Source organism: Streptomyces sp. NPDC048057 (assembly GCF_040653095.1).
Lineage (GTDB): Bacteria > Actinomycetota > Actinomycetes > Streptomycetales > Streptomycetaceae > Streptomyces.
Window position 1 is genome coordinate 57,672 of record NZ_JBEZNF010000011.1, and the last position, 113,910, is coordinate 171,581.

The 113,910-nt window shown below is 72.5% G+C and carries 103 protein-coding genes and 1 riboswitch (2 of these 104 running past the window's edge); of the genes, 55 read left to right on the plus strand and 48 right to left on the minus strand.

Translation table 11 applies throughout. The features are described 5' to 3' along the window. The 4 genes from AB0E05_RS14830 to AB0E05_RS14845 all read right to left on the minus strand — a co-directional run. Positions 1-244 carry the start of a nucleotide sugar dehydrogenase gene (locus AB0E05_RS14830; protein WP_361963147.1) on the minus strand. The gene continues 1,073 nt to the left of window position 1, outside the view, so 244 of the gene's 1,317 nt are visible here — the first part of the coding sequence; the start codon lies at positions 242-244; its stop codon lies off the left edge, out of view. A gap of 73 nt (positions 245-317) precedes the next feature. Further along, positions 318-1,796 carry a sugar transferase gene (locus AB0E05_RS14835; protein ID WP_361963149.1) on the minus strand — a complete coding sequence of 493 codons (1,479 nt, stop codon included), beginning with the start codon at positions 1,794-1,796 and terminating at the stop codon, positions 318-320. Between the two features lie 574 nt (positions 1,797-2,370). After that, the gene (locus tag AB0E05_RS14840) at positions 2,371-3,471 is read right to left on the minus strand and encodes a winged helix DNA-binding domain-containing protein (protein WP_361963151.1); all 1,101 of its coding nucleotides are present in this window, start codon (positions 3,469-3,471) and stop codon (positions 2,371-2,373) included. A 113-nt stretch (positions 3,472-3,584) separates the two neighbouring features. Further along, a complete protein-coding gene (locus AB0E05_RS14845; protein ID WP_361963153.1) occupies positions 3,585-4,007 on the minus strand; it encodes a VOC family protein in 423 nt (140 codons plus the stop codon). A 157-nt stretch (positions 4,008-4,164) separates the two neighbouring features. On the opposite strand from AB0E05_RS14845, the gene AB0E05_RS14850 reads away from it, so the two are divergent. Next, on the plus strand, positions 4,165-5,205 hold the full coding sequence (locus AB0E05_RS14850; protein WP_361963155.1) for a WYL domain-containing protein: 1,041 nt from the start codon (positions 4,165-4,167) through the stop codon (positions 5,203-5,205). 1 nt (position 5,206) lies between these two features. Here the strand turns inward: AB0E05_RS14850 and AB0E05_RS14855 are convergent, their stop codons facing one another. Then, the gene (locus tag AB0E05_RS14855) at positions 5,207-5,896 is read right to left on the minus strand and encodes an FCD domain-containing protein (protein ID WP_361963158.1); all 690 of its coding nucleotides are present in this window, start codon (positions 5,894-5,896) and stop codon (positions 5,207-5,209) included. Between the two features lie 65 nt (positions 5,897-5,961). Between AB0E05_RS14855 and leuA the strand changes: the two genes are divergently transcribed. From leuA to AB0E05_RS14875, 4 genes are all read left to right on the plus strand, one after another. Then, positions 5,962-7,755 (plus strand): 2-isopropylmalate synthase, encoded by a 1,794-nt coding sequence (gene leuA, locus AB0E05_RS14860; RefSeq protein WP_361963160.1) that lies wholly within the window; start codon positions 5,962-5,964, stop codon positions 7,753-7,755. Further along, positions 7,752-8,549 carry an ATP-binding cassette domain-containing protein gene (locus AB0E05_RS14865; protein ID WP_361963162.1) on the plus strand — a complete coding sequence of 266 codons (798 nt, stop codon included), beginning with the start codon at positions 7,752-7,754 and terminating at the stop codon, positions 8,547-8,549. Before leuA ends, AB0E05_RS14865 begins: the two co-directional genes overlap by 4 nt. A gap of 189 nt (positions 8,550-8,738) precedes the next feature. Beyond that, complete coding sequence (locus tag AB0E05_RS14870; protein WP_361963164.1) at positions 8,739-9,953, plus strand: hypothetical protein; 1,215 nt, start codon at positions 8,739-8,741, stop codon at positions 9,951-9,953. A gap of 290 nt (positions 9,954-10,243) precedes the next feature. After that, on the plus strand, positions 10,244-11,038 hold the full coding sequence (locus AB0E05_RS14875; RefSeq protein WP_361963166.1) for an AfsR/SARP family transcriptional regulator: 795 nt from the start codon (positions 10,244-10,246) through the stop codon (positions 11,036-11,038). 268 nt (positions 11,039-11,306) lie between these two features. Here AB0E05_RS14875 and AB0E05_RS14880 read toward each other — a convergent pair whose 3' ends face one another. The 3 genes from AB0E05_RS14880 to AB0E05_RS14890 all read right to left on the minus strand — a co-directional run bounded on the left by AB0E05_RS14880 (position 11,307) and on the right by AB0E05_RS14890 (position 12,932). Continuing rightward, positions 11,307-11,927, minus strand: coding sequence for a response regulator transcription factor (locus AB0E05_RS14880; protein ID WP_361963168.1), 621 nt, complete (start codon positions 11,925-11,927; stop codon positions 11,307-11,309). Positions 11,928-11,952: 25 nt separating this feature from the next. Further along, positions 11,953-12,180, minus strand: coding sequence for a hypothetical protein (locus AB0E05_RS14885; RefSeq protein ID WP_361963171.1), 228 nt, complete (start codon positions 12,178-12,180; stop codon positions 11,953-11,955). 296 nt (positions 12,181-12,476) lie between these two features. Next, complete coding sequence (locus tag AB0E05_RS14890) at positions 12,477-12,932, minus strand: hypothetical protein (protein WP_361963173.1); 456 nt, start codon at positions 12,930-12,932, stop codon at positions 12,477-12,479. Between the two features lie 198 nt (positions 12,933-13,130). Here AB0E05_RS14890 and AB0E05_RS14895 point away from each other — a divergent pair, with 198 nt between their 5' ends. Genes AB0E05_RS14895 through phzG form a run of 4 tightly spaced genes read left to right on the plus strand, consistent with a single transcriptional unit; the run spans position 13,131 to position 17,294 of the window. Then, the gene (locus AB0E05_RS14895; RefSeq protein WP_361963175.1) at positions 13,131-13,754 is read left to right on the plus strand and encodes an isochorismatase family protein; all 624 of its coding nucleotides are present in this window, start codon (positions 13,131-13,133) and stop codon (positions 13,752-13,754) included. Between the two features lie 53 nt (positions 13,755-13,807). Continuing rightward, positions 13,808-15,691, plus strand: a complete 1,884-nt coding sequence (locus AB0E05_RS14900) for an anthranilate synthase family protein (protein ID WP_361963468.1) — start codon at positions 13,808-13,810, stop codon at positions 15,689-15,691. A 54-nt stretch (positions 15,692-15,745) separates the two neighbouring features. Beyond that, a complete protein-coding gene (locus AB0E05_RS14905) occupies positions 15,746-16,585 on the plus strand; it encodes a PhzF family phenazine biosynthesis isomerase (protein ID WP_361963177.1) in 840 nt (279 codons plus the stop codon). Continuing rightward, positions 16,578-17,294 (plus strand): phenazine biosynthesis FMN-dependent oxidase PhzG, encoded by a 717-nt coding sequence (gene phzG / locus AB0E05_RS14910; RefSeq protein WP_361963179.1) that lies wholly within the window; start codon positions 16,578-16,580, stop codon positions 17,292-17,294. The genes AB0E05_RS14905 and phzG overlap by 8 nt, the downstream gene beginning before the upstream one ends. A 53-nt stretch (positions 17,295-17,347) precedes the next feature. On the opposite strand, the gene AB0E05_RS14915 is transcribed toward phzG, so the two are convergent. After that, positions 17,348-18,445, minus strand: coding sequence for a methyltransferase (locus tag AB0E05_RS14915; RefSeq protein WP_361963181.1), 1,098 nt, complete (start codon positions 18,443-18,445; stop codon positions 17,348-17,350). Between the two features lie 282 nt (positions 18,446-18,727). Here AB0E05_RS14915 and AB0E05_RS14920 point away from each other — a divergent pair, with 282 nt between their 5' ends. Both AB0E05_RS14920 and AB0E05_RS14925 read left to right on the plus strand, forming a co-directional pair. Then, complete coding sequence (locus AB0E05_RS14920) at positions 18,728-19,216, plus strand: PhzA/PhzB family protein (protein WP_361963183.1); 489 nt, start codon at positions 18,728-18,730, stop codon at positions 19,214-19,216. 83 nt (positions 19,217-19,299) lie between these two features. After that, on the plus strand, positions 19,300-20,745 hold the full coding sequence (locus tag AB0E05_RS14925) for a multicopper oxidase family protein (protein WP_361963185.1): 1,446 nt from the start codon (positions 19,300-19,302) through the stop codon (positions 20,743-20,745). A gap of 142 nt (positions 20,746-20,887) precedes the next feature. Here the strand turns inward: AB0E05_RS14925 and AB0E05_RS14930 are convergent, their stop codons facing one another. Next, entirely contained in the window at positions 20,888-21,235 is a 348-nt protein-coding gene (locus AB0E05_RS14930) for a PRC-barrel domain-containing protein (RefSeq protein ID WP_361963187.1), read from the minus strand. A gap of 345 nt (positions 21,236-21,580) precedes the next feature. Between AB0E05_RS14930 and AB0E05_RS14935 the strand changes: the two genes are divergently transcribed. Further along, positions 21,581-21,736, plus strand: a complete 156-nt coding sequence (locus AB0E05_RS14935; protein ID WP_361963189.1) for a hypothetical protein — start codon at positions 21,581-21,583, stop codon at positions 21,734-21,736. 214 nt (positions 21,737-21,950) lie between these two features. Here the strand turns inward: AB0E05_RS14935 and AB0E05_RS14940 are convergent, their stop codons facing one another. Beyond that, on the minus strand, positions 21,951-22,901 hold the full coding sequence (locus AB0E05_RS14940) for an AraC family transcriptional regulator (protein WP_361963191.1): 951 nt from the start codon (positions 22,899-22,901) through the stop codon (positions 21,951-21,953). Between the two features lie 315 nt (positions 22,902-23,216). Between AB0E05_RS14940 and AB0E05_RS14945 the strand changes: the two genes are divergently transcribed. After that, positions 23,217-24,404, plus strand: a complete 1,188-nt coding sequence (locus AB0E05_RS14945) for an ANTAR domain-containing protein (RefSeq protein WP_361963193.1) — start codon at positions 23,217-23,219, stop codon at positions 24,402-24,404. Here the strand turns inward: AB0E05_RS14945 and AB0E05_RS14950 are convergent. Together AB0E05_RS14950 and AB0E05_RS14955 are read right to left on the minus strand one after the other, a co-directional pair. Beyond that, on the minus strand, positions 24,388-24,897 hold the full coding sequence (locus AB0E05_RS14950; protein ID WP_361963195.1) for an STAS domain-containing protein: 510 nt from the start codon (positions 24,895-24,897) through the stop codon (positions 24,388-24,390). The two genes, AB0E05_RS14945 and AB0E05_RS14950, sit on opposite strands and share 17 nt — an antisense overlap. Continuing rightward, positions 24,894-25,043, minus strand: a complete 150-nt coding sequence (locus AB0E05_RS14955; protein WP_361963197.1) for a hypothetical protein — start codon at positions 25,041-25,043, stop codon at positions 24,894-24,896. The genes AB0E05_RS14950 and AB0E05_RS14955 overlap by 4 nt, the downstream gene beginning before the upstream one ends. Positions 25,044-25,436: 393 nt before the next feature. On the opposite strand from AB0E05_RS14955, the gene AB0E05_RS14960 reads away from it, so the two are divergent. The 4 genes from AB0E05_RS14960 to AB0E05_RS14975 are packed head-to-tail and all read left to right on the plus strand — an operon-like array spanning position 25,437 to position 30,136. Beyond that, on the plus strand, positions 25,437-26,579 hold the full coding sequence (locus AB0E05_RS14960; RefSeq protein ID WP_361963200.1) for a polyprenyl synthetase family protein: 1,143 nt from the start codon (positions 25,437-25,439) through the stop codon (positions 26,577-26,579). Continuing rightward, positions 26,576-28,147, plus strand: coding sequence for a phytoene desaturase family protein (gene crtI, locus AB0E05_RS14965; protein WP_361963202.1), 1,572 nt, complete (start codon positions 26,576-26,578; stop codon positions 28,145-28,147). Before AB0E05_RS14960 ends, crtI begins: the two co-directional genes overlap by 4 nt. Beyond that, positions 28,134-29,129 (plus strand): phytoene/squalene synthase family protein, encoded by a 996-nt coding sequence (locus AB0E05_RS14970; RefSeq protein ID WP_361963204.1) that lies wholly within the window; start codon positions 28,134-28,136, stop codon positions 29,127-29,129. Before crtI ends, AB0E05_RS14970 begins: the two co-directional genes overlap by 14 nt. Continuing rightward, the gene (locus AB0E05_RS14975) at positions 29,126-30,136 is read left to right on the plus strand and encodes a DUF5914 domain-containing protein (protein ID WP_361963206.1); all 1,011 of its coding nucleotides are present in this window, start codon (positions 29,126-29,128) and stop codon (positions 30,134-30,136) included. The genes AB0E05_RS14970 and AB0E05_RS14975 overlap by 4 nt, the downstream gene beginning before the upstream one ends. A gap of 46 nt (positions 30,137-30,182) precedes the next feature. On the opposite strand, the gene AB0E05_RS14980 is transcribed toward AB0E05_RS14975, so the two are convergent. From AB0E05_RS14980 to AB0E05_RS14995, 4 genes are all read right to left on the minus strand, one after another. Further along, positions 30,183-31,751, minus strand: coding sequence for an FAD-dependent oxidoreductase (locus AB0E05_RS14980; RefSeq protein WP_361963208.1), 1,569 nt, complete (start codon positions 31,749-31,751; stop codon positions 30,183-30,185). Then, positions 31,748-32,482 carry a methyltransferase domain-containing protein gene (locus tag AB0E05_RS14985; RefSeq protein ID WP_361963210.1) on the minus strand — a complete coding sequence of 245 codons (735 nt, stop codon included), beginning with the start codon at positions 32,480-32,482 and terminating at the stop codon, positions 31,748-31,750. Before AB0E05_RS14985 ends, AB0E05_RS14980 begins: the two co-directional genes overlap by 4 nt. Next, positions 32,479-33,690, minus strand: a complete 1,212-nt coding sequence (locus AB0E05_RS14990; RefSeq protein WP_361963212.1) for a lycopene cyclase family protein — start codon at positions 33,688-33,690, stop codon at positions 32,479-32,481. Before AB0E05_RS14990 ends, AB0E05_RS14985 begins: the two co-directional genes overlap by 4 nt. 303 nt (positions 33,691-33,993) lie before the next feature. Next, entirely contained in the window at positions 33,994-35,001 is a 1,008-nt protein-coding gene (locus AB0E05_RS14995; RefSeq protein WP_361963214.1) for a MerR family transcriptional regulator, read from the minus strand. A 163-nt stretch (positions 35,002-35,164) separates the two neighbouring features. Here AB0E05_RS14995 and AB0E05_RS15000 point away from each other — a divergent pair, with 163 nt between their 5' ends. After that, positions 35,165-35,773 carry a sigma-70 family RNA polymerase sigma factor gene (locus AB0E05_RS15000; RefSeq protein ID WP_361963216.1) on the plus strand — a complete coding sequence of 203 codons (609 nt, stop codon included), beginning with the start codon at positions 35,165-35,167 and terminating at the stop codon, positions 35,771-35,773. A 78-nt stretch (positions 35,774-35,851) separates the two neighbouring features. On the opposite strand, the gene AB0E05_RS15005 is transcribed toward AB0E05_RS15000, so the two are convergent. The 3 genes from AB0E05_RS15005 to AB0E05_RS15015 all read right to left on the minus strand — a co-directional run bounded on the left by AB0E05_RS15005 (position 35,852) and on the right by AB0E05_RS15015 (position 38,930). Further along, positions 35,852-37,069, minus strand: coding sequence for an MFS transporter (locus tag AB0E05_RS15005; protein ID WP_361963218.1), 1,218 nt, complete (start codon positions 37,067-37,069; stop codon positions 35,852-35,854). Further along, on the minus strand, positions 37,066-37,812 hold the full coding sequence (locus AB0E05_RS15010) for a class I SAM-dependent methyltransferase (protein ID WP_361963470.1): 747 nt from the start codon (positions 37,810-37,812) through the stop codon (positions 37,066-37,068). The genes AB0E05_RS15005 and AB0E05_RS15010 overlap by 4 nt, the downstream gene beginning before the upstream one ends. A gap of 83 nt (positions 37,813-37,895) precedes the next feature. Then, the gene (locus AB0E05_RS15015; RefSeq protein ID WP_361963220.1) at positions 37,896-38,930 is read right to left on the minus strand and encodes a dipeptide epimerase; all 1,035 of its coding nucleotides are present in this window, start codon (positions 38,928-38,930) and stop codon (positions 37,896-37,898) included. Positions 38,931-39,030: 100 nt separating this feature from the next. Between AB0E05_RS15015 and AB0E05_RS15020 the strand changes: the two genes are divergently transcribed. Continuing rightward, a complete protein-coding gene (locus tag AB0E05_RS15020; RefSeq protein WP_361963222.1) occupies positions 39,031-39,780 on the plus strand; it encodes a methyltransferase domain-containing protein in 750 nt (249 codons plus the stop codon). On the opposite strand, the gene AB0E05_RS15025 is transcribed toward AB0E05_RS15020, so the two are convergent. The 5 genes from AB0E05_RS15025 to AB0E05_RS15045 form a co-directional block, all read right to left on the minus strand. Next, a complete protein-coding gene (locus AB0E05_RS15025) occupies positions 39,777-41,000 on the minus strand; it encodes an ATP-grasp domain-containing protein (protein WP_361963472.1) in 1,224 nt (407 codons plus the stop codon). The two genes, AB0E05_RS15020 and AB0E05_RS15025, sit on opposite strands and share 4 nt — an antisense overlap. Positions 41,001-41,099: 99 nt before the next feature. Then, positions 41,100-41,867 carry an ATP-binding cassette domain-containing protein gene (locus AB0E05_RS15030; RefSeq protein ID WP_361963225.1) on the minus strand — a complete coding sequence of 256 codons (768 nt, stop codon included), beginning with the start codon at positions 41,865-41,867 and terminating at the stop codon, positions 41,100-41,102. Positions 41,868-41,878: 11 nt separating this feature from the next. Next, the gene (locus AB0E05_RS15035) at positions 41,879-43,870 is read right to left on the minus strand and encodes a dipeptide/oligopeptide/nickel ABC transporter permease/ATP-binding protein (RefSeq protein WP_361963227.1); all 1,992 of its coding nucleotides are present in this window, start codon (positions 43,868-43,870) and stop codon (positions 41,879-41,881) included. Then, entirely contained in the window at positions 43,867-44,931 is a 1,065-nt protein-coding gene (locus AB0E05_RS15040) for an ABC transporter permease (protein WP_361963229.1), read from the minus strand. Before AB0E05_RS15040 ends, AB0E05_RS15035 begins: the two co-directional genes overlap by 4 nt. After that, the gene (locus AB0E05_RS15045; protein ID WP_361963231.1) at positions 44,928-46,487 is read right to left on the minus strand and encodes an ABC transporter substrate-binding protein; all 1,560 of its coding nucleotides are present in this window, start codon (positions 46,485-46,487) and stop codon (positions 44,928-44,930) included. The genes AB0E05_RS15040 and AB0E05_RS15045 overlap by 4 nt, the downstream gene beginning before the upstream one ends. A 203-nt stretch (positions 46,488-46,690) precedes the next feature. On the opposite strand from AB0E05_RS15045, the gene AB0E05_RS15050 reads away from it, so the two are divergent. Next, a complete protein-coding gene (locus AB0E05_RS15050; RefSeq protein ID WP_361963233.1) occupies positions 46,691-47,773 on the plus strand; it encodes an NAD(P)-binding domain-containing protein in 1,083 nt (360 codons plus the stop codon). A gap of 13 nt (positions 47,774-47,786) precedes the next feature. On the opposite strand, the gene AB0E05_RS15055 is transcribed toward AB0E05_RS15050, so the two are convergent. Beyond that, positions 47,787-49,595, minus strand: coding sequence for an ABC transporter ATP-binding protein (locus AB0E05_RS15055; RefSeq protein ID WP_361963235.1), 1,809 nt, complete (start codon positions 49,593-49,595; stop codon positions 47,787-47,789). Positions 49,596-49,802: 207 nt separating this feature from the next. On the opposite strand from AB0E05_RS15055, the gene AB0E05_RS15060 reads away from it, so the two are divergent. From AB0E05_RS15060 to AB0E05_RS15085, 6 genes are all read left to right on the plus strand, one after another. After that, positions 49,803-50,252, plus strand: coding sequence for a MarR family transcriptional regulator (locus AB0E05_RS15060; protein WP_361963237.1), 450 nt, complete (start codon positions 49,803-49,805; stop codon positions 50,250-50,252). A 171-nt stretch (positions 50,253-50,423) separates the two neighbouring features. Continuing rightward, positions 50,424-53,408: an FAD-binding and (Fe-S)-binding domain-containing protein gene (locus AB0E05_RS15065; protein WP_361963474.1), complete on the plus strand. Its 2,985-nt coding sequence runs from the start codon at positions 50,424-50,426 to the stop codon at positions 53,406-53,408. Positions 53,409-53,500: 92 nt separating this feature from the next. After that, positions 53,501-53,905 (plus strand): hypothetical protein, encoded by a 405-nt coding sequence (locus tag AB0E05_RS15070; protein ID WP_361963239.1) that lies wholly within the window; start codon positions 53,501-53,503, stop codon positions 53,903-53,905. Between the two features lie 189 nt (positions 53,906-54,094). Beyond that, entirely contained in the window at positions 54,095-55,558 is a 1,464-nt protein-coding gene (locus AB0E05_RS15075; RefSeq protein ID WP_361963241.1) for a Gfo/Idh/MocA family oxidoreductase, read from the plus strand. Positions 55,559-55,787: 229 nt separating this feature from the next. Further along, positions 55,788-57,650: an ABC transporter ATP-binding protein gene (locus tag AB0E05_RS15080; RefSeq protein ID WP_361963243.1), complete on the plus strand. Its 1,863-nt coding sequence runs from the start codon at positions 55,788-55,790 to the stop codon at positions 57,648-57,650. 82 nt (positions 57,651-57,732) lie between these two features. After that, positions 57,733-59,514: an ABC transporter ATP-binding protein gene (locus AB0E05_RS15085; protein ID WP_361963245.1), complete on the plus strand. Its 1,782-nt coding sequence runs from the start codon at positions 57,733-57,735 to the stop codon at positions 59,512-59,514. A 136-nt stretch (positions 59,515-59,650) separates the two neighbouring features. Here the strand turns inward: AB0E05_RS15085 and AB0E05_RS15090 are convergent, their stop codons facing one another. Continuing rightward, positions 59,651-59,908, minus strand: coding sequence for a hypothetical protein (locus tag AB0E05_RS15090; protein ID WP_361963247.1), 258 nt, complete (start codon positions 59,906-59,908; stop codon positions 59,651-59,653). A 191-nt stretch (positions 59,909-60,099) separates the two neighbouring features. Further along, the gene (locus tag AB0E05_RS15095) at positions 60,100-60,891 is read right to left on the minus strand and encodes a metal-dependent hydrolase (RefSeq protein WP_361963249.1); all 792 of its coding nucleotides are present in this window, start codon (positions 60,889-60,891) and stop codon (positions 60,100-60,102) included. 169 nt (positions 60,892-61,060) lie between these two features. On the opposite strand from AB0E05_RS15095, the gene AB0E05_RS15100 reads away from it, so the two are divergent. Genes AB0E05_RS15100 through AB0E05_RS15110 form a run of 3 tightly spaced genes read left to right on the plus strand, consistent with a single transcriptional unit; the run spans position 61,061 to position 65,040 of the window. Next, the gene (locus AB0E05_RS15100) at positions 61,061-63,574 is read left to right on the plus strand and encodes a DUF3516 domain-containing protein (protein WP_361963251.1); all 2,514 of its coding nucleotides are present in this window, start codon (positions 61,061-61,063) and stop codon (positions 63,572-63,574) included. A 42-nt stretch (positions 63,575-63,616) separates the two neighbouring features. After that, positions 63,617-64,495 carry an acyl-CoA thioesterase II gene (locus tag AB0E05_RS15105; protein ID WP_361963253.1) on the plus strand — a complete coding sequence of 293 codons (879 nt, stop codon included), beginning with the start codon at positions 63,617-63,619 and terminating at the stop codon, positions 64,493-64,495. Between the two features lie 53 nt (positions 64,496-64,548). Beyond that, positions 64,549-65,040, plus strand: coding sequence for a glutathione peroxidase (locus AB0E05_RS15110; protein ID WP_361963255.1), 492 nt, complete (start codon positions 64,549-64,551; stop codon positions 65,038-65,040). Between the two features lie 453 nt (positions 65,041-65,493). Here the strand turns inward: AB0E05_RS15110 and AB0E05_RS15115 are convergent, their stop codons facing one another. After that, the gene (locus tag AB0E05_RS15115; RefSeq protein WP_361963257.1) at positions 65,494-66,735 is read right to left on the minus strand and encodes an acyl-CoA dehydrogenase family protein; all 1,242 of its coding nucleotides are present in this window, start codon (positions 66,733-66,735) and stop codon (positions 65,494-65,496) included. A gap of 166 nt (positions 66,736-66,901) precedes the next feature. Between AB0E05_RS15115 and AB0E05_RS15120 the strand changes: the two genes are divergently transcribed. Beyond that, complete coding sequence (locus AB0E05_RS15120; RefSeq protein WP_361963258.1) at positions 66,902-67,594, plus strand: TetR family transcriptional regulator; 693 nt, start codon at positions 66,902-66,904, stop codon at positions 67,592-67,594. 54 nt (positions 67,595-67,648) lie between these two features. Here the strand turns inward: AB0E05_RS15120 and def are convergent, their stop codons facing one another. Continuing rightward, positions 67,649-68,185 carry a peptide deformylase gene (gene def / locus AB0E05_RS15125; RefSeq protein WP_361963260.1) on the minus strand — a complete coding sequence of 179 codons (537 nt, stop codon included), beginning with the start codon at positions 68,183-68,185 and terminating at the stop codon, positions 67,649-67,651. A 113-nt stretch (positions 68,186-68,298) separates the two neighbouring features. On the opposite strand from def, the gene AB0E05_RS15130 reads away from it, so the two are divergent. From AB0E05_RS15130 to AB0E05_RS15145, 4 genes are all read left to right on the plus strand, one after another. Continuing rightward, positions 68,299-69,537 carry a MurT ligase domain-containing protein gene (locus tag AB0E05_RS15130; RefSeq protein ID WP_361963262.1) on the plus strand — a complete coding sequence of 413 codons (1,239 nt, stop codon included), beginning with the start codon at positions 68,299-68,301 and terminating at the stop codon, positions 69,535-69,537. A 51-nt stretch (positions 69,538-69,588) separates the two neighbouring features. After that, positions 69,589-70,317 carry a glutamine amidotransferase gene (locus AB0E05_RS15135; protein WP_361963264.1) on the plus strand — a complete coding sequence of 243 codons (729 nt, stop codon included), beginning with the start codon at positions 69,589-69,591 and terminating at the stop codon, positions 70,315-70,317. Between the two features lie 137 nt (positions 70,318-70,454). Continuing rightward, positions 70,455-71,480: a 6-phosphofructokinase gene (locus AB0E05_RS15140; RefSeq protein ID WP_361963266.1), complete on the plus strand. Its 1,026-nt coding sequence runs from the start codon at positions 70,455-70,457 to the stop codon at positions 71,478-71,480. 132 nt (positions 71,481-71,612) lie between these two features. Then, positions 71,613-72,581 (plus strand): cytochrome c oxidase assembly protein, encoded by a 969-nt coding sequence (locus tag AB0E05_RS15145; protein WP_361963268.1) that lies wholly within the window; start codon positions 71,613-71,615, stop codon positions 72,579-72,581. A gap of 125 nt (positions 72,582-72,706) precedes the next feature. Here the strand turns inward: AB0E05_RS15145 and AB0E05_RS15150 are convergent, their stop codons facing one another. Then, on the minus strand, positions 72,707-73,336 hold the full coding sequence (locus tag AB0E05_RS15150) for an ATP-binding protein (protein WP_361963270.1): 630 nt from the start codon (positions 73,334-73,336) through the stop codon (positions 72,707-72,709). Positions 73,337-73,630: 294 nt separating this feature from the next. Here AB0E05_RS15150 and AB0E05_RS15155 point away from each other — a divergent pair, with 294 nt between their 5' ends. Beyond that, the gene (locus AB0E05_RS15155; RefSeq protein ID WP_361963272.1) at positions 73,631-74,338 is read left to right on the plus strand and encodes a lysophospholipid acyltransferase family protein; all 708 of its coding nucleotides are present in this window, start codon (positions 73,631-73,633) and stop codon (positions 74,336-74,338) included. 79 nt (positions 74,339-74,417) lie between these two features. Here the strand turns inward: AB0E05_RS15155 and AB0E05_RS15160 are convergent, their stop codons facing one another. The 8 genes from AB0E05_RS15160 to AB0E05_RS15195 all read right to left on the minus strand — a co-directional run bounded on the left by AB0E05_RS15160 (position 74,418) and on the right by AB0E05_RS15195 (position 81,430). Then, positions 74,418-75,995: an alpha/beta hydrolase gene (locus AB0E05_RS15160; protein WP_361963274.1), complete on the minus strand. Its 1,578-nt coding sequence runs from the start codon at positions 75,993-75,995 to the stop codon at positions 74,418-74,420. 160 nt (positions 75,996-76,155) lie between these two features. Continuing rightward, positions 76,156-76,899 carry an urease accessory protein UreD gene (locus AB0E05_RS15165; protein WP_361963276.1) on the minus strand — a complete coding sequence of 248 codons (744 nt, stop codon included), beginning with the start codon at positions 76,897-76,899 and terminating at the stop codon, positions 76,156-76,158. Then, a complete protein-coding gene (ureG, locus tag AB0E05_RS15170) occupies positions 76,896-77,576 on the minus strand; it encodes an urease accessory protein UreG (protein ID WP_361963278.1) in 681 nt (226 codons plus the stop codon). Before ureG ends, AB0E05_RS15165 begins: the two co-directional genes overlap by 4 nt. A gap of 44 nt (positions 77,577-77,620) precedes the next feature. Beyond that, positions 77,621-78,322, minus strand: a complete 702-nt coding sequence (locus AB0E05_RS15175) for an urease accessory UreF family protein (protein ID WP_361963280.1) — start codon at positions 78,320-78,322, stop codon at positions 77,621-77,623. A gap of 29 nt (positions 78,323-78,351) precedes the next feature. After that, on the minus strand, positions 78,352-80,073 hold the full coding sequence (locus AB0E05_RS15180; protein WP_361963282.1) for an urease subunit alpha: 1,722 nt from the start codon (positions 80,071-80,073) through the stop codon (positions 78,352-78,354). After that, a complete protein-coding gene (locus AB0E05_RS15185; RefSeq protein WP_361963284.1) occupies positions 80,066-80,398 on the minus strand; it encodes an urease subunit beta in 333 nt (110 codons plus the stop codon). The genes AB0E05_RS15180 and AB0E05_RS15185 overlap by 8 nt, the downstream gene beginning before the upstream one ends. 9 nt (positions 80,399-80,407) lie before the next feature. Further along, positions 80,408-80,710: an urease subunit gamma gene (locus AB0E05_RS15190; RefSeq protein WP_361963286.1), complete on the minus strand. Its 303-nt coding sequence runs from the start codon at positions 80,708-80,710 to the stop codon at positions 80,408-80,410. Positions 80,711-80,800: 90 nt separating this feature from the next. Further along, positions 80,801-81,430, minus strand: coding sequence for a helix-turn-helix domain-containing protein (locus AB0E05_RS15195; RefSeq protein WP_361963288.1), 630 nt, complete (start codon positions 81,428-81,430; stop codon positions 80,801-80,803). A gap of 256 nt (positions 81,431-81,686) precedes the next feature. Between AB0E05_RS15195 and AB0E05_RS15200 the strand changes: the two genes are divergently transcribed. Next, positions 81,687-82,607, plus strand: coding sequence for an ABC transporter permease (locus AB0E05_RS15200; RefSeq protein ID WP_361963476.1), 921 nt, complete (start codon positions 81,687-81,689; stop codon positions 82,605-82,607). 144 nt (positions 82,608-82,751) lie between these two features. Here the strand turns inward: AB0E05_RS15200 and AB0E05_RS15205 are convergent, their stop codons facing one another. After that, a complete protein-coding gene (locus AB0E05_RS15205) occupies positions 82,752-83,036 on the minus strand; it encodes a type II toxin-antitoxin system Phd/YefM family antitoxin (RefSeq protein WP_361963290.1) in 285 nt (94 codons plus the stop codon). Positions 83,037-83,127: 91 nt separating this feature from the next. Beyond that, positions 83,128-83,673, minus strand: coding sequence for a PASTA domain-containing protein (locus AB0E05_RS15210; protein WP_361963292.1), 546 nt, complete (start codon positions 83,671-83,673; stop codon positions 83,128-83,130). 291 nt (positions 83,674-83,964) lie between these two features. On the opposite strand from AB0E05_RS15210, the gene AB0E05_RS15215 reads away from it, so the two are divergent. The 3 genes from AB0E05_RS15215 (at position 83,965) to AB0E05_RS15225 (ending at position 85,900) form a co-directional block, all read left to right on the plus strand. Further along, positions 83,965-84,594 (plus strand): ATP-dependent Clp protease proteolytic subunit, encoded by a 630-nt coding sequence (locus AB0E05_RS15215; protein WP_361963294.1) that lies wholly within the window; start codon positions 83,965-83,967, stop codon positions 84,592-84,594. A gap of 14 nt (positions 84,595-84,608) precedes the next feature. Next, positions 84,609-84,917: a hypothetical protein gene (locus tag AB0E05_RS15220; RefSeq protein ID WP_361963296.1), complete on the plus strand. Its 309-nt coding sequence runs from the start codon at positions 84,609-84,611 to the stop codon at positions 84,915-84,917. Between the two features lie 306 nt (positions 84,918-85,223). Continuing rightward, positions 85,224-85,420: riboswitch (cyclic di-AMP (ydaO/yuaA leader) on the plus strand. Between the two features lie 3 nt (positions 85,421-85,423). Next, on the plus strand, positions 85,424-85,900 hold the full coding sequence (locus tag AB0E05_RS15225; protein WP_361963298.1) for a C40 family peptidase: 477 nt from the start codon (positions 85,424-85,426) through the stop codon (positions 85,898-85,900). A gap of 39 nt (positions 85,901-85,939) precedes the next feature. On the opposite strand, the gene AB0E05_RS15230 is transcribed toward AB0E05_RS15225, so the two are convergent. Continuing rightward, the gene (locus AB0E05_RS15230; RefSeq protein WP_361963300.1) at positions 85,940-86,371 is read right to left on the minus strand and encodes an ATP-binding protein; all 432 of its coding nucleotides are present in this window, start codon (positions 86,369-86,371) and stop codon (positions 85,940-85,942) included. Positions 86,372-86,536: 165 nt separating this feature from the next. Then, on the minus strand, positions 86,537-87,715 hold the full coding sequence (locus AB0E05_RS15235) for an 8-amino-7-oxononanoate synthase (RefSeq protein WP_361963302.1): 1,179 nt from the start codon (positions 87,713-87,715) through the stop codon (positions 86,537-86,539). Between the two features lie 172 nt (positions 87,716-87,887). Between AB0E05_RS15235 and bioB the strand changes: the two genes are divergently transcribed. The 11 genes from bioB (at position 87,888) to AB0E05_RS15290 (ending at position 99,956) form a co-directional block, all read left to right on the plus strand. Further along, the gene (gene bioB, locus AB0E05_RS15240) at positions 87,888-89,060 is read left to right on the plus strand and encodes a biotin synthase BioB (protein WP_361963304.1); all 1,173 of its coding nucleotides are present in this window, start codon (positions 87,888-87,890) and stop codon (positions 89,058-89,060) included. Beyond that, entirely contained in the window at positions 89,053-90,429 is a 1,377-nt protein-coding gene (locus AB0E05_RS15245; protein ID WP_361963306.1) for an adenosylmethionine--8-amino-7-oxononanoate transaminase, read from the plus strand. The genes bioB and AB0E05_RS15245 overlap by 8 nt, the downstream gene beginning before the upstream one ends. Beyond that, on the plus strand, positions 90,426-91,169 hold the full coding sequence (bioD, locus tag AB0E05_RS15250) for a dethiobiotin synthase (RefSeq protein WP_361963308.1): 744 nt from the start codon (positions 90,426-90,428) through the stop codon (positions 91,167-91,169). The genes AB0E05_RS15245 and bioD overlap by 4 nt, the downstream gene beginning before the upstream one ends. 68 nt (positions 91,170-91,237) lie before the next feature. Continuing rightward, positions 91,238-91,918 (plus strand): class I SAM-dependent methyltransferase, encoded by a 681-nt coding sequence (locus AB0E05_RS15255; protein ID WP_361963310.1) that lies wholly within the window; start codon positions 91,238-91,240, stop codon positions 91,916-91,918. A 566-nt stretch (positions 91,919-92,484) separates the two neighbouring features. Beyond that, a complete protein-coding gene (locus tag AB0E05_RS15260) occupies positions 92,485-92,949 on the plus strand; it encodes a GNAT family N-acetyltransferase (protein ID WP_361963312.1) in 465 nt (154 codons plus the stop codon). Between the two features lie 276 nt (positions 92,950-93,225). Then, the gene (locus tag AB0E05_RS15265) at positions 93,226-94,587 is read left to right on the plus strand and encodes a hemolysin family protein (RefSeq protein WP_361963314.1); all 1,362 of its coding nucleotides are present in this window, start codon (positions 93,226-93,228) and stop codon (positions 94,585-94,587) included. Then, the gene (locus tag AB0E05_RS15270; RefSeq protein WP_361963316.1) at positions 94,584-95,597 is read left to right on the plus strand and encodes a hemolysin family protein; all 1,014 of its coding nucleotides are present in this window, start codon (positions 94,584-94,586) and stop codon (positions 95,595-95,597) included. The genes AB0E05_RS15265 and AB0E05_RS15270 overlap by 4 nt, the downstream gene beginning before the upstream one ends. A 136-nt stretch (positions 95,598-95,733) precedes the next feature. Next, positions 95,734-96,516: an SGNH/GDSL hydrolase family protein gene (locus AB0E05_RS15275; RefSeq protein WP_361963318.1), complete on the plus strand. Its 783-nt coding sequence runs from the start codon at positions 95,734-95,736 to the stop codon at positions 96,514-96,516. A 90-nt stretch (positions 96,517-96,606) separates the two neighbouring features. After that, positions 96,607-98,040: an adenylosuccinate lyase gene (purB, locus tag AB0E05_RS15280; RefSeq protein ID WP_361963478.1), complete on the plus strand. Its 1,434-nt coding sequence runs from the start codon at positions 96,607-96,609 to the stop codon at positions 98,038-98,040. 13 nt (positions 98,041-98,053) lie between these two features. Beyond that, complete coding sequence (gene mug / locus AB0E05_RS15285) at positions 98,054-98,596, plus strand: G/U mismatch-specific DNA glycosylase (RefSeq protein WP_361963320.1); 543 nt, start codon at positions 98,054-98,056, stop codon at positions 98,594-98,596. Positions 98,597-98,798: 202 nt separating this feature from the next. Beyond that, entirely contained in the window at positions 98,799-99,956 is a 1,158-nt protein-coding gene (locus AB0E05_RS15290) for an ROK family transcriptional regulator (protein ID WP_361963480.1), read from the plus strand. 148 nt (positions 99,957-100,104) lie between these two features. Here AB0E05_RS15290 and AB0E05_RS15295 read toward each other — a convergent pair whose 3' ends face one another. From AB0E05_RS15295 to AB0E05_RS15305, 3 genes are all read right to left on the minus strand, one after another. Beyond that, a complete protein-coding gene (locus AB0E05_RS15295; protein WP_361963322.1) occupies positions 100,105-100,893 on the minus strand; it encodes a GntR family transcriptional regulator in 789 nt (262 codons plus the stop codon). Positions 100,894-101,172: 279 nt separating this feature from the next. Then, on the minus strand, positions 101,173-102,099 hold the full coding sequence (sigJ, locus tag AB0E05_RS15300) for an RNA polymerase sigma factor SigJ (protein ID WP_361963324.1): 927 nt from the start codon (positions 102,097-102,099) through the stop codon (positions 101,173-101,175). Positions 102,100-102,188: 89 nt separating this feature from the next. Beyond that, positions 102,189-103,232 carry a DMT family transporter gene (locus tag AB0E05_RS15305; RefSeq protein ID WP_361963326.1) on the minus strand — a complete coding sequence of 348 codons (1,044 nt, stop codon included), beginning with the start codon at positions 103,230-103,232 and terminating at the stop codon, positions 102,189-102,191. A gap of 47 nt (positions 103,233-103,279) precedes the next feature. Here AB0E05_RS15305 and AB0E05_RS15310 point away from each other — a divergent pair, with 47 nt between their 5' ends. From AB0E05_RS15310 to AB0E05_RS15330, 5 genes are all read left to right on the plus strand, one after another. After that, a complete protein-coding gene (locus AB0E05_RS15310; RefSeq protein WP_361963328.1) occupies positions 103,280-104,707 on the plus strand; it encodes a PLP-dependent aminotransferase family protein in 1,428 nt (475 codons plus the stop codon). Between the two features lie 183 nt (positions 104,708-104,890). Continuing rightward, positions 104,891-106,504 (plus strand): alkaline phosphatase D family protein, encoded by a 1,614-nt coding sequence (locus AB0E05_RS15315; protein WP_361963330.1) that lies wholly within the window; start codon positions 104,891-104,893, stop codon positions 106,502-106,504. A gap of 114 nt (positions 106,505-106,618) precedes the next feature. Next, positions 106,619-107,107 (plus strand): hypothetical protein, encoded by a 489-nt coding sequence (locus AB0E05_RS15320; protein WP_361963332.1) that lies wholly within the window; start codon positions 106,619-106,621, stop codon positions 107,105-107,107. 195 nt (positions 107,108-107,302) lie between these two features. Next, the gene (locus tag AB0E05_RS15325; RefSeq protein WP_361963334.1) at positions 107,303-108,784 is read left to right on the plus strand and encodes a GNAT family N-acetyltransferase; all 1,482 of its coding nucleotides are present in this window, start codon (positions 107,303-107,305) and stop codon (positions 108,782-108,784) included. Between the two features lie 488 nt (positions 108,785-109,272). Further along, positions 109,273-110,955, plus strand: coding sequence for a DUF885 domain-containing protein (locus tag AB0E05_RS15330; RefSeq protein ID WP_361963336.1), 1,683 nt, complete (start codon positions 109,273-109,275; stop codon positions 110,953-110,955). Positions 110,956-111,114: 159 nt separating this feature from the next. Here AB0E05_RS15330 and AB0E05_RS15335 read toward each other — a convergent pair whose 3' ends face one another. After that, positions 111,115-111,966, minus strand: a complete 852-nt coding sequence (locus AB0E05_RS15335) for an SDR family oxidoreductase (RefSeq protein WP_361963338.1) — start codon at positions 111,964-111,966, stop codon at positions 111,115-111,117. A gap of 76 nt (positions 111,967-112,042) precedes the next feature. Continuing rightward, a protein-coding gene (locus AB0E05_RS15340; protein ID WP_361963340.1) for an SMC family ATPase crosses the window boundary here: on the minus strand, positions 112,043-113,910 show its 3' portion. Its footprint extends 1,186 nt past the window's final position; 1,868 of the gene's 3,054 nt are visible here — the last part of the coding sequence; its start codon lies off the right edge, out of view; its stop codon occupies positions 112,043-112,045.

The following is a 113,910-nucleotide window of genomic DNA, read 5'->3' on the forward strand; positions in this document are numbered from 1 at the left end:
TCAGCGACACCTCGCTGTCCATGATCGCCTCGCGGACGTCACGGGTGGCCCGTAACGCTCCGGTCCGTACGACATCGGCGACGAGTTCGCCGATCCGCTCCTCGACCACCGGGGCCTTGCCGTCGTTGACCAGGTCGACCTTCACCTGGTTCACGTCCACCCCGATGACCTCGTGCCCCGTGCTGGCCAGACACGCGGCCGACACGCAGCCCACGTAGCCGAGCCCGAAAACGCTGACCTTCATGCCCCGTCCCTCCGACCGGGCAGACCCTTGCGGCCTGCCGTCCGCGCCCCGGCCCGCCGATGCTCCCCGCGCATCAGTAGGCCCCCTGCCCGTAGACCACCGCACGCAGCGTCTTCCACAAGATCACCGTGTCCAGCGCGAGCGACCAGTCCTCCACGTACCGCAGGTCCAACCGGACCGCTTCGTCCCACGGCAGGTCGCTGCGTCCGCTGATCTGCCACAAGCCGGTGAGCCCGGGTTTGACCAGCAGCCGCCGCCGGATGTCCGGGCCGTACGCAGCCGACTCCTCGGGCAGCGGGGGCCGCGGCCCCACGAGCGACATCGACCCGGTGAGCACATTGAAGAGTTGTGGGAGTTCATCGATCGAGTACCGCCGCAGCACCGCGCCCACCCGGGTCACCCGCGGGTCCCGGCGGAGCTTGAACAGCAGGCCGGCGCCCTCGTTGCGGTCCGCGAGCGCCGCCCGCGCCCGGTCGGCCCCGGAGACCATGGTGCGGAACTTGAGGATGGTGAACTCGCGGCCGTCCTTGCCGACCCGGCGCTGGCGGTAGAACGCGCCGCCCCGGCTGTCCAGCGACACGAGCAGGCACACCAGCACCATCAGCGGCGCGAAGACCATCAGCAGGACCGCCGCGCCCATCCGGTCGACGACCTCCTTGACCGCCCGGCGGCCCCCGGTGAAGGTCGGCATGCTGACCCTCAGCAGCGGGATCCCGAGCACCGCGTCGACGTGCAGCCGCGGGCCGGCCACCTCCATCAGCACCGGGGCGACCACCATCTCGGCGTCGCTGCCTTCGAGGTTCCAGGCCAGCCGTTGCAGCCGGTCCGGCGTCCAGTGCGGGTCGGGGGTGACCGCGACGACGCGGTAGCCGTCGCGGCGCACGTGGTCGGCGACGTCCAGCAGTCGACCGACGACCGGCACTCCGTCCAGTCGGTCGCCGTCGGGGCCGAGGCCGTCCGTCGTGCAGACCGCGTCCACCCGCCAGCCCAGGTGCGGGAACTTGCGGGCCCGGGTGATCAGGTCGCGTACGGTGGCCGGGCTGCCGGCCGCGAGCACCGGTCTCAGGCACCGCCCTTCCTTCCGCTGCTTGTGCAGCCACAGGCGGAGCAGATACCGCCCCGTCATGGTGACGAGCGCGAGCGCGGGGATCGCGACGAAGATCCAGAGCTTGATGTTGCGCGAGGTGAGGGCGATGCCGCCGAGCGCCAGCACGACGGCCGCCGTGAACAGTGCACGGCCGAGCCGACGGAACTCCTCGGCGCCCTGGCCGAGCACCGCCGGGGCCCAGGACCGGCTCACCGCGAGCGCTCCCAGCACCAGCAGTTCGGTGCCGAAGGCGAGGATTCCCCATTTCTCGTGCCAGTTGGCCGCGTCGCGGGCCCCGAAGAAGTTGCCGATGGTCGCCACCACGAAGGCGGTGGCCACGGTATCGCTGGCGATCACGGTACGGCGGTACCGCTCCTCCCAGTCGATCGCTCCCTGACTGATCGTCCCGTTCGCCAGCCTCCCGTGCGCCGACGTGAACGGGTTGGCTAAGCCCCCCTGCTCCACAGACCCCCCCAGGCCATCCGCGGTTCGACGTGTTCGCCCGACACTGTTCCTCCCCCCCGGGAGGCCCCCGCCCCCCGCACCGCGCTGTTGCTCCCCTCGGAAGGCCCCCGCCTCCCGCGCATGACATCCCGGCTGTTCGGTGCTGCTTCACAACTCACCCTGGCGGCAGCGGAAAGTCCGTCCTGCCAGGCTCTCAAGGTGCACGGGAACCCGTCGGCACCCCGGGCGCTCCCCGCACCCGGCGCCCCCGCTCGGGCCCCAAGAATTGATCACCCCCACGGCGTGCGCGGGGTACGCGATTGCTGGTCGTCCGGCACGAGGGACCAATAGATCAGCATGGTTCGCCTCGTGTCCGAACATCTGAAGCACGGTCAATCTAGACCATCGGGGCCGACATGGAGAGGGGATGTGTGGAATTCGTGTTCAAGCTTTGAAACTGGCTTCACCAATCCATGGTCATCCACAGATGTCCGACGGCGAGTGCACACCCGATGACCTGCCGAGGGACCCTTCCGACCCGGCTCGTCGCCGGCGGGCGTCCGAGTGCTTCACACCGCCCTTCTGCGGGTGATCGTCAGCTCGCCGAGTCGAGTTGGACGTGTTCGACGACCCCGCCCAGGAAGTCGGCGAGGTCCTGCGCTTCGGCGCGGACGGCTTCCTGCTCCAGGGCGGTGAAGGGGCGCAGGGGGCCGATGCGCAGTCGCCGGTCGCGTACGTCCCAGGTGGCCGAGACGCGACCGTCGACGAGGACCACGCGGTGGCCCGCGACGGACAGGCCGAGGTGCGGGGCGTCGATGATGCGACTGCGGTCGTGGTAGCCGAGGACGGCGTTGTCGAAGGCCGGGAGGAAGCGGACCGGGGCCGGGGTGTCGGGGTGCGGGCGCGGCGCGTCGGGGAGATCGAGCAGCTCACGACCGCGTTCGTCGCGGAAGACGACGAGTTCGTCACGAACGGCCTTCACAGCGGCGGGCAGACCGGCGAGGCCGCACCAGGCGCGCAGGTCCGCGCTGGCGGCGGGCCCGTAGGCGGCGAGGTAACGGCGCAGCAGTTGCTGTCCCACGGGGTCCCCGTCCCCGGTGGGCAGCGGGTCGACCTCCCGTTCCAGCCAGGTCGCGAGCGGCAGGTTGCGGACGCCGCCCTTCTGCCGCCAGAGGCCACGGGGCGGGAGTTGGGCCATGGGGACGAGGGCGGCGACGAGGAGTTCGCCCAGGGCCCGGCGCGGTGGACCGGGCCAGCGGTCTTCGAGGACCCGGACGATTTCGCTCATGGTCCGGGGCTGCCCGTCGGCCAGGATCGCGCGGCCTGCGGCGGCGACCTCCTCCAGGTCGACGTCGGCCAGTTCGCTTCGGTAGGTGCCGAGCACCCGCTGGCGCAGCATGGCGTCGTGGCGGGCGCGCCACGCGAGGGCGTCGTCGGCGGTGACGAGGTGGACGGTGCGGCGCATGAGGTGGGTGCGCACCACCGTTCGACCGGTCAGTGCACCGTCGAGGTGCCCGGGCTCGAAGCCGGCAAGGCGGGACCAGAGTCCGACGAACGGTTCCTGCGGCTCCTGCGCCTGGAGGCCGCACAGATGGGCCACCGCCTCGGGCACGGACGCGTCGTCGCGCCGGAGCAGGTGCTGACGGGCGAGGGTGGCCCGGTTGAGGGCACGGCTGTCGAGAACGGTCGTCGGCATGGCGGCCCCTCTCCTTCCTTTGCTGTACGGGTACAGGTACGGGGCCGTCCGGGCCGTCCGCAGTGACTGCGGACGGCCCGGACGGTTGCGGGCGCATCGAGCCCGTCGACTGGTCAGCCGTGGTAGGGGGCGGTGACGTCCAGGACCCAGGTGACGCCGAAGCGGTCGGTCAGCATGCCGTACAGCGGCGCCCACGGCGCGGGCTCCAGCGGACGCACGACGGTCGACCCTTCGACGAGCCTGCCCCACAGGGCGCCGATCTCCTCGGCATCGCCGCCGCGCACGGAGACGAAGAACGGGTTCTCACCCCGGCTCCACGGCAGCTGCGCGGGCACGTCGTAGGCCATGACGTGGAAGCCGTTGTCGCCGACCACCTCGCCCCACATCACCCAGTCCGCCTCGCTCTCGTTCTGCACGGCGCCGGCGTCCCGGTAGCTGACCGCGACGGTGCGTCCGCCGAAGACGGACCGGTAGTGGTCGAGCGCCGCTCGGGCTTCGCCCCGGAAGTTCAGATGGGTGGTGGTCGTGACGGACATGTTCCGCTCCTTGCGTCGATGGCCAGAACGCGCCGCTGACCGTCATGGCCTGGCGGCGCCGGCCGGTCCCGGGTCAGTGGAGTCCCGGGCGGCTCGTTCGCCACCGTCGCACGGGTAGAGGACAGGGTGTGTCCTGTACTACGGGGAGACTGGGCACATGCAGAAGACGTCCGCACGGCTGCTCACGCTCCTGTCCCTGCTCCAGGCGGGCCGCGGCTGGTCCGGCGGGGAGCTGGCCGAGCGCCTCGACGTCACCGTGCGCACCGTGCGCCGTGACGTGGACCGCCTGCGTGAGCTCGGCTATCTGATCACCACCGTCAAGGGGCCGGCCGGCGGCTACCGCTTGCAGGCCGGCCACCGCATGCCGCCCCTGCTGTTCGACGACGGCCAGGCCGTGGCCCTCCAGACCGCGGCCTCCGGCACCGCCGTCGCCGACGACGCCGTCCGCGCCCTGGCCACCCTGCGCCAGGTCATGCCGGCCCGGCTGCGCCAGCGCATGGACCTGCTGCACGTCACCCCGGTCGGGCCGCCCGCACATCAAGGCGCCCCGCGGGCCGCGGCCGAGATCGATCCAGCGGTCCTGCTGGACCTCAGCCGCGCCGTCCACTCCCATGAGGAACTGCGTTTCGACTACGCCAAGGCCCCCGGCGCCCCGGCCACCAGGGCGACGGCCCCTGGCTCCACGACCTCCAGGCCCGCGGCCGAAACCCGTCGGGTCGAGCCCCACCACCTGGTCACCTGGCGTCACCACTGGTACCTCGTCGCCTGGGACCTCGACCGCCGGGACTGGCGCACCTTCCGCGTCGACCGCATCCGTCCCCGTACCCCCACGGGCCCCCGCTTCACCGCACGCGCGCTCCCGGGCGGCAGCGTCTCCGCCTTCGTCACCAGCAGGTTCCGCGGCCACGACGGCAGCGACGGCCGGGGCGGCGCCGCCACCGACTGGCCCTGCCGCGGCGAGGTCGTCCTCCACCTCCCGGCCGCCTCGGTCGCGCCCTTCGCCCAGGACGGAGTCGTCGAGGAACTCGGCCCGGACCGCTGCCGGCTCGCCCTCGGCTCCTGGTCGTGGACCGGGCTCGCCGCGGCCTTCGGCCGCTTCGACGCCGACCTCGACGTCATCGGCCCGCCGGAACTGGCCACCGCCTTCGCCGGCCTCGCCGCGCGCTACGCCCGCGCGACAACGCCACGACGGCCCTGACTCAGAGGGTGTGCAGCAGGGCGAGGGTCCCCCGGAGCTCGTCCCCGAGCGCTCGCCCGGCCGCCCCGGCGTCCCCCCGCACCACGGCGTCCACCAGGTCGGCATGGCCGGCGTCACCGTGGTTGGCGTCGTCGGATCGCAGGCCGAGCAGCTCGACCAGATCGAGCAGCCGTCGCTCCAGCACGGGGACGAACTCGGCGAACAGGCCGGTGAGCACCGGGTTGTGGGCCGCGTCGACCACGGTCCGGTGCAGCGCGATGTCGGCCGCGACGAACTCGGCGTCGCCGGCGTCCGCGGCGGCCCGGCGCCGGGCGAGGGCCTCGTTCAGCGCCGTGACGTCCTCCTCGGTCCGGCGTTGCGCGGCCAGTTGCGCCGCCTCCACTTCGACGAGCAGCCGTACCTCGTACACGTCCGTGATGGCGGCCCGGCGCAGTTGGGCTGACCAGTCCTCCTTGGGCTTGGTCGCGATGACGAAGACGCCGGACCCCTGACGCGCCTGCACCAGCCCCGCGCCGGCCAGTGCGCGCAGCGCCTCCCGGACGGTGGAGCGCCCCACGCCGAGGGACTTGGCGAGGGAGGTCTCGCCGGGGAGCTTCGTCCCCACGGGCCACTCGCCGCCGGTGATCTGGTCGCGCAGGTGTTCCGTGGCCTGCTCGACCAAGGGGGACGGCCGCAAGGCACCCAGTGACATAGGAGGCCCACCTTCCTGAGTCCTCAGCTTGTCTGAGGACCTGAGTAGTCGTTACCGTACCCCGCATGCTGTCACAGAGCACGGCGTTCCCCACCCTGTCCCCTCCCACCGCTGACGTACCGGCGGACGCACCGCGCTGGAACCCCCAGCGTCCGAGCGCGATGCCGCACCACCGCTACCGGCCCGCGCACCAGCGGATCGAGCTGCCCCTGACGGACCGCACCTGGCCCTCCCGCCGGATCGAGCGGGCCCCGCTGTGGGTGCCGGTCGACCTGCGCGACGGCAACCAGGCGCTGGCCGAGCCGATGGACACCGCGCGCAAGCGCCGGATGTTCGACCTCCTGGTCACCATGGGCTTCAAGGAGATCGAGGTCGGCTATCCGTCCGCCAGCCAGACCGACTTCGACTTCGTCAGGCACCTGGCCGCCGACGGTGCCGTCCCCGACGACGTGACCGTCTCCGTGTTCACCGCGGCCCGCCGGGACCTGATCGACCGGACCATGGCCGCGGTCGAAGGGCTTCCCCTCGTCCTCGTACACCTCTACACCGCGACCGCTCCCACCTGGCGGAACGTCGTCCTGACCCGCTCACGCACCGAGGTCCACCGACTGGTGCTCGACGCCGCCGCCCATCTGCTGCGCAGGACGGAGGAGCGGCCGGGCGCGGACATCCGGTTCGAGTTCTCCCCGGAGGTCTTCAACCTCACGGAGCCGGACTTCGTCCTGGAGGTGTGCGACAGCCTGACCGAGTTGTGGGAGGCGAGCCCCGATCGCCCGGTGGTCCACAACCTGCCCGCGACCGTGGAGATCGCCACCCCCAACGTCTACGCGGACCAGATCGAGTACATGGACCGCCATCTGGCGCGCCGTGACTCGGTGATCCTCTCGATCCACCCGCACAACGACCGCGGCACCGGCGTCGCCTGCGCCGAACTCGCCCTGCTGGCGGGCGCGCAGCGGGTGGAGGGCTGCCTGTTCGGCAACGGCGAGCGCACCGGGAACGCCGACCTGGTGGCGCTGGCCCTCAACCTGTACGCGCAGGGCGTGAACCCGATGGTCGACTTCTCCGACATCGACGCGGTGCGCGAGGTGGTGGAGCACTGCAACCGGCTGCCGGTCCACCCCCGCCACCCCTACGGCGGCGAGTTGGTGCACACCGCGTTCTCCGGTACGCACCAGGACGCCATCGCCAAGGGCCTGGCGCACCACGCCCGGCAGGCCGCCGAGCAGGGCGTCGCAGCGGACGAGGCGCCCTGGGCGGTGCCGTACCTGCCCATCGACCCGGGTGACGTCGGCCGTACGTACGAGGAGGTCATCCGGATCAACTCGCAGTCCGGCAAGGGCGGCATCGCGCACCTCCTGCACGCCCACCACGGCCTGGACCTGCCCCCGTCGATGCGCCCGGACTTCTCCCGCGCGGTGCAGCGCGTCACCGACTCCACCGGCCGGGAACTGGGCCACAAGGAGCTGTTCGAGCTCTTCCACGCCACCTACATCGCCCCGGCCCTGGACGGCCCCCTCCCCCTGGCGTCCTGGCGCGCCACGGAACCCGCCCCCGGCGAACACCGCTTCGTCGGCACCCTGTGCACCGACGGCCTGGAGCGCTCCTGCCACGGCACCGGCAACGGCCCCCTGTCCGCCCTCGCCGACGCCCTCGGCACCCTGGGCACGACCGTCGACATCCTCGGCTACACCGAACACTCCACCGGCACCGGACCGGACAGCCCTGCCGTCGCCTACGTCGAGTGCCGGGTGAACGGCGTGACGCTCTGGGGCGCCGGCTGGCACACCTCGGTCCTGACGGCGTCGGTCCACGCGGTCATGGCCGCCGTCAACCGCCGCGAGCAGGTCTCCCCGTGACCGCCACACCCGTGCTCCACGTGCAGGACGTGGAGGTGGTCCGCGACGGCGCCGCGATCCTCAGCGAGGTGTCCCTGACCGTACGGGCCGGTGAGCACTGGGCGCTGCTCGGCCCCAACGGCGCGGGCAAGACCACCCTCCTCGCCCTGCTCGGGGCGCTCGCCCACCCCACCCGCGGCACCGTCGAGGTGCTGGGCCACCGGCTGGGCCGGGTCGACCTGCGCCAGCTGCGGTCCTCCGTGGGGCACGTCAACCCGCGGCATGACCTGCGCTCGGCCCTCACGGTCCACGACGTGGTACTGACCGGCGTCACCAACACCCTGGAACGCGTCCCCCGTTGGGCCCCGACCCCCGAGCAGGGCGCCCTGGCCGACCGCCTGGTCGACCTGCTCGGGCTCGGCGACCGCCGCGAGGCCCGGTGGCCGACCCTGTCCCAGGGCGAGCGGGGCCGCGCGCTGATCGCCCGGGCCCTGATGCCCCGTCCACGGCTGCTGCTGCTCGACGAGCCCGCGACCGGCCTGGACGTGGCCGGCCGCGAGCAGTTCATCGAACGGCTCGGCGCCTTGCAGCACACCCATCGGGACCTGGCGTCGGTCCTGGTCACCCACCATCTGGAGGAACTCCCTCCGGGCACGACCCATGTGCTGCTGCTGCGCGAGGGCCGCCGTCTGGCCTCCGGGCCCGTCGACGAGGTGCTCACCAGCGACCGGCTCAGCAAGTGCTTCGACCATCCCGTCCGACTCATCCGCACCGACGGCCGCTGGAGCGTGACCACCCGCCGCGCACCCCGCTGACCCCCCGATGCCCCCTCGGCCGAAACGATCAGGGCGAACGGGCGTACGAATCAAGCCGTTTCGGAGATCGGGCTGCCAACGGCTGACCGGAAGCGGAAACTTGTGCCGCAGCACGGCCGTCGGCCGGGAACAGACGCACTGCCCATGCACTGATACGTCCATGTCGTTGAAGAGACCGGGAGTGTCCGGATGGCCCGCTTGCGCGTTCCGCGCCCCGTACCCCTTGCCGCCGCGGCGGCAACCGCCCTGCTCCTCCTGGGTTCGGCGCCCGTGGCGGTGGCCGAACACTCCGAGCGGGCCCTGACCTCACGGCTGCTCCCGATCCCGCCGGGAGGGCTCCACAGTTTCGTCAGGGGGCTGAACAGCAGCGGCACGGTCGTCGGCGACTACTACGTGGAGGGCTCCGACGGGCCGCTCGCGATCCGGTGGAACGCCGGCCGTCCCGGCTACACCCGGCTGGCGCCGCTGCCCGGTGAGCGGTTCAGCCGCACGACCGCGCTCAGCGACCGCGGATGGGTGGTCGGCCTGTCGTACGACAGCGCACCCGAGTCCCACCCCGTCCGCTGGACACCGGGCGCCGCTCCGACGCGGTTGGCGCTTCCCGACGGGGCTCGCAGCGGGAACGCGTCCGCCGTCAACAACTCCGGGACCGCGGTCGGCGACGCGTCCGGGGAGGGCAACCGCTCCCACCCCCTGCGCTGGCAGCCGGACGGCAGCAGGACCGACCTGCCCGTGCTACCCGGCGACGACAGCGGCACCGCGACGTCGATCAACAACGCGGGCACGGCGGTCGGGTGGACCGAGCAGCGCGCCGGCACCGGAGGCCCCGCGCGCCCCGTGCGCTGGAACGCGGCGGGCGCCGTGAGCGCGCTGCCCCTCCCGGCGGGGTTCGTCGGGGCCCGGACGAGCCGGATCACCGACAACGGCGTGGTCCTCGGTCACGGGCGGCTCGCCGGGAGCACCGCGTACGACCGGGTCCTGGTGTGGGCGGCCGACGGCACCGTCCGCGACGCCGGGCGCGGGCGGGGGTACGACGTCAACCGGGCGGGCACCGCCGTGGGGGCTTCGCTGGAGGACGACCCGAACGGCGACACGGCCCGCTGGAACGCGAACGGCACCCGCACCGTGCTCGCCAATCCGGCGGAAGCGGCCGGGGAGGTGCTGGCGATCAACAACCGGGGCACGGCCGTCGGGTACGCCTGGCCGCCGAACGGCAATCCCGCGTTGGACAAGGCCCTGTTGTGGAAGCCCGACGGTACGGTCGTCCCCCTGCCGCCGTCGTCCCTCGGCCCGTACGCCGCGGCGTTCGCGGTCAACGACGCGGGGGTGGTCGCCGGATTCGCCGTCGGCACCGACGGCGCCGGCACCGCGACGACCTGGCGTGCGACCGTGTGGAAGCGCTGACGCCCACCGCCTCCTCGACGCTCCGCACACACGCCTCGGGGGGAAGCTCGCTCCCGAAAGCGGCACGACGACCGCCGCTCCGCGCACTGTGCCCTCAGGGTGCGGAGTGGGCCGGTGCCAGCGCAGGCAAACCTCCGCGGCACGGCAATGCGACGAAGGTTGTAGTCCACGCGACCTGACACGGTCACCGGTATGGGACCTTCGCCCCGAAGCATTGCTCGGCGAGCGAAGTGATCGGCAGAGTCTGGTTCGGGCCCGTTCCGACGATCAGCGTGTGGAGGCATTCGCCCGTGCTGCACTTCCAGGTACTCGGCCGTCTATCCGTCACCAACGAGGTGAGCGACTGCACACCGACCGCGCCCATGGCACGGCGCGTGCTGGCGCAACTGCTCCTGTGCGCGAACAACATCGTCATGCTCGACGCGATCATCGACGAACTGTGGGGTGACAAGCCGCCGAAGAGCGCCGTCCCCACCGCGCAGACGTACATCTACCAGCTCAGACGTCAGTTCGAACCGTGGGTGGCGAAGAACAAGGTCGAAGATGTCCTCGCCACCTGCGGCGCCGGCTACATGCTCCGGGTGGCCCCGGACCGGCTCGACCTGACGTCGTTCCTCCGGCTGACCAAGCAGGGACGCGCCGCGCTCGACGCCGGTGACGCGGCCACGGCGGGCCGGCTGCTGCGGCAGGCGCTCGACCTCTGGTCGGGACCGCCGCTCGCCGACGTGACGGCCGGCCCGTCGATCCGAGCGCACGTCGTGCATCTCACGGAGCAGCGGGCGCACGCCGTCGAACTGCGCATCCAGGCCGACGCGATGCTGGGTCGGCACCGGGAACTCGTCGGCGAGCTGAAGGCCATTCTGTTGGCCGATCCGCTCAACGAGTGGTATCACGCACAGCTGATCAAGGCGCTGGCCTCCACCGGCCGACGGAACGAATCGCTGATCGCGTACCAGCACCTCCGCAGAACGCTGTCGACCGAACTCGGCCTCGAACCGTCGGACGTGCTGCGGGAGTTGCACCAGGAGGTCCTGGCGGGACGCGACTCCTGGTCGTACGGGGCGGTGCCGGAGAAGTCCTGCTGAGAAGTCCCGCTCCGCCGGCGACACGGTGACGGATCGGGGATCGCCAAGGGACGATCCCCGATCGCGCGGATGCCGTACGACCTGGTCAGCAGGCTCACCGGGCCTGATCCAAACGAAAGACCCCAGGGTCCTTCTTCCTGCCCTCGCCGTTCACCCTGGTGAAGTCGGCGGGTACGGCACGTACCTGCCGTAACGGCGTGCCCCCACACCTCGGGTGCGAGCCGCGAATGCGCCACGAGCACGCCTCGAAGCCCTTCGCGCAACATTCCTATCCAGCACGGGAGATGAGCCCTATGGAAATTGCCTTGTTGACGGCATCGAGCCGGGAACGGGCACCCAGCTTGGTGAAAATGGCCCCCAGATGACGCTTCACCGTACTCTCGGCGATGGTCAGTCGCCGCGAGATTTGACGATTGCTCATGGCCTCGCTCACCAGGGTCAGAATCTCCAGCTCTCTTTTGGTGAGCACCTCCAGGTAGTTCGACGCCGAGGCAATGGAGGTCAGCACCTCGGCAGATACGTGTAGCACGATGCGGATGTCGTCCGCGCAGACCGCGCGGATACTGGCCACCAGATCGGCCCGACTTACCCACTTGTTCAGATAGCCACGCACACCGCAATCAAGCAGTTGACGCACCAGTACCGGAACTTCGTCCATACTGACGACCAACACTCTGGCATTCGGGGATATCGAGTGGATCGCATTGACGATGTCAGCGATCGGCCCGCCGGGAACGTTGACGTCCAGCAACACGACGTCGGGTTGCTCCATTTTGCAAGCCAAGATGCCGGATCCACCGTTGTCAGCTTCGCCGACAACGGCCATGTCCGGTTCCATTTCGAGCGCTTCGCGCATCACTTCACGCAGCAGCGTATGGCCGTCGATCAAGACTATCCGTAGCGGACCTCTATGGTCAGGCCGCATGGCCAGCCCCCGCCTGTAAGTACGCTTTCTTCGGCAATGGCGAAATTCCTGTGACGCTGCGCACCAGTGAAAACTGGGCGAGCAGCTGGTCATGCTGCTCTACGGAGCGTGCGATTGAATTGACACCAGTAACCAGAAATGTTCCCGGATCCACCCGTCCTTCGCCGCGACAGCTCGGGATAAAGGTAGTTGCCAGCACTTGGATGTCATTGCGCACCGCGCAACGCGCGTTTGCCGCTGACACCCGTGCCGCAGAATCTGCCATTGATCCCCCATATCACATGTTGGCTGGCATGTGACATACGGTAGTCCGCGGTCCAGCCTCCTGACAAGATCGATGTGGAGTGATCACGTCGTAACCCTGCCCCTGTTCGTACCACCTAAACGGGGAGGTACCGCAGCGCAACGTCCGCGGAGAGCGCTGAAGTTCAGCCACGGAGTGCACGGCAACCATTCTCAACCTGCCCTGCTGCGAGGCTGGAATAGTGCGTTCCGCAGCAGAATTCAAGACACTCAAGGCTGGGGCCGCGTCGATGCCGTCGCCCTGACCTCACCAGCCTCATCGGGGCCTGCGCAGCCACCTTCCAGCCATAGCTTGTTTGAGATTGCGCACCCTCCCTTCGGCACCCGAACGACAGCCGTGTACGCACGGTTGGCAGCCATCTCAAAATCTGGACAGAGAAGCACCTCTTGGATGACGGGAAGGTCGGCGTCGGGTCGATTGGTTCGGCACGACAGGAAGTGCTTCAGCGGGCTGCCGTGCAGCAGGGCAGGCACGCGGTCGGTGTTCCGCTCCGGTCCGATTCCTGGCAATCCCGCATTGCGGGGCGCCGAAATCTGACGGTGGACAATCAAGTCCGGTGTGCGCGACGCCCCGTCGAAATCCACACCGGCCCGCCGGTCGAGCGGGTGCACACCGCCATGGCGTCGTTTCACCGTCGATTCGGCATCGAAGACGGAGGTGCACATTGGGCGAGATCTCAAAACGAGCCCTGGGGGGTCCGTGACACGGCAACTGATCCCCGATGCACACGGCTGAACAAGGACCCGTCGGTCCGCCGCCGCGACCGGGCGGCGACGGAAGCCGGGCCGGCCCGGTCAGCCAGCCGACGGTCGAGCGGTTCCACGTGAGGACGAGGACCTGCCTGAAGCAAGGAAATTGGAGCGATGACCGGCATACCCCCTGTGACCGCATACCCGCTGCCCACCGAAGGCGATCTCCCTGCACGCGCAGTGGCCTGGAGCCTCGACCCCGAGCGATCAGTCCTGCTGGTCCACGACATGCAGCGGTACTTCCTCAGGCCGCTGCCCGACAGTCTGAGCGATCCGCTCGTCTCCCACACGGTGCACCTGCGCGAGCGTTCGACCGCACTCGGCGTCCCCGTCGCCTACACCGCCCAGCCTGGCGGAATGGACAGGGCCGAACGCGGTCTGCTCCAGGACTTCTGGGGCCCGGGGATGCGCACGGCTCCCGAAGACCGCCAAGTCGTCGACGCCCTGGCGCCGACCGACACCGACTGGATGTTCACCAAGCGGCGCTACAGCGCGTTCTTCAGGACCGATCTCCTGGAGCGGATGCGCGCCGCGGGCCGCGATCAGCTGATCCTGTGCGGCGTCTACGCCCACGTCGGCATCCTCGCCACCGCGCTCGACGCCTTCGCCCACGACGTACAGCCCTTCCTCGTCGCGGACGCCACCGCGGACTTCTCGCAGGAGTACCACCGACTGGCCCTCACCTACGCCGCCGAGCGCTGTGCCCTGGTCACCACGGTCAAGCAGGTCCTGACGTGACGGGCGGCGAGCCGAACGGCCGCCCGGGGCACGGCGGCCACGGGGACCCGGACGTGCTCCAGCGGGTGCTGGGCGGACAGGCGGACGCCTTCGCACTGCTGCACCGCCCCGGCGTCACCGGCCCGGACGTCGTGGAGGTCGTCGAGGGCACGGTGACCTTCCCCGTGACGCTCGCGGACATCCCCCTGCCCCCGGCCCCCGGCTCCGACACAGCCGTGGAGCCACGGCACGACGTGCTGGTGCTCCTCCCCTACCGACAGCTCGTCGAGCGCGGTTTCGCCTGTGTCGACGACGGAACACCCCTGGTGGCCATGGACATCGCCCACCAGCAGCAGCTGCCGCTGACCGAAGCGCTGACCCGCATCCCCCAGGTGCCGACCCGGCTGTCGGACGGCGACTTCGACGTGGACGACCAGGCGTACGAGGACGTGGTGCGCAGCGTCATCAGGGAGATGATCGGCACGGGGCAGGGGGCGAACTTCGTCATCAAGCGCACGTACGTCGCGGACATCACGGACCACGGCCCGCACGTCGCCCCCGCGCTCTTCCGCCGTCTCGTCGAACGGGAGTCCGGTGCCCACTGGACCTTCCTGATCCACACGGGCACCCGGACCCTCGTCGGCGCTTCGCCCGAACGGCACGTGAGCCTCGATCTCGGCACCGCCGTCATGAACCCCATCAGCGGTACCTACCGCTATCCCCCGACGGGTCCCACGCTGGAAGGCGTGTTGGAGTTCCTGCGCGACGGCAAGGAGACCGACGAGCTGTACATGGTCCTGGACGAGGAACTCAAGATGATGGGCCGCATCTGCGACGGGGGCGGTCGGGTCGTCGGCCCGCGGCTGAGGGAAATGGCCCGGGTGGCGCACACCGAGTACCTGATCGAAGGCGCGACCGACCACGACGTCCGGGACATCCTGCGCGAGACGATGTTCTCGCCCGCAGTGACCGGAAGCCCCCTGGAGAGCGCCTGCCGGACCATCCGCCGCTACGAACCGGAGGGCCGCGGCTACTACAGCGGAGCCGCGGCGCTCATCGGACGGGACGCGCACGGCACCCGGGTGATGGACTCCACGATCCTGATCCGTACGGCGGACATCTCCGCCACGGGCCGCGTCGGCATCTCCGTGGGCGCCACGATCGTGCGGCACTCCGATCCCGGATCCGAAGCCGCCGAGACGCGGGCCAAGGCCGCCGGGCTCCTGGCCGCGCTCAACGAGGAACCGCGGCGCTTCGCGGGCCACCCGAGCGTCCGCGAAGCCCTGGAGCAGCGCAACGAGGCCATCGGTGCCTTCTGGCTCGCCGGCGGCGCCGGGCACGCCGGTCCGCACCCGCGGTTGGCCGGCCGCCGTGTCCTCCTGGTGGACGCGGAGGACTCCTTCACCTCGATGCTCCGCCAGCAGCTCGACTCCCTGGGGCTGGAGGTGACGGTCCGCCGCTTCGACGAGGACGCTTCCCCGGCGGACCACGACCTCGTCGTGATGGGCCCCGGGCCCGGCGACCCCCAGGACAGGACGCACCCGAGGATGCGGCACCTGCACGCGGCGGTGGACACGTTGCTGCACCGCCGTCAGCCGTTCCTCGCGGTCTGCCTCAGCCACCAGGTCCTCGGTCTGCGGCTCGGACTGCCCGCGCGCCGGAAGGCGACACCCAGCCAAGGGGTGCACCAGGAGATCGACCTGTTCGGGGCCCAGGAGCACGTCGGCTTCTACAACACCTTCGCGCTCACCAGCGAGCACGACGTGTTCACCGTGACCGACGTGGGCGCCGTCCAGGTGAGCAGGGACGCCGTCAGCGGCGAGGTCCACGCGCTGCGCGGCCCCGGCTTCACCTCCCTGCAGTTCCACCCGGAGTCCGTGCTCACTCAGGACGGTCCACGCATCGTGGGCACGGCCCTGGCCGACGTGCTGGATCGAGCATCCGTCATGGCGGGCTGATCGGACGTCCCGCCCCCGCCGACCGTGGCGCACCCCGTGACGAGTGAGGAGCCCATGCACCAGTACGTTGTCGTCGACGCCTTCTCCGCCCGCCCCCTGAGCGGCAACCCGGTGGCCGTCGTCCTGGAGGGCGACGACCTGACCGCCGAGCAGATGCAACGCATCGCCCGGGAGATGAACCTCTCGGAGACCACGTTCGTGCTGCGCCCCCGTGACCTCGACGGTGACGCCCACGTCCGGATCTTCACCCCCGTCAACGAACTCCCCTTCGCCGGACACCCGCTCCTGGGCACCGCCGTGGCCCTGGGCAACCGCGCCGGGACGGACCGGCTGCGGCTGGAGACCGCCGCGGGAGTCATCCCCTTCACCCTGGAGCACGTCGGCGAACGGGTGGCCCGGGCGAGCATGCGGCAACCGGTGCCCTGGTGGAAACCGTTCGACCGCACCGACGAGCTGCTGGACGCGCTGCACGTCGGCGCGTCGGCCCTTCCCGTCGAGATCTATGTGAACGGCCCACGGCACGTCCTCGTCGGGCTCGACAGCGTGGAAGCCCTGTCGCAGGTCAGCCCCGATCACCGCGCCCTGTCGTCCTTCTCCGACCTGGCGGTCAACTGCTACGCCGGAAGCGGCACCGCCTGGCGCAACCGCATGTTCTCGCCCTCCTACGGGGTGGTGGAGGACGCGGCCACCGGGTCCGCGGCCGGCCCCATCGCCATCCATCTCGCGCGGCACGGCCTGAGCTCGTACGGGCAGGACACCCACATCACCCAGGGCGTCGAGATCGGCCGTCCCTCGCTCATGGAGGCGCTGGTCCAGGGGCAGGGCGACCAGGTCGACTCCGTGGAGGTCAGCGGTCACGGCGTCATCACCGCCGAGGGGGTGCTCCATGTCTGACCGTCCCCTGCCGCCCACAGCCCCGGTCGGCCCGGACGACGCGGACGGTACGGGCGGCCGTCGGCACGCGACGCGGTCGGAGTCGCTCACCGGCACCCAGGAGGTGCCCTTCCCCGAGTACGGCGTACCGCCGGTCGAACCGATGGGTCTGCTGGCCGCCTGGCTCGAACGCAGTGCGTCCCTCGGCGTTCGCGAGCCGCGCGCGCTGGCGCTGGCCACCGCCGACGCCCGGGGCCGCACCTCGTCCCGCGTCGTCGTCCTCGGCTCGGTGACCGGGGACGGCATCGGCTTCGTCAGTCACGCCGACAGCCGGAAGGGACGGGAACTGGCCGAGAACCCGTGGGCGTCGGGCGTCCTGTACTGGCGGGAGACCAGCCAGCAGATCACCCTGGCCGGCCCGGTGCACCGGCTGCCCCACGCCGAGGCCCGGGCCCTGTGGGAGGCCCGGCCGGTCTTCACCCACGCGATGAGCACGGCCTCCCGGCAGAGCCGGCCGCTGAAGAGCCCCGCCGACGTGGCCGACCTGCGCGCCAGGGCACGGGCGTTGAGCGAACCGCAGCGGGCGCTGCCGTGCCCCGGGACGTTCGCCGCCTACCGGCTCGCCCCCGCCGTCGTGGAGTTCTGGGCCAACGGCACTGATCGGCTGCACGAGCGGCTGTGTTACGAACGCACGGCCGACGGCTGGAGGGTCGACCGGCTCCAGCCGTGAACCACCACTCTGAGGCGGACGGACCCCCCGGGCCTCCCCGGGGGGGCTCGCCCTCAGCCGGCGGGCACCGCCTCGATGACCGAGGCGTGCGAGGAGGTGTCCGACACCTGGACGACCGTGAACCCCGATGCCGCCAGCAGCGCCTCGTACTCCGCACGGGTGCGGCCTCGCCCGTTGAGGACCGTCATCATCAGCACGTCCCCGGTCTTGCCCGCGTGGGGCTCGTTGCCCGGCGGGATCAGCGCGTTGACGACGAGCAGGCGGCCGTGTGCGGGCATGGCCGCGCGGCACGTCTCCAGGATGCGCACGCACTCGTCGTCCTGCCAACTGGCCAGGACGTGCTTGAGGAGATAGACGTCGGCGCCCGACGGCACCGAGGCGAAGAAGTCCCCGGCCACGGCGGTCCAGCGGCCGGCGAGCTCGGGAAGGTCGAGTTCGTGTCCCGCCACCACGGGTTCCAGGTCCAGAAGGGTCCCCGTCATATGGGGGTTGCGGAGCAGCACCGTGCGCAGGAGGCCGCCGCGCCCGCCGCCGACGTCCACGGCGCTCCTGCACCCGGAGAAGTCGAAGGCATCGACCACCTTGTTGCTGAGCACCTGCGAGAAGGCCGCCATGCTGGAGTTGAACGCCCTGCCGAGTTCCGGGTCGGCGGCGATGTGGTCGTAGAAGGGCACGCCGCGGACGGACTCGAACGCGTTGGTGCCGGTGCGCACCGCCTCGTGCAGCTGAGCCGCTGACTGCCAGAAGACCGGCTCGCCGCGGACCAGGACGTAGTCGCGCAGGGACTGTTCCGCGTCCGTGCGCAGCAGTCGCGCGGACGGCGTGAGGTGGAACCCGCCCTCCTCGTCCTCCCGGAACACCCCCTTGGTCGCGAGCAGCCGAAGGACCCGGTAGAGGTACGCGTCGTCCACGCCCGCTGCCGCGGCGAGTTCCCCGGCCGTGCGCGGACCGCCCGTCAGGTGGTCGGCGATGCGGAAGCGGGCGGCGGTGTTCAGGGCGGCCGAGTAGAGATAGCCCAGCGAGAGTTCGAGCAGTTCGTCCGTGGCCTGTGCCGCTGCGGCGGCGGGGCCTGCGTCCTGCCCGGCGTCCGCGCCGTGCACGGTGTCGTCCGCGAGCCCCGGGACCGCCGTTTCACGGAGGGTGCCTGCCATCGGTGATCTCCCCTTTCGCCGATTCCTCTGACCTGTGCCGGTCACGGGCCCACGGGTGACCCGGGCCGGCGCTCGGAGTCTGCCGGGGGCCCTTCGGGGGCCGTTCGAGAGTCAGGCCAGTGCCGCGGTGGCCCCGTCGAGCGCGCCGTCAGGAGTGGCGTGCTCGATCGATCCTCAATTCGGCGTCAAACGGGGGCGGCCATGATCCCCGTGCCCATGTCCGTGCCACCGGGGCCACGGCCGCATCCCACGCTTCCACGCGAACCCTGCCGGGGGGATTTCATGTCAGAGGCAACACCGCAGGTCTTCAGCGCTGACGTCGCACTGCGCCGAAAGAACCGAGCCACCGTTGAGAAGTATCTGGCGGACACCAAGGGAGAGGCCCGGCTCCGCCGCCACGAACTCTTCGTCGAGCACGGCAGCGGCGGCCTGTGGACCAACGACACCGGCGCGCCCATCGTCATCCAGGGCCGGGACCGCCTGGGCGAGCACGGCGTGTGGTCGCTCGCCTGCTTCCCGGACTGGGAGTGGTACAACATCCAGATCTTCGAGACGCAGGACCCGAACTTCTTCTGGGTGGAGTGCGACGGCCACGGAAAGATCAAGTTCCCGGGCTATGCGGACGGCCATTACGAGAACCACTTCCTGCACTCGTTCGAACTCGACGACGGACTGATCGTGCGCAACCGCGAGTTCATGAATCCGCTGGAGCAGATGCGGGCGCTCGGCATTCCCGTCCCCGAGGTGAAGCGCGCGGGGATCCCCACCTGAAAGAGGGCGGGCCGCGATGCGCCGATTCCCGGCCCGCTTCCCAGCCGTTCCTTCCGGACCAACAGCCTCCTTAAGGACACATCATGGTCACCAGAAGAAGTCTGCTCGGAGCAGGGCTCGCCACCGCTGCCGTGGGCTCGACGGGGGCCGCGCTACTCCCCGCGCTCACGCACAAGGGCGCGGCGGACACCGCGGCCAAGGCCGCCACGCCCCCGCCCGTCGTGCCGTTCCAGACGGCCATGCCGCTGATCCCCGTGGCGCAGCCCACGTCCACCACCGGCGGGGTGGACCGGTACGACATCAGCGTGATCACCGCCACCAAGCAGATCCTCCCGGGCTTCAACACCCAACTGCTGACCTACGCGGGGCAGTTCCCCGGTGCCACGATCAAGGCACGGAAGAACCGCCCCGTCGTCATCCACCAGCACAACGGCCTCACCGTACCCATCGCACGCCATCTGCACGGCGCCTCGGTGGAGCCCTACAGCGACGGCGGCCCCATGGACCTCATCGCGCCCAACACCACCCGGGTGTACACCTATCCCAACCAGCAGCCGCACGCCTCGCTCTGGTACCACGACCACGCCCACCACCTGGAGTCGGAGAACGTCTATCGCGGACTGCAGGGCAGCTACCTCATCGGCGACGACGTCGAGGACGCCCTGCCGCTGCCCAAGGGCGCGTACGACGTGGTGGTCCAACTGCGGGACGCACGCTTCGACTCCGCGGGCCAGCTCGTCTACACCATGGGAGACCGCACCAGGACCACCGTGCTGACCAACGGGGTGCCCTACCCGTACTTCCAGGTCGCCGCCCGCAAGTACCGCTTCCGCCTCGCCAACACGTCCAACCAGCGCTTCTTCACGCTCCGCCTGTCGGGCAACGCCAGCATGATCCAGGTCGGTTCGGACGGCGGGCTCCTGCCCGCGCCGCACACCACCCAGTCCCTCTTCATCACCTCCGGCGAGCGGGCCGACGTCGTCATCGACTTCTCGGCCTACCCGATCGGCTCCCAGGTCTTCCTTGAGAGCGTCGCGAGCAACGGCACGGCCGAGCAGGTCCTGCGCTTCGACGTGACGCACACCGCCAGCGACCCCAGCTCCGTCCCCGCCGTGCTGCGCACCCTGCCGCCCCTGCCCACGCCCACCGCCCACCGCACCATCGTGATGCGGATGGACGAGGACGGCCGGCCCAACCCGCAGGCGTACTTGAACGACAAGGTCTACGACCACAATCGCATCGACGAGCACGTCCGCTTCGGCGCCAGCGAGATCTGGACGGTCACCAACGCCAACACGAGGGCTCCGCACAACTTCCACATGCACCTGGTCCAGTTCCGGGTGATCGAACGGAACGGGGTGGCCCCGGGTCCGGCCGAGTCGGGGCTGAAGGACACCGTGGCCGTGATGCCGGGTGAGACCGTGAAGCTCCAGGCGACCTTCGACACCTATGCGGGCGAGTTCGTGTACCACTGCCACATGCTCGACCACTCCGCGATGGGCATGATGGCCACGATGAAGATCGCCTGAGCGGCGGCGCGTCCGCTCGCCCGGCGCGCGGCAGGAACGATCTCGACGTGAGGACTCACCCAACGACAGGGTGAGTCCTCACACTGCTGCCCCGCCGTACGCCCGCCGCGTCGAGCGTCAACGGCGGGCGGAGGGAGGGCTGTCAGAGGCGGGGCCAGTAGTAGGCGCCCAGCATCGCCTGGTAGCCCGGGTCGGGAAGACGCCCCTCCTGATGGAACTCGGGCGCTCCCTTGACCTGGTCCTTCGTCAACCCGACGTGCACCTTCTCCTCGGCCAGGTCGACCTGGGTGACCGCGCCGGCGGGAATGAGGACCTCCTTGCCGAAGATCCACGGTCCGGTGTCGACGACCAGACAGGCCGCGTCCACCTCCTCGCTGTGCTCGTCGACCTTCCCGATGCTGCCGTCCACTGCCTCGACCTTGAATCCCTTGAGGTCGGCCCCCGTGGGGTAGCCGGCGGCGGGCGTGTAGTTCCACGCGTTCTCGGTCATGGCGGACTCCTCTCTCCGTGCTGTCGATGGAACGGACGGGGCGACGATGCGCGACCGGAGCGGTCCGATCGCGGACCTGCTCACCGTCTCGGCCTGGCGCCTGCCCAGGCGTCGCCCGTACATGCACGTCGATCGCCGCGGTACGCCCGTCGGCACCCGTTGCACGGTCGGTGGCACCTGCCGGGCCGTGCGTTGGGGCCCTCGACAGCTCCGCCGCCCGATCCCTTCCCGGACGCCGACCGCGTCGCGCCTCAGAGGCGCACCGGGCACGTTCCAGGTTTCAGCGCGGCGGGCCGTGGCAGTCGCGTCTTGAGGAAAGTCTCGCAACGAATGGGAGGAACAACCGTGATACTCCTGGGGCTTGTTCTGCTGATCGTCGGCATGGTGACCGGCATCGGATTCCTGTGGACCGTCGGGGCCGTTCTCGTCGGCGTGGGCGCGGTGCTGTGGGTTCTGGGGGCCGTGGGACGCACGGTCGGTGGCCGGCGACATTATTGGTGAGGAGCCCGACTCCGCGCATCGGGACCCGGGCGAGCGCACCTCCGGTGGCACCGGGTGAGAAGGTGGGCCCCACGAGCCCGGCCAGCCTCGGGCGGCATCCCGCCCGACGGCAGTGACGACGGCGCCCCGTTGGCCGTACGCCTGCGCTCCAGCCGGGCGGTCCAGCAGGTCGTCGCCGAGTGACGACGTGGACGTCAGCGCTCGGGTGACGGACTCAGGCGCGCAGGGTCTCGACCGGGGTGCGGCCGTAGACCGCCCGGTACTCGCGGGCGAGACGCCCTGCGTGGGCGAAGCCCCAACGGGCCGCGAGCGTCGTCACGCTCGCCCCTGACTCGGGGTCAGCCGTGAGCAGGTCGGCGTGGAAGGCCGCCAGTCGCACTTGGCGAAGGTACCGCATGGGTGTGGTTCCCAGGTGGCGGCGGAAGGCGTACTGGAGCGCGCGGACCGTGACGTGCGCGGCCTCCGCGACGTCCGCGACGGTGATCGCGCGGTCGGCGTGCGACTCCATGTAGGCGACGGCGCGACGCAGGGTGACGGGCCGCGCGTCGCCACGGTCCTGGGCGGTGGGTTCCGTCACGGCGTTGTGGGGGAAGGTGTGGAGCACGCTCGCCGCCAGGTACTGCGCGGCCGTGGAGACGACGAGCGGCTCCTGCGCGACGGGTGCGCCCAGGACCTGGGTCTGCAGGTGGTGGATGACGCTGTGCAGCCTGAGGGCCGCCTCGGTCGAACGGGGGCGGTGTCCGGTCAGCCGGACGGGGCCGCGTTCGCGCTGCGCCGTCGCCGCCACCTGGGTGAGCAGGAGCGGATCGAACATGGTGATGCGGTAGCGGGCCCGCTCGACCCGGCCGGCGTACGGGCGGTCCGGGGGCGCGAGTTGTACCAGGTCGCCCGGCCCGAAGACGTCCTCCTGCGCACCGGCGACCCGGTTGCGGATGGTGCCGGAGTGCACGCTGCACAGACAGACGCGGCCCAGCGCTTCGGCGTCGTACCTCATCTCGAAGCCCAGGCGCAGCACATCCACGCTCACCGTGTGCGCCGCGTGCCGCGAGACCCGGACGCGGCTGTCTGCGGGCGTGCTGCTGGCGATGCGCATCCGGGTGTACGCCTCGCTCAGGAACTCCTCCGTGCGCCCCAGGTCGGCGCTGTCGAAGACGAGGGTGCTCACCGACGCCCACCCACGCGCGCCCGTCTCCTGCCACGACGTCGGGACGGGGCGTCCGTTCCCGCTGATGCGTACCTCATGTCCGTCCTTCCGGAGCGAAGCCCTCGCTCTGCCGCTCTGTCCACGACCGAGCGTACGACGTCGCGCGCCGTCACCGATCGTCCAGGTTTCGCTTTCCGGCTGCCGGGGCCGGAACCCTTCGCCGTCCGTCCTCGTGCTGGGCGCCGTCCCCGGGCAGGGTGGAAGGTCGCGCAGCAACGGGCCCGCGGGGCCGTACGACGAGGGGGGACCACCGTGGCGCTCAGGAGTGCGGCGTCCGTGCGGAGACACCTGGTGTGGCCGTTCCGCGGCACCGGCTGGCTGGTGGTGCTCGACGTCGTCGGACGCGTCGAGGCCGAGGAGTGGGCGATGTGGTTGCGTGAGGTTCCCACAGGGTGTTCGGGCGTCGTCCTGGAGCTGTCCCGTGCGCAACTACCGCCGACGTGGGCGGTTCACGCCCTTCCGAGCCGGGGCGAACCGGGCATTCCCGTCTTTGTGACGGGACTCGCGCCCGGTGTCTCCGCGCCCCGCGGCACGATCGCGGCGGCCTCCCCCGCCGCATTGCTCAGCGAGATGGCGTCCGTGCCGAACGCTCCGGTCACGATGCACTCGCCGCCGGTCGCCGTGACGTCGACGTCGACGTCGGCGTCGGCGTCGGCGTCGGGGGAAGTGCGTCACCTGCGTCGACAGTTGGCGTCCCGCACGGTGATCGCCCAGGCCCAGGGCGTCGTACAGGGCCGCTACGGCATCTTTGACGCTCACGCCGCACTCGCGTTGCTGAAGTCGGTCGCCCAACGCCACAACCTCAGGCTCCGCCACCTGGCCTCGGCGCTCCTCGCCGCCCGTCCGCCGAGGGCGTCAGCGGGTCCGTGGTTCCCGGGGCGGGCGCGCACCGTGCCCCCTTCCATCGCGCTCGCAGGCGACTGGGGCGCGTCGGCGGCCAATCGCGCCGAGGCCCTCGCGTCGGTGTTGGCCGGCGTCCTCAACGTCACGGGGACCGCGATGGGCGTGGTGCGACTGATCGACCCGCACGACGCGACGCTACGGACCGAGGCACACCGCTTTCCCGACGACCGTCTCCTTTCGGCGTGGGAGCTCGCCGACGGTACGGAGCCCTCCGGGCGTCGGCCCCCCGGTGCGGCAGCGGTCACGGTGCTGGACACCGCGGTGGACCCACAGTACGGCGAGGCGTGGCGCTCCGCGCTGCTGGCGTGCGGAGCCCGTACGCGCCACACCGTCCCGCTGCTGGCGCCGGACGGCCGGTTCGTGGGCGAGGTCTGCGTGCACCACGCCGAACCCGGCGTCCTTCCTGACGCGCCGTCGGTACGAGCCGTCACCTCGCTCGGACGTGCGGCGGGAGCGTGGTTTCAGTGGCACCACCGCACCGTCGTACTGGACGCGTTGGAGGACGTGCACGCAGGGGGGCGGGCGGCCACATCCGCCGGCTCCGTCAGGCCGCTTCCATGAAGGCCGAGAGGAACAGCGACGTGGCGACCGTACCGCTGGCAGCGGTGAGCATCGACAGCCGCACCACGCGTTCCCAGCAGCGAACCGCTCGACGTCCCGGTGCCCGTGCGGGTTCGCGTCCGGCTGTCGAAGGGGCCGCGACGTCCGGCGTTGGTGCGGACGCGAACAGCACGGCCGTGCCCGTGTAGGTCAAGAGTCGGATCACGAGCGGACGCGGAGTGCCGCAGAGCGTGTAGGCGATACCCGCTTCGGCAGCTCGGGCTGCGGCGTCCTCCAGGTGCCGCAGCCCGGCGCAGTCCATGAAACGAAGGCCGGTGAGGTCGACGCGGATGCCCTCGGGCCGCAGCGCGAGGCACATCTCCGTGACGGCATCCAGCTCTCCACCGGTCGAGAGGTCCAGCTCTCCCCACAGGCGCACGGCGGCCACTTCGGCGCCCGGCGTCGACCCCGGGGTGAAACGGGTGCGGTGGGCGAAGGCTCCGGATCGGTTCACGGGCCCGCCAAGGCGCGGTCGCGCAAGTCGGCGCAGGTGGCGGCGAGCAAGAGCGTGCTGCGGTACCGCGACGCGATCCGGGAGGTGTCCGGTGCGTCGTCGTACGAGCGCGCACGGCGAACGGTGTGACAGACGGGCATGCTCATGTGACCGCTCCGCATGATCGGGTTCACAGTTCGGCACGGGGCGTCACACGGGCCGCAGACAGACGAACACACGCGCCACGACACCCCGGCAGGTGCGTCCTCGCGGGACGCCGACCTGCGGTGTGCCTGCATTCCGAAGCACGTGAGTCACTTGTACCTCCGCTCCACCCCGGCAAACCTCACGTCTGAACAGGCAGGCCCTGATGCCGCCGGCTACCGGGCCTGCCGGGAACGTGCGCGCGGTGACGGACCGCCGTGATCCTGCCGGCGGTCGGCCAGCGGGGTGAGTCTGCTCGGCGCGCGGCCGTTCCGGGAAGGAATCAGCGCATCCGTGTCGGGGCACTCGGCGGAAGCACTGGTGTGCAGACGTCCGAGAGTGAGAGAGGGTTGCGCATGCCTGGAACGCCGTCGATGGTGGTCGCACCGGCCGACCGTGTCCACACCCCTCTCACCGCGTGTGACATCGCGCAGGCCGTCGGCACCGTCCTGGAACAGGTCCTCGACGCACGCCTGCGTCAATCCCGTGCTGTCGATCCCCTCTTCGCCCGGGAGCTGGCCGACCGGCTGGCCACGCTGGTCGAGCGGGGCGGCAAACGGTTGCGCACGGCGTTCACGCACTGCGGCTGGCGGGCCGCGGGCGGGTCCGGTGACACCACCGAGGTCCTGCGGATCGGGGCCGCCCTCGAACTGTTGCAAGCGTGCGCCCTCGTGCACGACGACGTGATGGACGGATCCGTGCAGCGCAGAGGCGCACCGGCCGTACAGGTCCAGCTCGCCCGCAGTCACTGGGCCGCGGGCATGCACGGTTCGGCGGAGTCGTTCGGCGCGTCGGCCGCCGTGCTCGCCGGCGATCTGGCGCTGGCTTGGGCGGACGACCTGCTGACGGAGACGGCACTCGGTACGCCGCACGGCCCGCACCTGCATCAGGAGTGGAAGGCGATGCGCACCGAGATGGTCGCCGGGCAGTACCGCGACCTGCACGCCCAGGCGGCTCGTTCGTCCGGTGTCGACGAGGCGCTGGTCATCGCCACTCTGAAGAGTGCTCAGTACACCGTCGCGCGGCCCCTCGCGCTGGGTGCCGCGCTGGCCGGAGCCGACGAGGACGTGCTGGCCGCCCTGCGGGCGGCGGGCCGGTGCGCCGGGCTGGCATTCCAGCTCCGTGACGACCTCCTGGGCGCCTTCGGCGACCCGGCACTGACCGGCAAGCCCGCCGACGACGACCTGCGCTCCCGCAAACTCACCTACCTTCTCGCCGTCGCCCTGCAACTCGCCGACGCCGCCGGTGACCACCAGGCCACCGCACGACTGGCTCCGGACGCGGCCCCGAAGTCCGCGCACGCCGTGGACCAGGTGCGAACGGCACTCAGACGCACCGGCGCCCACGACCTGGTGGAGGCGAAGATCGAGGAGCTCACCTACATGAGCCTCAGCCACTTCGAACGCACGGGCGCGCCCCCCGCCGTACACCGCGGGTTCGCCGCGTTGGTCCACCGCGCGACGGGCGTGGCCCCGTGCCGTGCGGAGGAGGTCGCGTGAAGAGGGTGCCGGGGCCGACCGACCACGTCGTCGTGGTGGGTGCCGGGCTGTCCGGACTGGCCTGCGCCCTGCATTTGCTGGGTGCGGGCCGTCAGGTCACGCTCGTCGAGCGGGACGCCGGTCCCGGTGGCCGGGCCGGACGGGTGCGCCTGGGCGGATACGAGATCGACACCGGCCCCACGGTGTTCACCATGCCGCATCTGGCCGACGAGGCGTTCGCCGCCGTCGGCGACAGCCTGTACCGCCGCGTCGAGCTGACGGCCCTGCATCCGGCCTACCGGGCGTGCTTCGCGGACGGCTCATCGCTCGACGTACACACCGACGGTGAGGCGATGGAGGCGGCGGTCCGGCGCTTCGCCGGACCGGGTGAGGCGGCCGGCTACCGCGACCTGCGTCGATGGCTGGAGCGCCTGTACCGGACGCAGATGCGCCGCTTCATCGACACCAACTTCGACTCGCCCTTCCACCTGCTGCACCCGGACCTGGCCCGGCTGGCAGCGCTGGGCGGCTTCGGACGGCTGGACAACCGCATCGGCCGCTTCATCGCCGACGACCGTCTGCGCCGCGTCTTCTCCTTCCAGGCGCTGTACGCCGGCGTGGCCCCGGCCCGGGCGCTCGCGGCCTACGCGGTGATCGCGTACATGGACACCGTGGCCGGCGTCTGGTTCCCGAAGGGCGGCCTGCACGCGATCCCCCGCGCCATGGCGGACGCGGCGGCGGAAGCCGGTGCCGATCTGCGCTGGTCGGCCGAAGTGAGCACGTTGGAGCGCTCGACAGGTCGCGTGCGCGCCGTCCGTCTGACCTCCGGCGAACGGATCCCCTGCGACGCGGTGGTGCTGACGTGCGAGCTGCCCGCCGCCTACGAGCTGCTGGGACGTCGGCCTCGCCGTCCGGCCCGGCTGCGTCATTCACCGTCCGCCGTCGTCCTGCACGCGGGCACCGACCGCACCTGGCCCCACCTGGCCCACCACACGATCTCCTTCGGCACCGCGTGGGAACGCACCTTCGAGCAACTGACCCGTAGGGGCGAACTGATGAGCGACCCCTCGCTGCTGATCACCCGGCCCACCACCCACGACTCCGCCCTGGCACCGCCGGGACGGCACCTGCACTACGTTCTCGCCCCCTGCCCCAACACCGCGGTCGGCCCCTCGGCCGCCACCTGGCGGGACCTCGGTCCCCGCTACCGCGACCGCCTGGTCGCCGACCTGGAGCGGCGGGGCCTGGACGGGTTCGCCGACAGCGTCCAGGAGGAGCTCCTGGTGACCCCGCTCGACTGGGCGGGACAGGGGCATGCGGCCGGCAGTCCCTTCTCGGTCTCCCACACGTTCGCCCAGACCGGACCGTTCCGCCCGCGCAACCTCGTACGGGGGGTGGAGAACGTGGTGCTCGCAGGATGCGGGACGACGCCGGGCGTCGGCGTACCGACCGTACTCATCAGTGGCAGACTCGCCGCCGCGCGCGTGACCGGAGGCATCGGTCCCCGGCCCGCACGGGCGCGCCCGCCCCTGTCCCCGGCCGACGAGTCCCTCGTGCCGGCTCCGGTGGGTGCTGATGACCCGTCGTGAACTCGACGCGGCAGGGATCGTCGATCCCGTGCTGCGCGCCGCCTACACCCGCTGCCGACTGCTCAACGCCCGTCACGGCAAGACCTACTTCCTGGCCGCCCGTCTCCTGCCGCTCGAACGCCGCCCGGCCGTGCACGCCCTGTACGGCTTCGCCCGATGGGCCGACGACATCGTGGACGACCTCAACACCCACCAGACGGCCGAGGAGCGCGACCGGCTGCTGCGCCGGCTGGAAGGCGACCTCGCGGACGGGCTGCGCACCGGCGCCGGCGACGAACCGGTGGTCCGAGCCGTCGCCGACACCGCTGGCCGGTACGACATCGACCACGCGCTCTTCGCCGACTTCCTGTCCTCGATGCGTGCCGACCTGACCGTCACGGACTACCCCACCTACGCCGACCTGCACGGATACGTACACGGTTCAGCGGCGGTGATCGGCCTGCAGATGCTGCCGGTCCTCGGTACGGTCACGCCCCGCCAGGAGGCGGCACCGCACGCGGCAGCGCTCGGTGTGGCGTTCCAGCTCACCAACTTCCTGCGGGACGTGGGCGAAGATCTCGACCGGGGCCGCATCTACCTGCCCGGGGACCTGCTTGCCGCCCACGGTGTGGATCGGCCGCTCCTGGAGTGGAGCCGGCGCACCGGACGCCGCGACGCGCGCGTCCGGGCCGCTCTCGTCGCGGCGGAGGCCCTGACGCGGGACGTGTACCGGACGGCGGAGCCGGGCATCGCCATGCTCGATCCGCGGGTGCGTCCGTGCATGCGCGCCGCGTTCACCCTCTACCGCGGGATCCTCGACGCGATCGCCGAGCAGGACTACACCGTGCTGCATCGTCGTGCGGTGGTGTCGCGCCGGCGTCGTGCGGCCACCGCGGCTGCCGGCGTGCTGCGCGTGGCCGGTGCCCGGTGGCACGCCCGTGCCCCGGGCCGGGCGGTTGCCGCAGACGGTCCGGCCGTCGCGTGGAAGGGACCGGTGCGGTGAGTGCGGGCACGGGCGGCAGGCGTTGGGTGCCACCGTTGCGGCGTCGACGTTGCCGCCCGGACTGGGCGGCACAGACACCGACCTGGCGTCAGGCGCGGCCATCGCTCATCGCCGACGCGCTCAAGCGGGCGTCGGCCCGACCGTCGGGCAACTGGTTCGTCATCGGCCCTTCCCGGAACATGCGCGCGGGCGATCGCCCGTACGGCCGGACGGTCGGTGGTGTGGAGGTCGTGCTGTGGCGCGCGGGCGACGGAGGACTGCACGCGGGTCCGGGCGCCTGCCCGCATCTGGGCGCTCCCCTGCGTGACAGCCGGGTGGTGTGCGGCACGCTCCGGTGCCACTGGCACGGGCTCGCCCTGGACGGTTCTCCGTTCGCCCGCTGGCAGCCGTTTCCCGTGCACGACGACGGCGTACTCGTCTGGGTACGGCTGGACGAGCTGGGCGGAGAGGAACCAACTGGGCTTCCCGTGGTGCCCGAACGGCCCGCGACGGGCAGCGGGGTGGACGCGGTGTTCACGGCGGTGGGGCGGTGCGAACCGCAGGACGTGGTGGCCAACCGGCTCGATCCGTGGCACGGCTCGTGGTTCCACCCGTACTCGTTCGTCGACCTGTCGGTGGTCAGGGAGCCGGAGGGTGAGGAGGACGACGCCTTCGTCGTCGACGTCTCCTTCCGGGTGGCCGGGCGGCTGGTGGTACCGGTGCGGGCCGAGTTCACGGCGCCGGAGCCGCGTACGGTCGTCATGCGCATCACGGACGGTGAGGGGGTCACCTCCGTGGTGGAGACGCACGCGACGCCGCTCACCCGGCTGGACCACGAACGTCCGCGCACTGCCGTGATCGAGGCGACCATCGCCACCTCGGACCGGCCCGGCTTCGCCCTGGCCCGCGCCGCAGCCCCGGCGCTGCGCCCGCTGATACGCCGTACGGCCGGGCGACTGTGGCGCGACGACCTGGCCTACGCCGAACGGCGCTGGACACTGCGCAGCACCGGACGGTTCCCCGGGTGAGCCAACGGGTGGCTCTCCGCACCCGGTGCGCGCGGAGAGCCACCTGTCAGGGGGACGGGCGATCGCCCGCGAGTCCCCCGAGTGTCCGGAGCAAGGGGGAACGGCCCGACCGCGGGACCGTCCACAGGACTTGTCCCCGCACCCCCCGGTCGGCGAGCAGGGCGTTGGCAGCCAGGTAGCCGGTGGTGGCGGCTCGTTCCATGAGCGCGACGGGCAGGTCGCAGCGGATCGCGTCGCCGGCCAGGGTCAGCCACGCGTGGGGCGTGCGCACGGTCGGCCGCCGGTGGTGGGAACCGACTTCGAAGAAGGGGCAGTCCGAGCGCCACTCGTGTCGAGCGTCGACGACGCGTGCCTCGCGGGTCTCCGGATACACCTGGTGCAGTCGGTCGACGAGGGTGTTCTGCACGTCCTTCCGTTCGGCCGCGGGATCGACGGCGTAGGCGTGCAGTTCCACGACCGAGCCCCCGGTCCGCGCGGCCCAGCGGGCCGCCTCCCCCTCGTACCGCTCCAGGACGCTGATGTTGTCGAGCCCGCCGTAGCCGCTGGTTCCGAGGAATCCGGGCCGGTCGGCACGGACCGGCCGGTCGAGCCAGAGCCGGGACACGAGGAACGGCGGCGCAGTGCGCAGAGCGGCGATGCCGTCACGCCAGCCGGTGGTGCCCAGGCCGGGTGACGCGGCGACGGTCTGCCGCAGTCCTCCGGTGTCGAGGGCGAGAACCACGGCTTGGTGGCCGTCTGTACCGGCGTCGGTGCGCACGTCCGCCCCTGTGCCGTCGCGGGGAACGACCTCGTGCACGGAGGTGCTGGTGCGCACACGCACTCCAAGACGCTGGAGGTAGTTGCCGAGCGGATCCCAAAGTGCCTGGGGGAAGGGCTCGCTCGGCACGTCGAAGAGCAGGCCCTCGGCGGATCCGAGGAAGTAGATGTGGAACATCAGCTGCAGTTCTGCGGCGGACAGTTCGCGCGGGTCGGCGAAGAAGCTGCGGGAGAACACCTCGAAGGCCAGGTGGTGCGCGGCTTCGGGGAAGCGCACACTCTCCAGGTACGCGGTGGCGGAGACGTCGTCGAAGCGTTCGTACACGTCGGGCACGCGGACGTCGAGGAGCGGCAGCGCGGCCCGGGCATCCATGGCGGCCAGGTCCCGCCAGCCGAAGGTGGGGCTGAGGGCGACGAATCCGAGCGCGCTGAGGGGCGGGGTCCGCGGGACGCGGGCGAAGCTGTCGGTCAGGCCGCCGCTGTGCCGCAGGGGGTAGTCGGGCAGGGGCGTGAGGCGGGACAGGGCGGGGTCGGTGCGGCGGAGCAGGCCGCGCAGGTTGTAGTACTGGCGGAAGAAGGCGTGGAACCCGCGGGTCATGGTGGCGGCGGAGCCGTCCGCCAGCGTGGTGCGCCGACCGGCGAGCCGGCCGCCGAGCGAGTCCTCCTTCTCGTACAGGGTGACGCGGGCGCCGCGTTCGGCCAGCAGGGTGGCCGCGGCCAGACCGGCGATTCCCCCACCGATCACCGCGACGGACGGCTCGTCCCCCTGCCGGAAGCGCTCCGCCCCCGGTGCGGGGAGCAGGGTCTCGGCCTTGCGGTCGCGGCCTCGTCGGGCTGCGGGAGGGCGGCGGGAGCTCACCGTGCGCTCTCCCCCGCCGTGGTCGAACCGCCGTTTCGGGCGAGGAAGGTGTGCACGATGCCCGTCTGCCAACCGGCGACGGGGGCGACGTGCACCGAGGTCAGGCCGACGCGGTCCAGCCGGGCGGCGAAGGCGGGTGCGGTGTCGAAGTCGATGACGCTCTGCCAGAGGTGACGGTAGAGGGCACGGTCGCCGGTGAGCGTGCCCGCGGGGATGACGAGCCCGTGGCACACCGCCGTCCACAGCGCCCGGTGCACCCGTGAGCCGCTGAGGCTGTACTCGTGGGCGGCGAAACGCCCGCCCGGCCGCAGCGCGGTCCGAACGGTCTCCAGCACCGTGTCCGGGTCGGTGACGTTGCGGAACAGGTAGGCGGCGAAGACCGCGTCGAAGGGGCCTTCGCCGGCCGTCGCGAGTTCCTCGGCAGTCAGGTGGAGGAAGCGCACGCGCGCGGGCCACGGTTTGGACAGTGCGCGGCGCAGCATGCCCGCGGAGGCGTCCACGGCCGTGACCCGTGCCCGTGGCGCGGCCCTGAGCAGGGCCCGGGTGGAGGTGCCCGTGCCGCAGCCGAGGTCGAGCAGGTGGAGTCCCGCTCCGCCGTCGGGGAGCCCGAGACGGCGGGCGGAGCGCAGCAGATCGGTGCGGTAGCCGGGGTTGAGGGAGGTGAGCTTGTCGTAGGTGTGGGCGGCGTGGTCGAAGGCGCGGGCCAGGTCGTGGTCGCGCAGGAGGCTCATCGGTGACTTTCTCCGATTCGTGCGACGGGCTGGGGGCGGCGGGGCAGGAAGGGCAGTTCGGCCGCGGTGGACAGCATGGGCCGGGTCGGGGTGCACAGCCCGATGCCCCACTCCTCCCGCAGTGAGGTGCTGCCGTCGAGGAAGCGCAGGAGGCACTCGGCCGGGACCCGGCGGAAGAGGTTGGTGAAGAAGTCCGGGCCGTTGACGCGCCCGGTGTCCAGAGCGCGCAGGAGGATCGCGTCCATGGCCAGCGCCCGCCGTCCGTGGGGTGCGGGGACGGTGCCGCGCCCGTGGCGCAGGGCGGAGGCGATGGCCCTGCTCTGTCGTTGTACCGCGGCGAAGGTGTAGCCGGTGGCCGGACGGGTGGCGCCGCCCGCGGTGCCGATGCGGATCACGGCCCCGTCCCGTCGTGGGAAGCGGGCGTCGGTCATGGGGATGGCCCCTTGCTCCGTCTGCTCCACCGTGAGCGCACCGAGCCCGAGGACGTGACGGCAGTAGTGACCGAGTGCCGACTCGTACGCCTCGGTTGTCAGCAGGCTGCGTGAGAACTCCGTGTACTCCACGAGCGCCCGGTCCGGCGCCAGCGGCAGGACATAGCCGAAGGCGAGCCCGTGGGCCGGCTGGGGGACCCGGAAGTCCATCAGATCCGCGACCGCCGGATCGAACCGGTCGGCTTCGGTGCGCACGAACCAGCCTCGGAAGTGCTGGAGCAGACGCGTGCGCGCCGGCGGTGGGGCGGGCAGCGGCCTTGAGTCGAACACGCGGCGGGCGTGCAGCGTCACGCACCGGCCTCCCGGCAGCGTGCAGTGGACCTCCGCCCCGCCGGGCACGGCGTGCACCGTTTGCGCCGTGGCGCGCAGGACACGCCCGCCGTCCGAGCCCGCCAGACGGCCGTGGACCATGCGTTCCAAGTCGGTGGAGCGCACCATGCGGTAGGTGAGCGGGGCCGGTTCGACGGTGATGGGGCTGCCGTCGGCTCCGTGCACGCGCAGTGCGGACCAGGAGGCGCTGACGGCCTCTTCGAGGCCGTCGACGCCCGCGTGCCAGTAGCACCAGGTCCGCTCCGCCGGGCGCAGCGGTCCGTCCGGCGGCTCGATCACGGTCACGGAGGCGGCGCCGGTCTCCACCAACCGGTGCGCGAGGCTGAGTCCGGCCGCGCCACCCCCGACGACGACGGCGTCGGACGCTTCGGCGTCGCGGGAAGTCACCGTGCTAGGGCCTTGCGTCCGGGTGCGTACGCAGCAGCTCGGCGTTGAGCTCCACACTGCCCTCCTGGAACAGAGCCGACGACGTCATTCCCATCGGTGTGTACTTCGGGCCCCGGGCCCGCCTTGGATGCGGTCGATCACGAACGGCCCTCCGCCGTCATCGCTCCCGTTCCACGTCGGCGGACAGCTCCAGCGGAGTCACCCGCGATCGACGACGAGTGGCGCAGCCGAGACCTCAGGGACCAGCGGACCACGTTCGGTCGGGCAAGGCCAGGCGCCACGGCCGACGTGGACGGCGACTCGTCACGGAGCGACCACCGACTCCAGGGTGGCGACGGCCTCGGCGAGTCCCGCCGGACGCGCCAGGCCGGCCACCGCCTGCCCCGTCCAGCCCGGTCCAAGGGTCAGGACGACCGGTCCGCGACGGGCGCCCCGCACGCCCCACTCCATGCCGGCCACGTGCTGAGCCAGCGGCCTGCTGGCGGTGGTACGGGACTGCGCCCACAGCCCCACTGCGGCGGGACCCGTCCTGCGCACCGCGGCGACGAGCGACTCGACGGGCAGGGCGCCGCCGAACATCCGCACGGGAACGCCCCTCTCCGCCAGCGCCGCTGACAGCACCTCCAGCGGCAGCGTGTGGTGCTCCCCCGGGAGGCAGGCGAGCAGCGTGGTGGCTCCGGGACGGTCGGCGACCGTGGTGGGCGCGGTGCGCCGCAGCGCGCTGGAGACGTGCCAGGAAAGGAAGTGCTCGACCTCGACGTACCGCTCCCCCGACGTCTCCCACTTGCGACCGACGGCCTGGAGCGTCGGCACCATCACCTCGGTCCAGGCGGCGACCAGTCCGTGCCGGGCGATCGCGGTGCACAGCAGTTCGTCCAGTGCGACGGCGTCGAGGCGCAGGGCGGCCCGGGCGATGCCCCTGCACTCCTGCCGCACGTCGCCGAGCCGCAGTCCGCTCCCCGCACGGCTGCGGCCGGAGGTCGGGGACTGCGGTGTCCTGCCGGCCGTACGCCCGGCCAGGACCGTCGTCGGTTGCTCCCCGCGACGTGCCAGGCGTGCGGCCTCGGCCGGTGGCACTCCGGTCGCCGTCCATGTGCACATCAGCTCCAGCCGCGCCACGTCCCTCGCGGTCCAGCGCCGGTGTCGGCCGTCTGCGCGGGCTTCGGGGCCGAGCCCGTAGCGACGGTCCCACGTACGGATCGTGGTGGGGGCCACTCCCAGCCGCCGCGCCACCTCTCCGGTGGTCAACCCGCCGGCCTGGGAACCGCCTTCGCCGTCCCGGTTCTCGCTGTCACCCGTCGCCGCGCTCACGTTCCGCACTGTACGACGCACAAACGATGCATGTTGCCTGCGTCGTTTGTGCGTCCAAGACTGGCCGGTACGCGCACGGCGGCTCCAGGGCGGCCCGGCGAACGTGCCGTCCGGCGTACGGCCGTTCGCCCCCGGCACGACACACGGCAGGAGGAATCAGGTCATGAGCACGCACACGCGACCGACGGCCCCCCTCATCCCGCCCGTGGAGGAGTCCCGGCACGAGGAGGATCTGGCCCGTGGCCTCCTCGCCGCCGACGAGGAAGCGTTCGCGGCCATCTACCAGCGCTGGGGCTCGCTCGTCCACACCATGGCCGCCCGCTCCCTCGGCGACGCCCACGAGGCCGAGGACGTGACCCAGCAGGTCTTCGTCGGTGCCTGGCGCGGTCGGCACGGCTTCCGGCCAGAGCGGGGCGCGCTCGGCGCCTGGCTGGTCGGCATCGCCCGCCGCAAGATCGTCGATGCTCTGGCGGCCAGGACGAGGCGTCTGGCCGTCGCCGATTCGGCCGCGCACGACGCCACGCCCACCCGGCTGGTCCAGGCCTCACCCGACGACGTGCTGGACCGCGTGCTGCTCCTCCAGGCCCTGTCCCGGCTGCCGCGCGCCCAGCGGCAAGTGCTGGGCATGGCCTTCTACGAGGACCTGACCCAGGTGCAGATCGCCGAACGCACCGGTGTCCCCCTGGGGACGGTCAAGAGCCACGCCCGTCGGGGTCTGCACCAGCTGCGCCGAGCGATCGGCCAGGACGGCAAGCACGGCACGGGCGCCTGAGCCGACCGACGGGGCGACCCGGCGAACGCGTATCCGTGGCGTCCCGCACCCGCGGCAGCCGCAGCCGTCCCGGATTCATCATGAGCCTGCCCTTTCACGCTGAGGGCGCCGGAAGCGGCGGTGGACGAGGAGCAGGACCGGGGGTATCAGCACGCACTGGGCGGCGACGGCCCACCAGAATCCGGGCAGTTGTCCCGCAGTCTCGAACTGGTAGTAGAGCCCTCCGCCGACCAGCCCGCTGAGGCAGGCGCCGACGCCTTCGGCCAGCCGCTGGTGGCTGAAGACCACGGCCGGAGACCGTTTCGTTCGGGCGAGCGCTTCGAGGACGTTCTTGAGCAGGAGCACGGAGTTCCCCGCGCCTATCGCGAGGATGCCGACGACGAACGTCACCTCGTGCCCCCCGGTGAACGCGATCATGCCGATTCCCAGGCCGCCGAAGCCGAGCGTCATCGCGTTCGGGTAGGGCATCTGCTCGACGCGGTCGGCGATCAGGGGCTGTAGCACCACCAGTACCAGCGAATAGCCCATCATGGCCGCGCCGTAGAACACGGTGGAAACCCTGCCCTCGGCATAGGACGACAGATACTGGTAGAAGTGCATGTGCAGGTAGAGCGTCAGAGCCGTTACGGCGAAGGGCAGGACGGCAAGGCCCCGAAGGGCTCGGCGCACCGGCTCGATCACCTCGCGGTCGTCCCGGCGCTCCCGGGGCAGGAACACGTGAGCGATCACCATGGCCGCGTGCAGCACGGTGGCGGCGACGAACATCGCACCGGGTTCGTGAATGAACAGCGAACCCACCATCGGGCCGAGCGCGATGCCGACGTTGCCCGTGGCGTAGCTCGCGGCCACCAGGCGTGGCCGTTCGTCCTGGCTCGCGCCGTGGACGGTGTAGCCCCTGACACTCGGTGAGTAGAGAGCCGTGGCCCCCGATCGCAGGAACAGGGCGGCGATCGTCACGGCTGGCCACGCCCCGCCGACGACGAAGCCCAGCGACCCGAGCGTCTGCAGGACCATCGAGATCAACAGGCATCGCTGGAACCCGATGCGCTCGGCGAGGGCAGCGCCCGGCACGCCTCCGGCGAACTGCACGAAGGTCGCCAGCCCGAGGACGACTCCCACCTGGCCCATACCGAACGACATGCGGTCACGAAGCAGGACCGCCAGGTAGGGGTAGACGGAGAAGCTGACGAGATTGACGAGGAAGCCGCTTCCGAGCAGCGCCCGCTGGGTGCCGGTGAACGAGCGGACGCCGGACGGGACGGACCCGCCCGGCGCCTTCCGGCGCGTGGACGTCACGCCGATCGCGCCTTGCTTCCCCGCACTATCAGGCGAGTGGCTCCGCCGTCGTACGGGCGGCCGTCCCAGTCTCCGAAGCACTCGACGCTCTGGAAGCCGGCCTGCTCGAACATGGCCCGCAACTCCGTGGCGCTGTAGACGTAGCAGGTGAGCGAGGAGTGCTCGGCCGTGTTGCCCCGCACCAACGTCCAGTCGGTTCGGTACCGGGACCAGTCGTCCAGGATGCGGTCGCGCATCACGACCATGCCCCCGGGCACGTCGACGACCTTCGGTGGGCCGACCCAGGAGGCGTAGGTCTCCTTGCTCAGCAGGTCCACGATCAGCCGTCCGCCTGGAGCCAGCGAATCGTGGGCGTTGCGCAGGACTTGGAGGTTCTCCTCGGGGTCGTCGAAGTAGCCGAACGAGGTGTACATGTTCAGCACGACGTCGAACGCGCCCGGCGCCACGTACTCGCGCACGTCCGCCTGGATCAACGACGCCTCGACCTTGGCCTCCGTGCACACGTCGGCGGCCCGTTCGAGCAGTTCGGCATGGAGGTCCACACCGGTCATCCGGTAGCCCTGGTGGGCCAGGGGCACCGTGAACACACCGACACCGCAGCACTGGTCAAGCACGCGGCTGCCCGCGGGGAACGCGAGCAGCGGCGACGTGGCCACCACCTCGGCGGCCTGCCGCTCCCTCTCGGGGGAGAAGAGCACCGCGGAGAAGCCGGACCACAGGCTCAGGTCCTCGTACCAGTCCATCGTTCCTCCCGTCGTGCGACGCACACGCGTCCTTCCTACATGTCGTGTTCCGGCGGGAGAAGTTCCCGCGGCCCGTACGGCGATCAACGTGAAGGCAGCACGCCCAGGCCGGGTGCATCGCCCAGGACGATCCCGCGGTCTTCGAGGCGGAGTCCCCGAAACGGCGGGTCCTTGAGGTAGAGGTGACCGTCCATGTCGATGTGGTCGGCCAGCGGTGCGAGTTGTGCGGCCTGGCTGATGGCGAGCTCGGACTCGCACATGCAGCTGAGCATGACCTGGAGCCCGGCCTCCCGCCCCGCCTCCATCACCCGCCGCGCGCCCCGGATTCCACCGGCCTTGCACAGCTTGACGACGATGCCGTCGGCGTACGTCCGCGCTGCGAGGACGCTCGCCGCGTCGGTGCATCCCTCGTCGAGGAAGACCGGTAACCGGTCCGCCAACTCGCGGTAACGGTGGTAGTCGTCGACGGCCGTGGTGGGAAACGGCTGCTCGATGAGTTGGATGCCGAGTTCGCGCAGCCGGGGCGTGAGGGCACGAGCGGTGTCGAGGTCCCACGCCTCGTTGGCATCGATGCGGACCGGCAGCGTCGTGACCTTCCGTATCGCCTCCAGAGCCTCCAGGTCGTCCGGCCCGCCGACCTTCACCTTGAGCGCGCCCACGTCCGGAGCCTTGCGGACCGCGCTCACGGCTTCGTCCGGGCTCGCCATGCTGATGGTGTAGACCGTGGGCCCAAGGCTTCTGGGCATGCCCAGCAGCTTCCAGGTCGGCTGGCCGGCGGCCTTGCCGATCCAGTCGTGGACCGCGCCGTCCAGCGCCATCCGCGCGCCCGCAGGCGCGTCCCACTCCTCGATGCGGTCGAGGACGTCCTGTGGATCCTTCAGGTTCGGGCCGAGGACGTGGGCGCCCTGGGCTTCGACGGCGTCCACGACGTCGTCCGCCGTCACTCCGTTGTACTCGGTCGGTGTGCCCTCGCCGTAGGCGGACAGCCCGCCGTACGTGAGGGTGACCATGCAGGTGTCGACGGAGTCGATCTCGCCGCGGGAGCTCTTCACGGTCTCGATGAGCCGCAGGGACTCGCGGCGCACGGCGAGTTCGGGCTTGCCGGAATCATGATCCATGGGTGAGCCCCTCTTGATCGTTGAGGTCTGCTGGAACTTGCCGGGTCCCCGTGCCGACTTGTTGCACAGTGGACACGCATGACAAGTGAAGGGGACAGCGATGGAATGGTTCGAGGACGAGGCGTTGTGGGTCGATTTCTCGGATGTGTTGTTCTCCGCCGGACGTGCCGAGGAGGCCCGGGCCCGAGTCGCCTCGTCCCCGCTGCTGCGGGTACCGGCCGACGCCGCGGTGCTCGACCTCGGTTGCGGACCGGGGACGTACGCGATTCCGCTGGCCGGTCGCGGGGCCGCGGTCACCGGTGTCGATCTGAGTGCCGCCCTGCTCGAACGCGCTGAGGCAGCGGCGTCCGGAGCCGGTGTGGAACTGCGCTGCGTCCGGGCGGACATGCGCGAGTTCATCGAGCCGGACCGGTTCGACCTGGCCATCAGCATGCACACCTCCTTCGGTCTCTTCGCCGATCACCACGAGAACATGCGGGTTCTGCGCAACGTGCGGGCGAGCCTCAAGCCGGGGGGCCGCTTTCTGATCGACCTGTACGGGAAGGAGATCCTGGCCCGTGACGGCGGGCTGCCGCAGATCCTGGATGTCGAGGGGGGCACCCTGATCGTCCGTGGCACGGTCCTCGGTGACTGGGAGCGATTCCGGGACGACTTCATCCTGGTCCGGGGAGACCGGGCGCGAACGGCGTTCGTCGAGCACACCCTGTACAGCGCTTTCGAGCTGAAGGCGATGCTCGTCGAGGCGGGATTCACCGACGTCGAGTGTTTCGGCGGCTTCGATGCCGAACCCTTCGACAACCATGCTCGACGACTGATCGTGCGAGGCAGCCGCGGGTCGGACGGCCTCTAGCACGGGGGGCGCGTCTCGGCGTGCACGGCTCCCGCCGCGGTGACCGCACGGTGCGTGGCGATCTCCGCGGTGGGGCCCTCGGCGAGCACGATCCCCACATGGCCTCGCCCGTCGGTCAGGTGGTCGACGTGCGCTCCGACCGCCTTGGTCGGATACCACGTGGGCAGTCCCGGGTAGCGGGAGATCTCCTCCAGGCCGTGCACGGCGACGAGTTCGCCCGCCTGAGTCGGGTACACGAGGACGAACGCGACGGCGGGGCCACCGGACAGGGGCGCGTCGAGCAGTCGTGGTCGGACGCCGAGTGCGAGGTCGACGAGGCCGCCGTACACGTTCACGTCCAGGGCGCGGCACATGGACTCACCGACCAGCGCCCCACCGATGCGGGGATTCACTTCGATCAGCCGTGGCCCGTCGGCGGTCATGCACAGTTCGACGTGGGCGAAACGGTCGGTGTATCCGAGGGCTTCCAGGACCTCTCCCAGCCACGCTTCGATCTCGCTCAGCTCGGCGGGCGGCAGCGCCACGGGAAACGCCGTCACGTCCTCTCTGAACCAGGGCTGCGCGGACATGAGACGACTTGAGAGGCCCAGCAGCCTGGTCTCCCCCGCCCAGGTCACCGTCTCCGCGCTGTACACCGGTCCGGCGAGGAACGGTTCCGCGAACAGCCTCCCGAACAGAGCGGCGCCCTGGGCCTCTTGGTGGAAGCGCGAGAGGTCCCGGGCGTCACGGACGAGCCACACGTTCTGGCTGCTGGTGCCCGCCGTGTCCTTGATGACGGCGGGCAGTCCGACGGTCCCGGCGAGCCACTGCAGGTCCACCGCGGCAGCCTCCTCCACCGGCGCGGCCCCGAACGGGCTGAGTTCCTTGCCGTGGAGGAGGTCGCGTACGCGGGCCTTGTCGCGTACCAGCCGGATGACCGCCGGGTCGATGCCGGGTAAGCCGAACTCAGCGGCGTGTTCAGCGCCGGTCACGCCCCAGGTGTCCGTCGAGCTGATGAGACCACGGAGGTCCTCGATCGATGCGAGGGCCTTGGTGACCGCCTTTCGATCACCGGTGTCGACCGGGACGACGTCGACGGAACCGGCCGGCAGGGTGGCGAGTTCGTGCAGATACAGCGGCTCCACACCGGTCAACAGCACCAGCCGCTCGCCCGACTCACGTGCGGCGCGGGCGAGGTGGGCGAGGCCGAAGGAGAGCATCTCAAGGCAGGCGATGGTCATACCTGACATGTCGGCCCGGCGCCGTGGAAAGTTCCCGTGGGACTCGGACCAGAGGGCTGCTGCCACCCGCGCGAACCGGCACCCCGGGGTCGTCGGCGATCAGGTCTGGACGGCATCGCCCACGGCTCGGACGTTCATGGTGGGGACGGCCGCGAGCAGACTGCGGGTGTACGCGTGGCGGGGATGCGTGGTGACGTCCTCGGTCGGGCCCTGCTCGACGATGCGGCCGTGTCGCATGACGGCGATCCGGTCCGCCAACTGCGAGACGACGGCGAGGTCATGAGTGATGAACAAGCAGCCGAAGTCGAGCCGGTCGCGCAGATCGCACAGCAGATTGAGCACCTTGGCCTGAACCGACACGTCGAGTGCCGTGACCGGCTCGTCGCAGATGAGCAGCCGTGGCTCCAGAGCCAGTGCCCTAGCGATCGCCACACGCTGCTGCTGTCCTCCGGACAACTCCCGGGGGCGGCGATCACCCACCTCCGGGCCAAGCCCGACGAGGTCGAGCAGTTCACGGACGCGCGCCGACCGGAACCGCGCGTCGCCCAGCCGGTGGATGCGCAGCGGTTCTTCGAGTGCCTGACGTACCGTCTGACGTGGGCTGAGCGTGAGAGAAGGGTCCTGGAACACCATCTGGACCCGCCGCCGGTGCGCTCGAAGTGCCCGCCCCCGGATCTCGTGCACGTCCACCCCTCCGACGCGCACCACTCCCGCCCCCGGCCGATGCAGCCCGGTCACCACACGCGCCAGCGTCGTCTTGCCGCAGCCCGACTCGCCGACCAACCCCACGATCTCGCCCGCCGCCACGCCCATCGTGACGTCCTGGACCACCGTTGCGGCATTCGGGCCGCCGTAGCCCGCGCTCATCCCCACGACCTCTAGCACGAAGTGTCTCCCTTCCCGACGGTGCCCGCCGGCCCACCGGGGTGACGCAGGCAGGCCGACCGGTGCGCAGCGGTGCCCGCCAACGTCTCCAAAGGGGGTGCCTCTTCCCAGCAGGCTGCCACGGCGAGCGGGCACCGGGGCGCGAACCCGCAACCGCCGGTGTCGTCCGGGCCGTTGCCCCCTTGGCCCGGCATGGTGCGGAACCGGGTGCCCGGTGGCGTCCCCGGACGCGGCACCGCGTCCAGCAGACCCCGCGTGTAGGGGTGGTCGGGTGCGGTGAGCACCTGGGCGAGGGGGCCCGTCTCCACGATCCGGCCGGAGTACACGACGGCGACTCGGTCGGCCAGGCGCGTCACCACCCCGAGGTCGTGGCTGACGACGACCATGGACATCGCCAACTCCTCACGCAGGCGTGCCAGCAGGTCGAGCAGTCGGGCCTGCACCGTGGCGTCGAGGGCGGATGTGGGTTCGTCGGCGATCAGCAGCTCCGGCTCGCAGGCCAGGGCCATGGCGAGCTGTGCCCGCTGACGCATTCCGCCGGACAGCTGGTGGGGGAACTCCCGGGCGACCGCGGTGGGATCGGGCAGACCGGCCAGGCGCAGCAGTTCCTCGGTGACCCGGCGGGTCGCGGGGCGCCGTCCCCCACGGCCCGCGTTGCGGACGGCCTCGTCGACGTGCGCGCCGATCGTACGAAGCGGATTGAGGACGGCGCCGCTGTCCTGGAAGACCACCCCCACCCGGTGGCCGTTGATCCGGCGACGCTCCCCCGGGGAGAGCCCGACCATCTCGCGCTTCCCGGCTCCGCTCCCCAGCACGGCGGAGCCGGTGACCACCGCGTACGGGTCCAGCAGGCCGAACGGGGCCAACGCGGCCGTGGTCTTGCCGCTGCCGGTCTCGCCGACGAGGGCGAGGACTTCACCACGACGGACCTCGTACGACATGCCCGCGACGACGCGACGGCGCTCGCCGTCCTGCGGGTAGGTGACGGTGAGGTCGCGCACGTGGAGGACCGGAGCGTCCCCGGGACGACGTCCCCGCGTGGCCTCCGGCCCGCGGGGCGCCGTCAGTCCGGCGACGCTGGAACGCGCGGACGGTTCGGTCTTCCGACGGGTCGGCCGCACCGAGCCGGTTCGGGTCGGACGGACCAGACGGAGGACCGAGGGGCGCTCCTCGCCGGCCGCCAGCCGCTCGCCGAGCAGGTTGCTGGCGAACACCACCGCCGTGACGGCGACGCCGGGCGGATAGGCGAGCCACCATGCGGAGTCCAGGAACGCACGTCCCTCGACGAGCATCTGGCCCCACTCCGCGCTCGGTGGTGCGACCCCGAGGCCGAGGAAGCTCAACGTGGCGACGCCGAGGACGACGGTGCCGACATCGGTGCTGGCGTAGACGAGGCAGGGCGCCAGTGCCGGCGGGAGCAGATGTCTCCCGAGGATGCGTGCGCGGCCCGCGCCGAGGAGGCGCAGCGCGTCCAGATGCGGGCTCTTGCGCAGGTCGGCGACGCGGGCGCGCGCGATCCTGGCGTACGGCGCCCACGACCAGAGCGACAGCGCGAGGATGAGGTTCTCCACGCCGGGACCCCGTACCCCGATGACCGCGAGGGTGACCAGCATGCCGGGCAGCGAGACCACCACGTCGATCACCCGGGAGACGACCCGGTCGACCCGGCCGCCGAGGTAGCCGGCGATCGCCCCGATCACGGTGCCGGCCGTCAGGGCGACCGCGAGCACGGCAGCGGTGACCGAGAGCGTGATCCGTGCGCCGTGGAGGATCCGGCTGAGCTGGTCCCGGCCGAGCTGATCCGTGCCGAGGGGGTGTTCCGAAGACGGCGGCAGCAGCCCGGCCGCGAGATCGTTGGCCGTTGGATCGGCCGGAGCGAGGACCGGGGCGAGCGCCCCGACGACCACGAAGAGGATCAGGGGCAAGGCCAGCAGAACCGTGCCGATCCGCGCCCGGCCCGCCGGGCGTCCCTGCGTGCCGGTCACGGCTCCTCCCGTCGGTTGCGGGCGTCGGGAACGCCGACCGACGCGTCCCCGCCCGGGGGTTTCCTCCCGGGGAGCGTGGGCCGACGGCGGGGACGAGCGTCCCTCCCCCGCCGGGAGCGGGGATCCATGAGTCCCTGCAGCAGGTCGGCGCAGCGGTTGACCAGGATGAAGCCGCCGCCCATGACGAGTGTGGCCGCCTGTAGCGCCGGGACGTCCCGGGCGCCGGCGGCATGGACGAAGTAGGCACCCAGGCCGGGCCAGCCGAAGATCTGCTCCACCACGACGGTGGCCACGAGGAGGCCGCCGATGCCGAACCCGGCGACGGAGAGGATCGGTCCGGCGGCGTTGGGCAGGCCGTCCCGCAGCACGATGGACAGCGTTCCACTGCCCCGCGCCTGCGCCGCGCGTACGTAAGGCTGGTCCAGGGCCTCGCGCAGCGTGACGGCGACCACCCGACTGAGCACGCCGGCCACCGGCAGCCCCAGTACGGCCATGGGCATCAGCCACGTCGAGGGGCCCGCCATCCCTGACGTCGGCAACAGCCCGAGGCGGATCGCCAGATACAGGACCAGGAGGTAGCTGAGCCAGAACGACGGTATCGAGCTGACCAGGAGTGCCCCGATGCGGAGCGAGCCACGCAGCACACCGCGGCGGAGCAGCGCACCGGCGACGCCGACGCCCACCCCGACCACGACGGCGACCACCGCGGATCCGCCCACCAGTCCCAGCGTGACACCCAGCCGGTCCGCGACTTCGGGCCCGATGGGGGCGTTCGAGCGCAACGAGCGCCCGAAATCGCCGGTGCAGGCGTGGGCGAGCCACCGCAGGTACCGCACGGGTGCCGGGTCGTCGAGCCCCAGTTCCACGCGGACGGCCTCGATCTGCTCCGGCACGGCAGGGCGACCGGCCCGGGTCGCCGCCAGTACCGCCGCGGGGTCTCCCCGTGCGAGCAGGACGAGGGCGAAGGTGCCCACCGACATCGCCAGCAGCACGCCGACGGTGTCGACGGTCCACCGCGCGACGTGCCCGCCGGCAGTCGCCGGCCGACCCGGTGACCTCATTCGACCGTCACTCCGGTGAGCTCCAGGTCGACGTCCGTGGGCGGGACGGCGAAGCCCTTCACCCTGTCCCGGGCTGCATAGACCCGCGGTCGGTAGACCAGTGGGACGAAGCCGGCGTCGGCAGCGACCTCGTCGTAGAGCTTCTGGTAGGCGGCGGCGCGGGCGGTGGGATCGTCCGCGAACAGTGCCTTGTCGACCAGGTTCTCGGTGGCCTTCGTCACCCAGAGCGGGCCGCGGGCGCCGGAGGTGAACATGGAGACGATCGAACCCGAGGGGTCGTACGGCGCGCCGAGTCCCTCGAAGAAGGTGATGTCGTACGTGCCCTCCGCCCGCTCGTCGTAGTAGGCGGCGGCGTCGACCGGGGAGATGTCGACGGCGATGCCGACCTCCTTGAGGAATCCGGCGATGGCCTCGGCCGTCGAGCGGGGGTCCAGCTGCCCCTGGGCCGGAGTGGCGGGGATGAGCAGTTTGAGGGAGAGCCGCTTTCCGTCCTTGACCCGGCTGCCGCCTTCGAGGGCGTATCCGGCGGCGTCCAGTGTTCTGCGGGCCGCTGCCCGGTCGAAGTGTTCCGGCAGGTCGGTCCCCGACTCGGGGACGTTCGGGGGGAACACCCGCCGTGCGGGCCTGCCGTAGCCCTGGAACAGCGCCTTGGTCAAGGCGGTGGTGTCGATGGCCTGGCGCACCGCCTCGCGCACCGCTCGGTCTCCGGCCGGGCCGTCGGCGTTGAATCCGAGCATGATCGAGACGTCCGGCTCGCCGACGAAGGACGTGATGTCTCCACGTCGGCTCAGCGTCTTCGCCTCGACCGGTGTGATGGGGGCCATGTACGCGCCGCCGATGAGGTCGATCTCACGGTTGCCGAGTGCGTCGAGGCGCGCCTGGGAGTCCGGTAGGACTTTGAACTCGACCCGCTCCAGCTTCGGTCGGGTCCCCCAGTAGGCGTCGTTGCGTGCGAGCTTGGCTCCTGTCGCGGAGTTGGATTCCAGCTTCCACGCCCCGGTTCCGACGGCTTTGTGGAACGTGCCGTCGGCTGTCGTGGCCTTCGGACTGAGCAGTCGCACCGGACGGACGATCGACAGTTCTTGCAGGAGCGGCTCGTACGGCTCCGAGAGGGTCAGCCGGACCGTGTCCTCGTCCGGGGTCTCCACGGCCGAGATGACTTGGGAGGCCCGGAAGAAGGTGAACTCCTTCTTGCCCACCCACCGGTCGAAGTTCCACTTCACGGCGGCGGAGTCGAGCGGACTCCCGTCAGTGAAGGTGACACCGTCCCGCAGGTCGAAGCTGACGCTCCTGCCGTCCTTGGCGACGGCCCACGACTCCGCGAGTCCCGGCTTCAGCCGCCCGCCCTCCGCGTAGGTGACGAGCGGCTCGTAAACCGCGTCGAGCAGGAGGAAGTTACCGGTGAAGGCATGAGGGTCCAGGGGTCCGGACTCCTCGCTCAGACCGATGCGCAGCACTGTGGTGGTGGAGCCCGATTCATCGGGGCCGGCGACGCACCCGCCGATCAGCACGATCGAGGCGGCGAGGACGGCGAGAGAAGCGCGGGGTCGTAACACGGACACTCCTGGCAGACGGTAACCGTGGCAGGGGGGCATCTCCCACCGCGGGAGTAGTCGACGGCCCCGTGCGGATGGTTCCCGCCGTCGACCGATTCCCCGATCGCCGGCAACACCGCATGCGGGCACGGGGACGGTGTCCCGGCCGGTGGACGGGACGGGACGGCGGGAAGAATCCCGCCGGGCGGCCAGTTGGTAGAAGCATGAACAACTTCGGGGCGCGGGACGTGGACGTGGTCGTCGTCGGCGCCGGGCAGGCAGGGCTGTCCGGCGCCTATCATCTGCGGCGCGTCGGGTTGGTGCCCGGGCGGGACTTCGTGGTGTTCGACCACTCCCCCGAGCCCGGTGGCGCCTGGCAGTTCCGCTGGCCGTCCCTGACGTACGGCAGGGTGCACGGCATGCACGCGCTGCCCGGGATGGAGCTGACGGGCGCGGACGACGCGCGTCCCTCGTCCGAGGTGATCGGCGAGTACTTCGCGACGTACGAGGAGCGGTTCGACCTGCGGGTGCAGCGGCCCGTGGACGTGGCGGCCGTACGGGAGGGCGAGGGGGGCCGGCTGCTGGTGGAGACCTCGGCCGGGGACTGGTCGGCGCGGGCGTTGATCAATGCGACGGGCACGTGGGACCGGCCGTTCTGGCCGCGCTACCGGGGGCAGGAGACCTTCCGCGGGCGGCAGTTGCACACGGCCGACTATCCGGGGCCCGAGGAGTTCGCCGGGCTGCGGGTGGTCGTGGTCGGCGGCGGGGCTTCGGGGACGCAGCACCTGTTGGAGATCGCCGAGCACGCGGCGGAGACGACCTGGGTGACCCGCCGGCCGCCGGTCTTCCGCGAGGGGCCGTTCGACGAGAACGTAGGGCGGGCCGTGGTGGCGAAGGTGGACGAACGGGTGCGGCTCGGGCTGCCGCCGCAGAGCGTGGTGTCGGTGACGGGGCTGCCGCTCAACGACGCGCTGCGGGCCGCGCGCGAGCGCGGGATCCTGGACCGGCTGCCGATGTTCGACCGGATCACGCCGACCGGGGTGGCCTGGGACGACGGGCGTGCGGTGGAGGCCGATGTGATCCTGTGGGCCACCGGCTTCCGCGCGGTCCTCGACCACCTGGCGCCGCTGCGGCTGCGCGAGAGCGGCGGCGGGATCCTGATGGACGGCACCCGCGCCGTACGGGACGAACGCGTCCATCTCGTCGGGTACGGGCCGTCGGCATCGACGATCGGTGCCAATCGGGCCGGGCGCGCCGCGGTGCGGGAGGTCGAGGAGCTGCTGGAGCGGGCGCCGGCGCTGGTGTGAGGCGGTGCGTCCGTCACGGGATGACGGGCGCCGCCGTACGGGCGTCCCGGCGGACCAGCTCCGCGTAGCGCCCGTCGAGCGCGAGCAGCGCCTCGTGGTCGCCGCGCTCCGCGATCCGGCCGGCGTCCAGGACCACGATCTCGTCCGCGTCCCGGACGGTGGACAGCCGGTGCGCGATGGTGATCGTGGTGCGGCCGGCCGAGAGCGCGTCGATGGCTTCCTGGACGGCGAGTTCGGTACGGGTGTCGAGCGCGCTGGTCGCCTCGTCGAGGATCAGCACCGGCGGGTCGCGCAGGATCGTGCGGGCGATGGCGAGGCGCTGCTTCTCGCCGCCGGAGAAGCGGTAGCCGCGCTCGCCGACCACCGTGTCGTAGCCCTCGGGGAGCGAGGCGATGTGGTCGTGGATCTGGGCCGCCCGCGCGGCCTCCTCGATCTCCGCGTCCGTGGCGTCCGGCTTGGCGAACCGCAGGTTGTCGGCGACGGAGGCGTGGAAGAGGTACGTCTCCTGGGAGACCACGCCCACCGTGCGGGCCAGGGTGTCGAAGTCCAGGTCGCGCACGTCGGCCCCGTCGAGGGTGACGCGACCGCCGGTGACGTCGTACAGCCGGGGCACCAGATAGCTGAGCGTGGACTTGCCGGAGCCGGTGGGGCCGACGACGGCCAGGCTGCCGCCCGCCGGGACGGTGACGTCGACCCCGTCGAGCGTGAGCGCCGGCTGCTGGGGGTCGTAAGCGAAGTCCACGCCCTCGAAGCGCACCTCGCCGCGGACCTCCGCCAGCCGCACGGGCTCGTCGGGCTCGGTGATGTCGACGGGCAGGTCGAGGTACTCGAAGATGCGCTGGAACAGGGCGAGCGAGGTCTGGATGTCGACGCCGGTGGACAGCAGGCTGACCGCGGGCCGGAACAGGCCCTGCTGGAGGGTGACGAAGGCGACCAGGGTGCCCAGGGAGATCGTCGCGCCGCCTTGCAGGGCGAAGCCCGCGGCCCAGTAGATCAGGGCGGGCATCGCGGCCATCACGATGCCGATGGTGGACATCCGCCACCGGCCGGCGAGGCTGGCGCGCACTTCGAGGTCGACCAGTCGCTCGGACTCCGCGGCGAAGGAGCGGGTGAGCGAGTCGGAGCGGCCCATGGTGCGGCCCAGCAGGATGCCGCTCACGGAGAGGGACTCGGTGACCGTGGCGGCCATGGCCGCCATCTGCTTCTGCCGCTGGGTGGTGATCTTCTTGCGCTCGCGGCCGACCCGGCGGCTGATCCAGACGAAGACCGGCAGCATCAGCAGCGAGACGAGCGTGAGCCGCCAGTCCAGGGCGAGCATGGCGACGACGGTGGCGACGACGGCCGTGAGGTTGGAGACCAGGGAGGTGGCGGTGGAGGTGACCGTCGCCTGCATCCCGCCGATGTCGTTGGCGATCCGGGACTGGACCTCACCCGTGCGCGTGCGGGTGAAGAACGCCAGCGGCATGCGCTGGAGCTGTGCGTAGACCGCGGTGCGCAGGTCGTGCATGACGCGCTGGCCGACGGTGGTGGATATCAGGGTCTGCAGGACGCCGAAGACGCTGGTCAGCACGGCGATGAGGATCATGCCGAGGGCGAGCAGGGTGAGCAGGCCGGTACGGCCCTGGGGGATCGCGGTGTCCAGGATCGCCTTGAGCAGGAACGGGGAGGCGACGGAGACGAGGGACGCCGCGCCGACGAGCAGCCCGACGAGGGCGAGCCGGCCGCGGTAGGGACGGAAGAGCCGGAGGATCCGCCGCACCTGCGCGGGCGGCTGCTCCGGCTGCTTGGCCGGTGGTGTCCAACTGATCGGTTCGGGGCGCATGGTCTCCTTCACGGGTCGTGGGCTCCGGGACCTTCCTCTCCTCAGCCCTGCGATGTCCGTCAGTCCTGCGATGTTCCTCAGTCCTGCACGGTGCCGACCGCCTCGCGGCCCGGCTCTTCCTCGGGCGCGCGAGCGCGACCGAGCTTTGCGAGCGTAGCTCACTGTTACCTATGTACACAATGAACGAGGTCCTGTTATTGTTCCCGCATGACCACACCCGATCCCGACGGCCTGCTCGCCGAGCAGTTGCTCCGGCTCAGCAGACGGCTCCACCGCAGCCAACAGCGGCAGCTGGAGTCAGCCGGGATCGCCATCACACCCGCGCAGTCCCGACTGCTGCGGGTGCTCGCGCACTATGACGAGCCGCCGCGGATGGCCGATCTCGCCGCCCGTCTGGAGGTGGTGCCGCGCGCCGTCACCAGCCTGGTGGACGGGCTGGAGGCGAGCGGCCGGGTCCGTCGCGCCCCCGACCCGAACAACCGCCGGGTGATCCGCATCGAACTCACGGACACCGGCCGGGCCACGCTCCGGGCGCTGCGCGCGGCCCGGCGCGCCGCCGCTGAGGACATCCTCGCCCCCCTGAGCGCCGAGCAGCGCACGGCGTTCGGCGCACTGCTGTCGACGCTGGTCGACGGCGCGGGGCCGCAGGACTGCTGACGCCCGGCCGCGCCGGTCTCCCAGCGCGGTCGATGGCCACGGCGCCGGGAGATCCACCGATCAGCTCCAGCCCAGAGGGGACCGTCGACCATGCCGGACCTGCCGCACCGCCCGCGCGCAGCGCACCCGCCGCACCGCGCACCGCACCTGCCCCGTCTGCCGCAGCTGCGCCTGCCGCTGCTGGAGCCCGACCCCGCCGCGCTCAGGCCGCACGAGTCCCGTACTCCCGCGGCCGACCGGGTCCCCGACGAGCTCTCCCACGGCGCCGACGAACGGCTGCGCGACGACCTGACCCGGCTGCTCGGCGCGGACAAGGCCCACAACGTGCTGGGGAAGGTCTCCGACCTGGTGAAGTACGCGTCGGACGCCAGCCCCTACCGCTTCCTGCCCCGGGTGGTCGTGATCGCCGAGGACGTCGCCGACGTCTCCGCCGTCCTCGCGTACGCCCGCGCCGAGGGCCGGCACGTCGTCTTCCGCGCCGCCGGCACCTCGCTCAACGGCCAGGCGCAGGGCGAGGACGTCCTGGTGGACGTGCGCCGCCACTGGGCGGGCGTCGAGGTGCTGGACGACGGGGCGCGCGCCCGGGTCCGGCCCGGCACCACGGTCTTCCGCGCCAACGCCGCCCTCGCCCGCCACGGCCGGGTGCTCGGCCCCGACCCGGCCAGCTCCATCGCCTGCACCATCGGCGGCGTGGTGGCCAACAACGCGTCCGGCATGACCGCCGGCACCACCCGCAACTCCTACCGCACGGTCGCCTCGCTCACCTTCGTCCTGCCGTCCGGGACGGTCGTGGACACCGCGGCCCCGGACGCGGACGAACTCCTGGCGCGCGCGGAGCCGCGGCTGTGCGAGCAGTTGCTGGCCCTCAAGTCCGAGATCGAGGCCGACGCCGAGCTGACCGCCCGCATCCGCGCCAAGTACGAGATCAAGAACACCAACGGCTACCGGCTGGACGCCTTCCTCGACGGCCGGACGCCGGTGGAGATCCTGCGCGGTCTGATGGTCGGCTCCGAAGGCACCTTCGGCTTCATCTCCGAGGTCGTCTTCGACACCCTGCCGCTGGACCGGGAGGTCTCCACCGCGCTGCTGTTCTTCCCGTCCCTGCCCGCAGCCGCGGCTGCCGTCCCCCGCTTCAACGCCGCGGGCGCGCTCGCCGTGGAGCTGATGGACGGCAACACCCTGCGCGCCTCCGTGAGCGTGGCCGGCGTCCCCGGCGACTGGGCGCAGCTGCCCAAGGAGGCCGCAGCCCTGCTGGTCGAGTTCCGCGCGCCGGACCGGGCGGGGCAGGAGGCGTACGAGCGGGCCGCGGCCCGTGTCGTCGAGGGGCTGGAGCTGATCTCGCCCGTGCCCTCCGTACGCAACGAGTTCACCCGGGACGCGGCGACGATCGCGGGGTACTGGAAGGCCCGCAAGGCGTTCGTGACCGCGGTCGGCGGCGCCCGGCCGGCCGGTACGACCCTGATCACGGAGGACTTCGCGGTGCCGCCGGCACGGCTCGCCGAGGCGTGCGAGGCCCTGCTCGAACTCCAGACGCGGCACGGGTTCGACGCCGCCGTGGCCGGTCACGCCGCCCACGGCAACCTCCACTTCCTCCTCGCCTTCGACGCCGGTCGCCCCGCGGACGTCGACCGCTACGCCGCCTTCATGGACGACTTCTGCCGGCTGACGGTGGAGCGGTTCGACGGCTCCCTGAAGGCCGAGCACGCCACCGGTCGCAACATCGCGCCGTTCCTGGAGCTGGAGTGGGGCCCGCGCGCCACCGAGCTGATGTGGCGCACCAAGCAGGTCATCGACCCCGACGGGGTCCTCGCACCGCGGATCGTGCTCGACCGGGACCCCCGGGCGCACCTGCGCGGGCTGAAGACGATCCCGCGGGTGGAGGACGTCGCCGACCCCTGCATCGAGTGCGGCTTCTGCGAACCGACCTGCCCGAGCCAGGACCTGACCACCACGCCGCGCCAACGGATCGTGCTGCGGCGCGAGATGATGCGCCAGCCCGAGGGCGCCCCCGTCGAGGACGCGCTGCTCGCGTCGTACGGCTACGACGCCGTCGACACCTGCGCCGGCGACTCCACCTGCAAGCTCGCCTGTCCCGTCGGCATCGACACCGGTGCGCTGATGAAGGACATGCGCCACCGCCGCCACTCCGCCCGGGAGGAGCGCATCGCGGCGCTCACCGCCCGGCACTTCGCCGCGGTGGAGACGTCGGCGCGGCTCGCGGTGGCCGCGGCCGAGCGGGTCGGCGACCGGCTGCTGTCGTCCGTGACGGGGCTGGCGCGCAAGGCGGTGCGGCCCGACCTGGTCCCGCAGTGGCTGCCGCAGATCCCGGGGGCAGCGGCCCGCGAACTGCCCCGCACCCGGCGGTCGCAGGCGTCGGCCGTGTACTACCCGGCGTGCGTCAACCGCATCTTCGGCGGCCCGGGCGAACAACGCGGCCCGGCCCGGGCCGGCGGCCAGCGCGGCCCCTCGCTGCCGCAGGCCGTGGTCGCGCTGTCGGCCCGCGCCGGCAAGCCGGTGTGGATCCCCGAAGACGTGACGGGCACCTGCTGCGCCACGATCTGGCACTCCAAGGGGTACGAGGAGGGCAGTCGGCTGATGGCCAACCGCATCGTGGAGGCGGCCTGGGGCTGGACAGCCGGGGGCACCCTGCCGCTGGTGGTGGACGCCTCGTCCTGCACGCTCGGGATCGCGCACGAGGTCGTGCCGTACCTCACCGACGACAATCGGGAGCTGCACCGGGAGCTGACCGTGGTCGACTCGCTGGTGTGGGCGGCCGACCACCTGCTGCCGCACCTCACCGTGGTCCGCAAGACCGGCTCCGCGGTCGTCCACCCCACGTGCTCGATGGAACACCTGGGCGACACCGCGCAGTTGCGCACCCTCGCCGAGGCGTGCGCGGAGGAGGTCGTGGTCCCCGACGACGCGGGCTGCTGCGCCTTCGCCGGCGACCGGGGCATGCTGCACGAGGAGCTGACGCAGTCGGCGACGGCCAAGGAGGCGGCGGAGGTCACGTCCCGACACTTCGACGCGCACCTGAGCGCCAACCGCATGTGCGAGATCGGCATGGACAAGGCCACCGGCCGCTCGTACCACTCGGTGCTGTTGGAGTTGGAGCGCGCCACCCGGGGCGGCGGGGCACGGACCGGGCGCGCGTAGGCGGAGACCGGCCGGGCCGGCGGGCCGGCGGGCCGGAAAAGATGAGTATCCGTACTCTGACGACGGCCCGGCCGGCCCGGAAGACTGCGTGCATGGTCACACGAACGCGCCTCATCCACCATCTGTTGACGACCCTGGCCCTCACCGGGCTGGCGGTGGCTGCGTGGGCCGTCTGGCTGGGCTGGGACCAGCAGCGGGACCAGCACCCCGACGGGTCCACGACCGGCCCGTACGAAGCCTGGCAGGTGATCGGGCTCGTCCTCACCGTGCTGGCCCCGGTGTACTGGGCGGCTGCGCGGGGGTACGTGCCGGCGGCGGTGCTCGGCACCACCGCCGGGCTGGCCGGCGCCGCCTTCTACGACTGGTCGGACGACGCGAGCGGGCTCTTTGTGATCGGCGTCGGCCTGATCGCCCTGGGGACCCTGGCCGCGACCGGTCTCGTCTCGGGCCTGGTCACGTCCTGGAAGTTGCGGGCCCGCCTGGAACCCGGCTACTGAACAGGGCCCGTCGGGTACTGCTGTGCGCACGGTCGAGGCGCCCCCCTGGGGTGGCGCCTCGACCGCTGTTCGCGTTCTGCCGTGACCACCCGTCCCAGACGCCCTCTTGCGCATCAATGGCCCCACCATCCATCGTGCTCACCGAGGTTCAACTTCAGCCGCGCACCATCAGCTCCCCCTGGAGGCTCGGTGAACGACGCAGCCACACAGAACCACGGCGCCGCAGACGGCGACGACAACGATGTCTCCCCCAGCCGCCGTTCCGTCCTGCGGACGACGGCCGGGGTGGCCGGAGCCGGGCTCGCGCTCGGCGCCGTCGGCGCCGCACCGGCCTCGGCCGCGGGCGCCGCGACCGCGCCCGGCGCCACCGACCACCGGCCGCCACAGCAGAGCACTCCCCCGCGCAAGGGCCCCACGATGGCGGGCGTCCCCTTCGAGCGGCGCAGCACCGTACGGGTCGGGATCATCGGCCTCGGCAACCGCGGCAGCAGCATGCTGCCGATCTTCCTCACCCAACCCGGCGTCAGGATCGTCGCCCTGTGCGAGCCGGTGCGGGAGAAGGCGGAACGCGCCGCCGCAAAGGTCGTGGCGGCCGGCCAGCCCGCCCCCGCGATCTACGCCAAGGACGAGGACGACTACCGCCGGCTCTGCGAGCGCGGCGACCTCGACCTGGTCTACGTGGCCACGCCCTGGGAGACCCACTTCGCCATGGCCAGAGCCGCGATGCTGAACGGCAAGCACGTCGGCGTGGAGTGTCCCGTCGCCATGCGCCTGGACGAACTCTGGGCGCTCGTCGACCTGTCCGAGCGCACCCGGCGTCACTGCATGCAGTTGGAGAACTGTTGTTACGGCAGGAACGAGTTGCGCGTGCTGCGGATGGTGCACGCGGGGCTCTTCGGCGAACTGCTGCACACCGCCGGTGCGTACAACCACGACCTGCGCGACCTGCTGTTCGACCCGGACTACTACGAGGGCCCCTGGCGGCGGAAGTGGCACACCCGGCTGCGCGGCGACCTCTACCCCAACCACGCCTTCGGCCCGGTCGCCAACTACCTGGACGTCAACCGCGGCGACCGCGCCGTCAGCATCGTCAGCTTCGGCACCCCGGCACTGGGCCTCGCCGAGTACCGCGAGGCGAACGTGCCCGCGGGCGACCCGAGCTTCAAGGAGACGTACACCTCCGCCGACCGCACCTTCAGCATGGTCCGCACCGCGAAGGGGCGGGTGATCCGGCTGGAGCACGACGTGTCCACCCCGCACCCGTACAGCCGGATCAACAGCCTCGGCGGCACCAAGGGCGTCTTCGAGGACTATCCGGCGCGGATCTATCTGGAGCCGGACCACAGCAACCACCAATGGGGGGATTTCGGCCGGTACGCGGACTGGGACCACTGGCTGTGGAAGGAGCACGCCAACCCGCCCGGCGGCCACGGCGGGATGGACTACCTGATGATCTTCCGGTTGATGCAGTGCATGCGGCTCGGGCTCGTGCCTGACTTCGACGTGTACGACGCGGCGACCTGGACGGCGCCCGTTCCGCTCAGCCATGCGTCGATCAAGGCGCAGGGCGCCCCGCAGGAGATCCCCGACTTCACCCGCGGGGAGTGGCGCAAGGCACGGACGGGAATGGATTCGGCCAAACCCGTGGAGTGAGGGAACGGCCGCAGAGGACGGACCGCACCGCGCCGGGTGCGGTCCGTCCGCCCCCTCCGCACGACCCCTGACGCGCCCCTGACACGCCCTTGACGCCCGCCCTGACCTGGCCGACTGCAATTGGTCATACAAAAGGTCCACAGCCCGCCCGAAAACCGATTGCGCAACCGGGCCGCGGGGAGCGAACCTGTCACGGTTTGCGCCAACTTTCGATTCGTGCTGGGACGCCATGCAGATCCAAGACCTTCCGTACAAAGATCCCGGCGATCCCGACATACGGTCCGGCACCCGCTTCATGGTCTGGCTCTTCAGGAACCAGCTGGACGGCCAGGCCAGAGCGCTCGGCTGGGGTCTGCTGAACCAGCTCTGCATCGCCGCGCTCTCCGTCGGGACGGGCTTCGCCGTGCAGGCCGTGGTGGACGGGGACGGCACGCAGCTCCTGTACGCCGGCGGGCTCATCGCCCTGCTCGGCGTCGGCATCGCCCTCGGCGAGACCATGCTGCACCGGTCCGCGGTCAGCAACTGGATCACCGCTGCGGCGCGGGTCCAGCAGCTGCTGGCCCGCAAGACCGCGGAGCTGGGCTCGGTGCTGACCCGCCGCGTCGCGGCCGGCGAGGTGGTCGCCGTCTCCACCGGTGACGTGGAGAAGATCGGCTGGTTCGTCGAGGCGTTCTCCCGCTTCGCCGCCGCCGCGACGACCCTCGTCGTGGTCACCGTGAGCCTGCTGGTGTACCAGCCCGCGCTGGGCGTCGTCGTCGCCATCGGCTATCCGGTGCTCGCGCTGGCCGTGCTGCCGCTGCTGCCGCACGCCAGCCGGCGCGCCGACCTCCAGCGAGAGAAGGCCGGCTACGCCACCGAGCTGGCGTCCGACACGGTCGCCGGGCTGCGCGTGCTGCGCGGCATCGGCGGCGAGGAGCTCTTCCTCGGCCGCTACCGCACGGCGTCCCAGGAGGTGCGCCGGGCCGCCGTCCGCACCGCCCGCATGTGGTCCGTGATCTCCATGGTCCAGGTGCTGCTGCCGGGTGCGCTGATGCTGACGGTGGTCGCGTACGGCGCCCAGCTCGCCCTCGACGGCAAGATCACCGTCGGAGAGCTGGTCACGGTGTACAGCGCGGTCCTGCTGACCATGCACCCGCTGCGCAACATCGAGGAGATCGCGCTCGCGTACTCCTACTCGAAGCCGTCCGCGAAGCGGGCGGCCCGGGTGCTGGCCCTGCGCCGCACCCACACGACCGCCGCAGGGCCCGCCGAACCGGCCCGGGACCTGCCCACCGGCGACCTGCACGACCCCCACACGGGCCTGGTCGCCCCCGAGGGCCTGCTGACCGCGGTCGTCTGCGGCGACCCGGACGCGGCCGGTGCGCTCGCGGACCGGCTCGGCGGCCACCCGGTGTCCGACGCCGACGACCCCGATCCCGCCGACGACGCCGACACCGCCGCCGACACCGCCGCCGCGACGGCCCCCGCGTCCGTCCTCCTCGGCGGCGTCCCACTGGACGAGTTGCCGCTGGACCACGCCCGTACCGCCGTCCTCGTCCAGGACAAGGACCCGGTGCTGCTCTCCGGCACCGTGCGGGAGCTGCTGGAGGTCCCCGCGTCGGGACAGGTCTCCGCGGCGAACGCCCTGGAGGCCGCGCAGTGCGCCGACGTCCTGCGCGCCCTGGCCCAGGCGTCCGCGGGCGCGGACGGCGCCGGCGACCCGATGGAGACCCCCATCACCGAGCGGGGCCGCTCGCTCTCCGGCGGACAGCGCCAGCGCCTCGCCCTGGCGCGTTCGCTGGTGACCGACCCGGAGGTGCTGGTCCTCGACGAGCCGACGTCGGCCGTCGACTCGCACACCGAGGCGCGGATCGCGGCCGGAGTCAAGCGGCTGCGCAAGGGCCGCACGACGGTGGTCTTCGCCTCGTCGCCGCTGCTGCTGGACCTGGCGGACCGGGTCGTCCTGGTGGACGGCGCGGACGTGGCGGCGGTGGGCACCCACCGCGAACTGATGCGCAGCGAACCGCGCTACCGGGCCGTCGTCGCCCGGGAGACCAGCGACGAGGTCGAGCGGAAGCTGACGGACCGACCGGCCACCACGGGATCCACCTGAGCCGGACGTCGCCCTCTCCCCCCACCTCCCCCACACCCCCGTTCCCAACCACACCACGCACGCAATCTCAGGAGGAGCGACGATGTTCCGGGTGAAGCCGCCGGCGTACGATCCGGCGGCCCCCGAGTCGGCGACGACGCTGCCGGTCGGCAGCAGCGCGACCGTACGGGCCTATGTGCGCATGCTGCTACAGCGGCACAAACGCGCCTTCGCCGTGTTGATCACGGTCCAGGCGATCGCAGTGATCGCCTCCATGGTCGGTCCCTATCTCCTCGGCTCCGTCGTGGACCGGCTCGACGACGGCGCCCGCGAACTGCACCTGGAGCGCACGGTCGCGGTGTTCGCGATCGCGCTGGTGCTCCAGGCGCTGTTCGTGCGCATGGTGGCGCTGCGCGGGGTGATGCTCGGCGAGGAGATGCTGGCCGATCTGCGCGAGGACTTCCTCGTGCGGTCGGTGCGGCTGCCCCCGGGGGTCCTGGAGCGCGCCGGCACGGGTGACCTGCTCTCCCGCATCACCACCGACATCGACCGGCTCGCGAACGCGATGCGGGAGGCCGTGCCGCAGCTCGCCATCGGCGTGGTGTGGGCGGGGCTGCTGCTCGTGGGCCTCACGGTCACCGCGCCGCCGCTGGCGATCGCGGTGGTCATCGCCGCGCCGCTGCTGGTCTTCGCCTGCCGCTGGTACTTCCGCCGGGCGCCGGCCGCCTACCGGGCCGAGGCGGCGGGGTACGCGGCGGTGGCCGCCTCCCTCGCGGAGACCGTCGACGCCGGCCGCACGGTGGAGGCGCACCGCCTCGGCAACCGTCGGGTGGCCCTGTCCGACCGGCGGATCAAGGAGTGGACCGCCTGGGAGCAGTACACGATGTACCTGCGCTCGGTGCTGTTCCCCGCGGTGAACGCGACGCACATCACGGTGCTGGGCTCGGTGCTGCTGATCGGCGGCTTCTTCGTCCTCCAGGGCTGGCTCGACATCGGCCAGCTCACCACCGGCGCGCTGCTGGCGCAGATGCTGGTGGAGCCGGTGGGCCTCGTCCTGCGCTGGTACGACGAACTCCAGGTGGCGCAGGTGTCGCTGGCGCGGCTGGTGGGCGTGCGGGAGATCGAGCCGGACGCCGGCGACGACCGCATCCGTCCCGACGGCCGCGCGGTCCGCGCCGACGAGGTGCGCTTCGGCTACCGCGAGGGCGTGGACGTGCTGCACGACGTGACGCTGGCGGTGGAGCCGGGCAGCCGGGTCGCGCTGGTGGGCCCGTCGGGCGCCGGCAAGTCGACCCTGGGCCGGCTGCTGGCGGGGATCTACGGGCCGCGGACGGGCCGGGTGGCCCTCGGCGACGCGGAGCTGTCGCAGATGCCGGCCGAGCGGGTCCGCGAGCACGTGGCGCTGGTCAACCAGGAGCACCACGTCTTCGTCGGCACCCTGCGGGACAATCTGCGGCTCGCCCGCACGGACGCCGACGACCCTCAGCTGTGGTCGGCGCTCGACGCGGTCGACGCCGAAGCCTGGGCCCGGGCGCTGGAGGACGGCCTCGACACGGAGGTCGGCTCGGGCGGCTTCGCGCTGACCCCGGCGCAGGCGCAGCAGATCGCGCTGGCCCGACTCGTCCTGGCGGATCCGCACACGCTGGTGCTGGACGAGGCGACGTCGCTGCTCGACCCGCGGGCGGCGCGCCATCTGGAGCGCTCGCTCTCCCGGGTCCTTGAGGGCCGTACGGTCGTGGCGATCGCCCACCGGCTGCACACCGCGCACGACGCGGACGTGATCGCGGTGGTGGAGGACGGCCGGATCAGCGAGCTGGGGCACCACGACGAGTTGGTGGCGGCCGGCGGCGCGTACGCGGCGCTGTGGCGCTCCTGGCACGGCTGACCCGGCACTCGTACGACGGCGGCACGGCCCCGGCGCCTGAGCGGTAGGCGCCGGGGCCGTGCCGTGTGCGGCGCACGCTTCGTGGGGTACGGGCGTGCGCGGGTGGGTGTGGCTCGCGGTTGGGCGTGCTCGGGGCTCAGGCGCCGACGAGTTCCGCCTTGTTCATGGCGAGGACGACCCGGTCCTGGGTGCCCTGCTGCCCGCCGTCCTCAGTCGCGAACTGGGCCGCGCCGCCGATGAGGAAGCCACCGATCAGCACGGGCGCCACCTCGCCGGCGGCGGGGCGCGAGGCTCCGTCCGGCACGACCATCTTGGCGAGCTGGCCCGCGCCGCCGATCAGGACGGCGGAGGCGGTGATGCCGCTCAGGGCCAGGGCGAGGCGGCGACGGCGCATGGGCACTCCCGGGTACGCGGGCCGCCCGACGGGCGGCGGCGGGCGCCGCCACGGCGGCGGCTGGAGGGACGGTACGGCCCCGTGCCGGCCTGCGCCAGCCCCGTGCGCGGCCGGCATGGGTCCGTGGCGAAGCGGTGACGCTCCCGTGCCCGGACCGGAACGCTCCGCATCGATCCCGCGGCGCCCGGACGTCAGATCACATTGAGCGCGGCTGCCCCGCCGACTCCCCCGAGCAGCATGAAGACGGGCATCAGCACCTTGATCTCCACCCAGCTCCCGGCGCGGAACCGCAGCGCCTTCGGCGGCCCGATGGGGTACCAGCGCCTGCTGCCGACCGGGATCGGCCACAGGATCGGGCAGCCGGAGACGGTGAGGGAGTCACCGATGTCGTGCACGATCGCACCGAGGACGATCGGCAGGCCGAGCCACAGGTATTCCTGTCCGGGGGCGGTGAACAGCCAGTCGGAGCCGTTGCCCGGCTTGTCGAGCACGCCGGCGAGGATCCAGGCGCTGGTGGCGCCCAGCAGCCACACCAGGACGTCGCTGGAGACCCGCGCCGCCCGCCACAGCAGCCCCTCGACCGCGAGCACCAGGTGGACGAAGAGGATCGCGAGCACGGCCCACCGGCCGCCGGTGACGGCCAGCGCGGACGTGCCGCCGCCGATCAGCACCGCCCAGAGCCAGGTGTGCGTGAGGGTGCGGTGGCCGCCGGTGCGCCGTTTGTCGCCGGGCTTCTTGGTGGCCTGGTAGACGGCGTACGAGAGCTTGTCGACGATCTCGCACAGGGTCCGGGACACCGGGCCGAAGGACCGCGATATCGTCGCCGCCTTGTGGTCGAGGTCGGGCGCGAGCGCCGCTCCGGCGCAGATCAGCGCGCCGACCACGAGCACCGGCCAGGGCATGGGGTGGCCGGCCGCGGCGGTCGCCGCGCCCACCCCGAGCCAAGCCGCCGCCCCGGAGAGTGAGTGCGCCGGTCCCATCATGGTGTGATCCCCGCCCCGTGGCCGCACGCGCACCCGGTGGCCTGCGTACGGCTGTCGCTGTTGTGGTGAAGCCAGTTGACGCGTCAGCGTACCTTTCGTGATCTTCCGATCGCCGGGCGGATCCCGAACCGAGGTGAAGGCGCGGCCCGAAGGCAGGCAAGATGGGGTCGTGACCCTTATCGATCAGCTGCCGCCGGACGCCGACCCCGATGCCCTCTTCGAGTCCTTCTCATCCTGGGCCGAGGGCCGGGGCATCTCGCTCTACCCGGCGCAGGAGGAAGCGCTGATCGAGGTGGTCTCGGGCGCGAACGTCATCCTGTCCACGCCCACCGGCTCCGGGAAGTCGTTGGTGGCGGCGGGCGCGCACTACACCGCGCTCGCCCGGGACGAGGTCACCTTCTACACCGCGCCGATCAAGGCGCTGGTGTCGGAGAAGTTCTTCGACCTGTGCAAGATCTTCGGCACCGAGAACGTCGGCATGCTCACCGGCGACGCGTCCGTGAACGCGGACGCCCCGGTGATCTGCTGCACCGCCGAGGTGCTGGCCTCCATCGCCCTGCGCGACGGCAAGGAGGCGGACATCGGCCAGGTCGTGATGGACGAGTTCCACTTCTACGCGGAGCCGGAGCGCGGCTGGGCGTGGCAGATCCCGCTGCTGGAGCTGGAGCAGGCGCAGTTCGTGCTGATGTCGGCGACCCTCGGCGACGTCTCCCGCTTCGAGCAGGACCTCACCCGGCGCACCGGCCGCCCCACCGCGGTCGTCCGCTCGGCGACCCGCCCGGTCCCGCTGTCGTACGAGTACCGGCGCACCCCGATCACGGAGACCCTCACCGAGCTGCTGGAGACCCGGCAGGCGCCGGTGTACATCGTGCACTTCACGCAGGCCGCGGCGGTGGAGCGGGCGCAGTCGCTGATGAGCATCAACATGTGCTCGCGCGAGGAGAAGGAACAGATCGCGGCGCTGATCGGGAACTTCCGCTTCACCACCAAGTTCGGCCGCAACCTGTCGCGCTACGTCCGCCACGGCATCGGCGTGCACCACGCCGGCATGCTGCCCAAGTACCGGCGGTTGGTGGAGAAGCTGGCGCAGGCGGGCCTGCTGAAGGTGATCTGCGGTACCGACACCCTCGGCGTGGGCGTGAACGTCCCCATCCGCACGGTGCTGTTCACCGCCCTGACCAAGTACGACGGCACCCGGGTGCGCACCCTGCGGGCCCGCGAGTTCCATCAGATCGCCGGCCGCGCGGGCCGCGCCGGCTTCGACACCGCGGGCCTGGTCGTGGCGCAGGCTCCCGAGCACGTCATCGAGAACGAGAAGGCCCTCGCGAAGGCCGGCGACGATCCGAAGAAGCGCCGCAAGGTGGTCCGCAAGAAGGCCCCGGAGGGCTTCGTCGCCTGGTCGGACACCACGTTCGAGAAGCTCATCGACTCCGAGCCGGAGCCGCTGACCAGCCGCTTCAACGTCACGCACACCATGCTGCTGTCGGTGATCGCCCGCCCGGGGAACGCCTTCGACGCGATGCGCCATCTGCTGGAGGACAACCACGAGCCGCGCCGCAACCAGCTCCGGCACATCCGCCGCGCCATCGCGATCTACCGGTCGCTGCTGGACGGCGGGGTGGTGGAGCGGCTGCCGGAGCCGGACGCGCAGGGCCGCATCGTGCGGCTGACCGTCGACCTCCAGCAGGACTTCGCGCTCAACCAGCCGCTGTCCACGTTCGCGCTGGCCTCCTTCGAGCTGCTGGACCCGGCGTCGCCGTCGTACGCCCTCGACATGGTCTCGGTCGTGGAGTCCACCCTGGACGACCCGCGGCAGATCCTCGCGGCCCAGCAGAACAAGGCGCGCGGCGAGGCGGTGGCCTTGATGAAGGCGGACGGCGTCGAGTACGAGGAGCGGATGGAGCGGCTCCAGGAGGTGACGTACCCCAAGCCCCTGGAGGAGCTGCTGTGGCACGCGTACAACGTGTACCGCAAGAGCCACCCGTGGGTCGGTGACCACCCCGTCTCGCCGAAGTCCGTCGTCCGCGACATGTACGAGCGGGCGCTGTCCTTCACCGAGTTCACCTCGTTCTACGAGCTGGCGCGGACCGAGGGCATCGTGCTGCGCTATCTGGCCGGCGCGTACAAGGCGCTGGAGCACACCATCCCGGACGACCTGAAGTCCGAGGACCTCCAGGACCTGATCGCCTGGCTCGGCGAGATGGTGCGCCAGGTGGACTCCAGCCTGCTCGACGAGTGGGAGCAGTTGGCCAACCCGGAGGTGGAGACCGCCGAGGAGGCCCAGGAGAAGGCCGACCAGGTCCGGCCGGTCACCGCGAACGCCCGCGCCTTCCGGGTGCTGGTGCGCAACGCCATGTTCCGCCGCGTGGAGCTGGCGGCCCTGGACAAGGTGGGCGAGCTGGGCGAGCTGGACGCCGACGCCGGCTGGGACGCGGACGCCTGGGGCGAGGCGATGGACGCGTACTGGGACGAGTACGAGGAGCTGGGCACCGGGCCCGACGCCCGCGGCCCCAAGCTGCTGCTGATCGAGGAGGACGAGCCGCACGGCCTGTGGCGGGTGCGGCAGGTCTTCGCCGACCCGAACGGCGACCACGACTGGGGCATCAGCGCGGAAGTGGACCTCGCCGCCTCCGACGAAGAGGGCCGGGCGGTCGTGCGCGTCACGTCCGTCGGGCAGCTGTGAGGACGTGACGGCCATGGGGTCCGTGGGACGGGAAGGCGTACGATGACGAACCCGGCGGAACGCCTGGTCGACCTGCTCGACCTGGAGCGGATCGAGGTGAACATCTTCCGCGGGCTGAGCCCGAACGAGTCGCTCCAGCGGGTCTTCGGCGGCCAGGTCGCGGGGCAGGCGCTGGTGGCGGCCGGCCGCACCACGGACGGGGAGCGCCCGGTGCACTCCCTGCACGCCTACTTCCTGCGGCCCGGCCGGCCCGGCGTGCCGATCGTCTACCAGGTCGAACGGGTCCGCGACGGCAGGTCGTTCACCACGCGCCGGGTCACCGCGGTGCAGGAGGGCCGGACGATCTTCAATCTGACGGCCTCCTTCCACCGGCCCGAGGAGGGCGGCATCGAGCATCAACTGCCGCCCCGGCTGGACTTCCCCGACCCCGAGACCCTGCCGCGGCTGCCGGACGAGATCCGGGCCCACCTGGGCACGCTGCCGGAGGCGCTGGAGCGGATGGCGCGCCGTCAGCCGTTCGACATCCGCTACACCGAGCGGCTGCGCTGGAGTCCGGCGGAGGTCGAGGAGAAGGAGTCGGACCCGCGCAGCGCGGTGTGGATGCGCGCGGTGGGTCCGCTGGGGGACGATCCCCTGGTGCACACCTGTGCGCTCACCTACGCCAGCGACATGACGCTGCTGGACGCGGTGCGCATCCCGATCGAACCGCTGTGGGGCCCGCGGGGCTACGACATGGCGTCGCTGGATCACGCCATGTGGTTCCACCGCCCCTTCCGCGCGGACGAGTGGTTCCTGTACGACCAGGAGTCCCCGATCGCGACGGGCGGCCGTGGGCTGGCCCGTGGCCGCATCTACAACCGCGCGGGCGAACTGCTCGTGTCGGTGGTGCAGGAGGGCCTGTTCCGCCGGCTGGACCGGTGAGCGCCCCGTGGGACCCGACGCCCTGACGAATCCGACACCTTGAGGAGAGACGCATGACGACGTTGCACGACATCCCCCTCCAGACGCTGACCGGTGAGCCCACGTCCCTGGGCGCGTACCGGGGTTCGCTCGTCCTGGTGGTGAACGTGGCCTCCCAGTGCGGTCTGACGCCGCAGTACGCGGGGCTGGAGCGGCTCCAGAAGAGTTACGGCGACCGCGGCTTCACCGTCGTCGGCGTGCCGTGCAACCAGTTCGGCGGGCAGGAGCCGGGCAGCGCGGAGGAGATCGGGACGTTCTGCTCGGCGACGTACGGGGTGAGCTTCCCCATGCTGGCGAAGACCGAGGTGAACGGGGCGGGGCGGCACGCGCTGTACGCGGAGCTGACGCAGACGCAGGACGCGGAGGGCGAGGCGGGTGACGTCCAGTGGAACTTCGAGAAGTTCCTCCTGGACGGGGAGGGCGCGGTGGTGGCCCGCTTCCGCCCCCGCACGGACCCGGAGTCCCCCGAGGTCCTCGCGGCGATCACCTCCCGCCTCCCCGAGTAGCCTCCCCCGTCTGCGGGCGCCCGCAGAAGCCCTCGCCGTTTCCCTGCGGGAGCGTGAGCCCCTGCGGCCGGGTGGTGGGCTGTTCGCGCAGTTCCGCCCCCTACGCCCGGAGGGCGTGGTGGTACCCCCAGCGCCCCTGATTCGCTGCCCCCGTCATTCGTCTGCTGGCAGGGGCAGGGGTTTCAGGGGCGCGGGGAACTGCGCGAGAACCACCCACGGTCCGCAGGGGCTCACGCTCCCGCGGGGAAACGGCGAGGGTGCCCCGGGGCGCGGGCGCTCCCGCGACGGGGCTAGTGCCGTGACCGGCGATGTTTGCCCGTGAGGAGTGCCGTCCGGTGCGTGCGATCGCAAGGCGGCCGGAAGCTCTGGTAGCGGAGCTACCAGGGGTTTCGGCCAACGCGGCGAGGGTGCGTGCCGGACGGGACGACAGGGCAAAGCTTGCCGGGAGGGGCACTAGCGGATGGGGACGCCGGAGAGGGCGCGGGCGATGACCAGGCGTTGGATTTCGCTCGTGCCCTCGAAGATCGTGTAGATCGCCGCGTCGCGGTGCATCCGTTCCACGGGGTACTCCCGGGTGAACCCGTTGCCCCCGAGGATCTGCACCGCCTGCGCCGTGACCTTCTTCGCGACCTCGCTCGCGTAGAGCTTGGACATCGAGCCCTCCGCCGCAGTGAAGCGCTTGCCCGTCGCCGCCATCCACGACGCCCGCCACACCAGCAGCCGCGCCGCGTCGATCTGGGTGCGCATGTCCGCCAGTTGGAAGGCGACGCCCTGGTTGTCGATGATCGGGCGGCCGAACTGGGTGCGGGTCTTCGCGTAGTCGAGGGCGACCTCGTACGCGGCGCGGGCGGTGCCGACCGCCATCGCGCCGACGGCCGGGCGGGACGCCTCGAACGTCGCCATCGCCGCGTTCTTCACCCGCTCGTCCCCCGTTCCCGCCCCCGCGTCCTTCGCCCGCTCCCGGGCCCGGGCGAGCCGCTCGTCCAGCTTCTCCTTGCCGCCGAGGAGGCAGTGCCCGGGGACCCGTACGCCGTCGAGGACCACCTCCGCGGTGTGGGAGGCGCGGATGCCGTGCTTCTTGAACTTCTGGCCCTGGGACAGGCCGGGGGTGTTCGGGGGGACGATGAAGGACGCGTGGCCCTTGGTGCCGAGCGCGGGGTCGACGACCGCGACGACGACGTGGACGCCTGCGATGCCGCCGTTGGTGGCCCAGGTCTTGGTGCCGTCGAGCACCCACTCGTCCGTGGCCTGCTCGTACACGGCACGGGTGCGCATCGCCCCGACGTCGGAGCCGGCATCGGGCTCGGAGGAGCAGAACGCGGCGAGCTTCACGTCGTCGACGTCGCCGTACATCTGCGGGATCCAGGTGCCGATCTGCTCCTCGGTGCCGTTGGCGAGGACGCCGACCGCGGCCAGCCCGGTGCCGACGATGGACAGGGCGATGCCGGCGTCACCCCAGAACAGCTCCTCCATGGCCAGCGGAATGCCGAGCCCGGTCGGGTCGAAGAACTGCTGGGCGTAGAAGTCCAGCGAGTAGATGCCGACCTTGGCCGCCTCCTGGATCACCGGCCAGGGGGTCTCCTCGCGCTCGTCCCACTCGGCGGCGGCCGGGCGGATCACGTCCGAGGCGAAGCCGTTCAGCCAGTCGCGAACCTGCTTCTGTTCGTCGTTGAGCTCGAATGCGAACTCGGCCATGTCCCCTCCAGGAATGCGAACGCCTGCCGCACGTTACTTGCGGTAACCGCAGTCTGTTACCGGGTAGTAGAGCGTGTCAACCGGTCCCGGTCGCGAACACCGCGGGCGCGCGGGGGTGTTAGTTTGCGCAGGCGTGACGCAATGGGCTCGGGCGGGGAGATCGACGATGGAGACCACACGGCAGTCGACCGAGCAGGACCGGTCGGCCGAACGGCGCCGGCGCGAGCTGCTGGAGGCGGCGGACCGGGTGGTGCTCCGGGACGGCCCGGGCGCCTCCATGAACGCGATCGCCGCGGAGGCCGGCATCACCAAGCCCATCCTCTACCGGCACTTCGGCGACAAGGGCGGGCTGTACCGGGCGCTGGCGAAGCGGCACACGGACGCGCTCCTGGCCTCCCTGCGCGCGGCGCTCGACGCGCCCGCGGACCGGCGCGAGCGGGTGGAGGCGACGCTGGACACGTATCTCGCCGCGATCGAGGCCCGGCCCCAGGTGTACCGCTTCCTGATGCACCCGGCCGACGACCCCGCGGACGTACCGCACCCCGTCAGCAGCGCCGGCGCCGACCAGGCGCCGGGCTCCGAGGCGCGCTTCGACGTCGGCCGGCACTCGGCGCCACTGCTGCGGCGGCTCGGCGAGGAGCTGGCCCAGGTCATCCACGACCGCGTGGACCTCGGCCCGGACTCCGAACGGCTGGCCCGCGTCTGGGGCCACGGCATCGTCGGCATGATGCACGCCGCCGGTGACTGGTGGCTCGGCGAGCGCCCCTGCTCCCGCGCGGAACTCGTCACCGGCCTCGCGGACCTGCTGTGGGGCCGGCTCGCCGCGGCCTCGGACCGCGCGGGCGGCCCGGGCTTCTGACCCGCCCCGAGCACGATGCGACCGCGTTGGTGGGCGGTCGCGCAGCACCGCTGCCTACGACCACCGCGCCCGCGCCACCGCCCGTTGGAGCTTGCGGTGGCGCCAGCCCGTGAGGTGGTCGGCGTACACGACGCCGTCGAGGTGGTCCGTCTCGTGTTGCAGGCAGCGGGCGAAGAAGCCGGTGCCGGTGACGCGGACGGGCTCGCCCGCCACCGTCGTCCCCTCGACGACCGCCCGGTCGTACCGGGACGTGCCCGCCTCCAGGCCCGGCAGCGACAGACAGCCCTCGGGCCCCCGCACCTCCACCCCGTCGGCCGCCACCAACCGAGGGTTCACCAGGTGGCCCAGGTGACGCACGTCCTCGTCGTCCGGACAGTCGTACACGAACACCCGCAGCCCGACCCCCACCTGATTGGCCGCCAACCCCACCCCGCGCGCCGCGTACATGGTGGCGAACAGGTCCTCGACGAGCCCGTGCAGCGCGGGGCCGAAGTCGGTGACGGGTTCACAAGGGGCGTGCAGGACCGGGTCGCCGAGCAGGCTCAGGGGCCGTACGCGTCCGGAACTGCCGGGGATCGGCCGGTTTCGCATGCGCGCAAGCGTACGTTCCGGTCGGTGTGCACGTCCGCCGCGGTGCCGCGGTACAGGTGGCGGCCCGGACCTGGATAGGCTGGGGGCGACCGATGCAAGGAGGATCAAGGACGATGTCCAGCAACTCGGAGCCACTGACGCCTCGCGCCAAGCTCGCCGTGACAGCGGGCAAGGCAGCGGCGGCGGTGTCTCGCGCGGCGGGACGCGGTAGCGGTTCGGTGATCGGCGGCCGGGTGGCGCTCAAACTCGACCCCGACCTGCTCGGGCGGCTGGCGCAGCACCTGGACGTCGTCCTCGTGTCGGCCACGAACGGGAAGACCACCACCACTCGACTGATCGCCGAAGCCCTGCGCGCGGCGGGCCCGGTCGTCTCCAACGCCCTCGGCGCCAACATGCCCGCCGGCATCACCTCCGCGCTCGCGGGCGGCTCCGACGCCAGGTTCGGCGTGATCGAGGTCGACGAGAAGTACCTGTCGGGCGTGGCGCGCGACGTGACGCCGAAGGCGGTCGCGCTGCTGAACCTCTCCCGCGACCAGCTGGACCGCGCCGCGGAGACCCGGATGCTGGCGGAGAAGTGGCGCGAGGGCCTGGCGGGCACCAAGGCCACCGTGATCGCCAACGCCGACGACCCGCTGGTCGTGTGGGCCGCTTCCTCCTCGCCCCACGTGGTGTGGGTCGCCGCGGGCCAGGAGTGGAAGGACGACGCCTGGTCCTGCCCGTCCTGCGGCGGTGTGATGCAGCGCCCGGGCGACGACTGGTTCTGCGGCGAGTGCGGCTTCCGCCGGCCCGCCCCGAGCTGGGTCCTCAGCGGTGACCACGTCCTCGACCCGCACGGCTCCGCCTGGCCGATCCACCTCCAGCTCCCCGGTCGCGCCAACAAGGCGAACGCCACCACCTCCGCCGCCGTCGCCGCCTGCTTCGGCGTGCCGCCGCAGGTCGCGCTGGAGCGGATGTACCAGGTCCAGGCCGTCGCCGGCCGCTACGACGTGGTGCACTTCGAGAACCGCGAGCTGCGGCTGCTGCTCGCGAAGAACCCGGCCGGCTGGTTGGAGACGTTCTCCCTGATCGACCCGCCGCCCACCCCGGTGATCCTCGCGGTGAACGCGCGCGGCGCCGACGGCACGGACACCTCCTGGCTCTGGGACGTCGACTACACCCGGCTCACCGGCCACCCGATCATGGTCATCGGTGACCGTCGGCTCGACCTGGCGGTGCGGCTGGAGGTCGCGGGCCAGGACTTCCGGGTCTGCGACACCGTCGACCAGGCCGTCGCGATGGCGCCGCCCGGGCGGATCGAGCTGATCGGGAACTACACCGCCTTCCAGGACGTCCGCCGCCGCGTCGGCAACTGATCCGGACCCCTCCCAAGGCAGCACTGCGACGACTGAGAAAGGCTTTCGAGCATGGCCGACAGCAGCCTGCGGCTGGTCTGGGTCTACCCGGACCTGCTGTCCACCTACGGCGACCAGGGCAATGCACTGGTCGTGGAGCGCCGGGCCCGCCAGCGCGGGTTGGACGTGATGCGCATCGACGTGCGCAGCGACCAGCCGATCCCCACGTCCGGCGACATCTATCTGGTCGGCGGCGGCGAGGACCGTCCGCAGCGGCTGGCGTCCGAGCGGCTGCGCCGCGACGGCGGGCTGAACCGGGCGGCGGAGAACGGCGCGATCATCTTCTCGGTCTGCGCCGGGTACCAGATCCTCGGCCACGAGTTCATCAACGACCTCGGGCAGCGCGAGCCGGGCCTCGGGCTGATCGACGTGGTCTCCACCCGGGGCGAGGGCGAGCGCTGCGTGGGCGACGTCCTCGCGGACATCGACCCCCGCTTCGGGCTGCCGCAGCTCACCGGGTTCGAGAACCACCAGGGCGTCACCCACCTCGGCCCCACCGCCCGCCCCTTCGCCCGGACGATCCTGGGCCGGGGCAACGGCACGGGCGACGGCACGGAGGGCGCGTACAACGACACCGTCTTCGGCACGTACATGCACGGCCCGGTGATGGCCCGCAACCCGCTCATCGCTGACCTGCTGCTGAAGCTGGCGCTCGACGTGAACGCGCTGCCGTCGCTCGACGACCGCTGGTACGACGCGCTGCGCAACGAGCGGATCACCACCGCCACGCAGCCGGCCTGATCCGGCCACGACCGGGGGCGTCCCATCTGCCGGACGCCCCATTCGGTCCCGGGCGCCGTGCGCCGGTAGGGTGAGCGTCGATCAAACCGGACGACGTGGTCCGGGTGTCGGCCCACGTTGCAAAGGTAATTCGGGCAATGCGCATTGGTGTGCTCACCTCCGGCGGCGACTGCCCCGGTCTGAACGCCGTCATCCGTTCCGTCGTGCACCGTGCGGTCGTCGACCACGGTGACGAGGTCATCGGCTTCCACGACGGGTGGAAGGGCCTCCTTGAGTGCGACTACCGCAAGCTCGACCTGGACGCGGTGGGCGGCATCCTGGCGCGCGGCGGCACGATCCTCGGCTCGTCGCGGGTGCGGCCCGAGCACCTGCGCGACGGGGTGGAGCGGGCCAAGGGCCACTGCGCCGACCTCGGTCTGGACGCCGTGATCCCGATCGGCGGCGAGGGCACGCTGAAGGCCGCGCACCTGCTGTCCGAGGGCGGGCTGCCGATCGTCGGCGTCCCGAAGACGATCGACAACGACATCGCGTCCACCGACGTGACCTTCGGTTTCGACACCGCCGTGGGCGTGGCGACCGAGGCGCTCGACCGGCTGAAGACGACCGCCGAGTCGCACCAGCGGGTGCTGATCGTCGAGGTCATGGGTCGGCACACCGGCTGGATCGCGCTGCACTCCGGCATGGCGGCCGGCGCGCACGCCATCGTGGTGCCCGAGCGCCCCTTCGACATCGAGGAGCTGACCTGCCGGGTCGGCGCGCGGTTCGAGGCCGGCAAGCGGTTCGCGATCGTCGTCGTCGCGGAGGGCGCCAAGCCCCGCGAGGGCACGATGGCCTGGGACGAGGGCGGCAAGGACGTCTACGGGCACGAGCGCTTCGCCGGTGTCGCCCGGCAGCTCTCCACGGAGCTGGAGCGCCGGCTGGGCAAGGAGGCGCGGCCGGTGATCCTCGGCCACGTCCAGCGCGGCGGCACGCCGACGGCGTACGACCGGGTGCTGGCGACCCGGTTCGGCTGGCACGCGGTGGAGGCGGCGCACCGCGGGGAGTTCGGCATGATGACCGCGCTGCGCGGCACCGACATCACGATGGTGCCGCTGGGGCAGGCCGTGGAGACGCTGAAGACCGTTCCGCACGAGCGGTACGCCGAGGCCGAGTGCGTCCTGTAGGCGCGTGGCCGTTCGGTCGCAAGGCCCGACGCTCCGTGGAACCGCCCCCGGCCGAAGTCCCGGCCGGGGGCGGTTCTACTCTGGTTCGGCAAGCGCACCACCAGGATGTATGCACGAATCGGGAGCCGTCGGATGGATCACAGCGGGCACGGCACGTCGACGGACCTGCCGCCGTTCACGCTGGAGCGGGGGCTGGAGCTCTCCCCCGAGCCGTTCTTCCTGGTCGGCAGTCTGCTGGCGCTGGCGCTGTACGGCTGGGGCGTGGTGCGTCTGGTGCGGCGCGGTGACGCGTGGCCGGTGGGTCGCACGGTCTTCTTCGTGGTCGGCGTGCTCACGGTGCTGGTGGCGATGTGCACCAAGCTGAACGACTACGGCATGGTCATGTTCAGCGTGCACATGGTGCAGCACATGATCATCAGCATGGTGTCGCCCATCCTGTTGCTGTTGGGCGCGCCGGTGACGCTGGCGCTGCGGGCGCTGCCGGTGGCCGGCCGCGGCCGGACCGGGCCGCGCGAGCTGCTGCTGGCGCTGCTGCACAGCCGGTACATGAAGGTCGTGACCCACCCGGTCTTCACCATCCCGATCTTCATCGCGAGCCTGTACGGCCTGTACTTCACCCCGCTGTTCGACACCCTGATGGGGTCGAAGGTGGGGCACATCGGGATGATGGTGCACTTCCTCGCCGTGGGCCTGGTGTTCTTCTGGCCGATCATGGGCGTGGACCCGGGGCCGCACCGGCCGGGGTACGTGATGCGGATGCTGGAGCTGTTCGCGGGGATGCCGTTCCACGCCTTCTTCGGGATCGCGCTGATGATGGCGAGTTCCCCGATGGTCGAGGCGTATGAGAATCCACCGGCATCGCTCGGCATCGACGTGCTCGCGGACCAGAGCGCGGCGGGCGGCATCGCCTGGGCGTTCAGCGAGATCCCGTCGGTGTTGGTGCTGATCGCCCTGGTGTACCAGTGGTACCGCTCGGACCAGCGGCAGGCGCGGCGCACCGACCGGGCGGCCGACCGGGACGGCGACAAGGAGCTGGCGGCGTACAACGCCTATCTCGCCTCGCTGCACGCCCGCGGCGAGCGACGTCCGGCCGGGCGGTAGCGCTCGACGCGGGTGTCGGGTGACGATGGCTCCGGGAGTGGTCGTCGTCCAGGGAGGACGCGCATGTCCGGTGCCACGAGAACGATGGGTGTGCTCACCGTGTCGACCGTGGTGGTCGTGACCGCCTACACGGCGGCGCTCGGGAGCAACGGCTGGCTCTGGTTCGGCTGCGTGGTGCTCACGCTGCTGACCGTCGGCGTGGTCGCGGCCCGCGGGAACTGATCCGCGACGACGATCCGCTGGATCCGTCGGGTCGGGTGCGGACCTCCGCGCCACGCGTCCCCCGCCGCGCCGCCGGCCGGCAGGGGCGCGAGGGCGGGCACGGGCGGCACCGGGGTCCGGGCGCCGCGGCGCACACGCTCGGCCTGTTTGACGCGTCGGGTGAACCAGATGACCTTTCCGCCGTCGGTGCCGCAGGTGCCCCAGCTGTCGCTGAGGTGCGCGACGGCGGCGAGCCCGCCCTTCGTCGGCGAGGAGCTGGTCATCCGGGGCAGCCGGGGGTCGCGGTCGGCCACCGAGGTGATCAGGTGCCGGCCGGTCCAGCGCAGCTCTATCTGGCAGGTCCGGTCGCCGGGGACGTGTCGCACGACGTTCTGCATCAGGGCGTCGACGGCCCGGCACACGGGCCCGACGTGGGCTTCGAGGTCCCAATGCCTCAGGTGCGCCGCGAGAATCCGTCGGACCTGGGGGATCCGCTCCAAGGTTGCCTGCACTTCCATGGTGTAGCGGCAGGCGGCCTGATCGTGCATGGCCATGGCTCCTCACCGCGCCGGGCCGGGCTCTCCAACGCCGGGACCCCGAGTGACGGAGAGTGCACGCCTGACGCTTCTGGGTCACTGACCAGGGTGACCCCGGGGGCCGTTCGCCGCAACACGTCCCCTTCGTCCCCCGGGTGGAGCAGGGGGGCCGGCCTCCGTCGCGGGCGGCTACCCGGGGGTGGTGCGCGCACATAGGATGACCGCGTTCCCACCGCCCGTGCGACAGGCCCCCAGGGACGGCCCGGCCCGGCTCCGCACTGCCCGTCCCTCCTGCGAAGGAGCACCCCCGCCGTGTTCTACAACGTGCTCAAGTACGTCTTCCTGGGGCCGCTGCTGCGGTTGCTGTTCCGCCCCCGGATCGAAGGGTTGGAGCACGTTCCCGAAGAGGGCGCGGCCATCGTCGCCGGCAACCACCTGTCGTTCTCCGACCACTTCCTGATGCCGGCGATCCTCAAGCGGCGGATCACCTTCCTGGCGAAGGCGGAGTACTTCACCGGGCCCGGCATCAAGGGACGGCTGACGGCCGCGTTCTTCCACAGCGTGGGCCAGATCCCGGTGGACCGCGCCGGCAAGGAGGCGGGGCAGGCCGCGATCCGCGAGGGGCTCGGGGTGCTGAGCAAGGGCGAGCTGCTGGGGATCTATCCGGAGGGCACCCGTTCGCACGACGGACGGCTGTACAAGGGCAAGGTCGGCGTCGCGGTGATGGCGCTGCGGGCCGGGGTGCCGGTGGTCCCCTGCGCGATGGTGGGCACCTTCGAGATCCAGCCGCCGGGCCAGAAGCTGCCGAAGGTCCAGCGGGTCACGGTCCGCTTCGGCGAGCCCCTGGACTTCTCGCGCTACGCGGGGATGGAGAACGAGAAGGCGGTGCTGCGGGCGATCACCGACGAGATCATGTACGCCGTCCTTCGACTGTCCGGCCAGGAGTACGTGGACCGGTACGCCGCCGAGGTGAAGGCGGAGCTGGAAGAGGCGAAGAAGGCCGGCCGCCGCACGACGTGATCGTGTCGGCAGGCGCGTGGGGCGGTCGGATGCGATCCGGCCGCCCCACGGTCGTGTTCGGGTCCTCAAGGAGCAGGTGTCACGGCTTCGGCACCGCGTGCGGGTCGCAGGTGACGTTGCGGTCGTCCAGCGCCCCGCTGAGCAGGTAGGCGTCCACGCGCTGGTTGACGCAGGCGTTGGCGATGCCGGTGACGCCGTGCGAGCCCGCGTTCTTCTCCATGATCAGGCGGGAGCCCTTCAGCCGCTTGTGCAGCTCGTGGGCGCCGCCGACCGGGGTGGCGGCGTCCCGCTCGGCCTGCACGATCAGCACGCCCGGCAGGCCCTTGCCGGACTTCACGTCCACGGCCGGCCCCTGTCGGGTCGACCAGGTGGCGCACGGCAGGTTCATCCAGGCGTTCGCCCAGGTCATGAAGGGGTAGTCACGGTGCAGTCGGGTGTTGTCGCGGTCCCAGCGGCGCCAGTCGGTGGGCCACCTGGCGTCGGCGCACTCGACGGCGGTGTAGACGGCGTTGCCGTTCTCGGCGCGGATGTTGCCCGCGGTGTCCGCCATGTCGGGTGCCACGGCGTCGACGAGCGCCTGCACGTCACCGGCGACGTACTTGCTCCACACCCGCGCCACGGGCGCCCAGGAGGAGTCGTAGTACGGCGCGCTCTGGAAGAAGCCGGTCAGCTCGGCCGGTCCGACGACCCCGCCGAGGGGCGCCTTCTTCGCCGCGGCGCGCAGCTTCTGCCACTGCGCCTCGACCTTCGCGGGGGTGTCGCCGATCTTGTACGTGGCGTCGTTCGCGGCGACCCACGCCTTCCAGTCGTTCCAGCGCATCTCGAAGGCGACGTCCTGGTCCAGGTTGGCCTGGTACCAGATCTTCTGCCGGGACGGGTTGACCACGGAGTCGACGACCATGCGGCGGACGTGGCCGGGGAAGAGGGTGGCGTACACGCCGCCGAGGTAGGTGCCGTAGGAGACGCCGAGGAAGTTCAGCTTCCGCTCGCCCAGCGCAGCGCGCAGCACGTGCAGGTCGCGGGCGGTGTTCGCGGTGGTCATGTGCGGCAGCATCCAGCCGCTGCGCTCGGCGCAGCCGTCCGCGTACTCGGCGGCGAGCTTGCGCTGGGCCCGCTTGTCGGCCTCGTTGTCGGGCACCGGGTCGGCCTTGGGGGCCTTCACGAACTCCTGGGGGTCCACGCAGGAGATCGGGGTGGAGCGGCCGACGCCGCGCGGGTCGAAGCCCACGAAGTCGTACGCCTTGGCGACGTTCGCCCAGATCGGGTTCTTGCCGGTGACCCGGGTGGGGAAGCGCAGTCCGGAGCCGCCGGGGCCGCCGGGGTTGTAGAACAGGGCGCCCTGGCGCTCGGCCGGGGTGCCGGTGTTGCCGATCCGGTCGACGGTGATGGTGATCTGTCGGCCGTTCGGGCGCTGGTAGTCCAGCGGCACGGTCACGGTGCCGCACTGGATCGGCTTGGGGAGCCCCCAGTCGGCGGGACAGTCCGCCCACGCCACGCCCCGGTCCGCGGCGCGTTCTGCGGCGATGTTCACCCCGCGCTCCTCCAGGACGCCCCCGCGCCCACCGCTCGCGCTGGCGGTGGGGGCGGCTATGGCGCCCGCGATGAGGGTGCCCGCCATCAGAGTGCCGGCCGAGCCGAGCACCGCTGTGCGTCTCACGTGGAACTCCCCTTCTGTCGTCCAGTCCTTGGGGGATCCTTCCGTCTGAGGGGGCTCGGGGAACAGGTCGTACGCGTGTTCTTTACCGAACCAATAACCGGTGTGCCGAGTCCCGCTCAGCGGTGCGGTGCTGACGGTCCGTTTCGGGCGCTTCGCCTGGTCAGCCGCGGTCTTCGGCGCGCTGCGCGGCGTCCAGGACCTCCCGGAGCAGCCGGGCGTCCGGGGCGACGGCGGTGACGAGGGCGGCCGGGCCGGCGAGCGGGGTGAGGACCGCGGTGTCACCGAGGAGCCGGGCACGCGGCGGCTCGGTCTCGTAGGCGGGGTCGACGATCAGGAGCTGGCCGACGGCCCGGTGGCCGCCGAGGACGGCGCCGCCGTCCCAGCCGCCGGGCGCACCGGGCCCGTACCGGCCCTCCTGGTCGAGCAGGGTGCGTCCGGCGCGCCGGACGGTGAGCCGGCTCCACAGCGTGCCGGGCTCCTCCCGGTGGCGGCCGAGGACCTGTTCCTCGCGCAGGACGAGCCGGGCGGTGGGGGCGAGTTCGACGTGGGTGGCGGTGCGCAGGTCGCTGCCGCGGACGCAGACGACGGGCTCGGGCAGCCAGTGCAGCCGGGCGCCGTCGGCGACGGTGAGGCGCAGGTCGTAGTGGGCGGGCGCGCCGGAGGGGCCCGGCAGGGAGAGCGTCGCGGCGGCGGAGCCGACCTCCAGCCGGGCGCCCGGGCGCACCTCAGTGACGACGGCCAGCCGGTCGCCGCCGAGCGGGGCGCTCATCGCGCCGACGATGACGACCCGCTGCTGCTGCGGGGTCCGCGGGCGGGTGCGGCGCGGAGCCAGCGGCCCGGCGCCGGTGAGGACCGGCAGTCCGGTCCGGTCGGCGACGATGCGGGCCGTCGCCCGGACGCTCACGCGGTCCAGTCGGCGAGTCGGGCGCGCACCCAGTCGGCGACCGGCGCCGCGCCGTCGCCTTCGCGCAGGGAGGTGAGGACGACGGGGAGTTCGCCGCGCTGTTCGCGGGCGTCGTCGGCCATCCGGCCCAGGTCGGAGCCGACGTGCGGGGCGAGGTCGGTCTTGTTGACGACGAGCAGGTCGGCGGTGGTGACGCCGGGGCCGCCCTTGCGGGGGATGTCGTCGCCGCCGGCGACGTCGATGACGAAGACCTGGGCGTCCACCAGTCCTCGGGAGAAGGTGGCGGTGAGGTTGTCGCCGCCGGACTCGATGAGGATCAGGTCGAGCGGGCCGACGGCGTCCTCCAGGTCCTCGACGGCTTCGAGGTTGGCGGAGATGTCGTCGCGGATCGCGGTGTGCGGGCAGGCGCCGGTCTCCACGGCCTGGATGCGCTCGGGCGGCAGGACCGCGGCGCGCAGCAGGAAGTCGGCGTCCTCGCGGGTGTAGATGTCGTTGGTGACGACGGCGAGGGAGTGCCGTTCGCGCAGGGCGCCGCACAGGGCCGCGACCATCGCGGTCTTGCCGGAGCCGACGGGGCCGCCGAGGCCGATCCGCAGGGCGCGCCGGCTGCCGTCGGGGCGCCGGGCGTCGGCGCTGACGGCGGCGGGGCGGTCGTGGTGGTGGCTGTCGAGGTGCACGGGCGGCTCCGGTTCGGGTCGGTTCTGCTTGCTCGGCGGCGGCGTCAGGAGGCGAAGAGGCGTACGGGCCAGGTCGCGTGCTGCTCCGCGGTGACGTCGAGCAGCGGTGCGGAGGCGGCGGGCAGGGCGTCGACCCCGCGGCGGGCGGCCGCCCCGGCGCGTGCCGCGACCTCGTCCAGCTCGGGCGCCAGCCGGGCGAGCACCGCCGTCGCCTCGTAGGGGTCGAGCCCCAGCAGCCGTACGGCCGCGGTGGCGGGCCCGCTGACGGTCTCGTACGCGACGGCGCCGGCCGCGTCCTCGGGCCCGATGCCGGCGTTGAGCGCCAGTACGCCGAAGACCACCGGCTGGTGCGCGCCGCGTGGTCGGGCCGTGGCGAGCGCGTCGAGGCGCGGGCCCGGCCAGGTGGCGCGCCCGGCCCGGAGCAGTTGTCGGCCCAGCCTGCGTGCGACGGCGCGCAGCGCGGGGGACGGGGTGCGGGCGTCGGCGGCGTCGTCGAGGGCGAGGGGGTCGTGGTCGAGCGCCGCGGCGGCGGCGACGGCGGCGGAGGTCAGCCCGGTCGTGTGCAGCCGGCCGCGGCAGAACGCGGCCAGGGACGGGCCGTCGTGGATGCGGCCGGCGCGTACGGCGGCTTCGGCGCCGCCCGAGTGGGCGTGCCCGCCCGCGGGGAAGCGCCCGTCGGCGAGGACGAGGAGCGCGGCCCGGGTCGTCGCGCCCATGCCCGTGCGTTTCCCGTCGGGTGTGCTCATGGTGTCCATCGCGTTCTCAGCAGGTGTCCCTAGAAGAGGAAGTAGCGCTGGGCCATGGGCAGTTCCGCGGCCGGCGCGGGCTCGACGCGTTCGCCGTCGATGGTGACGCCGAAGGTGTCGGGGTCGACGACGACCCGGGGCAGGGCGTCGTTCTGGCGCATCGCGGCCTTGGTGAGGCGCCGGGTGTCCGCGATGGGGACGAAGGGCTTGTGGAGGGCGAGCCGTTCGGGCAGGCCGTCCGCGATCGCCGCTTCGGAGGTGAAGGTGAGGGAGCCGGTCGACCCGGCCCGGCCGAGGGCGCCGAACATGGGCCGGGGCAGTACGGGTTGGGGCGTGGGGATCGACGCGTTGGCGTCGCCCATCTGCGCGTACGCGATCTGCCCGCCCTTGAGCACGAGGAGCGGTTTGACGCCGAAGAAGGCCGGCTCCCACAGCACCAGGTCGGCGAGCTTGCCCGGCTCGACCGAGCCGATCTCGGCGGCCATGCCCTGGGCGATCGCGGGGTTGATGGTGTATTTGGCGACGTAGCGACGCACCCGGTGGTTGTCGGCGGGGCCGTCGCCGGGCAGCGGGCCGCGCCGCTTCTTCATCACGTGCGCGGTCTGCCAGGTCCGCAGCACGACCTCCCCGATGCGCCCCATGGCCTGGGAGTCGGAGGAGATGATCGAGATGGCGCCCAGGTCGTGCAGGACGTCCTCGGCCGCGATGGTGGTGGGGCGGATGCGGGACTCGGCGAAGGCGAGGTCCTCGGGCACGGCCGGGTTGAGGTGGTGACAGACCATCAGCATGTCGAGGTGCTCGTCGACCGTGTTGACGGTGTGCGGCCTGGTGGGGTTGGTGGAGCTGGGCAGGACGTGGGGCTCGCCGACCACCGAGATGATGTCGGGTGCGTGCCCTCCCCCGGCGCCTTCGGTGTGGTACGCGTGGATGGTGCGGCCGGCGACGGCGGCGAGGGTGTCCTGGACGAAGCCGGCTTCGTTGAGGGTGTCCGTGTGGATGGCGAGTTGGACTCCGCTCTCCTCGCAGACGTCGAGGCAGGCGTCGATGACGGCCGGGGTGGCGCCCCAGTCCTCGTGGATCTTGAAGCCGACGGCGCCGCCGCGCAGTTGGGAGCGCATGGCCTCGCGCGAGGTGGTGTTCCCCTTGCCGAGCAGCCCGATGTTCACCGGCAGTCCGTCCAGCGCCTGAAACATCCGGCCGAGGTGCCAGGGGCCGGGGGTGACGGTGGTGGCCTTGCTGCCCTCGGCCGGTCCGGTGCCGCCGCCGACGAGGGTGGTGACCCCGGTCGCCAGCGCCTGGTGGACGAGGGTGGGCGAGATGAAGTGGACGTGCGCGTCGACGGCGCCGGCGGTGACGATGCGTCCGTTGCCGGCGATGACCTCCGTCTCGGGGCCGATCACCAGGCGGGGGTGGACGCCGTCCATGGTGTCGGGGTTCCCGGCCTTGCCCAGGGCGGTGATCCGGCCGTCCCGGATGCCGATGTCCGCCTTGATCACGCCCCAGTGGTCGATGACCAGCGCCCCGGTGACGACGGTGTCCGGCGCGCCCTCGGCCCGCGTGGTGCGCGCCTGCCCCATGGACTCGCGGATCACCTTGCCGCCGCCGAACACGGCCTCGTCGCCGGCGCGTCCGGGCCCTCCGCTGCGGTCCTCCTCGACCTCGACGAAGAGGTCGGTGTCGGCGAGCCGGACCCGGTCACCGGTGGTCGGGCCGAAGAGGTCCGCGTACGCCCGTCTGCTCAGCTCAGCCACGGTCGGCACCGCCCTCGGCGTCCAGGGCGCCGCCGGCCGCACCGCGCAGCCCCGGCACGGTCCGCGCGCCGGCGATGGGCACGAGTTCCACCGCCACGGGGATCCCGGGCTCGAAGCGGACGGCGGTGCCGGCGGCGATGTGCAGGCGCCGCCCCCAGGCCGCGGCCCGGTCGAACTCCAGCCCGGGGTTGGCCTCGGCGAAGTGGTAGTGGGAGCCGACCTGCACGGGGCGGTCGGCGGTGTTGACGACGGTGGCGCAGGTGACGTCGCGCCCTTCGTTGATGCGCACGGGGCCGTCGGCCAGGCGCAGCTCTCCGGGGATCACCGGTGCGCCTCAGCCGATCGGGTCGTGGACGGTGACGAGCTTGGTGCCGTCCGGGAAGGTGGCCTCGACCTGGACGTCGTGGGTCATCTCGGGGACGCCCTCCATCACCTCGGCGCGGGCCAGGACCTGGCGGCCCGACGCCATGAGTTCCACGACGGTGCGCCCGTCGCGGGCGCCTTCGAGGACGTGGGCGGTGATCAGGGCGACGGCCTCGGGGTGGTTGAGCCGCAGGCCGCGCGCCCGGCGCTGCCGGGCGACGTCGGCGGCGACGTGGACGAGCAGCCGTTCCTGCTCGTGCGGGGAGAGTTGCACGGTGCCACCTCACTCGTCGAAACGGCCCGCGGGGCGGACCTCCGGGCCGTCGGGAGGTGAACACGTTAGGACGGCGCCTTTTCGGGCGCGTTAACCAGCGTTACGACCAGGTGCACGCTCCATCGACATCACCGCGCGCAGTCCGCTCTCCAGGATGTCGACGCTGACGTTGCCGAAGAGCGCCTGCTGGGTGATGAACCCCTGCGCGGTGGCGATCAGGGTGCGGGCCACGTGGTCGGCTTCGGCGTCGTCGGACATCCAGCCGTGGGCGCGGTACCCCTCGACGAGTTGCACCCAGGCCCCGCGCAGGGTGCCGTACCCCTCGTCGAGGACGGCCGCGAGCCGTTCGTTGCGCAGGGTCTCGGTCCACACCTGGATGACGAGTCGGGCGAGCGCCTGCTCGTCGGCGCCCTCCAAGTGGTCGTACAGCACCCGGCGCAGCACACGGCCGATGAGCACGTCCGGGGTGGGGGGCGGATCGGTGCGGGCCGCCTCGGTGAAGGCGCCCCTGATCACGTCGAACACCTCGTCGGCGATGGCCTCGATCAGCTCGTCCTTGCTGCGGAAGTAGCGGTACACGGCGCCGGCGGAGAGGCCGACCTCGCTGAGGACGTCCTGCATCGAGGTGGCGTGGAAGCCGTTGCGGGCGAAGCAGCGCGCGGCGCCGTCGAGGATCTGACGGCGCCGCGCGTCGAGGTGCTGTTGGGAGACGCGTGCCATGCCGCCAACCTAAAACGAACATTCATTCTTGACAAGCCGCCCCCGCCGGAGGAGCCTGAGCCCCACATGCAAAACGAACGATCCTTCTTTTTAGCCGTCCGCTGGTCGACCCGTATGCCCGTGGACTCCCGCGCACGTGGACTCCCACGCACGTGGACTCCCACGCACGTCGACCCGTACGCGCCACCGGCCGTACGCCCGGTGGCCTTCAGCACGCCCAGAAGTGAGGAATCCCGTGTCCAGCACCTCCCCAGCCGTGGCCCCGCCCCAGCAGCCCTCGCCCCCCGGTACCGCACCGAGCCCGGCGCGCCGCGCGCTCGCCGTACTGCTCCTGGTGCCGGTCCTGGTCGCGGCGGCGCTCTGGGCCTTCGCCTGGCCCGGCGCCCGCACCGCGCCGCGCGACCTGCCCCTCGGCGTCGCGGGGCCGGCCGCGGCGGCGGAACCGATCGCCCGCTCACTGGAGCAGCGCAAGGGCGCCTTCGAGGTCTACCGCTACGAGGACGAGGCGGCGGCCCGCGCCGCCATCGAGGACCGGACGGTGTACGGAGCGGTGGTCGCCACGCCGGAAGGGCCGCGGCTCCTGACCGCCTCGGCGGCGAGCCCCGTGGTGGCCGGACTGCTGCGGGAGGTCGTCGCGGCCGGGGCGCCCGAAGGGCGTCCGGTGCCGGTGACCGATGTCGTCCCCGCGCCGAGCGGCGATCCGCGCGGCGGTGTGCTGGCGGCGACCGCGCTGCCGCTCACCCTCGCCGGGATCGCGTCCGGCGCCCTGGTGACGGCCTTGAAGCTGCGCCGGTGGCGGGCGGCGGCGACCCTCGCCGGCGCCGCGGCGCTCGCCGCCCTCACCGCGACCGCCCTCGCCCACACCTGGCTGAACGTCCTGACCGGGTCCTGGTGGGGCGAGGCGGGGACGGTGGCGCTCACGGTCTTCGCCGTCGGCGCGGGGACGGCGGGCCTCGCCGCGCTCATCGGCCCCGCGGGGATGGCGCTCGGCAGTGCGCTGATGGTGCTGATCGGCAACCCGTTCTCGGGCGCCGCGAGCGCCCCGGAGCTGCTACCGGAGCCCGCCGGGCTCGTCGGTCAGTGGCTGCCACCGGGGGCCGGCGCCCAACTGCTGCGCTCGCAGGCGTACTTCGACGGGAACGGCAGCGGGGGCGATGTGCTGGTGCTGTGCCTGTAGGCGGGGTTGGGGCTCGCCGCCGTCCTGCTCTCCCGGCACCCGGCCAACGGAGTCGCCGGGCACCCGGCCAGCTCAGGGACGACCGTCGCCGCATAGGGCGCCGCGGTCACGCATCCGCCGCCACCTCCGGCCGGATCCGGGCGGTCAGTGCCCGGCGCCGGGGCGGCGGTGCTCCGCGGTCAGCCCGAAGCGCCCCTGCTCGGTGCCGCCGGGCGCGGTGGACCCGAGCGACGACACGGAGCTGATCACCTGCTCGTCGACGGCGGAGCGGTCGAGCTCTTCGAGTCGTGCGAGGTCCTCCGCCGAGACCAGCGCCACGAGCGGCTTCCCGTGTCGGGTGACGACGACGCGCTCACCGCCGTACACCACGCGATTGATCAGTTCGGCCAGCTCAGCGCGGGCTTGCGTCACCGGAATCTCGTAGGCCATGCCTTTCAGCTTAATGCGCGGCTCCGCCCCTCACACGACACGTGGAGACAGGGGAAGCCCCTGGTCAGCACCCGCCCCGGCCGTCGGCTCCCTACGGGCAGCGCTCTTCGTTCTTCACCGTGCCGAAGTTCAGCTCGGTGTCCTTCGGGACCTTCTTCCCCGCCGCGGGCTCCTGGGTGCACACCTTCCAGTTGCGGTCCCAGAGCTGGTTGCGGCGCTCGCCCGTGCTGTCGTGCGAGGTCAGCATGGAGAAGCCGACGTCCTGGGCCGCGTCCTGGGCGGCCTGGAGTCCCATGCCGACGAAGTTCGGCACCGGCGTCGCGCCGGAGTCGCCCCCGGCATGCGCGACGCCGGCGGTGGTGCGGGGCGTCTTGGCCGGCGCGGCGGTCACGGTGGCGGTCACCGCGGGAGCCGGCGCCGCACCGCCCCGCGGCGTGACCGTGACGGTGGGCCCGGGCGCGGCACGACCGCCCTTCTCCCCTTCGTCGCCCCCGCCCGAAGCACCGATGCCGACGCCCATGAAGAAGAGGACGGCGGCTCCGGGAACGACGAAGCGCTTGCGCGCCCAGCCGGGTCCCTGCGGTTTCGGAGCCTGCCCGCCCCACGGCGCCTGCTGCGACTGCCCGCCCCACGTCATGCGATCTCCCCAACACGTTCTTTTGAGGCCCCGAACCTAACCGCGGCGGATCGGTGGAGACAGACAGACCGCCGGAAGGTGATGGATTCGTGATCATGATGTGTAGTTTTTGCGCTCTCCCTCGTCGCAAGTGCGCCCGCGCGACACGAGAACGGCCCCTGACCAGCAAATCGACCCCCATCTTCAGGGGCACCCTCCCTCATGGATTTCTGTACGTCCTGTACGTTTCTTACGGAAGCACAGACGGGGCCGGTCGCAGCGCGCCCGTCGAGGACCGAGGAGAGGTACGCCATGACGCAGCCCGTCGCCCGATACGTCCTGCCGCAGTTCACCGAGCGCACCGCGCACGGGAACCGCACCCTCGACCCCTACGCCAAGCTGCTCGAAGAGCGGATCGTCTTCCTCGGGACGCCGGTCGACGACACCGCGGCGAACGACGTGATCACCCAACTGCTGTACCTGGAGTACGCGGCGCCGGAGCGTCAGATCTCGCTCTACCTCAACTCTCCCGGCGGCTCGCTCAGTGCGATGCTCGCGATCTACGACACGATGCAGGTGATCACCTGCGACGTCGAGACGACCTGCATCGGACAGGCCGTTTCGACCGCGGCGCTGCTGCTGGCCGCGGGCGCCCCCGGCAAGCGCCTGGCCCTGCCGGGGGCGCGGATCGTGCTCCAGCAGCCCGCGCTCGACGAGCCGGCCCGGGGCATGCCGTCGGACCTGGAGATCGAGGCGCGGGAGATCCTGCGGCTGCGCGCCCTGATGGTGGAGCTGTTCGCCCGGCACACCGACCGGTCCGCGGAGCAGATCGCCGCCGACCTGGAGCGCGACACCTTCCTGGACGCGGCGACGGCCAAGGAGTACGGGCTGGTGGACCACGTGATCGGCAGCCGCAAGTCGTCACTGACCGGCCGCGGCTGACGGAAGGCGCACCCGTGCTCCGGCCCGAACTGCCGCCGCTGCCGGCGCTGACCCGCGCCGAGGCCGATCTGATCGACGGCTATCTGCGCATCGTGGACCTGGTGGGACGCATCAACCCCAGCCGTGGCGACCTCACGTACTCCTCGTTGCGCGCCGCCCAGGCGCTGGTGACTCAGGCGGTCGCGGTCAAGGACGCGCTGGCGCTGATGCACGACCGCGGGGAGGACGCCCTGCACGCGGCCACCCTCGCCCGGGCGCTGCGGGTGCTCGACGGCGAACGGCGGGCGCTGCGAGTCACCATCCCCGCCGACCCTGCCCCTTGACGGCCCGTCATCCGACACGTCAACCGCCATTCGGGTTCCCGCCCGGATACCTCGTTTGATGTAGTCGCGGCGCCCCCGGCCGATACGCTCAAGTTGCGCGGGACGACGATCCCTCTAGCGGAATGTCCTATTCCAGCGCTGGTGCGGGCCTCCCCCGGCGTCCACTCCCGGTGGGAAATTGCGGCGTGTCCACCTGAATGGCGCATTCGTGTTGAAACTCACATACCGCCGTTTTGACTCGGAAATCCGGCACGGCGTGGGACAAGATCCCTGGGACGACAAGCCCCCGTCACCTCGGCGGGGCGGTCCGAACGGACGCCGAGTCCTGCCGCCGTTCCGGATGACTGGTCGACAGGAGTGCTTCGGCAGGAGTGGAGGACCCGAGCAGTACGGGACGGCCGGTGCGCCGGACGTTCCTCGGGGTGAAGCCGCATCAGCGGCCGGGCACCTTCGTCCGCCCGAACCCGACAGGTCACCCTTCACAGGCGGCTGACGAAGGGTTGCGCATGACTGCGCAGATGAACGTCCCGTTCCTGATCGGCCGGGCGGGTGCGGTGTCCGCCCTGACCCTCGCCGCACTCGGTGGCTCGATGCTCGTACCGGGCGGCTCGCCCGAGGCCCAGGCAGCAACGGCACACGCGGGCAAGGCGCTCAAGGTCGCCGCGGACAAGAAGGGTTCGCCCTACCGGTGGGGCGCGGCGGGGCCGCGCCGCTTCGACTGCTCCGGTCTGACGCTCTATTCGTACAAGAAGGCGGGCAAGAAGCTGCCCCGGACCGCCCAGCAGCAGTACAACTCCACGCGTCGGGTCTCCACCGCCAAGAGAAAAGTGGGTGACCTCGTCTTCTTCCACTCCGGTCGGAGCGTCTACCACGTCGGCATCTACGCCGGGAAGGGAAAGATCTGGCACTCGCCCAAGCGGGGTTCCTGGGTGAAGCTGGACAAGATCTGGAGCAGGAGCGTCTCGTACGGCCGGGTCCGCTGACGGCGGTCCGCCGGCCCGTCAGCACACCGGCCCGCCGGGTCAGTCGGCCCGGCGAGCCGGCCAGGGCAGGGTGATCCAGACCGTCTTGCCGCCGTCCTCGGTCGGCTTGACGGTCAGCCGCCCGCCGCTGTGCGCCGTGAGGCTGCGGATGATGACCATGCCGCGGCCGTTGTCCTGGCGCACGGCGGCCGGCAGCCGCTGGGGCCATTTCGGATGGCTGTCCGTCACCCCGAGGCGCAGTTCCTCGTCCCGCTCCAGCAGCACGTCCACCCGGAAGGTGGGCGACTGGCCGAAGGTGTGCTGCACGGCGTTGGTGGTGAGTTCGGAGACGATCAGCCGGATCGTGTCGAGGGCGTCCGACCCCGCGGGAAGCCCCCACCCCGTCACCGCGCCGGTGACGAACCTCCGGGCCGCGGAGACCGAGGCGGGCTCGCTCGGCAGGGTGATGGTGGCTTCCTGGAGGTCTGCCATGGCGACGTCGTCCCTTTCCCACCGGGGCCGTGCTCCGACTTCGTAGCCGATGGATGCGCGGACGGCCGCGGACAGTGCTTCGCGCGCCACACTGCCATTCATCGCGGTGCCGGGTGAGGCGATCCGCCAAGATGCGCAGCGTTTCGTCGCTCGAAGCGGTGAACTCTACGACGCAAGGCCGTTTTTGGACACTCCTCGCGCGCCCGGTGGTGCCGTGCGCACCACGATCTCCACCGCCGCCGCGATCTGCTCCCGCGTCAGATCGGCGCGGGCGGTGAGCCGGAGCCGGGAGATCCCGTCCGGCACCGACGGCGGGCGGAAGCAGCCCACCCGGAGCCCCGCGGCGCGGCAGTCGGCGGCCCAGCGCAGCGCCGCTTCCGGCGCGGGCGCCCGGACGGACACCACGGCGGCGTCGGGCCGTACGGCCGTGAGGCCCCCCGCGGTCAGCCGCTCGTACAGGTCCGTGGCCGCCGTGCGCACCCGGCCGGCGAGCCCGGGGTCGTCGCGCAGCAGCCGCAGGGAGGTGAGCGCAGCGCCCGCAGCGGCGGGTGCGAGGCCGGTGTCGAAGATGACCGTACGCGCGGTGTTGACGAGGTGGTCGATGACCCGGGCGGGGCCGAGGACCGCCCCGCCCTGGCTGCCGAGGGACTTGGAGAGCGTGACGGTCGCCACCACGCCGGGGGCGCCGGCGATCCGGGCCGCGTGCAGGGCGCCGCGCCCGCCGTCGCCGAGCACGCCGAAGCCGTGCGCGTCGTCCACCAGCAGGGCCGCGCCCCGCCGGGCGCAGACGGCGGCGAGTTCGGCGAGCGGCGCCGCGTCGCCGTCCACGGAGAAGACGGAGTCGGTGACGGCGATGGCCCGGCGCCCCGGGTGGGCGTCCAGGGCCTTGCCGACCGCTTCGGGGTCGGCGTGCGCGCTGATCGCGGTCTCGGCCCGGGACAGTCGGCAACCGTCCACGATGGAGGCGTGGTTGCCGGCGTCCGAGACGATCAGGCCCTCGCGCCCGGACAGCGCGGTGACGGCCGCCAGGTTGGCTGCGTAGCCGGACGCCAGGACCAGAGCGGACTCGAAGCCGCAGAAGGCGGCGAGTTCCCGTTCGAGTTCGGCGTGCAGGGCGGTGCTGCCGGTGACGAGGCGGGAGCCGGTGGAGCCGGCGCCCCAGCGGCGGGCGGCCTCGCCGGCGGCCCGGGTGATGTGCGGGTGGCGGGTGAGCCCGAGGTAGTCGTTGCCGGCGAGGTCGAGCAGGTCGCCGTCGGCGGGGCGGGGGCTGAGCGTGCGCACCAGCCCGGCCCGCTCCCGGTCGCGGGCCGCGTCGTCGAGCCAGTGGAAGGGGTCTGGGTGCAAGGCGTTCGGCTCCTCGTACGGCTCGTGTCACAGGCCGCGCTTTTGTAGGCAGCTCACAGACCCTAATCGCCGGCGCCCGGGTAACCCATGTGGTCATACACACACTTCGTCGCGGCGCTGTTGTGGGGTTTCGACTTTCCCCGGAGGAGTTCGGTAGGCCAGGATCGGCGCCATGGACCTTCTGGACACGCTGGTGGAGAAGGGGCTGCGGCGCGAGCTGCCGACCCGGGAAGAAGCGCTCGCCGTCCTGGCGACCTCCGACGACGACGTGCTCGACCTGGTGGCCGCGGCGGGCCGGGTGCGCCGTCAGTGGTTCGGCCGTCGGGTGAAGCTCAACTACCTCGTCAACCTCAAGTCGGGCCTGTGCCCCGAGGACTGTTCGTACTGCTCGCAGCGGCTGGGGTCGACGGCGGGCATCTTGAAGTACACCTGGCTGAAGCCGGACGAGGCGTCCGAGGTCGCCGCGGCCGGGGTCGCGGGCGGCGCGAAGCGGGTGTGCCTGGTCGCCAGCGGGCGCGGGCCGACGGACCGGGACGTCGACCGGGTGTCGAAGACCATCGAGGCCATCAAGGAGCAGAACGAGGACGTGGAGGTGTGCGCCTGTCTCGGGCTGCTCTCCACGGGGCAGGCGGAGCGGCTGCGCGCGGCGGGCGCCGACGCGTACAACCACAACCTCAACACGTCCGAGGGGACGTACGGCCAGATCACCACCACCCACACCTACGAGGACCGGGTCGACACCGTGCGGCAGGCGCAGACCGCCGGGTTGTCGGCGTGCTCGGGGCTGATCGCGGGCATGGGCGAGAGCGACGAGGACCTGGTCGACGTGGTGTTCGCGCTGCGCGCGCTGGACCCGGACTCGGTGCCGGTGAACTTCCTCATCCCCTTCGAGGGCACCCCGCTCGCGAAGGAGTGGCACCTCACCCCACAGCGGTGCCTGCGGATCCTCGCGATGGTGCGGTTCGTCTGCCCGGACGTGGAGGTGCGGCTGTCGGGCGGGCGCGAGATCCATCTGCGCACCCTGCAGCCGCTCGCGCTGCACGTGGTGAACTCCATCTTCCTCGGCGACTACCTGACCAGCGAGGGGCAGGCCGGCCAGGCGGACCTCGACATGATCGCGGACGCTGGCTTCGAAGTGGAGGGCGCGGGCACGACGACGCTGCCGACGCACCGGGCGGGCGGCGGCTGCGGTTCGCCCTGCTCGGCCCCCGGACCGGACGTCCCGGACGCTGAGGGCGCTGAGGGGTCCGAGGAGGGCGCGGGCCAGCGCACGGACGCCGGGCGCCCGGACCTGGTGGCGGTGCGCCGCCGGGGCGCCGGCACCGAGGTGGCCCCCAATGCCTGAGGCCCCGCCCGCCGTGGACGTCGCCGAGTTGCTGGCGCTGGACCGGGCGCACGTGTGGCATCCGTACGGGCCGATGCCCGGCCGCGCGGACCCGCTGGTCGTGGAGTCCGCCGCGGGCGTACGGCTGCGGCTGGCGACGCCGGTGCACGGGCACCGCGAGGTCGTCGACGGCATGGCGTCCTGGTGGTCCGCCCTGCACGGCTACAACCACCCCGTCCTGAACGAGGCGGCGCGCGGTCAGTTGGAGCGGATGAGCCATGTGATGTTCGGCGGGTTGACGCACGAGCCCGCCGTGCGGCTGGCCGAACGCCTGGTGGAGATCACCCCCGAGCCGCTGCGGCACGTCTTCCTCAGCGACTCGGGCTCGGTCTCCGTCGAGGTCGCGGTCAAGATGTGCCTCCAGTACTGGCGCTCGACCGGCGACCGCGCGAAGCGACGGCTGATGACCTGGCGCGGCGGCTACCACGGCGACACCTGGCAGCCGATGTCCGTGTGCGACCCCGACGGCGGCATGCACGCGCTGTGGAGCGGGGTGCTGCCGGAGCAGGTCTTCGCGGACGCACCGCCGGCGGCGTACGAGCAGGCGTACGCGGACCACCTGCGGGAGTTGGTGGCCCGGCACGCCCACGAGCTGGCGGCGGTGATCGTCGAGCCGGTGGTGCAGAACGCGGGCGGGATGCGCTTCCACTCCCCCGCGTACCTGCGGGTGCTGCGCGAGGCGTGCGACGAGCACGGCGTCCTCCTCGTCTTCGACGAGATCGCCACCGGCTTCGGCCGCACCGGGACGCTCTTCGCCGCCGAGCAGGCGGGGGTGAGCCCCGATGTGCTGTGTCTCGGCAAGGCGCTGACCGGCGGCTATCTCTCGATGGCGGCGACCTTGTGCACCTCGCGGGTGGCCGACGGCATCTCGCAGGGCGAGGTGCCCGTGCTCGCCCACGGTCCGACGTTCATGGCCAACCCGCTCGCCGCGTCCGTCGCCCTGGCCTCCGTCGACCTGCTGCTGTCGCAGGACTGGGCCGGGGAGGTGCGGCGCATCGAGTCCGCGCTGCGCCGGGGGCTCGCCCCCGCGACGGCCCTGCCCGGGGTGGTCGACGTGCGCGTCCTCGGCGCGATCGGCGTCGTCCAGCTCGATCACGCCGTCGACATGGCGGCGGCCACGGACGCGGCGCTGCGGCACGGCGTGTGGCTGCGGCCGTTCCGGGACCTGGTGTACGTCATGCCGCCGTTCGTGATGGACGACGAGGACCTGGCGACGGTCTGCACGGCGGTGCTGGCGGCGGCGTCGGCATCGACGGCCGCAGCGGCGGACGCCGGGCGGCCGTGGCCGCGGGCTGAGCCGACTCGACGGAAGAACGGAAGCGACACATGAACGTCATCGTGGTCTCGGGCACCGGGACGGAGATCGGGAAGACCGTCGTCACCGCGGCGATCGCGGCGAACGCCCGCAGGCGCGGCCGGAGCGTCGCCGTGGTGAAGCCGGCCCAGACGGGCGTACGGGTCGACGAGCCCGGCGACGTCGGCGAGGTGGCCCGGCTCGTCGGCGGGGTGGGCACGCTGGAGCTGGCGCGCTACCCGGAGCCGCTGGCTCCGGCGACCGCCGCGCACCGGGCCGGTGCCGCGACGGTGGGGCCGCAGGACGTGGCGGACGCGGTGGAGAAGGCCGCGACGGAGCACGACCTGGTGCTGGTGGAGGGCGCGGGCGGACTGCTGGTGCACTTCGACGCGGCGGGCGGCACGCTCGCGGACGCCGCCCGGCTGCTGGGCGCGCCGGTCCTCGTCGTCGTACCGGCCGGCCTCGGCACCCTCAACGGCGCCGCGCTCACGGGCGAGGCGCTGCGCGCCCGGGGCGTGCGCCAACTCGGTGTGGTCGTGGGCAGTTGGCCCGCGGCACCCGACCTCGCGGCGCGGTGCAACCTGGCGGACCTGCCGACGGTGGCGGGGGCGCCGCTGCTCGGGGCCGTACCGGAGGGCGCGGGCGGGCTCTCCCCCGACCTGTTCCGCGGGCGGGCCGCCGACTGGCTGGCGCCGGCGCTCGGCGGGCGCCTGGACATCGCGGCGTTCACCGCGTCGGCGGCGCCCCCGCCGCCGGTGGGCGCGCCCCGGCACTGAGTAGTGTCCCGGGCCCCGGCGCGGGGGAGAATGGCCGTGACGCACCGCCCCCTTCGAGGAGGCCCGTGATGCCCCGGTCCCAGCCGACCGCGCCCCGCGACGCGGTCCACCACCCGGTCTTCGCCCGCTTCTACGCCCGCTTCAGCGTGGCCGCCGACGAGCGGGCAGGGGTGGGTGCCCACCGGGAGGAGCTGCTCGCCGGCGTCTCCGGGCGGGTGATCGAGATCGGCGCGGGCAACGGCCTGAACTTCCCGCACTACCCGTCGGCGGTCTCCGAGGTCGTGGCCATCGAGCCGGAGGGCACGCTGCGGGCGCTGGCGCGCCGGGCGGCCCGCCGGGCGGAGGTCCCGGTCGACGTGGTCCCGGGCGCGGCGGAGGCGCTCCCGGTGAAGTCGGAGGCGTTCGACGTCGTGGTCGCCTCGCTGGTGCTGTGTTCCGTACGGGACCTGCCGCGCTCGCTCCGGGAGGTCCGGCGGGTGCTGCGCCCCGGTGGCGAGTTGCGGTTCTTCGAGCACGTCCTGGCGCCGACCCGCGGCATGGCCCGGACCCAGCGGGCGCTGGACCGCACGGTGTGGCCCTGGCTGTTCGGCGGCTGCCACACCGCGCGGGACACCCTCGCCGCGATCGAGGCGGCGGGATTGGAACTGGGTGCGCACCGACGGCTGAGGGTGCCGGAGCGGGGTCTCCAGGTGCCGTCGTCCCCGTGCGTGCTCGGGATCGCCCGCAAGCCCTTCGCGGCCCCGGACTGACCGACGCGCTCAGCTGCGCAAAGGCTTCGCATGCGCCTGTGGACGGAGCCGCCGTGCCCCTGCGGTGGTGCCGTTGCCTCGACGGGCGCGGTGGCGCCGTGGGGTGTGTGCGGTGATGGCGTCTGCGGCCCGGTGGTGGGCCTGTCGCGCAGTTCCCCGCGCCCCTGACTCGCTACCCCGGTCACTTATACCTGCCGCCCATCAGTGGCTTGTCGCGCAGTTCCGCCCCCTACGCCCGGAGGGGCGTGGGGGCCCAGCGCCCCTGATTCGCTGCCTCCACTTCCCGTCTGCGGGTCGCGGACGGATTCCAGGGAGGCTGGGGGACGCGAACTGGCGCCCATCAGATCGCGGACAAGTGACGGGGGAAGCGATCAGGGGCGCGGGGAACTGCGCGACAAGCCACAGACGGGCCGCAGACGCCATCACCGCGTACCCCTCACGGGCGCCATGCGCCGCCCGCCCAGGCGACGGCGCTGCCGGAAGGGCCACGCGGGGCATGGCCGCCGCTGCCCGAGGGGTGGGAAAGCCGGTGGCACCGCCGGGGCGGGCCGTGCTTGGGTCGGGCCATGGAAGACCTGCGCATTCGCAACGCCGATGCCGCCGACGCCGAGACCGTCCTCGCCTTCTGGGAAACCGCGGCTGAGGGCACGAGCATCACGGACGACGTCGACGGCGTGACCCGTCTGATCGACCGCGACCCCGCCGCCCTGATCCTGGCCGAGACGCCCGACGGGCGGCTGGTCGGTTCGGTGATCGCCGGCTTCGACGGCTGGCGCTGCTCGCTGTACCGGCTCGCGGTGCTGCCGGCACACCGTCGGCAGGGCGTCGCGAAGGTGCTGCTGGAGGCCGCCGAGGAGCGGTTCGCCGCCGTCGGGGGACGGCGCGGGGACGCCATGGTGCTGGAGGTGAACGAGCGGGCCCAGCGGGCGTGGGCCGCGGCCGGGTACCACCGGGAGGACCACTGGCGGCGCTGGGTGAAGCCGTACGGGACCGCCGGCGCCGCGTCCGCCGGCGCCGCCCACGGGGCGTGATGCCCGGGCCACGGCGGGAGGCCGTGGGGCGGGAATGACACGATGGACCGGGCACCCCCGCGGGGCGGTGCCCGGTCCGTTCCGCTTCAGCCCCGCCGGTCCCCCCGTCGCCACTTTGCCGATCCTTTACGATGGGGTGGATCACAGCTCCTTCCCAACGAAAGGTGTGAGCGTCCCGTCCATGGACGAGCCTCCCAGTAGCAGACCCGTCAACAGCTCCGAACGACATCGCGCGGCCCTTGCGTCCCTGCCCGATCATGGGACGGAGGTGACCCGATGACCGAAGTGCTCCTCCTCTTCGTGGCGGTGCTGCTCTGCTTCGCCTGTGGCATCTTCGTGGCCGCGGAGTTCTCCCTCACCACCGTCGAGCGCAACGACCTCGAACAGGCCGCGGCCCGCGGTGAGCGCGGCGCCGCCAGCGCCCTGAAGGCCGTGCGCGGCCTCACCTTCCAGCTCTCCGGTGCGCAGCTCGGCATCACCGTGACGAACCTGATCGTCGGCATGCTCTCCGAGCCGTCGATCGCCAAGCTCATCCGCGGCCCGGTCGAGGACCTGGGCCTCTCCCCCTCCGTCGCGTCGTCGATCGCGCTCGTGCTCGGCACCGCGCTGTCCACGGTCGTCCTGATGGTCGTCGGCGAGCTGGTCCCCAAGAACTGGGCCATTTCGTCGCCGCTCCAGGTCGCGAAGGTGGTGGCGCCGGCGCAGCGGCTGTTCACGGGCGCGTTCAAGCCCCTGATCAGCCACCTCAACAACACCGCCAACCGCATCCTGCGCCGGCTCGGCATGGAGCCGACGGAGGAGCTGGCCTCGGCGCGCAGCCCGCAGGAGCTGGTCGCGCTCGCCCGGCACTCCGCCAAGGAGGGCGCGCTGGAGGCGGACACCGCCGAGCTGTTCGTGCGCACCCTGAACCTGGCCGACCTGACCGCGGAGAACGTGATGACCCCGCGCGTCCAGGTCACGGCCCTGGAGGTGCAGGCGACGGCCGAGGACGTGGCCAACGCGACCCGGGCGACCGGGCTGTCCCGCTTCCCCGTCTACCGGGGGAACCTGGACACGGTCGTCGGCATCGCCCACATCAAGGACGTGCTGGCCGTCCCGGCCGAGCTGCGTCCCCGACTGAGCGTCTCGGAGGTGCTGCGCGAGCCGCTGCTGGTGCCCGAGACCCTGACCGTGGACCGACTGCTCGACCAGCTCGGCGGCCGGTCGACGATGGCCGTCGTCATCGACGAGTACGGCGGTACGGCCGGCGTCGCGACGATGGAGGACATCGTCGAGGAGGTCGTCGGCGAGGTGCACGACGAGCACGACCTGCACGAGACGTCCGACCTGGCCCCCGCGGGCCGGGACGCGGACGGTCGCACGCTGTGGTCGGCCGACGGCGCCGCCCGCACCGACCAGTTGGAGCGGGTGGGCCTGAAGGTCCCGGAGGGTCCGTACGAGACCCTCGCGGGTCTGGTCGCCACCGAACTCGGCCGCATCCCGGTGGAGGGCGACCGGATCGACCTCCAGGGGTGGCGACTGGACGTGGTGGACGCGGCCGGGCGGCGTGCCGCCCGGGTGCTGCTGCACGCGCCCCTGCCCGTCGAGTCCGATGAGCAGGGCCCGTCCGCCGCGAGCACCGGGGAGGCCGGCCGATGATCGCCGTACAGTTGCTGATCGGTCTGTTGACCCTGGTGGTCAACGCGTTCTTCGTGGGCGCCGAGTTCGCCCTGATCTCCGTGCGCCGCAGCCAGATCGAGCCGGAGGCCGAGGCGGGCAACCGCCGCGCCCGCAGCGTGCTGTGGGGCCTGGAGCACGTGTCGGCGCTGCTGGCCGCGGCCCAGCTCGGCATCACCCTGTGCACGCTGGTCCTCGGCATCGTCGCCGAGCCCGCCATCGCGCACCTGCTGGAGCCGGTCTTCCACTCGCTGGGCGTGCCGGAAGGCGCGATCCACCCGATCTCCTTCGTGATCGCGCTGGCGCTGGCCACGTATCTGCACATGCTCCTCGGCGAGATGGTGCCGAAGAACATCGCCCTGGCCGAGCCCACCCGCAGCGCGCTGATCCTCGGCCCGCCGCTGGTGGCGGTGGCCCGGGCGCTGCGACCGGTGATCTTCACGATCAACGCCTTCGCCAACACCCTGCTGAAGCTGCTGCGGGTGGAGACCAAGGACGAGGTCGCGGCGACCTTCTCGGACGACGACCTCGCCCGGATGGTCGTGGACTCGGGTGACGCGGGTCTGCTGGACGACCGCGCCGCCGAGCGGCTGCGGGACGCCCTGGAGCTGGGCCGCCGCCCGGTGCGGGACGTCGTGATGCCGGCCGAGCGGGTGGTGTACGCGCAGGCGGGGACCACTCCGGAGCAGTTGGAGCAGCTCTCCGCGGAATCCGGGTTCTCCCGCTTCCCGGTGATCGACTCCAGCCGCACCATCCTCGGCTACCTCCATGTGAAGGACGCCCTGGACGCGGCGCCGCGCGACGTGGCCTTCCCGGTCGCGGCCATGCGGCCGATCGCCCGGGTCCGTGCGGTGACCCCGCTGGACGACGTGCTCACGGCGATGCAGCGGAGCCGGACCCACCTGGCGGCGGTCCTCAACGAGGACGGCACGCCGGAGGGCCTGGTGACCATGGAGGACGTGCTGCGGGAGCTGGTCGGCCGCTCGGACTGACCCGTACCGCCGCGGCGCACGCCGACGAGGCGAGCGGCCCGTTCCGTACCCCCCTTGCGGGGCTCGGGGCGGGCCGCTCCGCCGTTTCCGCGGGCGCCCCGGGCGCGGGTCCGCACCCCGGTAGGATCGATCGACCATGGCGCAGATCACCGACTTCACCAGCTTCGTCGCGGTGGGCGACTCGTTCACCGAGGGCATGTCCGACCGGCTGCCCGACGGCTCCTACCGCGGCTGGGCCGATCTCCTGGCCGCCCGCCTCGCCGCCGGGTCGCCCGGCTTCCGCTACGCGAACCTCGCCGTGCGCGGCAAGCTCATCGGGCAGATCGTGACGGACCAGATCGGCGCCGCGGCCGGGATGCGGGCGGACCTGGTGACGCTGGTCGGCGGCTTGAACGACGTGCTGCGGCCCCGGGTCGACATGGGTCGGGTCTGCGGGCTGCTGGAGGAGGCCGTGGAGACCCTGGCGCCCTCCTGTCGGCAGCTGGTGCTGATGCGCAGCCCGGGGCGCCACGGCCCGGTGCTGGACATGGGCCGCGCCCGGATGGAGGAGCTGTACGCCCACATCGCGGTGCTGGCCGAGCGGCACGGCGCGGTCGTGGTGGACCTGTACGGCGCGCCGGTGCTGGGCGACCCCCGGATGTGGGACGCGGACCGGCTGCACCTGACGGCCGAGGGGCACCGCCGGGTGGCCGAGGCGGTCTGGCAGTCCCTCGGGCTGGCGGCGCGGGAGGACTGGGGCGCCCCGCTGCCGGCGGCCGTACCGCCGGCGTGGCTGGCGCGCCGGACGGACGACGTGCGGTTCGCCCGACGCCATCTGGGCCCCTGGATCGGCCGTCGGTTGACCGGCCGCTCCTCGGGCGACGGCCGCCCGGCCAAGCGGCCCGAGCTGCTCCCCTACGAGCCGCCGCCCGGCCCGTAGTCCCCCGTCGGCCGCCCTGGAGGATCGCACAACCGGGACCGGGGCGCTGGCCTGCGCAAACCGACAGTAGAATGCGGCCACGTGACTGCTGTGTCTGCGAAGCCCCGCATCCCGAACGTCCTTGCCGGCCGCTACGCCTCCGCCGAGCTGGCCTCCCTGTGGTCCCCCGAGCAGAAGGTGGTGCTGGAGCGCCGGCTCTGGCTCGCCGTGCTCCGCGCCCAGCGCGACCTGGGGGTCGATGTGCCCGAGGCGGCAGTGGCCGACTACGAGCGGGTGCTCGACCAGGTCGACCTGGCGTCCATCGCCGAGCGCGAGAAGGTCACCCGGCACGACGTGAAGGCGCGGATCGAGGAGTTCAACGCGCTCGCCGGCCACGAGCAGGTCCACAAGGGCATGACGTCCCGGGACCTGACGGAGAACGTGGAGCAGTTGCAGGTCCGGCTCTCCCTGGAGCTGGTGCGCGACCGCACCGTGGCGGTGCTCGCCCGGCTCGCCCGGCTCTCGGCCGACCACGCCGAGCTGGTGATGGCGGGCCGTTCGCACAACGTCGCCGCCCAGGCCACCACCCTCGGCAAGCGCTTCGCGACGACGACCGACGAGCTGCTGGTGGCGTTCGGACGGCTGGAGGAGCTGATCGCGCGCTATCCGCTGCGCGGCATCAAGGGCCCGGTCGGCACGGCGCAGGACATGCTGGACCTGCTGGGCGGGGACGCGGCGAAGCTGGCCGAACTGGAGCAGCGCGTCGCCGGCCACCTGGGCTTCGAGCGGGCGTTCACCTCGGTGGGCCAGGTCTATCCGCGCTCCTTGGACTACGACGTCGTCTCGGCCCTGGTGCAGCTGGCCGCGGCGCCCTCGTCGCTGGCCAAGACGGTCCGGCTGATGGCCGGCCACGAGCTGGTGACCGAGGGCTTCAAGCCCGGCCAGGTCGGCTCGTCCGCGATGCCGCACAAGATGAACACCCGCTCCTGCGAGCGCGTCAACGGCCTGATGGTGATCCTGCGCGGCTACGCCTCGATGACGGGCGAGCTCGCTGGCGACCAGTGGAACGAGGGCGACGTGTCGTGCTCGGTGGTGCGCCGGGTGGCGCTGCCGGACGCGTTCTTCGCGCTGGACGGGCTGCTGGAGACCTTCCTGACCGTCCTCGACGAGTTCGGCGCCTTCCCCGCGGTCATCGCCCGGGAGCTGGACCGCTACCTGCCGTTCCTGGCCACCACCAAGGTGCTGATGGGCGCGGTGCGGGCCGGAGTGGGCCGCGAGGTGGCGCACGAGGCCATCAAGGAGAACGCGGTGTCCGCCGCGCTCGCCATGCGCGAGCAGGGCGTCGAGCGCAACGAGCTGCTGGACAAGCTGGCGGCGGACGAGCGCATCCCGCTGGACCGGGCGAAGCTGGACGGCCTGATGGCCGACAAGCTGTCCTTCACGGGCGCCGCGGCCGACCAGGTCGCCGCGGTGGTCCGGGCCGTCGAGGAGGTCGTCGAGCGGCATTCGGACGCCGCCGGCTACGCGCCCGGCGCGATCCTCTGATCCTGAGTCGCCGGTGTCCCTGCCGCCGCCCGAAGAGCTCCGGGCCGCCCGCGACGGCGTCATCGACGACGTCGTGGCGCCGGGGCTCTCCGTGCTGTTCTGCGGGATCAACCCGAGCCTGATGTCGGCGGTGACGGGCCACCACTTCGCCCGCCCGGGCAACCGCTTCTGGCCGGTGCTGCACCTGTCGGGGTTCACGCCCCGGCAGCTGCGGCCGGCCGAGCAGCGGGAGCTGCTGACGTACGGGTTCGGCATCACCAACGTGGTGGCGCGGGCGACCGCGCGCGCCGACGAGGTGAGCGCGGAGGAGTTCCGCGAGGGCGGCCGGCTGCTGGCGGCGAAGGTCGCGCGGCTGCGACCGGCGTGGCTCGCGGTCGTCGGCGTCACCGCGTACCGCACGGCCTTCGGGGACCCCAAGGCCCGCATCGGTCCGCAGGAGCGGCGGATCGGCGGGACGCGGATCTGGGCGCTGCCGAATCCGAGCGGGCTGAACGCGCACTGGACGGCGCAGACGATGGCCGAGGAGTACGCACGGCTGCGGGAGGACTCCCGGTGAGCCTGGTGCCCGCGCTGTCTTCTGTGGCTGCGCCGTCTCCTGGGACTGTGCTGGCTGCCGTGACGCAAGGGCAACGGGCCGCCCCGGGCGTCTCGGTGCCCCTCGTCGATCACGTCCTGATCGTGCGCCCCGCGCGGCCAGCGAGTACCATCCGGCAGACGATATGCCCGGGCTGTTCGAGCCGGGGCTGGAAGGACACACGGTGGGGCGGCTGACCGGCGGAGACCCGTCCTTGTTGCGGCGGATCAACTCCGCGGTGGTACTCCATGCGCTGCGGGACTCGGGCTCCCCCACGCTCACGGACCTGACCCGTTTGACGGGGTTGTCCCGACCCACGGTCGAGGGCGTGGTGGAAGGGCTCATCGAGGCGGGCCTGGTGGCCGAGAGCGTGCCGGAGGAGGGCGGCACCCGACGCCAGGGGCGCCCCGCGCGCCGGTTCCGCTTCCGGGTCGAGGCGGGCCACCTGCTGGGCATCGAGATCGGCCCGCACCGGGTCGCCGCGCTCGTCTCCGGCCTCGACGGCCGCATCATCGGCGCCGCGTCCCGGGATGTGTCCGAGACGGCGTCCGCGGACGACCGGCTGGACCGGGTCCGGGTGGTGATCGCGGACGTGCTGCGGCGCACCGGCGTCTCCCGGAACAACCTCCGGGCGGTGGGGGTCGGCTCCCCCGGCATCGTCGAGGCCGACGGCACCGTACGGCTGGGGGTGGCGCTCCCGGGCTGGACGGGGCTCGCGCTCGGCCAGCGCCTCCAGCGCTCCTTCCGCTGCCCGGTGCTGGTGGAGAACGACGCGAACGCCGCGGCCGTCGCCGAGCACTGGAAGGGCGTCGCAAAGGACTCCAACGACTTCGTCTTCGTGCTGGCGGGGCTCAGCCCCGGCGCGGGCTCCCTGATAGGGGGACGGCTGCACCGCGGCTTCGGCGGCGCGGCGGGCGAGATCGGCGCGCTGCACCTGCTGGGCCGCGAATCGCGGCCGGAGACGCTGCTGTCGCCCACGGACGAGGCCCTGCGCCCGCTCGACGAGCACGCCGTGGCGGAGGTCTTCACGCTGGCCAAGGGCGGTGACGCCCGGGCGCAGGCCGCCGTCGACCGGTTCATCCAGCGCCTGGTGCACGACGTGGCCGCGCTCGTCCTCGCCCTCGATCCGGAGCTGGTCGTCATCGGCGGCTGGGCCGCGGGGCTGGACGGCCTGCTGCCGCCGCTGCGCAGCGAGCTGGAGCGCTACTGCCTGCGCCCGCCGCGGGTGGTGCTCTCGCTGCTGCGGGAGGCCGCGGTGGCGACGGGTGCGCTGCGGATCGCCCTCGACCACGTCGAGGAGGAGCTGTTCGCGGTGGAGGGCAGGGCGTCGGCGCGCGGCTGAGGCGCACCGCGTCGTACGCACCGCACTGCCGTACGTATCGGACACCGACACCGCACACGAAGCCGCCCCGGGGATCTCTCCCACGGGGCGGCTTCGATGTCGGCCGGTGCGCTACCGGGCCGGGGCGCTGTTCTTTCCGGGGGGCGCTTCAGGAGGCGCGGCGCTCCTCGCCGTGCGCGTGCACATCGGCTTCGTGGTGGCTTATCCGTACGTCGCCCGAGTCCCCGAAGGTCAGCCGGCAGGTGTCCGCGCGATAGGTGGCGACGGAGACCGCGACCGTACGGCCCGCGGAGAAGTACCGGGTGGTGACCACGAGGACGGGGGCGCCCGGCAGCCGGTCCAGCTCCCGTGCGTCGTCGGCCCGGGCCGAGCCCAGCTCGACCGCGCGGTCCTGCCCTTCGAGGTCGAGGCGCTGGAGTTCGCGCAGGACGCGCCGCGCACGGGCCTCGCCGGAGGGGGCGTCTATGGCCGAGAGCTCCGGGACGGACGCGGCCGGCACGTACAGCAACTCAGCGGCCAGCGGCTGGCCGTGGGAGGTGCGCAGTCGGCGCAGGGCGTACGTCGCCTCGCCGGGGACGGTGCCGAGCGCCCGTGCGACGGCGGCCGGCGGGGTCGCCGTGTCGCAGTCGAACGCCCGCCAGCCTTCGTGCGTGCCGGCATCGGGCCAGGCGTGCTGCGTCGTGGAGACGTCCACGCCCTGGCGCGGGGGTGCGACCGTCGTCCCGACGCCGCGGCGGCGCTGGAGACGGCCCTCCAGTTCGAGTTGTTCCAGTGCCTGGCGGAGCGTGGCTCGGGCGACGCCGAAACGAGCGGCCAGATCCCGCTCGTTGGGCAGGATCTCCCCCACCGTGAAGTCCGAGTCGAGCGCCTCGCCGATCACGTTCTTCAGCTGCCAGTACTTGGGCTCCGGCACAGATTCCAGCTGCGTGGTCCCCACCCTGATCCTCCGCAATCGCCGTGTCGGCGGCGGCTATTCCGCGCCTTTGTTTTTTAAAGGTTCCTGCACTATCCCTGCGACCATAGGGCGGGCCGGAACCTTGGTCAAGACCAATCCTGCTCCGGTCACGCTCTGAAGTCGACCGTATCCGCTGAGCGTTCACGAGCTGTTAGCACCTCGGTGAAAGAGATGAACAACACCGTGCGGAGGTTTCCGGACAGCCCGATCGGCGTGCGGCCGAAACCGCCGGCGGTCGGCGGCGCGGGTGTGGGTGGGCCCCTAGGATCTGCGGGCGGCGGAGTCCGCCATTCCCCCGAGCTTGTCGGGGTTGCGGACCAGGTAGACGCAGGCGACGCGGCCCTCGACGAGACCCAGTTGCAGCACCAGGTCGGGCGTGCCGGCGGACAGGACGAGCACGGCGGGAGCGCCGTTGGCCTCCACCATCCGCACGTCCATGTCCGGCAGTTGCTCCGTGCCCACGGCCGCGAGGAAGCGGGCGACCTTGTCCCTGCCCTCGATGATCCGCAGCGGCGCCTTCGACTTGCCGCCGCTGTCGCCGACGAGCCGTGCGTCGGGCGCGAGGAGGGAGAGCAGTCCGCCGAGGTCGCCGCCGGAGGCCGCGGCGAGGAAGCGTTCCGTCACGGCCCGGGCCTCGACGGGGTCGGTGTCGTAGCGGGGCCGGCGCTCCGCCACGTGCTTGCGGGCCCGGCTGGCGAGTTGGCGCACGGCCGGCTCGGACCGCTCCAGCGCCTCGGCGATCTCCTCGTACGGGAAGCCGAACGCCTCGCGCAGCACGAACACGGCGCGCTCGGCCGGGGAGAGCGACTCCAGGACGACGAGGACGGCGAACGAGACGGTGTCGGTCAGGACGGCCCGTTCGGCGGCGTCGGGGGCGGCGGGGGCGGGGTCCGCCGGGGCACCGGCGCGGGCGGCCTCGGTGACGACCGGCTCGGGCAGCCAGGGCCCCACGTACGTCTCACGGCGGGAGGAGAGTTGGCGCAGCCGGTCGAGGGCGAGCCGGGTGGCGACGCGTACGAGGTAGGCGCGCGGTTCCCGCACGTCGGTGCGGTCGTCGGCGGACCAGCGCAGCCAAGCGTCCTGGACGACGTCCTCGGCGTCGGCGAACCGGCCCAGCATCCGGTAGGCCACCCCTGTGAGCAGGGAACGGTTCGCTTCGAAGGTCTCGGTCAGGAAGTCGCTCGCCACAACTGTCATCCCAACCGACGCGGGGCGGAAATGTCCAGGCGGTTCCGTCCGTCGGGCGCGTTGACGGGGCGCACCGGGCGCCCCGTCGGTCAGCGGCGGTGGTCGTCGGGCGCTTCGGCCGGGGGCCCCTCGGCAGCCGTGGCGGCGTCGACGGTCGGTGGTCCGTCGGTCGTCGAGGCTTCGTCCGCCCGCTCCGGGGAGGCTTTCGCTCGGGCGCCGAAGACCCCCGAGCCGAGTGCGGCACCCGCGGCGACCAGCAGACCGCCGGCGGCCTGCGCGGGGCCGAAGGAGCCCGCGCCCACCCAGGGCGCGGTGAGGGCGGCGGCGACGGGGATCATCCCGGTGAAGAGGGTCGCGCGCTCGGCACCGATCCGCTGCACGCCCATGTACCAGACCACGAAGCCGATGACGGTGACCACCGCGGCCTGCCACAGCAGCGCCAGCGCCTCGGTGCCGGTCGGCATGCGCACCAGGCCCGCCCCGTCGATGACCAGCCCGATCAGGACGGACTCCACGGTCGCGACGGCGCACACGCAGGCGGTGAGGAGCCGGGGGCCGAGCGGGCGCAGCACCGGGACGGCGAGGACCGCGAAGCCGACCTCGCCCACGAGCGCCGCGACGGACCAGACGACGCCCATGGCGTCGGTGCGCCCCCAGCCCTGGACGGTGAAGGCGCCGGCGGCCACCAGCAGCGCTCCGTACAGCACCGGGCTGGTGGGGCGGCGTTCGTTCATCAGGGGGACGAGGACCGCGACGATGACGGGCGCACAGCCGACGAAGACGCCCGGCACGGCCGGCTCCGCGGTGCGTTCGGCGGCGAGCACGGCCAGGTTGAAGCCGACCATGCCGATGCCGGCGACGAGCGCGATCCGCCCCCACTGGCGGGAGGTGAGGGCGCGTACGGGCACGAGTGCGGCCCGCCCGCCGATCAGAGGCAGCAGCAGGAGGAAGGCGAGGCCGTAGCGCAGGGCCTGGCCGCCGGCGTACGGGTAGTCGCCCAGCAGGCTGTTGGCGGTGAACGAAGCGCCCACGAGGCTGTAGGCGAAGGTGACGAAAAGGATGCCCCGCAGCGCGTTGGAGCGGGAGGGCGCCCCGGGCCGGGCCGGGGTCGCACTGGTCTTCGGGCGGTCCATGCGTCCGACGTTAGGGATCGTCGCGGCCCCTATTAAGGTCCACTTCCATGACGTCATCGGGGACCACTTCAGGGGACGGCGGGCCGGCCTGGGAGCTCCTGCTGCCCGCCGCGGGCGCGCCCGCGCGCCGCCGCGGCCGGGCGCTCCAGGCGGCGCTGCGGGACGCGGTGCGCTCGGGGCGGCTGGCGGCCGGCACCCGGCTGCCCTCCAGCCGGGCGCTCGCCACCGACCTGGGCGTGTCGCGCGGTCTGGTCACGGAGGCGTACGAGCAGCTCACGGCGGAGGGATACCTGCGCAGCGACCGCGGCTCGGGCACCTGGGTCGGCGAGGCAGCACGCGCCGGGCTGCCCTCGGCCCCGGGCCCCGCGCCACGCACGTCGGGCGCCCGCGTCAGCTTCCGCCCGGGCCGGCCGGACCTGGCGCTCTTCCCCCGTTCGGCGTGGATCGCCGCGTACCGGACCGTCCTCGGAGACATGCCGCACCGCGCGCTGGGCTACCCCGACCCGCGGGGTCTGCCGGCGCTGCGGACCGCGCTCGCCGCGCTGTTGACCCGCCGGCGCGGGGTGGTGGCGGATCCGGACTGCCTGGTGGTGTGTTCGGGGGTGACGCAGGCGACGACCCTGCTCGGGCTGGTCGCCCACGGCCACGGGGAGCGGTCGATCGGCGTGGAGGACCCGGGGAGCCCGGTGCACGGCCCCGTGTTCATGGCCTCCGGGCTGCGGATGACCGCCCTGCCGCTGGACGACGAGGGCTTGGCGATGGAACCGCTGCGCCGCTCCGGGGTGACCACGGTGATGGTCACCCCCGCCCACCAGTTCCCCACCGGCATCGCGTACTCCGCGCGCCGCCGCGTCGAACTCCTCGACTGGGCGCGGTCCGTGGACGGCCTGGTCGTCGAGGACGACTACGACGGCGACTTCCGCTACGACCGGGCCCCGGTGGGCGCCCTCCAGGGCCTCGACCCCGACCGGGTCGCCTACACCGGCTCGCTCAGCAAGTCCCTGGCCCCCGGCCTGCGCATGGGCTGGCTGCTGGTCCCCCCGCGCCTGCTCGACGAGGTCGCCGAACGCAAGCGCACCATCGACCTCGGGGAGCCCTCGCTCGACCAGTCGGTGCTGGCGCGCTTCGTCGAACGCGGCGACTACGACCGCCATCTGCGCCGCTGCCAACGGGCGTACCGGGAGCGCCGCGACGCCCTGGTCGACGCACTCGCCGAGCACTTCCCCGGCACGGAGGTCAGCGGCATCTCCGCGGGCCTGCACGTCATCGCCCGCCTTCCCGAGCGGTACGGCCCCGAAGACCGCTTCCTGGCCCGCGCGGCGCACGCCGGCGTCTCCGTACGCCCCCTCGCCGCACACGAAATGACACCGGTCCACCACCCGTGCGTCCGCCTCGTCCTCGGCTACGCCCACCTCACCCCGACGGAGATCACCCGCGGCGTGGCCCTGCTGGCGCAGGCGGCGGCCGAGGACTGAGGGGGGCCGGGGCAGGGGTCGTCCGGGGACGGGCGGTTGTTCATCTGGGGTTCGCGCTCGCGTTTCGGGCGGGCAGTAGGCATGGGGGCGGGGCCGCTGGCAGGTCGGTTCACGCGTCCGGCCGCAGGCCCCTTTCCCTCGATTTCCCCCGACTTTCCGCTCCGTCGCCTTCTGGAGGCTCCGATGTCCCCCTCACCCGAGCACCGACCGCGTCCCGGAGGCGGCCCGTCGACCGGGCGGCGGGCGTTGTTGCGCGGCACGGTGGCCGCGTCCGCAGCGTTGGCCCTGCCCGTTGCGGGGGCCGCGCCCGCGTTCGCCCGGTCGGGGCGGCCCCGGGCGGGGTGGGGGGTGCAGGTCGGGGACGTGACGACGTCGTCCGGGCTGGTGTGGGTCCGTTCGGACCGGCCGGCGCGGATGGTCGTCGAGACGTCCGCCACCGAGTCCTTCCGGCGGACGCGCCGGATGTACGGGCCGCTGCTCGGGCCCGGCACGGACCACACCGGCACGACGGCGCTGCGCGGGCTGCCGGCGGGCGAGGAGGTCCTCTACCGGGTGCTGCTGGCGGACCCGGACGACCCGCGCCGGGTCGGGGAGCCGGTGTACGGCACGTTCCGCACCGCTCCGCAGCGCCGTCGGCAGGGCGTCCGGTTCCTGTGGTCCGGGGACATCGCCGGCCAGGGCTGGGGCATCAACCCGGACGTCGGCGGCTATCGCGTCTACGAGGAGATGCGCCGGTTGGACCCGGACTTCTTCCTGTGCAGCGGTGACACGATCTACGCGGACGGGGTGATCGAGCCGACCGTGCGACTGCCGGACGGGCGCGTCTGGCGGAACGTCACCACCGAGGAGAAGTCCCGGGTGGCGCAGTCCCTGGACGAGTTCCGGGGCAACTTCCGCTACAACCTGCTCGACGAGAACGTGCGGCGCTTCAACGCGCAGGTGCCGACGGTGGCGCAGTGGGACGACCACGAGGTGCGCAACAACTGGTACCCGGGGCAGATCCTCGACGACCCGCGGTACGCGGTCAAGGACGTCGACGTGCTCGCCCGGCGGGCGATGCGGGCCTTCGCCGAGTACTTCCCCGTCTCCACGCTCCCGGCCGGCGGCGGACGCGGGACCGGGCGCGGCGGGCGGATGCACCGGGTCGTCCGCCACGGCCCCCTGCTGGACGTCTTCGTCCTCGACATGCGCTCGTACCGCAACGCCAACTCGCCGGGCCGGCAGGCCGACGACGAGCAGGGCATCCTGGGCGCCGAGCAGCTGGCGTGGCTGAAGCGGGAGCTGGTGCGTTCGCGCGCCGTGTGGAAGGTGATCGCCGCGGACATGCCGATCGGTCTGGTGGTCCCGGACGGCTCGACGGACTTCGAGGCGATCGCCCAGGGCGACCCGGGCGCCCCGCTGGGCCGGGAGCTCCAGATCGCGGAGCTGCTGCGGTTCGTCAAGCACCGTCGGATCACCGGCACCCTCTGGCTGACCGCAGACGTGCACTACACCTCGGCGCAGCACTACGCGCCGGAGCGGGCCGCGTTCCAGGACTTCGCGCCCTTCTGGGAGTTCGTCTCCGGGCCGCTGGCGGCGGGCGGCTTCCCGGCGAACGCCCTGGACGCGACCTTCGGGCCCGAGCGGGTCTTCGTCCGGGCTCCGGAGCGGGCGAACGTCTCGCCGATGGAGTCGCCGCAGTACTTCGGCGAGGTGCAGATCGACGGCGGGAGCGGTGAGCTGACCGTACGGCTGCGGGCGGAGGGCGGGACGGTGCTGTTCACCAAGGTGCTCCAGCCGGGCCGGGTGGGGCAGTAGCAGTACGGGGCGGGCGGCGGCGGTGGCCGCCGTCCGGGGGCGTTGTCAGTGTGTACGGGCAGAATGCGCGGTACCGGCCGCGAACGCCACGGCCCGTCGCTGAAGGAGCCCCGCATGTCCGACGCATCGCGCCCCGAGGCCGGCTTCCCCGCCCCGGGCGGCCCGCCGGCTCCGGATGACGTCACGGCTCTGGACCGGCTCGCTGCGGCCGGGGACGTGACCGTCCGCGCCGGCGGGCACGATCTCCTGGTGATGGTGGACGAGGTGGGCTCCGCCGAGCGTCTGACGCCTGAGGCGGTGGCCGCGCTGCTCCCCCGGGTGCGCCTGGTGCTCGCCGACTTCGCCGCCGTCCGCGAGCGCGCCGCCGCGTTCCTGTGGGAGTGGGGTGCGCAGGGCGAGGAGACGGAGGAGGAGCGGGCGAGGTTCCACCGGGTCATGGTCCCCACCACCCTCACGGTCACGGGGGCCGCGCAGTTCGCCGTGCACTTCGAGGCCCGCCCCACCGAGCACGCCGCGGACGCCCCGTATCTGCTCGACGGCTACTGGCCGGCGGTCCACCTCGACGCCGAGCTGCTTCCGGACCGGGTGACCATCGAGGCGTAAGGCGGCGTAAGAGGTCCGTCAGCGCTGCGGTCGATCACGCGATTGCGCTCCGGAGGGTCGCGGCACTGTTGGATCATGGGTGATGACGTGGCCCCTCACCGCCTCACATCACCCATAGGACCGCAAATGCACGCTTTACCCATCAGTCACACATCGTTCGTGATCACGCAACACACCACGGCCACAGTGGTGGACATGACTGATGCGACCCCCGCGAAGAGTGGCCGCCGGCACCACCACTGGCGGCGGGACCTCGTCGAGTTGGCCGCGGTGTTCACGGCGGTGGTGGTCGCCGACGTGGTCGCCCACCTGGTCGGGCACACCCCGGACGGCCCGGCCCTCCTCGTCGCCGCGGCCCTGGCCCTCGTCGCCACCGCGGTCTTCCACACCTGGTGGGCCCGGCGGCTGCGCCGGTACCGCCACGACGCCTCGCTGACCCGCCACCACACCGCCGATGCCACGGACGCTTCCACCGTCACGGACAGCGAAGCCGACATCGTCACGGACGCCGACACCGGCACCGGCACCGGCACCGGAGCGAGCGTCGTCGACCGTCCGAGCGGCGCCGACGACCGGGCGCCCGAAGAGACCGCCCTGTGGCGGATGCGCACCACCGTGCGCGACGCCCCGGGCAGCCTCGCCGCCCTGTGCGCCGCCCTCGCCGTCCTCTCCGTGGACATCCTCTCCCTCCAGACGCACCCGCTCGCCGACGGCACCGTGGACGAGTTCCTGCTCCGCGCCCCCGCCGCCCTGCCTGCGGAGCAGCTCAAGCGGGAGGTGGCCCGGGCCGGCGGACAGCACACCTGGGTCGAGCGCGCCGACGCCCACGACCTCGTCGACGTCACCACCAAGGTGATCGGCCTCGCCACCCGTACGGCGCTGGACGCGGCCGAGCTCCCGCTCGCGCTGCGTCAGTTGCTGGGGCGGTGCACCATCCGCTCGCTGCCCGCCGTCTCCCTCGCCGGACGCCCGACCGGCTCACTGCCGCCCGAGGAGGGCGTCCTGGACCACACGGTGCTGCGGCTGCGGGACCCCCGCGGCGGCGCGATCGTCGTCGAGCGGCCCCAACTGCCCTTCACCCCCACCGAGTTCGCCCGGGCCCGCGCCCTGGTGGAGCTGGACGCCCGGATCGGCCCGCGGGTGCCGGGCGCGAAGGACGTCCTCACCCTCCCGGAGGGCGGACGGATCGTGGTGCGCCGGGCCGACCAGGACGATCTGGCCGCCGCCCGCGCCATGCAGGACCGCTGCTCGGAACGGACCTTGCGGATGCGCTACCACGGGCCGGTCGGCGACGCCCACCGCTACCTCGACCACCTGCTGAGCCCCCGGCACGGCCGCACCCTCGCCGTCGAGACCGCCTCCGGCCGGCTGGTCGCCCTCGGCCACCTGCTGTGGGACGGGGACGAGACGGAGATCGCCCTGCTGGTGGAGGACGCCTGGCAGCGCCGGGGCATCGGCGGCGAACTGCTGACGCGCCTGGTCGCCCTCGCCCACGAGGCCGGCTGCGCCCAGGTGTACGCCGTGACCCAGTCGTCCAACACCGGCATGGTCGCCGCCATGCGCAACCTCGGACTCCCCCTGGACTACCAGGTGGAGGACGGCACCCTGGTGATCAGCGCGGCCCTGGACGCCGTGGCGCCGGACCCGCAGCCGCGGTACGAGCAGGCCGAGCGCTGACGGAGCCGCATCCCGGGGCCGTGCCCCGCACAGGGCATGCTCACGCGCGCCTCATCCGGCCGCGGCAACGTCGATATCGCGCCAAAGATCCTCCCCGGGTGCGGCTCGCGGCTCCGCACCGTCGCGGAGCACGCCGGGCCGGACCCCGGCAAGGGCGACGCGCCGGCCACCGGTTCAACGGCCAAGATCCGGCACCCGACGGCACGGCCGAAGAGCGGTGGTCGGCCCTGCCGTCGGCCCGGCAGCCTTCGACACCTCCGGCGTATGGCTCGATCGAGTGATGACACGGCGCCCGCGTCGTGTCTCCGGGGTCCCGGACGGGGTGCGCCCCGGTCCCGCGTTCGACCCGCGTGCGGTGCCGTTCCGCCCCGCGGGGGCGGCGCACGGCCGGTTCGTCCGGTCGATGACCAGCCAACGGGCGACCGTCGCCCCGGCTGCGACTCCCTCACGATGGTGACGCGGACGCCCCACTCATAGAGGATGTGTGCATGTCAGTAACCCCCAGCAGCCTGCTGCCCCGTCAGGTCGCCGACGCCTACGTCGACGCACTCGTCGCCCTCGACCCGATCACCGGTACCTATCTCGGAGTCAAGGAGAGCTCAAGCCGTCTTCCCGACCACTCGCCCGCGGGTCAGCAGGAGCGCGCCGAGCTCGCCCGGCGCACCCTCGCGCGGTTGGACGAGGCCGAGGAGCTGCCCGGGGCCGACAGCGACGCGGAGCGACGGTGCGGCAGGCTGCTGCGGGAGCGACTGACCGCCGAACTCGCGGTGCACGAGGCCGAGGAGGGGCTGCGCACGGTCAGCAACCTGCACTCGCCGCTGCACTCGGTGCGCGACGTGTTCACGGTGACCCCGACCGAGACCGAGGAGGACTGGAAGCAGGTCGTCGAGCGGCTGCACGCCGTGCCCGCCGCCCTCGACGGCTACCGCGCCTCCCTGGAACTGGGTCTGGAGCGCAAGCTCTTCGGCGGCCCGCGGGCCACCCGCACCTGCATCGGCCAGCTCACCGAGTGGATCGGGGCGGACCGCAGCTGGTTCGGCGCCTTCGTCGCGCCCGGGCCCGAGTCCCTGCGCGCCGAGCTGTCCGCCGCCGCCAGCGTCGCGACGGACGCGCTGGTCGTGCTGCGGGACTGGCTGCGCGACACCTACGCCCCGGCCGTGGCCGACGCCCCGGACACCGTGGGCCGGGAGCGCTACGCCCGCTGGTCGCGCTACTTCAACGGCACCGACCTCGACCTCGACGAGGCGTACGCGTACGGCTGGTCCGAGTACCACCGGCTGCTCGCCGAGATGCGGACCGAGGCGGAGAAGATCCTGCCGGGCGCGGGCCCCTGGGAGGCGCTGGCCCACCTCGACGAGCACGGCCGCCACATCGAGGGCGTGGACGAGGTCCGCACCTGGCTCCAGAGCGTGATGGACGAGGCGATCGAAGCCCTCGACGGCACCCACTTCGAACTCGCGGACGACGTGCGGAAGGTGGAGTCCCGCATCGCGCCCCCCGGCAGCGCCGCCGCCCCGTACTACACCAGCCCGTCCGAGGACTTCTCCCGCCCCGGGCAGACCTGGCTGCCGACGATGGGCGCCACCCGGTTCCCGGTGTACGACCTGGTGTCGACCTGGTACCACGAGGGCGTGCCGGGCCACCACCTCCAGCTCGCGCAGTGGGTGCACGTCGCCGACTCGCTCTCCCGCTACCAGGCGTCGGTCGGCAACGTCAGCGCCAACTGCGAGGGCTGGGCGCTGTACGCGGAGCGGCTGATGGACGAGCTGGGCTTCCTCTCGGACCCCGAACTCCGCCTCGGCTACCTCGACGCCCAGATGATGCGGGCCTGTCGGGTCATCATCGACATCGGGATGCACCTGGAGCTGGAGATCCCCGCCGACGCGCCGTTCCACCCGGGCGAGCGCTGGACGCCGGAACTCGCACAGGAGTTCTTCGGGGCCCACAGCGGGCGGCCCGGGGACTTCGTGGAGAGCGAGCTGACGCGCTATCTGTCCATGCCCGCCCAGGCCATCGGCTACAAGCTGGGCGAGCGGGCTTGGCTGCTGGGGCGGGAGAACGCCCGTCGGGCGCACGGCGACGCCTTCGACGCGAAGGCGTGGCACATGGCGGCGCTCTCCCAGGGATCGCTGGGCCTGGACGACCTCGTCGACGAACTCTCCCGGCTGTGAGGGGCGCCGGCCCGCGATGACGAGCGGGCCGGGCGACGGGTGGCGGGCCGCCAGCGGTCACCGCCACCCGTCACGGCTCCACCGCACGAGCCTCGACCCGTACGACTCGACGCCGAAGTCGCGGCCCGTCGCCGCTCGACCCGGCGGGCCCGTGCCGGCTCAGCGCCTGAAGCCGCCCTCCGAGTTGATCACCTCGCCGGTGATCCACTCCGCCTCGTCCGTGGCCAGCCAGGCGATCAGCCGGGCCGGGTCGTCCGGCATGCCCCAGCGCCCGCTGGGGAAGCGGTCGGCGATGGCCCGGTAGTCGTCGCCGTCCATGTAGTCCGTGTCCACCGGTCCCGGGTTGACGGTGTTGATGGTCACGCCGACCTCGGCGAGCTGCGACGCCAGGGAGCGGGTGACGGACGCGAGCGCCCCCTTCCCCAGCCCGTACGCCAACTCCCACGGCATGCCGCCGGCGATGTCCTGGCCGGAGGTCATCGTCACCACCCGCCCGCCGGGGGTGCCCGCGGGCAGCGCGGCGCGCAGGGCGGCGAACTCCTTGACCATCAGCACCACGGAGCGGACGTCGACGGCCCAGTGGGCGTCGAGGTGGCGCACGTCGATCTCGTCGAGCGTGCCGTCGAAGCCGCTCAGCGCGTGATTGGCGACCAGGACGTCGAGCCGGCCACCGAGTTCGTCGGCGGCCCTCTCCACCAGGGCCGCGGGCGCCGCCGGGTCCGCCAGGTCGGCGGGGCCGTGCACGACCACGGCTTCGGGGTCCGCGAGCGCGGCGCGCACCCCCTCGACGACCGCGTCGATGCCGCCCGGCTCCGCGCCCCACGGCTTCTGCGCGTCGTGGGACATGTGGTGGTGCAGATAGACGCTCGCGCCGTACGCGGCGAGCCGGCGGGCCACCGCGTACCCGATGCCGCCTCGTCTGCTCGCCCCGGTCACCAGCGCGGTGCGCCCGCGCAGGGGAAGGAGGTCTCGCCGTAGGGACCGGGGTTCGGGATGGGGAAGTTTGGGCACGGTGCCCCATCCTGAGCGCTCCACCGGCCCGTGTCACGTGGTTTTCCCGGGGCCGGGCTCCGGCTGCCGGACCGGGTCAGTCGCCGGCTCCGCCGAGCCTCAGGTGGACCGCGGAGCCGGACCGCTCCTTGACCACCTCCAACTGGGTGGGGATGCGGCGGCGCAGGTCCGGGACGTGGCTGACGATGCCGACGCTGCGGTCCCGCTCCCGCAGCGAGTCCAGCACGTCCAGCACCTCGTCCAGGGTCTGTTCGTCCAGGCTGCCGAAGCCCTCGTCGATGAAGAGGGTGTCCAGCCGGACGCCGCCGGCCTCGTCGGTGACGACGTCGGCGAGGCCGAGGGCGAGGGCGAGGGAGGCGAAGAACGCCTCGCCGCCGGAGAGCGTCGCCGTGTCGCGCGCGCTGCCGGTCCAGGCGTCGACGACCCGCAGGCCGAGCCCGGCCCGCTTGCTGCCGGCGCGGGCGTCGGAGTGGGTGAGGGTGTAGCGGCCGGCCGACATCCGCTGGAGGCGGGCCGTGGCGGCTGCCGCGACCTGCTCCAGCCGGGCGGCGAGCACGTACGACTCCAGGCGCATCCGGCGCTCGTTCGCGGCGGAGGTGCCCGCGGTGAGGGCGGCGAGCCCGGCCACCCGGTCGTACTCCGCGCGCAGCGGGCCGAGGGCCCGGTGCTCGGCGAGGGCCTGCCGGGACAGCGCGGCCAGTTCCCCACGGCGTTCCTGTGCGGCGGCGCACGCGGTCGCGGCGTCCCGCAGGGCGCGCTCGGCGACCGCGAGGATGGCAGCAGCGGCTGCCGGGTCGGCCGGGGGCAGTTCGGCGGCGGCCCGGGCCGCCGGCTCGGCGAGGCGGTCGGCGACCGCCGCGGCTTCGGTGCGCCAGGCGTCGACGCGGCGCTGCAACGCGCGGTGGGCCGCGTCGTCGAGCAGGGCTCCGGCGGCGGCGCCCGGGGTGTCGAAGCCGGCCCGGTAGGCGGTGTCGGCCGCTTGTCCGTCGGTGTCCTTCAGCCGTCGGGCGGTGGCGTCACAGGTCCGTACGGCCTCGGCGGCCTCGGCGAGGAGCAGCACGCGGCGCTCCCACTGCGCGGCGCGCTCGGCGACGCTGCGCGCCCCGCCGCGGGCCCGCTCCACCTCGTCGGTGAGCGCGGACTGCTCCCGGTCGAGCGCTTCCCGCTCGGCCGTACGGGCGGCCTGGCGCTGCTCGATCTGCTGGCGGGCCACGGTGCGCTCCGCGTGCTCCCGCTCGATGCGGTCCAGCGCTTCGCGGGCCGCGTGGGTGCCGGTGGCGCTGTCGTGCGCGGCGCGGTGGTCGCGTTCCAACTCGGCGACGAGCGCGGCCAGTTCGGTCTCGGGGGTGTCGTACGCATCGGGCTCGCCGGGCGGGCCCGGGGCGTCGTCGGCCCGGGCCTGACGGCGTGCCGCCGCGCGGGCCTCGTGCAGCACGGCGAGGGCGCGCCCGGCGTCGCCGGCGGCTTCCTGGGCGCGGGTGTGGGTGCGGTACGCCGCTTCCTCGTCGGCGGGCGTGACCTGGTCGGCGGAGGTCGGGGCCGGGGCGGGGTGGTCCGGCGAGCCGCAGACGGCGCAGGGGGCGCCCGGCACCAGGTGCGCGGCGAGTTCGGCGGCGATGTGCGCCAGGCGGCGTTCCTTGAGGTCGAGCCAGCCGTCCTTGGCGCTGAGGGCCGTGTCGTGGGCGGCGCGCAGCTCCTGCTCGGCGTCGGCCACCCGGGCGGTGAGGCGGTCCCGCTCCCGGGCCGCGCGCAGCCGTCGGCGGGCGGGGTCGAGCCGGCCGGCCAGCTGCTCCGCGCGCGTGGCGGCTTCCTGGGCCAGGGCCACCCTCTCCTGGTGCGCCGCGCGCAGCGCCTGCCAGCCGGCGAGCCACTCCTGGGCGTCTTGGAGGACGCCGTCGTCGGCGCGGGCCGCGCGGTCGAGTGCGGCGCGCTGTCGGACGATCT

What these genes read in the sequence shown, in the direction of transcription:
- AB0E05_RS15195 (WP_361963288.1), bottom strand. Translation starts at nt 81,430, where the DNA reads ATGGCACGCGTCTCCCAACAGCACCTCGACGCGCGGCGCCGTCAGATC.
- AB0E05_RS14850 (WP_361963155.1), top strand. Translation starts at nt 4,165, where the DNA reads ATGCAGAAGACGTCCGCACGGCTGCTCACGCTCCTGTCCCTGCTCCAG.
- AB0E05_RS14925 (WP_361963185.1), top strand. Translation starts at nt 19,300, where the DNA reads ATGGTCACCAGAAGAAGTCTGCTCGGAGCAGGGCTCGCCACCGCTGCC.
- AB0E05_RS15330 (WP_361963336.1), top strand. Translation starts at nt 109,273, where the DNA reads ATGTCAGTAACCCCCAGCAGCCTGCTGCCCCGTCAGGTCGCCGACGCC.
- AB0E05_RS15080 (WP_361963243.1), top strand. Translation starts at nt 55,788, where the DNA reads ATGCAGATCCAAGACCTTCCGTACAAAGATCCCGGCGATCCCGACATA.
- AB0E05_RS15090 (WP_361963247.1), bottom strand. Translation starts at nt 59,908, where the DNA reads ATGCGCCGTCGCCGCCTCGCCCTGGCCCTGAGCGGCATCACCGCCTCC.
- AB0E05_RS15050 (WP_361963233.1), top strand. Translation starts at nt 46,691, where the DNA reads ATGAACAACTTCGGGGCGCGGGACGTGGACGTGGTCGTCGTCGGCGCC.
- AB0E05_RS15115 (WP_361963257.1), bottom strand. Translation starts at nt 66,735, where the DNA reads ATGGCCGAGTTCGCATTCGAGCTCAACGACGAACAGAAGCAGGTTCGC.
- AB0E05_RS15135 (WP_361963264.1), top strand. Translation starts at nt 69,589, where the DNA reads ATGGCCGACAGCAGCCTGCGGCTGGTCTGGGTCTACCCGGACCTGCTG.
- AB0E05_RS15265 (WP_361963314.1), top strand. Translation starts at nt 93,226, where the DNA reads ATGACCGAAGTGCTCCTCCTCTTCGTGGCGGTGCTGCTCTGCTTCGCC.
- AB0E05_RS14905 (WP_361963177.1), top strand. Translation starts at nt 15,746, where the DNA reads ATGCACCAGTACGTTGTCGTCGACGCCTTCTCCGCCCGCCCCCTGAGC.
- AB0E05_RS15140 (WP_361963266.1), top strand. Translation starts at nt 70,455, where the DNA reads ATGCGCATTGGTGTGCTCACCTCCGGCGGCGACTGCCCCGGTCTGAAC.
- AB0E05_RS15175 (WP_361963280.1), bottom strand. Translation starts at nt 78,322, where the DNA reads ATGAGCACACCCGACGGGAAACGCACGGGCATGGGCGCGACGACCCGG.
- AB0E05_RS14920 (WP_361963183.1), top strand. Translation starts at nt 18,728, where the DNA reads ATGTCAGAGGCAACACCGCAGGTCTTCAGCGCTGACGTCGCACTGCGC.
- AB0E05_RS15230 (WP_361963300.1), bottom strand. Translation starts at nt 86,371, where the DNA reads ATGGCAGACCTCCAGGAAGCCACCATCACCCTGCCGAGCGAGCCCGCC.
- AB0E05_RS15305 (WP_361963326.1), bottom strand. Translation starts at nt 103,232, where the DNA reads ATGGACCGCCCGAAGACCAGTGCGACCCCGGCCCGGCCCGGGGCGCCC.
- AB0E05_RS15320 (WP_361963332.1), top strand. Translation starts at nt 106,619, where the DNA reads ATGTCCGACGCATCGCGCCCCGAGGCCGGCTTCCCCGCCCCGGGCGGC.
- AB0E05_RS15110 (WP_361963255.1), top strand. Translation starts at nt 64,549, where the DNA reads ATGACGACGTTGCACGACATCCCCCTCCAGACGCTGACCGGTGAGCCC.
- AB0E05_RS15215 (WP_361963294.1), top strand. Translation starts at nt 83,965, where the DNA reads ATGACGCAGCCCGTCGCCCGATACGTCCTGCCGCAGTTCACCGAGCGC.
- AB0E05_RS15210 (WP_361963292.1), bottom strand. Translation starts at nt 83,673, where the DNA reads ATGACGTGGGGCGGGCAGTCGCAGCAGGCGCCGTGGGGCGGGCAGGCT.
- AB0E05_RS15000 (WP_361963216.1), top strand. Translation starts at nt 35,165, where the DNA reads ATGAGCACGCACACGCGACCGACGGCCCCCCTCATCCCGCCCGTGGAG.
- AB0E05_RS15120 (WP_361963258.1), top strand. Translation starts at nt 66,902, where the DNA reads ATGGAGACCACACGGCAGTCGACCGAGCAGGACCGGTCGGCCGAACGG.
- AB0E05_RS15310 (WP_361963328.1), top strand. Translation starts at nt 103,280, where the DNA reads ATGACGTCATCGGGGACCACTTCAGGGGACGGCGGGCCGGCCTGGGAG.
- AB0E05_RS14955 (WP_361963197.1), bottom strand. Translation starts at nt 25,043, where the DNA reads ATGAGCATGCCCGTCTGTCACACCGTTCGCCGTGCGCGCTCGTACGAC.
- AB0E05_RS15245 (WP_361963306.1), top strand. Translation starts at nt 89,053, where the DNA reads ATGCCTGAGGCCCCGCCCGCCGTGGACGTCGCCGAGTTGCTGGCGCTG.
- AB0E05_RS14840 (WP_361963151.1), bottom strand. Translation starts at nt 3,471, where the DNA reads ATGCCGACGACCGTTCTCGACAGCCGTGCCCTCAACCGGGCCACCCTC.
- AB0E05_RS14915 (WP_361963181.1), bottom strand. Translation starts at nt 18,445, where the DNA reads ATGGCAGGCACCCTCCGTGAAACGGCGGTCCCGGGGCTCGCGGACGAC.
- AB0E05_RS15010 (WP_361963470.1), bottom strand. Translation starts at nt 37,812, where the DNA reads ATGGACTGGTACGAGGACCTGAGCCTGTGGTCCGGCTTCTCCGCGGTG.
- AB0E05_RS14855 (WP_361963158.1), bottom strand. Translation starts at nt 5,896, where the DNA reads ATGTCACTGGGTGCCTTGCGGCCGTCCCCCTTGGTCGAGCAGGCCACG.
- AB0E05_RS15060 (WP_361963237.1), top strand. Translation starts at nt 49,803, where the DNA reads ATGACCACACCCGATCCCGACGGCCTGCTCGCCGAGCAGTTGCTCCGG.
- AB0E05_RS15325 (WP_361963334.1), top strand. Translation starts at nt 107,303, where the DNA reads ATGACTGATGCGACCCCCGCGAAGAGTGGCCGCCGGCACCACCACTGG.
- AB0E05_RS14845 (WP_361963153.1), bottom strand. Translation starts at nt 4,007, where the DNA reads ATGTCCGTCACGACCACCACCCATCTGAACTTCCGGGGCGAAGCCCGA.
- AB0E05_RS15255 (WP_361963310.1), top strand. Translation starts at nt 91,238, where the DNA reads ATGCCCCGGTCCCAGCCGACCGCGCCCCGCGACGCGGTCCACCACCCG.
- AB0E05_RS14985 (WP_361963210.1), bottom strand. Translation starts at nt 32,482, where the DNA reads ATGAGCCTCCTGCGCGACCACGACCTGGCCCGCGCCTTCGACCACGCC.
- AB0E05_RS14870 (WP_361963164.1), top strand. Translation starts at nt 8,739, where the DNA reads ATGGCCCGCTTGCGCGTTCCGCGCCCCGTACCCCTTGCCGCCGCGGCG.
- AB0E05_RS15105 (WP_361963253.1), top strand. Translation starts at nt 63,617, where the DNA reads ATGACGAACCCGGCGGAACGCCTGGTCGACCTGCTCGACCTGGAGCGG.
- bioB (WP_361963304.1), top strand. Translation starts at nt 87,888, where the DNA reads ATGGACCTTCTGGACACGCTGGTGGAGAAGGGGCTGCGGCGCGAGCTG.
- leuA (WP_361963160.1), top strand. Translation starts at nt 5,962, where the DNA reads ATGCTGTCACAGAGCACGGCGTTCCCCACCCTGTCCCCTCCCACCGCT.
- AB0E05_RS15275 (WP_361963318.1), top strand. Translation starts at nt 95,734, where the DNA reads ATGGCGCAGATCACCGACTTCACCAGCTTCGTCGCGGTGGGCGACTCG.
- AB0E05_RS14930 (WP_361963187.1), bottom strand. Translation starts at nt 21,235, where the DNA reads ATGACCGAGAACGCGTGGAACTACACGCCCGCCGCCGGCTACCCCACG.
- AB0E05_RS15205 (WP_361963290.1), bottom strand. Translation starts at nt 83,036, where the DNA reads ATGGCCTACGAGATTCCGGTGACGCAAGCCCGCGCTGAGCTGGCCGAA.
- phzG (WP_361963179.1), top strand. Translation starts at nt 16,578, where the DNA reads ATGTCTGACCGTCCCCTGCCGCCCACAGCCCCGGTCGGCCCGGACGAC.
- AB0E05_RS15025 (WP_361963472.1), bottom strand. Translation starts at nt 41,000, where the DNA reads ATGACCATCGCCTGCCTTGAGATGCTCTCCTTCGGCCTCGCCCACCTC.
- AB0E05_RS15030 (WP_361963225.1), bottom strand. Translation starts at nt 41,867, where the DNA reads ATGAGCGCGGGCTACGGCGGCCCGAATGCCGCAACGGTGGTCCAGGAC.
- AB0E05_RS15085 (WP_361963245.1), top strand. Translation starts at nt 57,733, where the DNA reads ATGTTCCGGGTGAAGCCGCCGGCGTACGATCCGGCGGCCCCCGAGTCG.
- AB0E05_RS15315 (WP_361963330.1), top strand. Translation starts at nt 104,891, where the DNA reads ATGTCCCCCTCACCCGAGCACCGACCGCGTCCCGGAGGCGGCCCGTCG.
- AB0E05_RS15015 (WP_361963220.1), bottom strand. Translation starts at nt 38,930, where the DNA reads ATGGATCATGATTCCGGCAAGCCCGAACTCGCCGTGCGCCGCGAGTCC.
- AB0E05_RS15130 (WP_361963262.1), top strand. Translation starts at nt 68,299, where the DNA reads ATGTCCAGCAACTCGGAGCCACTGACGCCTCGCGCCAAGCTCGCCGTG.
- AB0E05_RS15145 (WP_361963268.1), top strand. Translation starts at nt 71,613, where the DNA reads ATGGATCACAGCGGGCACGGCACGTCGACGGACCTGCCGCCGTTCACG.
- AB0E05_RS14970 (WP_361963204.1), top strand. Translation starts at nt 28,134, where the DNA reads ATGACCCGTCGTGAACTCGACGCGGCAGGGATCGTCGATCCCGTGCTG.
- def (WP_361963260.1), bottom strand. Translation starts at nt 68,185, where the DNA reads ATGCGAAACCGGCCGATCCCCGGCAGTTCCGGACGCGTACGGCCCCTG.
- AB0E05_RS14895 (WP_361963175.1), top strand. Translation starts at nt 13,131, where the DNA reads ATGACCGGCATACCCCCTGTGACCGCATACCCGCTGCCCACCGAAGGC.
- AB0E05_RS15070 (WP_361963239.1), top strand. Translation starts at nt 53,501, where the DNA reads ATGGTCACACGAACGCGCCTCATCCACCATCTGTTGACGACCCTGGCC.
- AB0E05_RS15270 (WP_361963316.1), top strand. Translation starts at nt 94,584, where the DNA reads ATGATCGCCGTACAGTTGCTGATCGGTCTGTTGACCCTGGTGGTCAAC.
- AB0E05_RS15150 (WP_361963270.1), bottom strand. Translation starts at nt 73,336, where the DNA reads ATGGCCATGCACGATCAGGCCGCCTGCCGCTACACCATGGAAGTGCAG.
- bioD (WP_361963308.1), top strand. Translation starts at nt 90,426, where the DNA reads ATGAACGTCATCGTGGTCTCGGGCACCGGGACGGAGATCGGGAAGACC.
- AB0E05_RS15095 (WP_361963249.1), bottom strand. Translation starts at nt 60,891, where the DNA reads ATGATGGGACCGGCGCACTCACTCTCCGGGGCGGCGGCTTGGCTCGGG.
- AB0E05_RS15260 (WP_361963312.1), top strand. Translation starts at nt 92,485, where the DNA reads ATGGAAGACCTGCGCATTCGCAACGCCGATGCCGCCGACGCCGAGACC.
- AB0E05_RS15055 (WP_361963235.1), bottom strand. Translation starts at nt 49,595, where the DNA reads ATGCGCCCCGAACCGATCAGTTGGACACCACCGGCCAAGCAGCCGGAG.
- AB0E05_RS14890 (WP_361963173.1), bottom strand. Translation starts at nt 12,932, where the DNA reads ATGTGCACCTCCGTCTTCGATGCCGAATCGACGGTGAAACGACGCCAT.
- AB0E05_RS14960 (WP_361963200.1), top strand. Translation starts at nt 25,437, where the DNA reads ATGCCTGGAACGCCGTCGATGGTGGTCGCACCGGCCGACCGTGTCCAC.
- AB0E05_RS15225 (WP_361963298.1), top strand. Translation starts at nt 85,424, where the DNA reads ATGACTGCGCAGATGAACGTCCCGTTCCTGATCGGCCGGGCGGGTGCG.
- AB0E05_RS15020 (WP_361963222.1), top strand. Translation starts at nt 39,031, where the DNA reads ATGGAATGGTTCGAGGACGAGGCGTTGTGGGTCGATTTCTCGGATGTG.
- AB0E05_RS15040 (WP_361963229.1), bottom strand. Translation starts at nt 44,931, where the DNA reads ATGAGGTCACCGGGTCGGCCGGCGACTGCCGGCGGGCACGTCGCGCGG.